The organism is Variovorax defluvii (assembly GCF_039541515.1).
Taxonomy (GTDB): domain Bacteria; phylum Pseudomonadota; class Gammaproteobacteria; order Burkholderiales; family Burkholderiaceae_C; genus Variovorax; species Variovorax defluvii.
Map to the genome: position 1 here is coordinate 1 of NZ_BAABGJ010000010.1, position 111,369 is coordinate 111,369.

Annotated in this window: 102 protein-coding genes, 1 pseudogene and 1 riboswitch (1 of these 104 only partly in view); of the genes and pseudogenes, 50 read left to right on the top strand and 53 right to left on the bottom strand. The window is 68.2% G+C overall.

The features are described 5' to 3' along the window. Positions 1-251 precede the first annotated feature (251 nt). The 11 genes and pseudogenes from ABEA07_RS06230 to ABEA07_RS06280 all read right to left on the bottom strand — a co-directional run bounded on the left by ABEA07_RS06230 (position 252) and on the right by ABEA07_RS06280 (position 10,517). On the bottom strand, positions 252-1,838 hold the full coding sequence (locus ABEA07_RS06230) for an ABC transporter ATP-binding protein (RefSeq protein ID WP_345536596.1): 1,587 nt from the start codon (positions 1,836-1,838) through the stop codon (positions 252-254). Positions 1,839-1,854: 16 nt separating this feature from the next. Further along, positions 1,855-2,562 (bottom strand): biuret amidohydrolase, encoded by a 708-nt coding sequence (gene biuH / locus ABEA07_RS06235; protein ID WP_345536597.1) that lies wholly within the window; start codon positions 2,560-2,562, stop codon positions 1,855-1,857. Between the two features lie 11 nt (positions 2,563-2,573). Further along, positions 2,574-3,494: an ABC transporter permease gene (locus tag ABEA07_RS06240; protein WP_345536598.1), complete on the bottom strand. Its 921-nt coding sequence runs from the start codon at positions 3,492-3,494 to the stop codon at positions 2,574-2,576. After that, positions 3,491-4,570, bottom strand: coding sequence for an ABC transporter permease (locus ABEA07_RS06245; RefSeq protein ID WP_345536600.1), 1,080 nt, complete (start codon positions 4,568-4,570; stop codon positions 3,491-3,493). The genes ABEA07_RS06240 and ABEA07_RS06245 overlap by 4 nt, the downstream gene beginning before the upstream one ends. A gap of 256 nt (positions 4,571-4,826) precedes the next feature. Continuing rightward, positions 4,827-5,942, bottom strand: a complete 1,116-nt coding sequence (locus ABEA07_RS06250; RefSeq protein ID WP_345536601.1) for a BMP family ABC transporter substrate-binding protein — start codon at positions 5,940-5,942, stop codon at positions 4,827-4,829. Continuing rightward, positions 5,939-6,370, bottom strand: a complete 432-nt coding sequence (hpxZ, locus tag ABEA07_RS06255) for an oxalurate catabolism protein HpxZ (RefSeq protein ID WP_345536602.1) — start codon at positions 6,368-6,370, stop codon at positions 5,939-5,941. The genes ABEA07_RS06250 and hpxZ overlap by 4 nt, the downstream gene beginning before the upstream one ends. Then, positions 6,367-7,794, bottom strand: a complete 1,428-nt coding sequence (locus tag ABEA07_RS06260; RefSeq protein WP_345536603.1) for an AtzE family amidohydrolase — start codon at positions 7,792-7,794, stop codon at positions 6,367-6,369. The genes hpxZ and ABEA07_RS06260 overlap by 4 nt, the downstream gene beginning before the upstream one ends. After that, positions 7,791-7,997, bottom strand: a complete 207-nt coding sequence (locus tag ABEA07_RS06265) for an AtzG-like protein (RefSeq protein WP_345536604.1) — start codon at positions 7,995-7,997, stop codon at positions 7,791-7,793. The genes ABEA07_RS06260 and ABEA07_RS06265 overlap by 4 nt, the downstream gene beginning before the upstream one ends. A gap of 67 nt (positions 7,998-8,064) precedes the next feature. Next, positions 8,065-8,220: pseudogene (locus ABEA07_RS06270) on the bottom strand (ABC transporter ATP-binding protein); the annotation flags it as partial. 58 nt (positions 8,221-8,278) lie between these two features. Next, a complete protein-coding gene (gene atzF / locus ABEA07_RS06275) occupies positions 8,279-9,955 on the bottom strand; it encodes an allophanate hydrolase (RefSeq protein WP_345536766.1) in 1,677 nt (558 codons plus the stop codon). A gap of 142 nt (positions 9,956-10,097) precedes the next feature. After that, complete coding sequence (locus tag ABEA07_RS06280) at positions 10,098-10,517, bottom strand: SDR family oxidoreductase (protein WP_345536606.1); 420 nt, start codon at positions 10,515-10,517, stop codon at positions 10,098-10,100. A gap of 289 nt (positions 10,518-10,806) precedes the next feature. Here ABEA07_RS06280 and ABEA07_RS06285 point away from each other — a divergent pair, with 289 nt between their 5' ends. After that, positions 10,807-11,382: a thioredoxin family protein gene (locus tag ABEA07_RS06285; protein WP_345536607.1), complete on the top strand. Its 576-nt coding sequence runs from the start codon at positions 10,807-10,809 to the stop codon at positions 11,380-11,382. A gap of 1 nt (position 11,383) precedes the next feature. Further along, complete coding sequence (locus ABEA07_RS06290) at positions 11,384-11,542, top strand: hypothetical protein (RefSeq protein ID WP_345536609.1); 159 nt, start codon at positions 11,384-11,386, stop codon at positions 11,540-11,542. On the opposite strand, the gene ABEA07_RS06295 is transcribed toward ABEA07_RS06290, so the two are convergent. Then, positions 11,539-12,279: a response regulator gene (locus ABEA07_RS06295; RefSeq protein ID WP_345536610.1), complete on the bottom strand. Its 741-nt coding sequence runs from the start codon at positions 12,277-12,279 to the stop codon at positions 11,539-11,541. The genes ABEA07_RS06290 and ABEA07_RS06295 overlap by 4 nt on opposite strands. 201 nt (positions 12,280-12,480) lie before the next feature. Between ABEA07_RS06295 and ABEA07_RS06300 the strand changes: the two genes are divergently transcribed. From ABEA07_RS06300 to ABEA07_RS06310, 3 genes are read left to right on the top strand one after another with little or no spacing between them, the layout of a single operon-like run. Continuing rightward, a complete protein-coding gene (locus ABEA07_RS06300) occupies positions 12,481-12,897 on the top strand; it encodes an organic hydroperoxide resistance protein (RefSeq protein ID WP_345536611.1) in 417 nt (138 codons plus the stop codon). A 6-nt stretch (positions 12,898-12,903) separates the two neighbouring features. Further along, the gene (locus ABEA07_RS06305; protein WP_345536612.1) at positions 12,904-14,220 is read left to right on the top strand and encodes an ATP-binding protein; all 1,317 of its coding nucleotides are present in this window, start codon (positions 12,904-12,906) and stop codon (positions 14,218-14,220) included. A gap of 24 nt (positions 14,221-14,244) precedes the next feature. Beyond that, positions 14,245-16,050, top strand: coding sequence for a cytochrome c biogenesis protein DipZ (locus ABEA07_RS06310; RefSeq protein WP_345536613.1), 1,806 nt, complete (start codon positions 14,245-14,247; stop codon positions 16,048-16,050). A gap of 45 nt (positions 16,051-16,095) precedes the next feature. Here ABEA07_RS06310 and ABEA07_RS06315 read toward each other — a convergent pair whose 3' ends face one another. After that, positions 16,096-16,932, bottom strand: coding sequence for a M48 family metallopeptidase (locus ABEA07_RS06315; RefSeq protein WP_345536768.1), 837 nt, complete (start codon positions 16,930-16,932; stop codon positions 16,096-16,098). A gap of 37 nt (positions 16,933-16,969) precedes the next feature. Here ABEA07_RS06315 and ABEA07_RS06320 point away from each other — a divergent pair, with 37 nt between their 5' ends. From ABEA07_RS06320 to ABEA07_RS06360, 9 genes are all read left to right on the top strand, one after another. Beyond that, positions 16,970-18,334, top strand: a complete 1,365-nt coding sequence (locus tag ABEA07_RS06320; protein WP_345536614.1) for an AmpG family muropeptide MFS transporter — start codon at positions 16,970-16,972, stop codon at positions 18,332-18,334. A 24-nt stretch (positions 18,335-18,358) separates the two neighbouring features. Further along, positions 18,359-18,682, top strand: coding sequence for a FitA-like ribbon-helix-helix domain-containing protein (locus ABEA07_RS06325; protein ID WP_345536615.1), 324 nt, complete (start codon positions 18,359-18,361; stop codon positions 18,680-18,682). Further along, positions 18,679-19,122, top strand: a complete 444-nt coding sequence (locus tag ABEA07_RS06330) for a type II toxin-antitoxin system VapC family toxin (protein WP_345536617.1) — start codon at positions 18,679-18,681, stop codon at positions 19,120-19,122. Before ABEA07_RS06325 ends, ABEA07_RS06330 begins: the two co-directional genes overlap by 4 nt. Positions 19,123-19,207: 85 nt before the next feature. Next, positions 19,208-20,407, top strand: a complete 1,200-nt coding sequence (locus ABEA07_RS06335) for a beta-ketoacyl-[acyl-carrier-protein] synthase family protein (protein ID WP_345536618.1) — start codon at positions 19,208-19,210, stop codon at positions 20,405-20,407. 92 nt (positions 20,408-20,499) lie between these two features. Further along, a complete protein-coding gene (locus tag ABEA07_RS06340) occupies positions 20,500-21,300 on the top strand; it encodes a beta-ketoacyl synthase chain length factor (protein WP_345536619.1) in 801 nt (266 codons plus the stop codon). A 2-nt stretch (positions 21,301-21,302) separates the two neighbouring features. Then, positions 21,303-22,985, top strand: a complete 1,683-nt coding sequence (locus ABEA07_RS06345; RefSeq protein ID WP_345536620.1) for an NAD(P)/FAD-dependent oxidoreductase — start codon at positions 21,303-21,305, stop codon at positions 22,983-22,985. Positions 22,986-23,136: 151 nt separating this feature from the next. After that, complete coding sequence (locus tag ABEA07_RS06350) at positions 23,137-23,853, top strand: response regulator (RefSeq protein WP_345536621.1); 717 nt, start codon at positions 23,137-23,139, stop codon at positions 23,851-23,853. Positions 23,854-23,869: 16 nt separating this feature from the next. Then, positions 23,870-25,054 carry an ATP-binding protein gene (locus ABEA07_RS06355; RefSeq protein WP_345536622.1) on the top strand — a complete coding sequence of 395 codons (1,185 nt, stop codon included), beginning with the start codon at positions 23,870-23,872 and terminating at the stop codon, positions 25,052-25,054. Positions 25,055-25,185: 131 nt separating this feature from the next. Then, positions 25,186-26,472, top strand: coding sequence for an O-antigen ligase family protein (locus ABEA07_RS06360; protein ID WP_345536623.1), 1,287 nt, complete (start codon positions 25,186-25,188; stop codon positions 26,470-26,472). A gap of 90 nt (positions 26,473-26,562) precedes the next feature. Here ABEA07_RS06360 and ABEA07_RS06365 read toward each other — a convergent pair whose 3' ends face one another. From ABEA07_RS06365 to ABEA07_RS06375, 3 genes are all read right to left on the bottom strand, one after another. Next, positions 26,563-30,654, bottom strand: coding sequence for a hypothetical protein (locus ABEA07_RS06365; RefSeq protein WP_345536624.1), 4,092 nt, complete (start codon positions 30,652-30,654; stop codon positions 26,563-26,565). Between the two features lie 383 nt (positions 30,655-31,037). Beyond that, entirely contained in the window at positions 31,038-31,247 is a 210-nt protein-coding gene (locus ABEA07_RS06370; protein WP_345536625.1) for a zinc-finger domain-containing protein, read from the bottom strand. Positions 31,248-31,264: 17 nt separating this feature from the next. Continuing rightward, positions 31,265-32,203 carry a branched-chain amino acid transaminase gene (locus tag ABEA07_RS06375; protein WP_345536626.1) on the bottom strand — a complete coding sequence of 313 codons (939 nt, stop codon included), beginning with the start codon at positions 32,201-32,203 and terminating at the stop codon, positions 31,265-31,267. A gap of 120 nt (positions 32,204-32,323) precedes the next feature. On the opposite strand from ABEA07_RS06375, the gene ABEA07_RS06380 reads away from it, so the two are divergent. Next, positions 32,324-33,316 (top strand): recombination-associated protein RdgC, encoded by a 993-nt coding sequence (locus tag ABEA07_RS06380; RefSeq protein WP_345536627.1) that lies wholly within the window; start codon positions 32,324-32,326, stop codon positions 33,314-33,316. A gap of 25 nt (positions 33,317-33,341) precedes the next feature. Here the strand turns inward: ABEA07_RS06380 and ABEA07_RS06385 are convergent, their stop codons facing one another. Both ABEA07_RS06385 and radA read right to left on the bottom strand, forming a co-directional pair. Continuing rightward, positions 33,342-33,830 (bottom strand): glycerate kinase, encoded by a 489-nt coding sequence (locus ABEA07_RS06385; RefSeq protein ID WP_345536628.1) that lies wholly within the window; start codon positions 33,828-33,830, stop codon positions 33,342-33,344. Between the two features lie 22 nt (positions 33,831-33,852). After that, a complete protein-coding gene (gene radA, locus ABEA07_RS06390; protein WP_345536629.1) occupies positions 33,853-35,250 on the bottom strand; it encodes a DNA repair protein RadA in 1,398 nt (465 codons plus the stop codon). A gap of 116 nt (positions 35,251-35,366) precedes the next feature. Between radA and hpaR the strand changes: the two genes are divergently transcribed. The 14 genes from hpaR to ABEA07_RS06460 all read left to right on the top strand — a co-directional run bounded on the left by hpaR (position 35,367) and on the right by ABEA07_RS06460 (position 48,055). Beyond that, entirely contained in the window at positions 35,367-35,798 is a 432-nt protein-coding gene (hpaR, locus tag ABEA07_RS06395; RefSeq protein ID WP_345536630.1) for a homoprotocatechuate degradation operon regulator HpaR, read from the top strand. Further along, a complete protein-coding gene (locus tag ABEA07_RS06400; protein ID WP_345536631.1) occupies positions 35,795-36,418 on the top strand; it encodes a fumarylacetoacetate hydrolase family protein in 624 nt (207 codons plus the stop codon). Before hpaR ends, ABEA07_RS06400 begins: the two co-directional genes overlap by 4 nt. Next, a complete protein-coding gene (locus ABEA07_RS06405) occupies positions 36,415-37,167 on the top strand; it encodes a fumarylacetoacetate hydrolase family protein (protein ID WP_345536632.1) in 753 nt (250 codons plus the stop codon). The genes ABEA07_RS06400 and ABEA07_RS06405 overlap by 4 nt, the downstream gene beginning before the upstream one ends. Positions 37,168-37,216: 49 nt before the next feature. Further along, on the top strand, positions 37,217-38,677 hold the full coding sequence (gene hpaE, locus ABEA07_RS06410; protein ID WP_345536633.1) for a 5-carboxymethyl-2-hydroxymuconate semialdehyde dehydrogenase: 1,461 nt from the start codon (positions 37,217-37,219) through the stop codon (positions 38,675-38,677). A 116-nt stretch (positions 38,678-38,793) separates the two neighbouring features. Further along, a complete protein-coding gene (gene hpaD, locus ABEA07_RS06415) occupies positions 38,794-39,663 on the top strand; it encodes a 3,4-dihydroxyphenylacetate 2,3-dioxygenase (protein WP_345536634.1) in 870 nt (289 codons plus the stop codon). Between the two features lie 24 nt (positions 39,664-39,687). Then, complete coding sequence (locus ABEA07_RS06420) at positions 39,688-40,095, top strand: 5-carboxymethyl-2-hydroxymuconate Delta-isomerase (RefSeq protein ID WP_345536635.1); 408 nt, start codon at positions 39,688-39,690, stop codon at positions 40,093-40,095. A gap of 1 nt (position 40,096) precedes the next feature. Beyond that, positions 40,097-40,900: a 2-oxo-hept-4-ene-1,7-dioate hydratase gene (gene hpaH / locus ABEA07_RS06425; RefSeq protein WP_345536637.1), complete on the top strand. Its 804-nt coding sequence runs from the start codon at positions 40,097-40,099 to the stop codon at positions 40,898-40,900. A gap of 12 nt (positions 40,901-40,912) precedes the next feature. Continuing rightward, positions 40,913-41,722 (top strand): aldolase/citrate lyase family protein, encoded by an 810-nt coding sequence (locus ABEA07_RS06430; protein WP_345536638.1) that lies wholly within the window; start codon positions 40,913-40,915, stop codon positions 41,720-41,722. 12 nt (positions 41,723-41,734) lie between these two features. Further along, entirely contained in the window at positions 41,735-43,459 is a 1,725-nt protein-coding gene (ilvD, locus tag ABEA07_RS06435) for a dihydroxy-acid dehydratase (protein ID WP_345536639.1), read from the top strand. Between the two features lie 24 nt (positions 43,460-43,483). Beyond that, the gene (locus ABEA07_RS06440) at positions 43,484-44,479 is read left to right on the top strand and encodes a Bug family tripartite tricarboxylate transporter substrate binding protein (RefSeq protein WP_345536640.1); all 996 of its coding nucleotides are present in this window, start codon (positions 43,484-43,486) and stop codon (positions 44,477-44,479) included. Between the two features lie 19 nt (positions 44,480-44,498). After that, positions 44,499-45,290 carry a class II aldolase/adducin family protein gene (locus tag ABEA07_RS06445; RefSeq protein WP_345536641.1) on the top strand — a complete coding sequence of 264 codons (792 nt, stop codon included), beginning with the start codon at positions 44,499-44,501 and terminating at the stop codon, positions 45,288-45,290. A 10-nt stretch (positions 45,291-45,300) separates the two neighbouring features. Then, on the top strand, positions 45,301-46,278 hold the full coding sequence (locus tag ABEA07_RS06450; RefSeq protein WP_345536642.1) for a 2-dehydropantoate 2-reductase: 978 nt from the start codon (positions 45,301-45,303) through the stop codon (positions 46,276-46,278). A gap of 161 nt (positions 46,279-46,439) precedes the next feature. Beyond that, complete coding sequence (locus ABEA07_RS06455; protein WP_345536644.1) at positions 46,440-47,777, top strand: RHS repeat domain-containing protein; 1,338 nt, start codon at positions 46,440-46,442, stop codon at positions 47,775-47,777. Positions 47,778-47,785: 8 nt separating this feature from the next. Beyond that, entirely contained in the window at positions 47,786-48,055 is a 270-nt protein-coding gene (locus ABEA07_RS06460; protein WP_345536646.1) for a hypothetical protein, read from the top strand. Positions 48,056-48,188: 133 nt separating this feature from the next. On the opposite strand, the gene ABEA07_RS06465 is transcribed toward ABEA07_RS06460, so the two are convergent. The 6 genes from ABEA07_RS06465 to ABEA07_RS06490 all read right to left on the bottom strand — a co-directional run bounded on the left by ABEA07_RS06465 (position 48,189) and on the right by ABEA07_RS06490 (position 55,517). Continuing rightward, complete coding sequence (locus ABEA07_RS06465; RefSeq protein ID WP_345536647.1) at positions 48,189-48,863, bottom strand: FHA domain-containing protein; 675 nt, start codon at positions 48,861-48,863, stop codon at positions 48,189-48,191. Between the two features lie 125 nt (positions 48,864-48,988). Continuing rightward, a complete protein-coding gene (locus tag ABEA07_RS06470; protein ID WP_345536649.1) occupies positions 48,989-49,387 on the bottom strand; it encodes a GtrA family protein in 399 nt (132 codons plus the stop codon). Next, positions 49,387-50,367, bottom strand: coding sequence for a glycosyltransferase family 2 protein (locus tag ABEA07_RS06475; protein ID WP_345536650.1), 981 nt, complete (start codon positions 50,365-50,367; stop codon positions 49,387-49,389). Before ABEA07_RS06475 ends, ABEA07_RS06470 begins: the two co-directional genes overlap by 1 nt. Further along, positions 50,364-52,136, bottom strand: coding sequence for a glycosyltransferase family 39 protein (locus ABEA07_RS06480; RefSeq protein WP_345536652.1), 1,773 nt, complete (start codon positions 52,134-52,136; stop codon positions 50,364-50,366). Before ABEA07_RS06480 ends, ABEA07_RS06475 begins: the two co-directional genes overlap by 4 nt. A 57-nt stretch (positions 52,137-52,193) precedes the next feature. Then, positions 52,194-54,956: a methionine synthase gene (metH, locus tag ABEA07_RS06485; RefSeq protein WP_345536653.1), complete on the bottom strand. Its 2,763-nt coding sequence runs from the start codon at positions 54,954-54,956 to the stop codon at positions 52,194-52,196. 21 nt (positions 54,957-54,977) lie between these two features. Further along, a riboswitch (S-adenosyl-L-homocysteine riboswitch) is annotated at positions 54,978-55,071 on the bottom strand. Positions 55,072-55,079: 8 nt separating this feature from the next. Beyond that, positions 55,080-55,517, bottom strand: coding sequence for a PACE efflux transporter (locus ABEA07_RS06490; protein WP_345536654.1), 438 nt, complete (start codon positions 55,515-55,517; stop codon positions 55,080-55,082). A gap of 93 nt (positions 55,518-55,610) precedes the next feature. Between ABEA07_RS06490 and ABEA07_RS06495 the strand changes: the two genes are divergently transcribed. After that, positions 55,611-56,498 (top strand): LysR family transcriptional regulator, encoded by an 888-nt coding sequence (locus tag ABEA07_RS06495; protein ID WP_345536655.1) that lies wholly within the window; start codon positions 55,611-55,613, stop codon positions 56,496-56,498. Here ABEA07_RS06495 and ABEA07_RS06500 read toward each other — a convergent pair. Together ABEA07_RS06500 and ABEA07_RS06505 are read right to left on the bottom strand one after the other, a co-directional pair. After that, positions 56,495-57,316 (bottom strand): SH3 domain-containing protein, encoded by an 822-nt coding sequence (locus tag ABEA07_RS06500; RefSeq protein ID WP_345536656.1) that lies wholly within the window; start codon positions 57,314-57,316, stop codon positions 56,495-56,497. The two genes, ABEA07_RS06495 and ABEA07_RS06500, sit on opposite strands and share 4 nt — an antisense overlap. Before the next feature lie 161 nt (positions 57,317-57,477). Then, positions 57,478-58,524, bottom strand: coding sequence for a homocysteine S-methyltransferase family protein (locus ABEA07_RS06505; RefSeq protein ID WP_345536657.1), 1,047 nt, complete (start codon positions 58,522-58,524; stop codon positions 57,478-57,480). A gap of 184 nt (positions 58,525-58,708) precedes the next feature. Between ABEA07_RS06505 and ABEA07_RS06510 the strand changes: the two genes are divergently transcribed. The 3 genes from ABEA07_RS06510 (at position 58,709) to ABEA07_RS06520 (ending at position 61,048) form a co-directional block, all read left to right on the top strand. Next, positions 58,709-59,713: a hypothetical protein gene (locus tag ABEA07_RS06510; protein ID WP_345536658.1), complete on the top strand. Its 1,005-nt coding sequence runs from the start codon at positions 58,709-58,711 to the stop codon at positions 59,711-59,713. A gap of 101 nt (positions 59,714-59,814) precedes the next feature. Further along, a complete protein-coding gene (locus ABEA07_RS06515; protein ID WP_345536660.1) occupies positions 59,815-60,444 on the top strand; it encodes a hypothetical protein in 630 nt (209 codons plus the stop codon). 160 nt (positions 60,445-60,604) lie between these two features. Continuing rightward, positions 60,605-61,048 (top strand): CesT family type III secretion system chaperone, encoded by a 444-nt coding sequence (locus tag ABEA07_RS06520; RefSeq protein ID WP_345536661.1) that lies wholly within the window; start codon positions 60,605-60,607, stop codon positions 61,046-61,048. 46 nt (positions 61,049-61,094) lie between these two features. Here ABEA07_RS06520 and hutG read toward each other — a convergent pair whose 3' ends face one another. From hutG to ABEA07_RS06600, 16 genes are all read right to left on the bottom strand, one after another. Further along, a complete protein-coding gene (gene hutG / locus ABEA07_RS06525) occupies positions 61,095-61,910 on the bottom strand; it encodes an N-formylglutamate deformylase (RefSeq protein ID WP_345536662.1) in 816 nt (271 codons plus the stop codon). A 13-nt stretch (positions 61,911-61,923) separates the two neighbouring features. Next, positions 61,924-63,306: a formimidoylglutamate deiminase gene (locus ABEA07_RS06530; protein WP_345536663.1), complete on the bottom strand. Its 1,383-nt coding sequence runs from the start codon at positions 63,304-63,306 to the stop codon at positions 61,924-61,926. Continuing rightward, entirely contained in the window at positions 63,303-64,547 is a 1,245-nt protein-coding gene (gene hutI / locus ABEA07_RS06535) for an imidazolonepropionase (protein ID WP_345536770.1), read from the bottom strand. Before hutI ends, ABEA07_RS06530 begins: the two co-directional genes overlap by 4 nt. A gap of 10 nt (positions 64,548-64,557) precedes the next feature. Continuing rightward, entirely contained in the window at positions 64,558-65,145 is a 588-nt protein-coding gene (locus ABEA07_RS06540; RefSeq protein ID WP_345536665.1) for a HutD/Ves family protein, read from the bottom strand. Between the two features lie 10 nt (positions 65,146-65,155). Further along, complete coding sequence (locus ABEA07_RS06545; protein ID WP_345536666.1) at positions 65,156-66,130, bottom strand: Bug family tripartite tricarboxylate transporter substrate binding protein; 975 nt, start codon at positions 66,128-66,130, stop codon at positions 65,156-65,158. Then, a complete protein-coding gene (locus ABEA07_RS06550) occupies positions 66,130-66,954 on the bottom strand; it encodes a phosphate/phosphite/phosphonate ABC transporter substrate-binding protein (RefSeq protein WP_345536667.1) in 825 nt (274 codons plus the stop codon). Before ABEA07_RS06550 ends, ABEA07_RS06545 begins: the two co-directional genes overlap by 1 nt. Before the next feature lie 7 nt (positions 66,955-66,961). Beyond that, the gene (locus ABEA07_RS06555) at positions 66,962-67,963 is read right to left on the bottom strand and encodes an ornithine cyclodeaminase family protein (protein WP_345536669.1); all 1,002 of its coding nucleotides are present in this window, start codon (positions 67,961-67,963) and stop codon (positions 66,962-66,964) included. A gap of 14 nt (positions 67,964-67,977) precedes the next feature. Beyond that, positions 67,978-69,696: a urocanate hydratase gene (hutU, locus tag ABEA07_RS06560; RefSeq protein ID WP_345536670.1), complete on the bottom strand. Its 1,719-nt coding sequence runs from the start codon at positions 69,694-69,696 to the stop codon at positions 67,978-67,980. Positions 69,697-69,732: 36 nt separating this feature from the next. Then, positions 69,733-71,283, bottom strand: coding sequence for a histidine ammonia-lyase (gene hutH, locus ABEA07_RS06565; RefSeq protein ID WP_345536671.1), 1,551 nt, complete (start codon positions 71,281-71,283; stop codon positions 69,733-69,735). A gap of 61 nt (positions 71,284-71,344) precedes the next feature. Continuing rightward, positions 71,345-72,136: a histidine utilization transcriptional repressor HutC gene (hutC, locus tag ABEA07_RS06570; RefSeq protein WP_345536672.1), complete on the bottom strand. Its 792-nt coding sequence runs from the start codon at positions 72,134-72,136 to the stop codon at positions 71,345-71,347. A gap of 11 nt (positions 72,137-72,147) precedes the next feature. Then, positions 72,148-72,930: an ABC transporter ATP-binding protein gene (locus tag ABEA07_RS06575; RefSeq protein WP_345536673.1), complete on the bottom strand. Its 783-nt coding sequence runs from the start codon at positions 72,928-72,930 to the stop codon at positions 72,148-72,150. After that, the gene (locus tag ABEA07_RS06580; RefSeq protein ID WP_345536674.1) at positions 72,930-73,790 is read right to left on the bottom strand and encodes an ABC transporter permease; all 861 of its coding nucleotides are present in this window, start codon (positions 73,788-73,790) and stop codon (positions 72,930-72,932) included. Before ABEA07_RS06580 ends, ABEA07_RS06575 begins: the two co-directional genes overlap by 1 nt. Before the next feature lie 34 nt (positions 73,791-73,824). Beyond that, positions 73,825-74,790: an ABC transporter substrate-binding protein gene (locus ABEA07_RS06585; protein ID WP_345536675.1), complete on the bottom strand. Its 966-nt coding sequence runs from the start codon at positions 74,788-74,790 to the stop codon at positions 73,825-73,827. 209 nt (positions 74,791-74,999) lie between these two features. Continuing rightward, positions 75,000-77,711 carry a hypothetical protein gene (locus tag ABEA07_RS06590; RefSeq protein ID WP_345536676.1) on the bottom strand — a complete coding sequence of 904 codons (2,712 nt, stop codon included), beginning with the start codon at positions 77,709-77,711 and terminating at the stop codon, positions 75,000-75,002. Positions 77,712-77,922: 211 nt separating this feature from the next. Continuing rightward, positions 77,923-80,133: a hypothetical protein gene (locus ABEA07_RS06595; RefSeq protein WP_345536678.1), complete on the bottom strand. Its 2,211-nt coding sequence runs from the start codon at positions 80,131-80,133 to the stop codon at positions 77,923-77,925. 178 nt (positions 80,134-80,311) lie between these two features. Beyond that, positions 80,312-80,773: a CesT family type III secretion system chaperone gene (locus tag ABEA07_RS06600; protein WP_345536680.1), complete on the bottom strand. Its 462-nt coding sequence runs from the start codon at positions 80,771-80,773 to the stop codon at positions 80,312-80,314. 194 nt (positions 80,774-80,967) lie between these two features. On the opposite strand from ABEA07_RS06600, the gene recQ reads away from it, so the two are divergent. Beyond that, entirely contained in the window at positions 80,968-82,863 is a 1,896-nt protein-coding gene (gene recQ, locus ABEA07_RS06605) for a DNA helicase RecQ (RefSeq protein ID WP_345536681.1), read from the top strand. A 6-nt stretch (positions 82,864-82,869) separates the two neighbouring features. On the opposite strand, the gene ABEA07_RS06610 is transcribed toward recQ, so the two are convergent. The 3 genes from ABEA07_RS06610 to ABEA07_RS06620 form a co-directional block, all read right to left on the bottom strand. Then, positions 82,870-84,315, bottom strand: coding sequence for a S41 family peptidase (locus tag ABEA07_RS06610; RefSeq protein WP_345536682.1), 1,446 nt, complete (start codon positions 84,313-84,315; stop codon positions 82,870-82,872). Between the two features lie 466 nt (positions 84,316-84,781). Further along, a complete protein-coding gene (locus ABEA07_RS06615; protein ID WP_345536684.1) occupies positions 84,782-86,350 on the bottom strand; it encodes a S41 family peptidase in 1,569 nt (522 codons plus the stop codon). A gap of 47 nt (positions 86,351-86,397) precedes the next feature. Further along, positions 86,398-88,722 (bottom strand): ATP-binding protein, encoded by a 2,325-nt coding sequence (locus ABEA07_RS06620; RefSeq protein WP_345536686.1) that lies wholly within the window; start codon positions 88,720-88,722, stop codon positions 86,398-86,400. Positions 88,723-88,849: 127 nt separating this feature from the next. Here ABEA07_RS06620 and ABEA07_RS06625 point away from each other — a divergent pair, with 127 nt between their 5' ends. The 3 genes from ABEA07_RS06625 (at position 88,850) to ABEA07_RS06635 (ending at position 92,300) form a co-directional block, all read left to right on the top strand. Next, positions 88,850-90,049 (top strand): threonine ammonia-lyase, encoded by a 1,200-nt coding sequence (locus ABEA07_RS06625; RefSeq protein WP_345536688.1) that lies wholly within the window; start codon positions 88,850-88,852, stop codon positions 90,047-90,049. Between the two features lie 75 nt (positions 90,050-90,124). After that, positions 90,125-90,277: a hypothetical protein gene (locus tag ABEA07_RS06630; RefSeq protein WP_345536690.1), complete on the top strand. Its 153-nt coding sequence runs from the start codon at positions 90,125-90,127 to the stop codon at positions 90,275-90,277. A 172-nt stretch (positions 90,278-90,449) separates the two neighbouring features. Further along, positions 90,450-92,300, top strand: a complete 1,851-nt coding sequence (locus ABEA07_RS06635; RefSeq protein WP_345536692.1) for a phosphoenolpyruvate carboxykinase (GTP) — start codon at positions 90,450-90,452, stop codon at positions 92,298-92,300. A 72-nt stretch (positions 92,301-92,372) separates the two neighbouring features. Here the strand turns inward: ABEA07_RS06635 and ABEA07_RS06640 are convergent, their stop codons facing one another. Continuing rightward, positions 92,373-92,879 carry a hypothetical protein gene (locus ABEA07_RS06640; protein WP_345536694.1) on the bottom strand — a complete coding sequence of 169 codons (507 nt, stop codon included), beginning with the start codon at positions 92,877-92,879 and terminating at the stop codon, positions 92,373-92,375. 113 nt (positions 92,880-92,992) lie between these two features. Between ABEA07_RS06640 and ABEA07_RS06645 the strand changes: the two genes are divergently transcribed. Then, positions 92,993-93,988: a LysR family transcriptional regulator gene (locus tag ABEA07_RS06645; RefSeq protein ID WP_345536771.1), complete on the top strand. Its 996-nt coding sequence runs from the start codon at positions 92,993-92,995 to the stop codon at positions 93,986-93,988. Here ABEA07_RS06645 and ABEA07_RS06650 read toward each other — a convergent pair. Next, positions 93,972-94,145: a hypothetical protein gene (locus ABEA07_RS06650; RefSeq protein ID WP_345536695.1), complete on the bottom strand. Its 174-nt coding sequence runs from the start codon at positions 94,143-94,145 to the stop codon at positions 93,972-93,974. The genes ABEA07_RS06645 and ABEA07_RS06650 overlap by 17 nt on opposite strands. A gap of 125 nt (positions 94,146-94,270) precedes the next feature. Here ABEA07_RS06650 and ABEA07_RS06655 point away from each other — a divergent pair, with 125 nt between their 5' ends. After that, positions 94,271-95,095 carry a metallophosphoesterase gene (locus ABEA07_RS06655; RefSeq protein WP_345536696.1) on the top strand — a complete coding sequence of 275 codons (825 nt, stop codon included), beginning with the start codon at positions 94,271-94,273 and terminating at the stop codon, positions 95,093-95,095. Between the two features lie 8 nt (positions 95,096-95,103). On the opposite strand, the gene ABEA07_RS06660 is transcribed toward ABEA07_RS06655, so the two are convergent. Beyond that, positions 95,104-96,645, bottom strand: coding sequence for an alkaline phosphatase D family protein (locus tag ABEA07_RS06660; protein WP_345536697.1), 1,542 nt, complete (start codon positions 96,643-96,645; stop codon positions 95,104-95,106). 12 nt (positions 96,646-96,657) lie between these two features. Then, entirely contained in the window at positions 96,658-98,244 is a 1,587-nt protein-coding gene (locus tag ABEA07_RS06665; protein WP_345536699.1) for a phospholipase D family protein, read from the bottom strand. Between the two features lie 87 nt (positions 98,245-98,331). Between ABEA07_RS06665 and ABEA07_RS06670 the strand changes: the two genes are divergently transcribed. Further along, on the top strand, positions 98,332-99,561 hold the full coding sequence (locus ABEA07_RS06670; protein ID WP_345536700.1) for a nucleoside recognition domain-containing protein: 1,230 nt from the start codon (positions 98,332-98,334) through the stop codon (positions 99,559-99,561). Between the two features lie 136 nt (positions 99,562-99,697). Next, the gene (locus ABEA07_RS06675) at positions 99,698-100,141 is read left to right on the top strand and encodes a flavin reductase family protein (protein ID WP_425584081.1); all 444 of its coding nucleotides are present in this window, start codon (positions 99,698-99,700) and stop codon (positions 100,139-100,141) included. 6 nt (positions 100,142-100,147) lie between these two features. On the opposite strand, the gene ABEA07_RS06680 is transcribed toward ABEA07_RS06675, so the two are convergent. Next, positions 100,148-100,867 (bottom strand): GntR family transcriptional regulator, encoded by a 720-nt coding sequence (locus ABEA07_RS06680; RefSeq protein WP_345536702.1) that lies wholly within the window; start codon positions 100,865-100,867, stop codon positions 100,148-100,150. A 121-nt stretch (positions 100,868-100,988) separates the two neighbouring features. Here ABEA07_RS06680 and ABEA07_RS06685 point away from each other — a divergent pair, with 121 nt between their 5' ends. The 5 genes from ABEA07_RS06685 to ABEA07_RS06705 all read left to right on the top strand — a co-directional run bounded on the left by ABEA07_RS06685 (position 100,989) and on the right by ABEA07_RS06705 (position 106,163). Then, positions 100,989-101,975, top strand: a complete 987-nt coding sequence (locus tag ABEA07_RS06685) for a Bug family tripartite tricarboxylate transporter substrate binding protein (RefSeq protein ID WP_345536703.1) — start codon at positions 100,989-100,991, stop codon at positions 101,973-101,975. Positions 101,976-101,994: 19 nt separating this feature from the next. Then, positions 101,995-102,744: a TSUP family transporter gene (locus ABEA07_RS06690; RefSeq protein WP_345536704.1), complete on the top strand. Its 750-nt coding sequence runs from the start codon at positions 101,995-101,997 to the stop codon at positions 102,742-102,744. 17 nt (positions 102,745-102,761) lie between these two features. Next, positions 102,762-104,168 (top strand): amidohydrolase family protein, encoded by a 1,407-nt coding sequence (locus ABEA07_RS06695; protein WP_345536706.1) that lies wholly within the window; start codon positions 102,762-102,764, stop codon positions 104,166-104,168. Positions 104,169-104,263: 95 nt separating this feature from the next. Continuing rightward, positions 104,264-105,196 (top strand): DMT family transporter, encoded by a 933-nt coding sequence (locus tag ABEA07_RS06700; protein WP_345536707.1) that lies wholly within the window; start codon positions 104,264-104,266, stop codon positions 105,194-105,196. Positions 105,197-105,248: 52 nt separating this feature from the next. Further along, a complete protein-coding gene (locus tag ABEA07_RS06705) occupies positions 105,249-106,163 on the top strand; it encodes a glutaminase (RefSeq protein ID WP_345536708.1) in 915 nt (304 codons plus the stop codon). Positions 106,164-106,170: 7 nt separating this feature from the next. On the opposite strand, the gene ABEA07_RS06710 is transcribed toward ABEA07_RS06705, so the two are convergent. Beyond that, positions 106,171-107,067, bottom strand: a complete 897-nt coding sequence (locus ABEA07_RS06710) for a LysR family transcriptional regulator (RefSeq protein WP_345536709.1) — start codon at positions 107,065-107,067, stop codon at positions 106,171-106,173. Positions 107,068-107,157: 90 nt separating this feature from the next. Between ABEA07_RS06710 and ABEA07_RS06715 the strand changes: the two genes are divergently transcribed. After that, positions 107,158-107,355 (top strand): YjiS-like domain-containing protein, encoded by a 198-nt coding sequence (locus tag ABEA07_RS06715; RefSeq protein ID WP_345536710.1) that lies wholly within the window; start codon positions 107,158-107,160, stop codon positions 107,353-107,355. Between the two features lie 9 nt (positions 107,356-107,364). On the opposite strand, the gene ABEA07_RS06720 is transcribed toward ABEA07_RS06715, so the two are convergent. After that, positions 107,365-107,559 (bottom strand): hypothetical protein, encoded by a 195-nt coding sequence (locus ABEA07_RS06720; RefSeq protein ID WP_345536711.1) that lies wholly within the window; start codon positions 107,557-107,559, stop codon positions 107,365-107,367. A gap of 113 nt (positions 107,560-107,672) precedes the next feature. Then, entirely contained in the window at positions 107,673-108,698 is a 1,026-nt protein-coding gene (locus tag ABEA07_RS06725; RefSeq protein WP_345536712.1) for a LacI family DNA-binding transcriptional regulator, read from the bottom strand. Positions 108,699-108,835: 137 nt separating this feature from the next. On the opposite strand from ABEA07_RS06725, the gene ABEA07_RS06730 reads away from it, so the two are divergent. The 3 genes in view from ABEA07_RS06730 to ABEA07_RS06740 are tightly spaced (at most 31 nt apart) and all read left to right on the top strand, a layout consistent with a single transcriptional unit that may run on beyond the window. Continuing rightward, positions 108,836-109,705, top strand: coding sequence for a dioxygenase family protein (locus ABEA07_RS06730; RefSeq protein ID WP_345536713.1), 870 nt, complete (start codon positions 108,836-108,838; stop codon positions 109,703-109,705). A 31-nt stretch (positions 109,706-109,736) separates the two neighbouring features. Beyond that, positions 109,737-110,501 (top strand): SDR family NAD(P)-dependent oxidoreductase, encoded by a 765-nt coding sequence (locus tag ABEA07_RS06735; RefSeq protein ID WP_345536715.1) that lies wholly within the window; start codon positions 109,737-109,739, stop codon positions 110,499-110,501. Next, positions 110,498-111,369, top strand: partial view of a beta-keto acid cleavage family enzyme gene (locus tag ABEA07_RS06740; RefSeq protein WP_345536717.1) — the 5' portion only. It continues 13 nt past the right edge of the window; 872 of the gene's 885 nt are visible here — the first part of the coding sequence; the start codon lies at positions 110,498-110,500; its stop codon lies beyond the right edge, outside the window. Before ABEA07_RS06735 ends, ABEA07_RS06740 begins: the two co-directional genes overlap by 4 nt.

Genomic DNA, 111,369 nt, shown 5'->3' on the forward strand with positions numbered 1-111,369 from the left:
GAGGGACGCGCACAGTGGGGTCGCCTTCTTTTGCTTACTTTTCTTGGCGAGACAAGAAAAGTAAGTCGCCCGCCGGGGCGAATTCCCGGCTCCTGCGCCACACAACCAGCAAGGCCAAAACAAAGACCCGCGTGGCGAATCCCAGCCTCCCCAGCAACAACAAGAACAACGCCAAAGCAAAGGCCCAGTGCCCTCACCCAAAGGGAGACCCAGCAACACCCAGCCCAAAACCGGCGAAAGCAAGACAGCGTTCAAGCGTGATGCCCCCCACCCATATGCGCCCCCAGCACATGCCGCTCGGCCGCCTCCACCGGCGTCTCGAACACGATCCGCCCTTCGCTCATCACCACGATCCGATCCGCCATCTCCAGCAATTCATCCAGGTCCTCGCTGATCAGCAGCACCGCTCCTCCACGCGCCCGCACCTGCCGGATGCGCCCATGAATCTCCGCCACCGCCGCAAAGTCCAACCCGAACACCGGATTCGCCGCGACCAGTACGTTGATATCCCCCGCGAGCTCACGCGCCAGGACCGCGCGCTGCACGTTGCCCCCGGAGAGGCTGCGAATCGGCGCCCCTTCGCCTTGTGTCTTGATCCCATACTCGGCAATCCAGGCCCGGGCTCGCCGCCGCCAGGCCCCGAAGTCGAGCACCCCTCCCCGCGCCAGCGGCGGCTGGTCGAAATCGCGCAGCGCCATGTTCTCCGCCACGCTGAGTTCACCCACGCAGGCATTGCGCAAAGGCTCTTCAGGCAGGCTGCGCACTTTCAGCCGCCGGTTCTCCTCGCGCCGCGCCAGGTAAGGCTCCCCCATCACCTTCACCTCGCCGCCCAGCCGCGCACGCTGCCCGACCAGCGCCTCCACCAGCTCGCGCTGCCCGTTCCCCGAGACACCCGCCACACCCAGGATCTCGCCCGCGCGCACATCGAGGCTCAGGTCGTGCACCGCCAGCGTCCCGCGGTCGCCCTGCGCGCGCAGCCCCTGCACCCGCAACGCCACCGGCGCATCCGCAGCGGGCACGGGCCGGGCCGCGTCGGCCGTCACGGCGTCGCCCTCGGGCGGCGGCGCCTCGCCCTCCCCCATCATCGCGGCGGCCAGCCGTGACGGATCGGTCTGGTCCACCCGGCAGTGATGCACCGCCTTGCCCCGCCGCAGCACCGTCACGTTGTCCGCATAGGCCATCACCTCGCGGAACTTGTGGGTGATGATCAGCACGGTGCACAGCCCGCTGCGCGCGAAGGCCCGCACGTGGCCCAGCACCTCGTCCGCCTCCTGCGGCGTCAGCACGGAGGTCGGCTCGTCCAGGATCAGCAGGCGCGGCTTCAGGTAAAGCTGCTTGAGCAGCTCGAGCTTCTGCTTCTCGCCGGCCGCGAGCGCCGAAGGGTGCCGGTCCAGGTCCAAGCGGAAAGGCGTGGTCGCCAGAAAGTCCTCCAGCTCGGCGCGCTGGCGCTTCCAGTCGATCAGCGCGGGCGTGCGGCCGCCGGCCAGCAGCAGGTTCTCCGCCACCGTCATGCCCGGTGCCAGCGTGAAGTGCTGGTAGACCATGCCGATGCCGAGCGCCCGCGCCACCACCGGGTTGGCGATGTCCTGCTCGCGCCCATCGATGAGGATGCTGCCCTCCTCTGCGCGCTGGAAGCCGGCCACGCACTTGACCAGCGTGCTCTTGCCGGCGCCGTTCTCGCCCAGTAGCGCATGGACGCTGCCGGGTTCGACGTACAGGCTCACGTTGTCCAGCGCGGTGAAATCGCCGAAGCGCTTGCTCAGGCGATAGGTGTCCAGCGCGAGCGCGCCGTTGGCGGCGGGCAGCGCGCCGATCGGGTGAACAGCGGGGTGGTCCATGAGCCAGACTCCCCCTCTACATGGCGGCCAGCGCTTCGAGCAGCGCGGCCGACGTGGCATGCGCGCCGAACACGCCGCCCTGCATGGTGATCATCTTCAGCGCCGCCAGGTGGTTGCCGTGGTCGGTCGCCGCGGTGCAGTCCGACAGCAGCAGGCATTCGAAGCCGCGGTCGTTGGCGTCGCGCATCGTGGTGTGCACGCACACGTCCGTGGTGATGCCGGCGAGGATCAGGTTCTCGATGCCGCGCGTGCGCAGCACCAGATCCAGGTCCGTGGCATAGAAGGAGCCCTTGCCGGGCTTGTCGATCACCACCTCGCCGGCCAGCGGCGCCAGCGCGGGGATGATCTCCCACCCGGGTTCGCCGCGCACCAGGATGCGGCCGCAGGGCCCCGCATCGCCGATGCCCACGCCGCCGGCGCCGATCTGCCGCGAGCGCCAGCGCTTGTTGGCCGGCAGGTCGGCCAGGTCCGGCCGGTGGCCTTCGCGCGTGTGGATGATGCCGAAGCCCAGCGCCCGCAGCCGCGCCAGCGTGCGCGCGATGGGCTCGATCGGCGCCTGCACCGGCGAGAGGTCGTAGCCCATCACGTCGACATAGCCGCCCGTGCCGCAGAAGTCGGTCTGCATGTCGATCACGATCAGCGCGGTGTTGTCGGGCCGCAGCGCGCCGTTGTAGGGCCATGCATAAGGGTCGGCGGAAACATAGCGCTCGGCAGTGCTGCTCATGGCGGGTCGGTTCAACGGGTGGAAGACAGCTCGCCCGGGCTGCCGGCAGCCACGCTGCCCGGCCTGCAGGTGAGCACCAGGATCAGCAGCGTGAGCACATAGGGCACCGTATTGAAAAGGTGGTAGCCCCAGCCCACGCCGATGGATTGCAGCGCCGGTCCGATGGCGCCGGCACCGCCGAAGAGCAGCGCGGCGCCGATGCAGCGCAGCGGGCTCCAGCGCGCGAAGATGACAAGCGCCACCGCGATCAGGCCCTGCCCGCTGGAGATGCCTTCGTTCCAGCTGCCCGGATAGAAGAGCGTGAGCGAGGCGCCGCCCAGCCCGGCGATGAAGCCGCCGGCCGTGGTCGCCGCGATGCGCAGCCCCGCCACTGAATAGCCCAGCGCCCGCGTCGCGTTCGCCGAGTCGCCCGCCATGCGCACCAGCAGGCCGATGCGCGTGTGCGCGAAGGCCCACCCCATCGCGATGGCGAGCACGATGCCCAACGGCACCAGCGCGTTCACCTGCAGGGCCGATCGCACGACCGGGTTCTCGCTCCAGTCGCCCAGCGGGATGGCCGGCAGCTGCGGCGCCTGCGGCTGGATCAGCGGCTTGCCCAGGTAGAAGGCCAGCCCGGTGCCGAAGAGCATCAGCGCGATGCCGGTGGCCACGTCGTTGACGCCGTCGAGCGAGCACAACAGCCCGTGCAGCAGCGCGAGCAGGGCCCCCGCCGCCGCGCCGATCAGCACGCCCAGCCAGGCCGAGCCCGTGAGCCAGGCTCCCCCGAAGGAGGCCATGGCCGACAGCACGAGCACGCCCTCCAGGCCGAGGTTGATGCGGCCCGATTTCTCGGTGAGGCACTCGCCCAGGCTCACGAACAGAAAGGGCACGCCGACGCGCAACGCGCCGCCGACGATGCCGGCCGCGAGGGCGATCCATGGGTCCGCGGTCATGCGGGCTCCTTTCGCAACGGCGGCTCGGGCAGCGGCGCGGCGTGGCGCTTCAGCAGCTTCTTCCAGTCGACCATTCGCAGGCCCTCGCTCGCGAGGATCAGCACGAAGGCCATGCCCTGGAGCACCAGCACCGAGGCATCGGGCAGGCCCACCCGCCGCTGCAGCAGGCTGCCCGCCGCGCCGAATCCGCCGAACAGGATCGCGACCGGGATGACCGCCAGCGGGTTGTGGCGCGCGATGAAGGACACCAGGATGCCCGCGTAGCCATAGCCCGCGATCAGCGAGGCGTTGGCATTGGTGTGGACCGCGGCCACCTCCACTGCGCCGGCCACGCCCGCGCAGGCGCCGCCGATGCCGCAGGCCGCGAGGATCAGCCGGCTGGCCGGCAGGCCCACCAGTTGGGCCGCGCGCGGGTTGCCCCCGACCACCCGCACCGCGAAGCCGGAGGCCGTGGCACGCAGCCACAGGCCTGCGACCACGCAGGCGGCGATGCCGATCACCAGCCCCCAGTGCACGTCCGACCCGCCGATGCCGCCGATGCCCAGCCCCTCGGCCAGCGAACGGGTGGCGGGCTTGTTCAGGCTCGCCGGGTCGCGCAGTACGCCTTCCACCAGGTGCTTGAAGAGCCCGATCGCCACGTAGGCCAGCAGCAGGCTGCTGATGGTTTCGTTGATGCCGCGGTACTGCCGCAGCCAGCCGGCCAGCATGATCCACAGCGCCCCCGCGAGGGCGCCGGCGATGCACAAGGCCAGCGAACCGAGCGCGTTGCCCGGCAGCGGCAGCACGTAGGGCACGGCCGCGCAGGCCAGGCCGCCGAGCACCAGCGCGCCCTCGCCGCCGATGATGACCAGCCCGGCACGCGCGGGGATCGCCACGCACAGCGCGGTCAACATCAGCGGCGCGGCGCGCTGCAGGGTGTTCTGCCAGGAAAACCAGTCGCCGAAGGCGCCCTTGAACAGGATCACCCAGACCTCCAGCGGACTGGCACCGGCGAACCAGACGAAGACGCCGAACAGCAGCAGCGCCGCCGCGATGGCGAACACCGGCAGGGCGGCTTCCTTCAGTGCATTGGACATAACGGACCCGAGAAGATGCCGGCCTCCCCCTCGGGGGATGGAGTTGCACGGACGCAGCGAGTGAAAAGCCGTCGGGCAGACACCCAGTTCTCCACCACGCGATCGCGAGACCCGTGACGCATGAAACACGAGGCCGCGAAGCCGGGCCTGTTCGGGAGCACCCGTGGAACCGGCTTCGCCGGGCCGCTGGGTGCGCCCCCGGTGAGGGGGTTGGCGGACCACACGAAGTGGGGGAGCCTGGGGGAGCGCTTCATGCCTAGCCGACGGAACCGACCACGCCCTCGACCAGGTAGTTCATCTTTTCCAGTTCGAGGTCGGTCTGCTTGAGCGCCTTGCCCGCAGGAATGACGACCGCGCCCTTGTTGTCCTTCAGCCCACCCTGGAAGATATCGAAGCTGCCGGCGAGCATCTTCGCCTTGGTGTCCTCTGCGTTCTTCTTCGCCGCGTCGCTCACCATCGGTCCGTAGGCCGACATCTTCACGTAGCCTTCCTTCAGCCCGCCGCGCAGGAAGTTGGGATGCGGCTTGCCGGACTGCGCCGCCTCGACGACGGCCTTGTAGGCAGTGAGCCAGTTCCACTCCGCGCCGGTGAGGTAGGCGTTGGGCGCCAGTTTCGCCTGGCTCGCGTGGTAGCCGCAGACCATCTTGCCGCGCTTGGCCGCGGTCTCGACCACCACCTTGGGGCCGTCCACGTGCATGGTGAAGACGTCGCAGCCCTGGTCGGCCAGGCTGTTGGTGGCCTCGGCCTCCTTCACCGCCATCGACCAGTCGCCGGTGAAGATCACGCTGCAGGTGATGCCGGGCTTGACCGAGCGCGCACCGAGGGTGAAGGCGTTGATGTTGCGCAGCACCTGCGGGATCGGCTTGGCAGCCACGAAGGCGATCTTGTTGCTCTTGGTCATGTGCCCGGCGATCACGCCGTTGAGGTACTGGCACTCGTCGATGTAGCCGAAGAAGCTGCCCACGTTCTTCGGATGCTTTCCCTCGGCCCACAGGCCGCCGCAGTGCGAGAAGCGCACCTCCGGGTTCTTGGGCGCGAGCGCCAGGATGTGCGGATCGAAGTAGCCGAAGGAGGTGGGAAACAGCAGCTTCGCGCCATCCTGCGCGATCATGCCGGTCATGGTCTTCTGCACGGCCGCGGTCTCGGGCACGTTCTCTTCCTCGACCACCTTGATGCCGGGCAGCTTCTTCAACTCGGCCGCGGCCTGGGCGTGCGCCTGGTTGTAGCCGTAGTCGTCGCGCGGGCCGACGTAGATCACGCCCACGGTCAGCGGCTTCTGCGCGCGGGCCAGTGCGCTCCAGCCAGCGAGGGTGGACGCGGAGGCGAGCGCGGCAAGGGATTGGATGGATTCGCGGCGGTTCAACTGGCTCATGGGTGTGCTCCGGGAGTGGAAGGGGTCGGGGATTCAGCTTCGATGAAGCTCACGTGCGCAGCCACCACGCGCCAGCCCTGGGCGGTGCGCATCCAGGTCTGGCTCTGGCGGCCGGTCCTGGTGCTGCCCTCGCGCTGGAACTCGCAGTTCGCCGTCGCGAAGTCGCGGCCGTAGGTGGTGATGACGGTGCGCAGCACCCGGCGCGCCAGGCCCTGCGCGGAGCGCGCCGCGCGGAAGGCCTGGATGGCCGGGTAGCCGTAGAGGTTCTCGGTCGCGCCGTAGCGCAGCGTGTGCGGGCTGTCCCAGAAGAGTTCGCCGAGCACCTCGACCTTGTTGTGGACCAGCGCGTCCTCGTAGCGCGCGAAGGCGGCCTCGACCTCGGCCAGCACCTCGGGCAGGTTGACGGAAGGCGTCGTGGCGTCTTTCATGCGAGCCTCGCCACCGGTGCCTGAACCACGCCTGCGGATTCGAGCGCGGCGGCCACGCGCAACACCAGGTCCTCGCGCCAGGGCGCGCCGATGACCTGCACGCCGATCGGCAGCCGCTCGTGCGCACCCCACACCGGCACCGCGCACACGGGCAGGCCGAGGCAGGAGATGGGCTGGGTCAGCACGCCCAGGCTGGGGCGCAGCGGCATGCGCCGGCCGTGCAGCTCGATCCACTCCGCGCCGATCGGTGTGGCGGCGCAGGGGGTGGCCGCGGCCAGCAGGATGTCGAAGCGTTCGAAGACACGGGCCGACTGCTCGGCGTAGAGGCGGCGCACGCGCTGGGCACGCGCCACCCAGGCCGCCGGCAGCAGCGCGCCGGCCAGGAAACGGTCGCGTGACAGCGGCTCGAAGTCCTGCGGCCGCGCGCGCAAGTCCTCCAGGTGCAGCGCGGCACCCTCCGCATTGGTGATGAGGAAGGCCGCGGCGCGGCCGGCCTCGACCATCGGCAGCTCGACCATCCGGCTGGCGCCGAGCGCCCGCGCCACCGTGTCCACCGCTGCGAGCGCCTCGGGCTGCGCGTGCTGCCGGAACCAGCCGCCGAGCACGCCGATGCGAAGCCCCTGCACGCCGCGCGTCAGGCTCTGCGTGACCGGCTCGATGTCGCGCTGCGCGCAGCCGGGGTCGCGCGGCCCGAGCCGCTCGGGGCCCTGCATCGCGTCGTAAGCCAACGCGAGGTCGCGCACCGTGCGCGCGAAGGGGCCCAGGTGGTCCAGGCTGGAGACGAAGGGGTAGCTGCCCGTGCGCGGCAGGCGGCCGAAGGTGGGTTTGAGGCCGAACACGCCGTTGAGCGAGGCCGGCACGCGGATCGAGCCGTTGGTGTCCGAACCCAGCGTGAGTGGCAGCTGCCCGGCCGCGACCGCCGCGCCGGAGCCGCCGGAGGAGCCGCCCGCGATGCGATCCAGGTCGTGCGGGTTGTGCGTCGCGCCCACGTGGCTGTTCTCGGTCGTGAAGCCGTAGGCGTACTCGTCCATGTTGAGCGCGCCCACCAGCACGGCGCCCGCGCGCTCGAGCCTGCGCACCAGGGTGGCATCGCCGCGTGCGGGTTCGCGCCCGGCCTCGATCTTCGAGCCGGCCAGGGTGGGCAGCCCCGCGATGTCGAACAGGTTCTTGACCGCGAAGGGCACGCCCAGCAGCGGCAGCTCGCCGGTGCGCACGCCGTGCGCGGACGCGAGCGAGGCATCCACCTGCCCGGCGCGGCGCAAGGCGCGCTCGCGGATCACGCCGGTGAAGGCGTTGATGCGGCTGTCGGTGGCCGCGATGCGGTCCAGGCTGGCCTGCACCAGGGCGACCGCGCTCACGGCACCGGAGCGCACGGCCTGCGCCATGGCCGCGGCATCCTTCAGGAGCAGGGCCGCCGGCGTCATTCCGACCACTCCGTGTGCACCACCGGCGTGAAGTGGACCGCGGGTTCGTCGTGCGCATCGAGCGGCACCGCTTCGACCACCGCCGCGAACTCCGCGGCCAGGGCCAGGTAGCGCAGCACGCCGGCGCGGTGGTCCGGGCGCAGGGGCAGGTCGAGCGCGGCGGCCGCCGCGTCGACATAGGCTTCGATCGTCTTGGGCGTCATGTCGTGCCGTCCTTCGTTCACAGCTTCTCCGCCTTGGATCACGCGAAGACCATGCCAGGGAGCCATTTCATCGACGGACTTCGCGCCGGAAGATTTCGAGGCTCTGCTTCTTCGCCGCGACCAAGCTGGGCGCGCGCAAGGTCTCGACCGTGCGCGGCCATGCATCGCCGCGCGCGAAGATCTCGGCCACGCGGGTCGGCCGCTTGGCGAGCAGCAGCAACTTCGGCCGCGGCAGCGCTGCGAGGGGCCGGAGGAGGCAATGCGCATGGAAAAGCACCATGTCATGCCTCGCGGGATTCGATGTAGCGGCGCCAGCCGCCGAGCCGGGTGATGTCCTCTGCGCCTTCGAGCGCCAGCGGCTCGCACAGGAAGCCCTGCACACGGCTGCCATCGGCGAGCTCCAGCGTGCCGATGCCCAGCGGCGCCGGGATCAGGGCGACGAAGCTGCCGTAGTGCGCCAGCGGCATCTGCCACACCTCGACGGCGATGGCCGCGCCGTCCGGCGGTGCGACGCGCACCAGGCCGGGCTTGGGCGGCACCGTGCCCGGCAGCGCGTACAGCCGATAGTGCGGCGCCGTGGCCGTCTGCGCGGCGAGGATGGCGCCGCGCTCGGTGAGCTGCCCGTTCAGCGGCATGCCCGAGAGGTGGGCACCGACGACGGCGATCTGCACGGTGGGCGTGGCCGCCTCCAGCGGCAGCGGCTCGGGCGCGGGCAAGGGGCGGCCGGTGGCGCCCTGCGTGAGGCCGGTCGCGTGATGAAAGCGCTGCCCCAGCCCGGCCAGTTGCAGGTCGCTGCCGCAGGGGCCGATCAGAGTGATGCCGAAGGGCAGCCCGTCCTCCCGCAGGCCCGAGGGCACGGCCAGTGCGGCGTAGTCCAGCAGGTTGACGAAGTTGGTGTACTCGCCCAGGTTGCGGTTGAGGACCACCGGGGCGGCGCGCATCGCGTCGATGGTGTAGTGGGAGGGAAAGGTGGGCACCACCAGCAGGTCGAGGCCCTCCCACAGGGCCTCGGCACGCCGGGCCAGCGCCTGAAGGCGGGTGCGTGCCTCGACGTAGTCGGCGGCGCTGTAGCGGCGGCCGTCGGCCAGGATGCTGCGCACGGGTTCGATCACCCGGTTCTGGTGGCCGTCGAAGAAGCTGCGCACCGCGGCGTAGCGCTCGGCCACGAGGGCGCTGTCGTAGAGCATGGCCGCGGCCTCGGCCAGGGGCGTGTAGTCGATGGGCATGGGCGTGCCGCCGAGCGCCACCATCTGCGCGACCGCCTGCTCGAAGGCGGCCAGCGAGAGCGCATCGCCGAAGAAGCGCGGCGAGCGCGGCAGGCCGAAGCGGAAGCGCGCCGGCAGGGGCTGCGCCGCCAGCACCAGCCGGCGCGAGTAAGGATCGGCGGCGTCGAAGCCCATCGCCGCCTTCATCACGCGCCATGCCATGCCGACGGTGGGCGCGAAGATGGACACGCAGTCCACGCTCTGGGCGGCCGGCACCACGCCGCGCGCGCTGATCAATCCGCGCGAGGGCTTCAGGCCCACGATGTTGTTGAGGCCGGCCGGCACGCGACCCGAGCCTGCAGTGTCGGTGCCGAGGGCAAAGTCCACCTCGCCCGTGGCCACCACGAAGGCCGAGCCGGAGCTGGAGCCGCCCGCGACGTAGCGCGCATCGAAGCTGTTGGGCACTGCGCCGTAGGGCGAGCGCGTGCCGTTCAGGCCGCAGGCGAACTGGTCGAGGTTGGTCTTTCCCGCCACGCTTGCACCGGCATCGAGCAGGCGCTGCACCACATGGGCGTGGGCCACCGGCGTGCGCGAGAAATCCGCGCAGCCGGCGGTGGTCGGCACGCCGGCCACGTCGATGTTGTCCTTGGCGGCGAAGCGCAAGCCCGCCAAGGGGCCCTGCGCCGCGCCGGCCAGGGGCGTGTCCAGGCGTGCGATCCAGGCGTTGGCGGCGCCGGCGGGCGGGTCCTGCATCCGGGCCACGCCGCGAAACGGGGCTGCTGCTTCATGCACCATCGTCAAGCATCCTGTCTTGTGTACAAGATGTGATGCAAGCGGCGTGCCAGCGCGCGCATGCCGCGCATGCCGCGTTCGGTCCGGAGAGGCTGCGGCGGCCCTAACCGGTGGCGGTGGCCAGCGTCTCCATCTCCGTGTCCACTTCAGCGAACTCGAAGATGGCGCCGACGGCGCGTGCGAGATCCTCGGGCGAGAACACGGTCACGCCTGCATCGGCCAACCGGGCCGGGGCCGTGGCCATCGCGCCCGCGTTGTCGATCAGGATGTCGATCCGGCCGAAGACCGCCTGGGCCTCGTCGATGAAGTTCTGCATGCTGGCGGGTCGCACCACGTCCAGCGCCTGGTAGTGGGCCGTGCCGCCGGCCTCGGTGATCTCGCGTGCCAGTGCGTCGAGGCGGCCGATGCCGCGTGCCCCCAGCATCACGCGGGCCCCGCGCCGGGCCAGCAGCCTGGCGGTGGCCGCGCCGATGCCGCTGCTGGCCCCGGTGATGGCGACAACTTTGTCCTGGATTCCCGACATATTCCGTTCCTCGATGAAGCGCCTGCGACGCAGTTGTCGCGGTGATGGGAGGGAAGTCTAGGAACGCGAGGCCGCGGAGCGTTAGCCGATTCGCGGACGCTTCTTGCCTGATCCTGCAAACCCGTAACCGGCGCGGGCCCGGCACCGAAGTTGTCGATGCAGATGCCGGTGAGCGGATGCGAAACGCACTGTATGCCTGCCTCCCGCGGATACAGAGGCATACGCAATCCGCTCGCGCGCGCCGCGGACGTCGAAGAATGCAGCCATTCCACCGCCACGAGGTCATGACATGAACATCCGATCCATCGCATTGCCGCTCACGATGGCCGCTGCCGCCTCGGTGGCCGTCCTCGGCTTCGCCACGCCGGGGACTGGCGGTGAACTGCCGGCGGGCGAAATCCGCCAGGCCCCCGACTTCCAGAACATCGACACCTGGATCAACTCGCCCCCGCTGAAGCTCGACGAACTGCGCGGCAAGGTGGTGCTGGTCGAGTTCTGGACCTACACCTGCATCAACTGCCTGAACCACCTGCCCTACGTCAAGGAATGGCACCAGAAGTACAAGGACCAGGGCCTGGTGGTAGTGGGTGTGCACACGCCGGAGTTCGCCTTCGAGAAGTCGACCAAGAACGTGCAGGACGCGGTCAAGCGCCTGCAGATCCAGCATGCCGTGGCGCAGGACAACAGCTACGCGACCTGGCGGGCGTTCAACAACCAGTACTGGCCGGCCGTCTACCTGATCGACAAGCAAGGGAAGATCGTCTACTCGCACTTCGGCGAAGGGCGCTATGGCGAGACAGAGAAGAAGATCCAGGCGCTGCTGGCGCAGCCGGCGCCGTCACAGCCGTCACCATCGGGTTCATGACATGAAGAAGATCTGGTTCGCCCTGCTCTTCCTGGCGGGCGGCATCTCGCACGAGATCCGCCATCCGCTGAGCTGCCATGCGATCACGGCCCGGCAACGCATGCAGCCGGACAGGCGCCCGCGTGCCTATGAAGGACTGCCTCAGGCGAGGGGACCTTAGTCCACCGCCTCCACCCCCGATGCGAAGACATAGCCCTCGCTGCGCACAGTCTTGATGTAGCGCGGCTCGCGCGCATCGTCGCGCAACCGCTGCCGCAAGCGGCTGACCAGCAGGTCGATCGAGCGCTCGAACAGCTCCGCCTCGCGGCCCTGGGTGAGGCTCAGCAACTGGTCGCGGCTCAGCACCTTCTGCGGATGGTCGAGGAAGATGCGCAGCAGCCGGTACTCGGCACCGCTCAGGGGGACCAGCGTGCCGCCGGCGTCGACCAGGTGGCGGGCGACGGTGTCCAGTTGCCAGTCGCCGAAGGCCAGCGTCCGGGCCGACTCGGTGGAGCGCATGTTGGGCGGCAGCGCGCGCGTGCGGCGCATCACCGCGCGGATGCGCGCCAGCAGTTCGCGGGCGGAGAAGGGCTTGGCGAGGTAGTCGTCGGCACCCATCTCGAGGCCGAGGATGCGATCGGCTTCCTCGCTGCGCGCCGTCAGCATGAGGATGGGAATCGCCTTGTGCTTGCCCGTGCGCAGGTCGCGGCACAGCGTCAGGCCATCCTCGCCGGGCAGCATCAGGTCGAGGATGATCAGATCGAAGGGGCCCGATTCTTCCAGCGCCGCCCGCATGTGCCGCCCGGTGGGCACGGCCACCACGCGCAGGCCGTTCTTGACCAGGTAGGTGCTGAGCAGTTCGCGGATCTCGCGATCGTCGTCGACGATGAGGATGTGGTCGGAAGGGCGGGTGGTCATGGCGGCCTCGCTGGACGGGCATCGAGCCCGCAATGTAGCGCCGCTTCCAGGCCGCAGCGGCCCGCAGTGAAATTTACTGTAGCGGGCTGCGCCCCGGATACACGCGCATACGAAGACCGCTTCATTCCAGAGGGCCGGCCCCAACAATTCCTTCGTCAGTTCTCAACCACCCTGCCTACCGAAGGAATGAAGGAATCCACCATGACCCGCATCGATCAAGTGATCTACACCGGCAAGACCCGCACCACGGGCGGCCGTGAAGGCGCGTCCCGCAGCAGCGACGGCCGCCTGGACATCCAGCTCTCGTCACCCGGCTCTGCCGGCCGCGGCACCAACCCGGAGCAACTGCTCGCCGCCGGCTGGTCGGCCTGCTTCATCGGCGCCATCGGCCTGGCCGCCGCACAGAAGAAGGTGAAGCTGCCGGCCGACCTGGCGGTCGACACCGAGATCGACCTCGGCGCGACGGACGGCGCCTACTTCCTGCAGGCGCGGCTCAACGTCAGCCTGCCGGGCGTGGACCCCGAAGTGGCCCGGGCCCTGGTGGAGACGGCGCACCAGACCTGCCCCTATTCGAAGGCCACTCGGGGCAACATCGACGTCCAGCTCAACCTCGTCTGAACGTTCATGTCCACCCTGCGCCGCCTGGTCCCCCGGTCGCTGTTCGCGCGCGTGACGCTGATCATCGTGATCGGCCTCGCGATCGCGCAACTGCTGACCTTCGCAGCGATCCGCTACGAGCGCGGCATGGCGCTGCGCGAGCTGATGATGACCGGCATCGAGCGCGACATCGCGAGTTCGATCGCCGTGCTCGACCGGCTGCCGGCAGCGGAGCGGGGCGATTGGCTGGCGCGGCTGGAGCGGCGCAACTACCGCTTCATGCTGGGCGGCGGTGTCGAGGGCCCGGCGCCCGCGACGCCGACGGCGCAGGCGTTCGCCGACGCGATCGTCCGCGCGCTGCGGCCCTTCCAGGCGGTGAAGGTGGCGCAGTCGAGCACGGCGAGCGACGGGCTGCGCATCGAGGTGCGGCTCGGCGACGGGAGCCCGGTGACGGTCGACGCACGCCGGGTCGGCATGCCGGTGTCGAACTGGGTGATGTGGGTGCTGGCGGTCCAGCTCCTGGTGCTGGCCCTGTGTGCCTGGTTCGCGGTCCGCCTGGCCACGCGGCCGCTGGCACGCCTGGCCGCGGCGGCCGACGAACTGGGGCCCGACCTGAAGGCACGCACGCTCGACGAGAACGGGCCGACCGAGGTGGCGCACGCGGCACGCGCGTTCAATGCGATGCAGGGGCGCATCGCCGGCTACATGGCCGAGCGGGTGGAGATCCTGGCGGCGATCTCGCACGATCTGCAGACGCCTATCACGCGGATGCGGCTGCGCACCGAGTTGATGGACAACGAGCAGGACCAGCTCAAGTTCCGCCAGGACCTCGACGCCATGCACGCGCTGGTGAAGGAGGGCGTGACCTACGCGCGCACCCTGCACGGCGCGACCGAGCCGCCGGCGCGCATCGACGGCGACGCGCTGCTCGAAAGCATGGTCGCCGACTACGAGGACGCGGGTCAGCCGGTACGGCTGGAGGGCCGGATCGGCGCGCCGATGGTGACGCGGCCGAACGCGCTGCGGCGCATCCTCGCGAACCTGATCGACAACGCGCTGAAGTTCGGCACCGACGTGCGCGTGCAGGTGCAGCCACTCGCAGACCGCCTGGTCATCGCCGTGCTCGACAACGGGCCGGGCATTCCGCCCGACGAGCTGGAGGCGGTGCTCAAACCCTTCTACCGGGTCGAGGGCTCGCGCAACCGCAGCACCGGCGGGACCGGGCTCGGGCTCGCCATCGCGCATCAACTCGCCACCGCGATGGGCGCGCAGCTGCAATTGTCCAACCGCAGCGAAGGCGGGCTCGAAGCGCGCGTGACGCTGCTCCACACCGACGCGGCCTGAAGCCGCGCCCACCGAAAGCCCCCCATGCTCCTCTTCCTCGTGGCCTACCTGGGCGGTGTGCTCACCGTCCTGAGCCCGTGCATCCTGCCGGTGCTTCCCTTCGTGTTCGCGCGCGCCGATCGTCCGTTCCGTTCGCATGGCCTGCCGCTGCTGCTGGGCATGGCGCTGGCCTTTGCCGGCGTCGCCACGCTGGCCGCGGTGGGAGGCGGCTGGGTGGTCGAGCTCAACCAGTACGGGCGCTACGCGGCGATCGCGCTGCTGTCGATGTTCGGCGTGACACTCTTGTTTCCGTCCGTCGCCGATCGCCTGGCGCGGCCGCTGGTGGCCCTGGGCGTGCGGCTGTCCGATGCGCAGATGCACGGGGGGCGCCCACGGTCTTCCGTCCTGTCGCCGCTCCTGCTGGGCGTGGGCACGGGCCTGTTGTGGGCGCCCTGCGCGGGGCCGATCCTCGGGCTCATCCTGACCGGCGCAGCGCTCAACGGCGCCAGCGTGGGCAGTTCCTTGTTGCTGCTGGCCTACGCGGCCGGCGCCTGCACCTCGCTGGCAGCCGCGCTGCTCTTCGGCGGCCGGCTGTTCGCCTCCCTGAAGGGCTCGCTGCGCGCGGGCGAGTGGCTGCGGCGCGCCGCGGGCGCTGCGGTGCTGGCGGGTGTCGGCGCCATCGCAGTGGGGCTGGACACCGGGCTGCTCGCGCAGATCTCGTCGGGGACGACCTCCACGCTGGAACAGGCGCTGGTCGATCGCTTCGGCCTCCGGAAGTCTCAGACGCAGTCGCACCCGCCTGTCGGCGATGCCGGCGCACGGCAGGAAGAAGGCGGGTTGATCCAGACGGCCGCCGAGTCGCCCGCGTCGGCGCTCCGGCTCGGCGTCGAAGGCCGCCTGCCCTCGCTCGCCGGTGCGACCGAATGGATCAATTCGCCCCCGCTGAGCGCCGAAGGCCTGCGCGGCAGGGTGGTGCTGGTCGACTTCTGGACCTACTCGTGCATCAACTGCCTGCGCACGCTTCCCTACGTCCGCGAATGGGCGCAGAAGTACAAGGCGGCAGGCCTGGTGGTGATCGGCGTGCATGCGCCGGAGTTCGCCTTCGAGAAGCGGCCTGCCAACGTGCGCCGGGCGGTGCAGGAGCTCGGCATCGACTACCCGGTGGCGATCGACAACGACTTCTCGGTCTGGCGCGGTTTCGACAACCGCTACTGGCCTGCCTTCTACTTCGTGGATGCGCAGGGACGCATCCGCCATCACCAGTTCGGCGAAGGAGGGTACGAGGCGTCGGAGCGGGTGCTGCAGCAGTTGCTGGCGGAGGCCGGGCGATCCGGCGTGCCTTCCACGCTCGCGGCGCCGCAAGGCCGGGGCGTGGAAGCCGCACCCGGCAAGGCGCCGGTGTTGACCGAAGAAACCTACCTGGGCCATGCGCATGGCGCGTACGGATTCGCTTCGAACGGCGGCATCGTGCGCGACCGTGCGGCGGTGTACCGGCAGCCGTCCTCGCTGCGGACGAACGAATGGGCGCTGGCGGGCGAGTGGAAGGTCGAAAGCGAGCGCGCGGTGCTGGCGCGCGCCGACGGACGCATCGCGCTGCGCTTCCATGCGCGCGACCTGCACCTGGTGCTCGGCCCTGCGGCCGACGGCAAGCCGGTGCGCTTCAGGGTGCGCCTGGACGGCCAGCCGCCGCTCGGGGACCATGGCTCGGACGTCGACGCCGAGGGCATCGGCACGATCGAGGGCCAGCGGCTGTACCAGCTGGTGCGTCAATCCACGGGTTCGCGCGACCGGCTGTTCGAAATCGAATTCCTCGACCCCGGCGCGCAGGCCTACGCCTTCACCTTCGGCTGAAGCTCGATCCGCCAGGCTCGGCGCGGTCCTGTTGCAGCGGCCGCTTCAACCTCGCTTCGCGGCGCGATAGAGTCCCTCGACCTTGGGCACATTGGCCTTCAGCTTGGCGATGCGGTCCGGGCCGCTCGGGTGGGTCGACAGGAAGCCGAGCCCGCCTTCGCTCTTCGAGGCCTTGGCCATCTTGGTCCACAGCGAGACCGAGGCCTGCGGGTCGTAGCCGGCGCGCGCCGCCAGCTCCAGGCCGACCAGGTCGGCATCGGTCTCGTCGCTGCGGCTGAACTTCAGCGTGAGCAGTTGCGTGCCCGCCCGCGCCGCCAGGTCGCCGGCCTGGCCCAGGCCCAGCAGCTGGGCGCCGATCGACAGGGCCGCGCCGGTGCCGGCGCTCTTGGCCAGGCGCGCGCGGGCATGCTCGCGCAGGGCATGCGCCATCTCGTGGCCCATCACCATGGCCACCTCGTCGTCGCTGAGCTGGAGCTGGTCGAGGATGCCGGTGAAGAAGGCGATCTTGCCGCCGGGCATGCAGAAGGCGTTGACCTGCTTGCTGCCGATGAGGTTGATCTCCCACTTCCAGCGGGCGGCACGCTCGTTCCACTGCGGGGTGAAGGGGATGATTCGCGTCGCGACGGCGCGCAGGCGCTGCAGCTGCGGATGGCCCTCCCCGGCCAGCGCGCCCTTGGCCTTAGCCTGCGCGAGCAGCTCGCCGTACTGCTGCACGCCGGCCTGCTCGACGTTCTCGGCGGGGACCAGGTTGCGCGCCACCGAGGCCTTGCCCACCTCGACCTGCGCCAGCGCGGCCGGGGCCGCCGCGCCCGCGACGGCGGCGAGCAGGAATACACGGCGGGCCTGCCAGGGGCCGGAGCGGGAGGGGCATTGCAGACACATGCGGGAATAATAAGAGAGCTCCTCGACCTTTCCCTTCATGTCCGCATCCCCGGCCGAGCCCACTCCCCCTGCCCTGCCCTGGCGCGATGCGCTCAAGGTCTATCTCGAACCCGCGACCCTGCGCATGCTGGCGCTGGGCTTCTCCGCCGGCCTGCCGCTGCTGCTGGTGCTGGGCACGCTGAGCTTCCGGCTGCGCGAGGCCGGCATCGACCGCACCACCATCGGCTACCTGAGCTGGGTCGGCCTGGCCTACGGCTTCAAGTGGGTGTGGGCGCCGCTGGTCGACCGGCTGCCCGTTCCGCCCTTCACGACGCTGCTGGGCCGGCGGCGCGGCTGGCTGCTGCTGGCGCAACTCATGGTGATCGCCGGTCTCGGGGGCATGGCCTTCAACGATCCGCGCGCCGGGCTCGCGCCGCTGGTGTGGTGCGCCCTGCTGGTGGCCTTCGGCTCGGCCACGCAGGACATCGCGCTGGACGCCTTCCGCATCGAATCGGCCGCCACGCGCAAACAGGCTGCCCTTGCCGCCGCCTACCAGACCGGCTACCGGCTGGCCATGATCTGGGCCGGTGCCGGCGTGCTGTGGATCGCGGCCGGTGCAGAGACCGTCGGCAGCACCGGCTACCAGAACGGCGCCTGGAAGACGGCCTACCTGGCGATGGCCGCGTCGATGGCGATCGGGGTCCTCACCGTGCTGCTGTCGCCCGAACCGGCACGCGTCGCATTGCCGAAGCCGAAGAACCTGGGGCAGTGGCTGGAGGGCGCGCTGGTCGAACCCTTCGCCGACTTCTTCCGCCGCTACCGCTGGCAGGCGGCGCTGATCCTGGCGCTGATCGCGGTCTACCGCATCAGCGACGTGGTGATGGGGATCATGGCCAACCCCTTCTACGTGGACATGGGCTTCACCAAGGACGAGGTCGCCACCGTCAGCAAGATCTACGGCGTGGTGATGACCCTGGCCGGCGCCTTCGTCGGCGGCGTGCTGTCGATGCGGCTGGGCGTGATGCGGGTGCTGATGCTGGGCGCGGTGCTCAGCGCGGCCAGCAACCTGCTGTTCGCAGGGCTGGCGTCGCGCGGGCACGACCTCACGGCCCTGGTGCTGGTGGTCTCGGCCGACAACCTGGCCGGCGGCATCGCCTCCGCGGCCTTCATCGCCTATCTGTCGAGCCTGACCAACGTCAGCTATTCCGCCACCCAGTACGCGCTGTTCAGCTCGCTGATGCTGCTGCTGCCGAAGTTCATCGCCGGGTATTCCGGCGCCTTCGTCGATGCCTTCGGCTACCACGCGTTTTTCACCGGCACGGCTGCGCTGGGGGTGCCCGTGCTGCTGCTGGTGGCTTTGGCAGCGAAGAAAGCGCCGGCACGGCAACAACAGACTGGCTCCGTCGCCGAAACGGCGCCATAATGGCACCGTTTCGGAGACGGACCCATGGCAACGTTATCGATCAAGGATGTACCCGACGAGCTCGCCGAACGCCTGCGGCAGCGCGCGGCGCGCAACCACCGCTCGCTCCAGGGCGAACTGATGGCGATCATCGAACACGCCGTCCAATCCTCGCAGCCAGCGCCGGCGCCCGCGCCTCCACCGCGTGCCGAGGTGGTCGGCGTGGGCTGGGGCGGCAGGCCGATCCTGCGGCGCGGCGGCAAGACGATCGAGCAGATCGCGGCGGAACACCGTGCACGGTTTCCCGAGCCCCTGCAGGGCAGTCCCCGGGCGGTCGACATCATCCGTGCCGATCGAGACAGCCGATGAGCACCACGGTGTCCGCCATCTACGTGGCCGAGCCGCCGGCGGCCTTCCATCTGCGTCCACCGCTGGTGGTGGACTGCAGTGCGCTCAGCGCGATCCTGTTCGACGAGCCGGAGCGCGACGAAGCCCTGGCTCGACTGATCGGCCGCAGCCTGCATGCCCCGAACCTGCTCGACCACGAGATCGCCAATGTCGCCATCGAGAAGCGGCGGCGCGATTTCCCGGCCGAAGCCCTGGCGCAGGCGCTGGCGGACTACGCGGCCTACGACCTGGCGCTGCATCCTGTCGATGTGATCGGTCAGTGCGAGCTGGCGGCGCGCTACGACCTCTCTGCCTACGACGCGGCCTACCTGTGGCTGGCCGCCGAGCTGAGGGCACCGCTCGCCACATTCGACCGCCGCCTCGCCGAGGCCGCGCAGGCGCACCTGGGCCGCTTGTCCTGACGGCGTCGAAGGGCATTCACGTCCCCGCGGGGGACCGCGCAGCTGTTAGTCTGTGACGTCTTTCACGTTCTCCTGCAACCCAGCCGTGCCACTTCCCGCCCGCATCCCACCCCTGCAGATCAGCGCTTTCACCGCCACCTCCGCCGTCGGCGTCGGCAAGGAAGCCCTTGTCGATGCCCTTGCCCGATCGAAGAGCGGGCTGCGGCCCAACGACTTCGGTGCATCGCCCCTGCCCACCTGGATCGGGCGCGTCGGCGGTCTCGAAGAGCTCCGCCTGCCGGACGATCTGGCGCGCTGGGACTGCCGCAACAACCGCCTGGCCTGGCTCGGCTTGCAGGCCGATGGCTTTCTCGAAGCGGTGGCGGCCGCGCGCGAGCGCCATGGCCCGGCGCGCATCGCGCTGATCCTCGGAACCTCCACCTCCAGCATCGGCGAGACCGAGCTGGCCTACACGCAGCTCGATGCCGACGGCCGCTTCCCCGAGGAGCAGCGCCGCCCGGACGTGCACACGCCGCATTCGCTTTCGATGTTCGTGCAGGAGGCACTGGGGCTGGAAGGGCCGGCCGAAACCCTGTCGACGGCCTGCTCCTCCAGCGGCAAGGTCTTCGCCTCCGCCGAGCGGCTGATCCGCCTGGGCCTGGTCGATGCAGCGGTCGTCGGCGGGGTCGACACGCTGTGCGGCAGCGTGCTCTTCGGCTTCAATTCGCTGGAGTTGGTGTCGCCCCAGCCCTGCCGACCCTTCGACGCCGAGCGCAACGGCATCAGCCTGGGCGAGGCGGCGGGCTTCGCGCTGCTGGAGCGTGGCCCGGGCCCGCTGGAGCTGCGGGGCTACGGCGAAGCCAGCGACGCGCACCACATGTCCACCCCGCACCCGGAAGGCCTGGGCGCCGAGCGTGCGCTCGACGACGCGCTGGCGCGCGCCGGCCTGGCGCCGGAGGCGATCGACTACATCAACATGCACGGCACGGCCAGCACCAAGAACGACGAGGTCGAGGGCGCACTGGTGGCACGCCGCTTTCCGGCGAGCACCCATGCCAGCTCGACCAAGGGCTTCACCGGCCACACCCTGGGCGCCGCCGGCATCGCCGAGGCCGTGATCAGCCTGCTGGCGATCGAGCGCGGCCTCATGCCGGGCACCGTCAACAGCACCGTGCCGGACCCGGTCTGCGGGCCGCAGATCCGGCTGCAGCCGGCGCAGGGGGAGGTGCGCTACGCGCTTTCCAATTCCTTCGGCTTCGGCGGCAACAACTGCGCACTGGTCTTCGGCAAGGGGGCTTCGGCATGAGCCCCGCACGGCCGCCCGAAGGGGCTCGCCCCCTCCTTCAGGAGGGGGTGCGCGAAGTACACGAAGTGACAAGCCCGGGGGAGGCTTTCCGAATGACGCCTACCCTGTACATCGAAGGCCCGGCTTTCTGGTCGCCGCAGTTGCCCGGATGGGACTGCGCCCGAGCGGTCTTCCGCGGCGAGGCCCAGCCGGTGGATCCGCCGGCGAAGCGGCCGTCGCCGCAATTGCTGGCACCCGCCGAGCGGCGCCGCGCACCGGACACCGTCGCGCTGGCGCTGGAGGTCGCTTCCGCGGCGGTCGCCGCATCGGGCCGCGAGGCGAAGGACCTGCCCTGCGTGTTCGCCTCGGCGCACGGCGACCTGGGCATCAACGACTACATGTGCGGCACCTTGGCGAGCGACCCGAAGCTGCTGTCGCCCATCAAGTTCCACAACTCGGTGCACAACGCCGCCGTCGGCTACTGGACCATCGGCACCGGCTGCAACGCGGCGAGCAACTCGCTGGCCGCCTACGGCCACAGCTTCGCGGCCGGCCTGCTGGAGGCCGCGGCGCAGTGCGCGGCGGACGGGCAGGCGGTGCTGCTGGCCGGCTTCGACATTCCGGCCGTCGGCGCCCTGGGCTCGGTGGTCACCAGCCGCGAGCTGCTGGCCGTGGCGCTGGTGGTCGCGCCCGCGCGCACCGAGCGCACGGCAGCGGCCTTCGACTGGTCGCTGGCCACCGGCACGCCGCGGCCGCAGCGCGCGCTGACACCCGCCGCCGGCGCGCTGGCGTCGAACGCGATGGCCGACGCGCTGCCCTTCTTCGAGTCGCTGGCGCGCGCCGATACCGAGTCGCTGGACCTGCCACTGGGCGCCAGCCTGTCGCTGCGGCTGCAGCTCGAACCACAAGGCTGACCATGGCGCCCACCCCATTCCGCCACGATGTCGTGATCATGGGAGGGGGGCTCGCCGGACTCACGCTGGCGTTGCAGCTCAAGCAGCGCTTCGGCGACATCGACGTCGTCGTGCTGGAGCGCCGGCCGCACCCGGTGCCGCATGCCGCGCACAAAGTGGGCGAATCCTCGGTGGAGATCGGCGCCCACTACTTCGACACGGTGCTGGGCCTGAAGGCCCATCTGCACGGCGCCCAATTGCGCAAGTTCGGCTTTCGCTTCTTCTTCAGCGAGGGCCGGCGCGACATCGACCAGGTGACCGAGATCGGCGCCAGCCGCTACCTGTCGGTGCCCAGCTACCAGATCGACCGCGGCATCTTCGAGAACTACCTGGCCGAGGAGGCCACCCGCGCCGGCGTCCGCTTCGTCGACGATGCGCTGGTGCGCCGCATCGAACTGGCGCAGGTGCCGCAGGACTCCTTCGGCGACCACGACCGCAGCCGAAGCCGAGGCGACGCCGATGACCCGCAGGCGCTGCACCGGCTCGAATGGACCCAGGACGGCGAGACCCGCGTCGCGCACGCGCGCTGGCTGGTCGACGCCTGCGGCCGCGCTGGGCTGCTCAAGCGCAAGCTGGGCCTCGCGCAGGCCAATGCGCACGCGTGCAACGCCGTGTGGTTCCGCATCGGCGCGCGCATCACCATCGACCACTGGTCCGACAACGCGCAGTGGCGCGCGCGCTGCGAACCGCAGGCGCGCTGGCTCTCGACCAACCACCTGGTCGGCACCGGCTACTGGGTCTGGCTGATCCCGCTGGCCTCGGGCTCGCACTCGGTGGGCATCGTGGCCGACCCGCGCATGCATCCGCTGGAAACCATGGACAGCTTCGACAAGGCGATGGACTGGTTCCGCCGCTGGCAGCCGCGCCTGTTCGACGAGCTCGACGGCCAGCGCCACCTGCTGCAGGACTTCGCCTTCTTCCGCAATTTCTCCTACGGCTGCAAACAGGTCTTCTCGGGCCAGCGCTGGGCGCTGACCGGCGAAGCAGGGCTCTTCCTCGACCCCTTCTACTCCCCGGGCAGCGACTTCATCGCGATGAGCAACACCTACATCACCGACCTGATCGCGCACGACCGCGCCGGGCACTCGGTGGCGGCGCGCGCCCAGCTCTACGACCAGATCTACCACTCCTTCTACGAAAGCACGCTCGCGCTCTACCGCGACCAGTACGCCCTGTTCGGCGACCCGGAGGTGCTGCCGGTGAAGGTGATCTGGGACTACACCTACTACTGGGGCGTGCTCTCGCAGATCTTCTTCCAGCAGCGCCTCACGGACCTCGCCCTGCTGGGCACCGTGCGCGAGGAGCTGCAGCACTGCCAGCGCCTGAACGTCGCGATGCAGGACTTCCTGCGCGCCTGGTCGGACAAGAGCGCCAAGCGCAACCCGCCCGTGATGCTGGACCAGGCCGCGCTGCCCTGGTTCGCCGAGCTCAACCGCAGCCTCAACGACCGGCTGGACGACGAGGGCTTCAAGGCCCGCATGCGGGCCTCGGCGACCCAGCTGCGCGAGCTGGCCGGGGAGATCCTGCGGCGCGCCTGCGCCGAGCATCCCGGCCTGGACAATGGAGCGCTTCGAGCGGTCCTGGCCGACCACGTGCCGACCTCGCCGGCCCAGGCACCGGCCTCGCCCCTGCTCTTCGACGCCTGAAGAAGCTGCGCGCCGATACGCCCGGCAGCGAGGTTTACGGTAACTTTACGGACCGTTCAAGCCTGCTTGTCGCCGCGCGGCGACGCTTGAATCCAGACCTTCCGGCCCCGCGCCGACCTTTGAAGAACGGCAGTGCCGTCCGAGGAGAACGATGAGCACCCCCCAACTCCTGATGATCGAAGACGACACCCGCCTGGCGCAGATGGTGGGCGAGTACCTCACCCAGTCCGGCTTCGGCTTCCATCACGCCCCGGACGGCGCCAGCGGCCTCGACATGCTGCAGCAGCGCTCGCCCGACCTGGTCATCCTCGACCTGATGCTGCCCGACACCGACGGCCTGGACGTCTGCCGCCGCATCCGCGCGCTGCCCAACAGTGCCCTGGCCAAGGTGGCGGTGCTGATGCTCACCGCCAAGGGCGATCCCATGGACCGCATCATCGGCCTGGAGATCGGCGCCGACGACTACCTGCCCAAGCCCTTCGAGCCACGCGAGTTGCTGGCGCGCATCCGCGCGGTGCTGCGCCGGCGCAGCGAGGGCAGCGCGGATTCGGCACCGGCCGCGGTGATGCGCTTCGGCTCGCTGGAGATCGACCGCAACGCCCGCAGCGTGACCGTGGGAGGTGCGGCGGCCGAACTCACCTCCTACCAGTTCGACCTGCTGGTCGCCATGGCCGAGCGCGCAGGCCGGGTGCTCACCCGCGACCAGATCATGGAGGCCGTGCGCGGCCGCGAGCTGGAGGCCTTCGACCGCTCGATCGACGTGCACATGGGCCGCATTCGCGCGGCCATCGAAGCCGATGCCAAGAACCCCAAGCGCATCCTGACCGTGCGTGGCGTCGGCTACGTCTTCGCCAAGCAGCAGGACTAGGACCAGGGTCCATCCCATGCTGATCGACCTGTACAAGCGCCACCTCTACGTCCGCATCTGGCTGGCGGTGGTCGGCGGCGTCGTGATTCTCACGCTGACCGCCAACTGGATCGTGCGCGAAGCCGCCGAGAGCGAACGCGAGCGCATGTCGGCCGTGCCGCGCGAGGTGGTGGTGCTCGACAAGGACGACCGCCGCATCGGTGTCGGTAGCGCGGTGCGGGTGCCCGGCCAGGGGCTCGAATTCGACGTCACGCTGGAAGACGGCCGCGCGCTTTCGCTGCGCGTCGCGCCGCGGGCACGTCCGACCGGCACCAGCGGCATCGCCGCCTGGCGCACCCCTTTCGGCCTGGGCTGGATGGTGGCGCTGGTCGGCGTGGCTGTCGCACTGGGCGTCTACCCGATCGTGCGCGGGCTCACCAAGCGGCTCGAGGCGCTGCAGCGCGGCGTGCAGCGCTGGGGCGAGGGCGATCTGTCGGTGCGCGTGGTCGAAGACGGGGAGGACGAGGTGGCCGACCTGTCCAAGCGCTTCAACGCCGCCGCGGCCCGCATCGAGGAGCTCGTGCGCTCGCACAAGTCGCTGCTGGCCAACGCCTCGCACGAGTTGCGCTCGCCGCTGGCGCGCATCCGCATGGGCCTGGAGCTGATGAGCGACCGGCCCAGCCCCACCGCCCGCGAAGAGATCGCACGCAACATCGCCGAGCTGGACCAGCTCATCGACGAGATCCTGCTGGCCAGCCGGCTCGACGCGAAGGAGGCCGACATGGGCACCGTCGAGACGGTGGACCTCACCGGCCTGGCCGCGGAGGAGTGCGCTCGCGTGGAGGCCGAGCTCGACGTGGCCGAGGACGCCAGCAGCGATGCGCTGACCGTGCGCGGTGTCCCGCGCCTGCTGCGCCGTGCCATCCGCAACCTGCTGGAAAACGCGCGCCGCTACGGCGCCGGCGAGATCAGCGTGGAGCTCGACGCGCGCGGCGGCCGGGCCGAGATCCGCGTGAGCGACCGCGGCCCCGGCGTGCCGGCCGCGCTGCGCGAGCGGATCTTCGAGCCCTTCTATCGCCTGCCCGGCGCCAGCGAGCGCAACGGGGGCGTCGGCCTGGGGCTGGCGCTGGTGAAGTCGATCACCGAGCGCCATGGCGGCAGCGTGCGCTGCGAGGACCGTCCTGGCGGGGGCGCGAGCTTCGTCATTGCGTTGCCCAACTGAAGCAAGGCCTGCGGCTGTTCACTGCGCTGCGCTTCGTGTCATTCCAGCCTTCGAGCGGTCGGCCTGAGGGCAGCCGTGGTCTGACCCGGCTGGTCAGGAAGGCATGACGGCCACACCTAGAATCCGCCTCCATGCAGAGATCGCAACTCGTCCGCCCCGCAGCCATGTTCTGGGGGCTGACGGTGTTCATGCCGGTCGGCGTTCCCTACCTCGCAGCCTTGCTGCTGCTGATGGCCCTGCTGATCGGCGGCGGCTTGCGCGAGCGCGCGCGGCGCCTGCGCGCCAATGCGCTGTTCTGGCCGGTCACCCTCTACGTGGCGTGGACGCTGGTGATCCTGGCCATCGAGCCGGTCTACCCGCAGACACCGTCGAACCTGGTGCATGGGTTGCGCATCGCGGCCACGGTGTTCATGGCGCTGGCCCTCACGCGCGAGGAGGCCGTCTGGGCGTTGCGCGGCTTCCTGGCGATGGCGCTGTTCAACATCCTCCTGATCGGCGCCTTCTGGATCGCCGTCTGGCAGCGCGCCTACTTCCCGGTGTTGGAGGTCTGGCGCGGCGTGATCTTCCTGGTCGGCAACAAGTCGATCAGCAACGCGCTGCTCTTCACCATCCTGGGCGCGACCGCGGCCGTGTTCGGCCTGCAGGCGCTGTCCGAACACCGGCCCTTGCGCGCCCTGCTCGCGCTCGCGCTCGTGGTGGTGGTGGCGGTGCTCATCACCTTCAGCCTGCCCTCGCGCACCTCGCTTCTGGCCCTGCTGCTGGCCCTTCCCGCCGCCTGCCTGCACCAGTGGCGGCGCCAGCTCAAGGTGCTGGCCCTGGCGATCGTCGCCGGCGGCGCGATCGTGGCGGTGGTGTTGTGGAACCTGCCGGCCGTGCAGCGGAAGTTCGAGCTCGGCGTGCAGGAACTCGAGGCCGCCCAGCAAGGCGCGGTGTCGGAGGGCAGCTGGGTGGTGCGCTACTACATGTACCGCGACACCGGCCGCATGATCCTCGACAAGCCCCTCACCGGCTGGGGCATCGGCGGCTGGACCGAGCAATGGCATCTTCGCGGCCCCAAGCTCCTGGCCGACTACAACATGCCGCACAACGACTTTCTGTGGATGGGCTCGCAGGCCGGCATCCCCGGCGCCCTGAGCCTGCTGGCGATCATGCTGACCGGGTTGTGGGTGGCATGGCGGCGCGATGACCTGTATGGGCGCTATGCCTTCGCCGCGCAGCTGATCGCGTTGGTCGCGACCAACGCGAACTCGGCCCTGCGCGATGCGCAGATCGGGCTCAGCCTGCTGTGGGTGTCGACGATCTACCTGCGGCTGGCGCAGGAGCCGGGGGATTCATGGCGCGGGCTGTTGCCGCGCCGCGGGGCGGCACCGGCGCTCGGCGGCGATGCGTCGTCGCATCGGCAGCGTGAGAAGGTGTGAACGAACCCGCCATGCCCGCTCATCCTGCCCCGGCACGCCCACTCTTCTTTGCGAACGCTCGCATGCTCAGAGCGGGCAGGCGAACGCAGCTCACGTCGGCACCTTTTCCTTCTGAAGCCTGTACCGCTCGAAGAACGCCCGGACCATGTCACGGTCTTTCCCTTCCAGGTGCCCGAAGCTGCTCTTCTTGTAGGCCGCGTCAAGTTGCTGCACCGTATCGGCCACGCCACTCGCTTGATCAGCCGGCAATGAACTCAAGAGGTGACAGATCCACAGACACATCCGCTGCTGCGCGCGCGAACTCAGCGCCAGGACTCTCGCCAGTTCGGTGATGGCGCCCCGTTCGGTCGCGCGGGGTGCCGTCATGTACTTCGCCGTCGCCTGAAAATCAGCGCCGGTCACGATCTTGGATTCGCAAAGCAGTGCGATGAGCCCGTTCGCCTCGCTGCCATTTCTTTCGTAGGTCTTGCTCGCGCACTTGACAACGAGGCCAACGATCAACGTTCTGTATTTTTCGTCCTTCGGGTATTGCTCCAGCAAGCCCTTGATCCAGGCGGCGGACGCGCCCTGCAGGACATAGGCAACGATGTCGTCCATGTCCGCCTCTCGAATCCCGTCCGTTTCCTGAACCAGCGCGTTCTTCAGAATGGCGGCCGTCGGATCGGAACCCGGCCTCGTCGACTGTGACCGAGGGTAGCGCAACAGGAGCTGAACCTTCCACGGTGCATCCTTGCCTTCGGTCAAGCCCAGCCACTTCAACACGTCGTTGGGACTCTGGCTCTTGGACAGTTCCATCAGTCCTTGCTGCACACCTTTCTGCAACGGGAGCGATGACTGGAACGCCCCGTCTGCACGACAGCGGGCGATCAGGTGGGTGAGCACCTGCGTCACGTCATCGGGCTGTGCAAAGGGAATCGCCAGGGATCCATCGCCCCAGGGCAAATGCATTCGACATGTCGGCCGGGGGCCTGACGCGCGCCGGTGATCCTCCAGCAGCCAGGGCAGATGGTGAGCGAACGAGTGGGCCGCTGCGATCGAGAAATGGCGATTGAAATGCTTGTGGAGCCTGTCCAACAGCCAATCCCGGGCCTCACCGCGCAACGTGCCATGCTTCAGGGCGAAGGACAGAACGATGAACGCAGAAGCGAAAAACAACTCCGCCTGGTTGTCGCGCCGGAGGCAGTTGATCATCTCCACGGCATTGCCGTACCGTGGCTCCCGACCATCCGCGCCGCGCAAGATTTCGTGGAACTGGTGACGAATGTAGCGGACCCCGGTCCTCCAGACGAGCGAGCCTTGCACGGGGTACTTCGCACTGCGCACCCGCCACAGCATGGTGTCGGGCTGATAGCGGGCCAGCAAAGCCTCGGGATCGGGATTCAAACGCACGCCCCCCTTGGCGGCGCGCGCGGCCGTTTTCGGGGCGTAGGCTTTGTCCCATCGCTCCAGGACTTGCCTGAGCTTCGGGTGCTCCACCGGCCATGCGTCTGCCGTCTGCCGGCCGCAGTCCACCAAGACGTTGTAGAGCGTGGGTTCCGCCCACAAAGGACAGCGTGCCACCCATACCTCCACCCGTTTCGGATCGAGGTCCTGCTTCTTCAGCTCAGACGCCAGTCCCCATTGGAAGTGGGCCAGCAACGATTCCCGGTCCACCTCATCGCCGGTCCGCGCCACCAGCACGTCGAACGAGGGCGGGTACCTGGTCAGCATCGTCCATTGGTCCTCGGCGGCCAGGCACAAGAACACAAGGCAGGCCACGGAAGGCGCATGGCTGGCCAGATCGAGGATCACGCTCTGAAGCCATTGAACATCCCCTGTCAAGCGGAGCCGATCGGCCGTCACGGTGAATGTCACCCCCGGTGCCCGCACATCCACCATCCAGGTCGGCGTATCCAGAAGCACACGCAGGACATCTTCTTCGTGCCGCATCCCCAACGCGGTGAGCACCTCCAGCGCCAAGGCCACTTGACTCAGCACGTGCACGGCGCGCGGGCCCTGCAGGTGAAGCGTCCCCCGAGATATCCACGGTTCACCCTGCACGCCCTTGGCCGTCTTCAACGCGGACAGGAACGCCATGTTCTCCCATGCGGGAGACAGCCGCAGGCAGGCCCCGCCCTCTTCCGTCACGACCTGTCGTGAAGAACGGTTGGCGTCGTGGCCTCGTGGGTCGGCCCTGTAACGCTGGAAGAGGTCCCTGACCTTGGTACCGTTCTCCTTCAAATGTCGGAAGTCGTACCCCTCGCAGGTATCGTCAAGATACTTGACGGCCTCGGCCACGCGGCCACTTTCATCGGCTTGTACGGCACGGTCAAGACAATAGACCCACAGATACATCCGTTCCAGCCCGCGAGGGTCGGAGGACAACGCCGCCCGCAAGGCCCTGACGGCTTCCAGCGTGAGCGCCGCCCCGGCGGCCATCGACCACGACGCCACACCGAGATCGTCGTCGAGCACGAACCGACACTTGCAAAGCATCGCCACGAACTCGGTCGCCCGCGCGAGGTTTCCAGCGTCATAGGCGTTGCTTGCGCACTTGACGGCGAGGCAGGCAATCAAGCTTCTGAATTTTTGCTGCGCAGTGTCGAAGGGATTCAGTCCCAGCAGCGATTGGACCCAGGCGGACGACTCGCCCTGCAAGACGCAGGAAACGATGCCATCCATGTCCCGGTCCGGAATTCCGTCCCGGTCCTCCTGGGCAAGAGCCAGTTTCAGAATGGTCGCCGTCTCGAGCGACCGTGCCAAGTCGTTGCTCTGCAGGCCTTGGTCGCTCAGCCATTCGTCGCGCCACAGCAGCCGCATCTTCCACGCTGCCTGCCTGAATCCATCCTTCTGACCGGTCGGCGCCAACCACACGAACAGGTCCTCACCGGCCATCACTGCCAGTGTGTCCTTCACTGCTTTCTGCAAGGGCAGCCTTGACTGAAAAGCGCGTTCTTGATGACACCAGCCGACCATGCGGCGCACGATGTCGAGAACGTGGGCATCGTCCGAAAACTCGACCGGCTTGTCATCGAGGTTCTCACTCAATGCCAGTTGCCTGGCGGACGGGTTCGCCAACCGATGGACGAGCGCACTGGCGGCCACGGCGCAGAAATCACGACGAAAGTCCTTGAAAAGCCTGGCCAGCAACCACTCGAGCGCTTCACTTTCCACCTTCGTCACCATCAACTCCGCGGAAACGGCAGAAAGCGCGCAATGGAAGAGGAAGCGCGCCCGCGTCGCCCTGTCTTCTTCCGTGTGCGACGGCAACCCGCATTGCGTCAGAGCCTCGCCGTATCGCAGCTCCCTGACTTCATTGCGGCCTCGCACGCTGAGGAGGATGATCGCGAACTGCTCCCGAATCCGGCCAGCATCCGCAGACCCGATGGGATCGACTTTGAAGACCTGCTGCCGGTCTACGCCATCGATGGGCGCAACCGACATGGTCGAACAAGACATCCTCCATCTCGTCAGGATTTCGCCGAGCGCAGGGTCGTCGAGCATCCATTGGCTTGTGATGGATTCATCGCCGTGCGTCGACCAGATGCGGTTGAGCGAAGCTTCTGCCCAAGGCGGGCAGCGTGCCATCCAGACCGCGACGTAGGGTGCACCGCGCGGCTTCTTCATCTCGGACGCCAGCCCACGCTCGAAGTAGACCCGCAGTGCTTCCCGGTCTTGTTCGTCCTCGACACGCGCCACCAAGGCATCAAAGGTGGCGGGATGGTGGGACAACAGCGTCCATCGCGCCCTCGGGGTCAGCAGGTCCAGGACGACGCGACAGGCGAGGGAGGGGGAATGACAGGCCAGGCCGGCGATCAAGCTCTGGAGCCATCGGGCATCGCCTTTCAAGCACGCGCCATCGCTGGAGAGGGTGAAGCTCATACGCCGCTTCGCCGTATCCACCATCAGCGCCGGCGTGACCCGGAGAACATCCAGGGCAGCCTTCTCGTCCGATACACCCAGCGCGCGGAGGATCTTCAACGCCATGGACAGCTTGGCCAGGACGTGCGGCGCCCCGGGGCCCGGCAGGTGAAGCTCTCCCGCAGCGATCCAGGCGCCCTGCCCGCCCTTCACCTTGCCGATCACCGACAGCAGGGCCTCCTGGTCTCTGAACCCGCTTGGCAAGCGCATGAACGCGCCACCCTGCTCATCCATGATGTCGAGCCAGCTTTCGTCCGACCCGAAGATGTTGTCTTGCTGCACTTCGATGGGCAGTCGCGCGCTCGGCCGGGGCAGCGATGGAGCGAGGCGTTCGGGCGAGACCGGTCGCCGAGTCGTCAGGTTCGGTTGGCTGGATGAGCGATGCTGCACAAGACTTCCCTGTTCGGACGGGATCGGCGCCGCTTCGCACTCGCCTCCCCCCTTTTTTGTTCGCGTCGGTGGACGCGGAGACTAACCGATCTTTTTGTGTCTTGCGGCGATATCTCTCCGGGCCCTCCCACTTTTGTGCCTGCGGCGTCACACGCGAGTGCGCCGCAGTGTCGATGCTCGGCGCAGCCGACCGCCGGCGCGCTGAACGATCAGCGTCGATTCAACAGGGAAATGCGGGGTGAAGGCGGGCCCGAGCGGGCGCGCTGGACACCCCCTCAGTGGCGCTGCGCCACCGCCTCGCCGGCCTTGAGCCGGTACACCGTGCCGCAGTACGGGCACTTGGCCTCCCCGGTGCGCGCCACGTCCAGGTAGACCTTGGGGTGAGCGTTCCAGAGCTGCATCTGGGCCTTGGGGTTGGGACAGAACACACCGCCCTGGTGGTTGAGGTCCTGGCCCGACAGTTCGATCACGGCATTGGCGCTCATGGCGTTCTCTTCCTTACTCAGACCTTGGTGAGCCAGTGGGCGTACTTGGGATTGCGGCCGTTCACGATGTCGAAGAAGGCGCTCTGGATCTTCTCGGTGACGGGTCCGCGCGAGCCCTGGCCGATCTCGATGCGGTCGAGTTCGCGGATGGGCGTGACCTCGGCCGCGGTGCCGGTGAAGAAGGCTTCCTCGGCGATGTAGACCTCGTCGCGGGTGATGCGCTTTTGAACGACCTCGATGCCCAGGTCCTTGCAGATGTGCAGGATGGTGTTGCGGGTGATGCCGTTGAGCGCGCCGGCCGACAGGTCGGGCGTGTAGACGACTCCGTTCTTGACCACGAAGATGTTCTCGCCCGCGCCTTCGGAGACGAAGCCGGCGGCATCGAGCAGCAGCGCCTCGTCGTAGCCGTCGTCCACCGCCTCCATGTTGGCGAGGATGGAGTTGCTGTAGTTGCTCACCGCCTTGGCCTGCGTCATCGTGATGTTGACGTGGTGGCGCGTGTAGCTCGAGGTCTTGACGCGGATGCCGCGCTTAAGGCCTTCGTCGCCGAGGTAGGCGCCCCAGGCCCAGGCAGCGACCATGGCGTGGATGCGGTTGCCCTTGGGGCTCACGCCCAGCTTCTCGGAACCGATCCACACCAGCGGCCGCAGGTAGCAGCTCTCCAGCTTGTTGGCGCGCACCACCTGCTTCTGGGCCTCGTTGAGCTGCTCCGGCGAGAAGGGGATCTTCATGCGCAGGATCTTGGCGCTGTTGAACAGGCGTTCGGTGTGCTCGGCCAGGCGGAAGATCGCGGTGCCGCCGTCCGTCTTGTAGGCCCGCACGCCCTCGAAGGCCCCGCACCCGTAGTGCAGCGTGTGGGAGAGCACGTGGATCTTGGCTTCGCGCCACTCCACGAGGTCTCCGTCCATCCAGATCTTGCCGTCGCGGTCGTCCAGTGCGGGGGGCAGCGCGCTCATGTCTTTTTGTCCTCTGGGGAAAGGGAAGTCGCAAAAGCTTTCGATTTTACGGCGCGCCCCGGCGCCGTCCCGCCGACAATGCACGGCTTTGCCAACTGCCAGGAAAAGGGATCTCTTCTCGTGTCCGTCTTCAAGAACGTCATCGTCTATCGCATCGAAGCAGGCTGGTCGCAGCCGCTGACCGAGGTGGAACAGCGCCTGGACGGCGCCCGCTTCGTGCCCTGCAGCCCCTCGCAGGAAAAGGCCGCCGGCTGGGTGGAGCCGCGCGGCCAGGCGCACGGCCCGCTGGTCGAGTCCGTCGGCGGCCAGTGGCTGCTCGAGTACATGATCGAGAGCAAGACGCTGCCCGGCTCGGTGGTGCGCCGCAAGGTCGAGGAGCGGGCCGCGCAGATCGAGGCCACCACCGGCCGCAAGCCGGGCAAGAAGGAATTGAAAGTCCTCAAGGACGACATCACGCTCGAACTGTTGCCGCTGGCCTTCACGCGCCACGTGCGCATCGCGGTCTGGATCGACCCGGCCGCGCACCGGCTGGTGGTGAATGCCAGCAACGCGCAGCGCGCCGACGAGGTCGTGACCAGCCTGGTGAAGGCACTGGACGGCTTCGGCGTGGCGCTGGTCAACACGCAGGTGGAGCCGGCGGTCGCCATGGCCGACTGGCTGTCGACGCAGGAGCCGCCGGCCGGTTTCACGATCGACCGCGAATGCGAGCTCAAGGCCACCGACGAATCGAAGGCGGTGGTGCGCTACGCCAAGCACCCGCTGGACATCGAGGAGGTGCGCCAGCACATCGCCGACGGCAAGCGGCCCACGCGCCTGGCCATGACCTGGGACGACCGCGTGTCCTTCGAACTGACCGAGGGCCTGCAACTGCGGAAGATCAACTTCCTCGAAGGCACGGACGAAGGTGCGCCCGGCTCGGCCAAGGAAGACAACTTCGACGCCGACGCGGCGATCGCGACCGGCGAGCTGGGCCAGCTCATGCCCGAGCTGATCGCGGCGCTGGGCGGGGAGATGCAACTCGGCGCGGCGCCTGCGGAAGCGCCGGCAGCGACGACAGCGAAGGCCGCCGCGCCCGTGGCCGAGGAACTGGCCGACGAATCGGCGCCGTTCTGAGCTTCTGGACTTCTGAGCTTTTGAACTAGACCGGCGGACGCAGCGCATCGGCCGCGCCCGGCTTCACCGCATCGGCGGCCGGCGCGTCGGCCGGCGGCGCGGCGTCTTCTTCCAGCGCCTGCGGCCGCACCAGCGTCCATTCGGTCAGCTTGCCATTGACGAAGGTGGCATCCACCCAGGACCCTCCGTTGTCGGTCCAGCGGAACACCTCGGGCTGCGCATCCTTGGGCGTGCGCAGCTCGCCCAGCGCGCGCGTCATCGCGATCACGTGCAGCAGATTCACCTTGGGCTTGAGCTTGGCGTTGAGCATCACGGCGCTGGCCACGTAGCCCACGGGCCGGTCGGCCGCGCGCTTGAGAACCTGCATGGTCCGATTGAAGTGCATCAGCAGGAACATGACGATCGCGCCGCCGGCGAAGGCGACGCCCGGCCAGCCGTACGCGCGATAGGCGCCGATGACCAGCAGAACGCCCGCGATGGGCACAAAGACTTTGCCGAAATTCATGGGGTGCATTGTCGCCCGGTCGCAGCGCGAGTCATTGCGACAGCTGGCGCACCACGTCCATGGCTTCCTCGATGCGCTCGACCGGATGGATGGCCAGCCCCTCGATCTCCTTCGCACCCTTGCGAGGCGCATTGGCCTTGGGCACCACCGCCACGCTGAAGCCCAGCTTGGCCGCCTCGCGCAGGCGCTCCTGCCCGCGCGGCGCCGGCCGCACCTCGCCCGCCAGGCCCACTTCGCCGAAGGCGATGAAGCCCTTGGGCAGCGGCTTGCCGCGCAAACTGGAGGTGATGGCCAGCATCACCGCGAGGTCGGCCGCGGGCTCGGTGATGCGCACGCCACCCACCGCGTTGACGAACACGTCCTGGTCCATGCAGGCCACGCCCGCATGCCGGTGCAGCACCGCCAGCAGCATCGCCAGGCGATCGCGCTCCAGGCCCACCGAGAGGCGGCGCGGGCTGGGCCCGCCGTTGTCGACCAGTGCCTGGATCTCCACCAGCATCGGCCGCGTCCCCTCCAGCGTGACCAGCACCACGCTGCCGGGCACCGGCTCGGCATGCTGGCTGAGAAAGATCGCGCTCGGATTGGCCACGCCCTTGAGGCCACGCTCCGTCATCGCGAACACGCCGATCTCGTTGACGGCGCCGAAGCGGTTCTTGATGGCGCGCACGAGACGGAAGCTGGAATGCGTGTCGCCTTCGAAGTACAGCACCGTGTCGACCATGTGCTCCAGCACGCGTGGGCCGGCGAGCGCGCCTTCCTTGGTCACGTGGCCCACGAGCACCACCGCCGTGCCGCTGGCCTTGGCGAAGCGCGTGAGATGCGCGGCGCACTCTCGCACCTGCGCGACCGAACCGGGGGCGGAGGTGAGCTGGTCGGAATAGATGGTCTGGATCGAGTCGATCACCGCGATCGCGGGCCGGTGCGCGTCCAGCGTGGCCAGGATCTTCTCGAGCTGGATCTCGGCCAGTACCTGCACCTGCGACCGCTCCAGTCCGAGCCGGCGCGAGCGCAGCGCCACCTGCGCGCCGCTTTCCTCGCCGGTGACGTAGAGCGCGTTCTGGCCGGCGCGCTGCAGCGCATCGGCCGCCTGCAGCAGCAGCGTCGATTTGCCGATGCCCGGATCGCCGCCGATCAGCGTGACGCCACCGGCCACGATGCCGCCGCCCAGCACGCGGTCCAGCTCGTCCAGCCCGGTCGGGGTGCGCGCGACCTCGCTGGCCTCGATCTCCGACAGCACGGCCAGGTCGGCGGCGCCGGCCAGCGAGGCATAGGCGGTGCCGAAGCGGTTGTTGCCGCCGCCGGCGGCAGCGGGCGCAGCCACCTGCTCGACCAGCGTGTTCCAGGCACCGCAGCTGGGACATCGGCCCAGCCACTTGGGACTGGTGCCGCCGCAATCGGAGCAGACGAAGATGTTTTTTTCCTTGGCCATCGCCCGAGTGTAGGGAGGGCTCGGGCGGCCTCAGGGAAAACCCGGCGCATTCACCCTCCGTCAAGGGCTTGCCAAAAATTTAACATGTTAAATAATCGAGCCTCTGATTTCCGACCATGAGCACCGCCTTCGTCCATCGCAACCTGCCCCGCCTGCTCCTGCAAGCGCGCGAAGCCGTCATGGCCCACACCCGGCCCAGCCTGCGCGAGCATGGGCTGAGCGACCAGCAATGGCGCGTGCTGCGGGTGCTGGGCGAACACGGCCTGGTCGAGACCGGGCGCGTCGCGCGCGAGGCCTACATCCTCGGCCCCAGCCTCACCGGCGTGCTCAACCGCATGGAGCGCGACGGCCTGATCCGCCGCTACCGCGACCCTTCCGACCAGCGCCGCACCGTGGTCGAGGCCACGCCCCGGGGCATGCGCATGGTCGAGAGCCTCTCGCAATCGATCGAAGCGCACTACGCCTGGATGGAGAAGTCGCTCGGCAAGCAGAAGCTGGCGCAGCTCTACACGCTGCTAGACCAAGTGATCGAACTGGAGCAACCATGAGCTTCCTGCCCACCGGCACCGTCTACGGCGTGCTTTTGAACTTCCGCGCGGAACTGGAGGCCCTCGCGCCGCAGATGAGCCAGCCGCCCTACAAGGCCGCGCCGAAGGCCCCCGTGCTGTACGTCAAGACGGCCAACACCTGGAGCCCGCACGGCTGCGCCGTCACGGTGCCGGCCGGGGTGCCGGCGATCGAGGTCGGCGCCACCGTCGCGATGGTGATCGGCGCGGACGGCGACGTCGAAGGCTTCGTGCCGATGAACGACCTGTCGATCCCGCATGCCAGCTTCTTCCGCCCGCCGGTCAAGTACAAGTGCGTCGACGGCTTCCTCGGCATCGGCCCCGCGATGCGCGACGCGCAGGAGGTGGCGGACCCGGCCGAGTTCAGGCTGGAAGTGCGCATCAACGGCGCGCTGCGCCAGTCGGTCGACTTCTCACAACTGGTACGCAACGCCTCGCAGCTCCTGGCCGACGTGACCGAGTTCATGACTTTGGCGCACGGCGACGTGCTGATGCTCGGCTGCGATGCCGGCCGGCCGCTCGCCCGGCCGGGCGACCGCATCGAGGTCGCCGCACCCGGCTTCGAGACCCTGTCCAACACGCTGGTGGGGGAAGGCGCATGAAGCACGCACGCATCGTCTTCGAAGGCGTCGAGCAGGCCGCGACCGAGCGCGACGGCTGCCTCCTGCTGGCCGATGGCCGCACGGCCGGCTGCGACGAGGTCCTGTGGCTGCCGCCGCTGGCCCCCACGCCGCGCCCGCGCACCATCCTCGCGCTCGGCCTCAACTACGCCGACCACGCGAAAGAACTGGCGTTCAAGGCGCCCGAGGAACCGCTGGTCTTCGTCAAGGGCCAGGGCACGCTCATCGGCCACCGCCAGCGCACGCGGCGCCCGGCCGACGTGTCCTTCATGCACTACGAATGCGAGCTGGTGATCGTGGTGGGCAAGACCGCGCGCCGCGTGCACCGCGACGACGCCTATGACTTCATCGGCGGCTACACGGTGGCCAACGACTACGCGATCCGCGACTACCTGGAGAACTGGTACCGCCCCAACCTGCGCGTGAAGAACCGCGACACCTGCACGCCGATCGGCCCCTGGCTGGTCGACGCGCAGGACGTGCCCGACCCGATGGCCCTGGACCTGCGCACCACTGTCAACGGCAAGCTCACGCAGTCGGGCAACACGCGCGACATGATCTTCGACGTGCCCTTCCTGATCGAGTACTTCACGCGTTTCATGACCTTGTCGCCCGGCGACCTGATCCTCACCGGCACGCCCGACGGCGTGGCCGACTGCCGCCCCGGCGACGTGGTCGTGACGGAGATCGAGGGCATCGGCGCGCTGAGCAACACCATCGTCGCGGGCTGAGCCGGTGCAAACGGCCCGGCGCGCGACATCCAGCTGAATCGAAAGACCCATGAAGATCGATCACCTCATCGGCGGCAAGCCCGTCGCCGGCACCGACTACTTCGAGACCTTCAACCCGGCCACCCAGGAAGTGCTGGCCGAGGTTGCCTCCGGCGGCGAGGCCGAAGTCCATGCCGCCGTCGCGGCCGCCAAGGAGGCTTTTCCCAAGTGGGCCGGCACGCCCGCACCCGAGCGCGCCAGGCTGATCCGCAGGCTGGGCGACCTGATCGCGAAGAACGTGCCCGAGCTCTCGCGCACCGAGACCGACGACTGCGGCCAGGTCATCGGCCAGACCGGCAAGCAACTGGTGCCGCGCGCGGCCGACAACTTCTACTACTTCGCCGAGATGTGCACGCGCGTCGACGGCCACACCTACCCCACGCCCACGCACCTGAACTACACCCTGTTCCACCCGGTGGGCGTGTGCGCGCTCATCTCCCCGTGGAACGTGCCCTTCATGACCGCCACATGGAAGGTCGCGCCCTGCCTGGCCTTCGGCAACACCGCGGTACTGAAGATGAGCGAGCTCTCGCCGCTGACCGCCGCGCGCCTGGGCGATCTGGCCCTGGAAGCGGGCATTCCGCCCGGCGTTCTGAACCTGGTGCACGGCTACGGCAAGGAGGCCGGCGAGCCGTTGGTGGCGCACCCCGACGTGCGGGCCATCTCCTTCACGGGCTCCACCGCCACCGGCAACCGCATCGTCCAGCGCGCGGGCCTCAAGAAATTCAGCATGGAGCTGGGCGGCAAGAGCCCCTTCGTGGTCTTCGACGACGCCGACCTCGAGCGCGCGCTCGACGCGGCCGTGTTCATGATCTTCAGCAACAACGGCGAACGCTGCACCGCCGGCTCGCGCATCCTGGTGCAGCAGAACATCTACGCCGGCTTCGCCGCGAAATTCGCCGAGCGCGCGAAGCGCATCGTCGTCGGAGACCCGCTCGACGAGAAGACCATCGTCGGCCCGATGATCTCCCAGGCCCACCTGGCGAAGGTGCGCAGCTACATCGAGCTCGGGCCGAAGGAAGGCGCGACGCTGCTGTGCGGCGGCCTCGAGGTGCCGCCCCTGCCCGAGCGCGTGAGGAAGGGCAACTACGTGGCGCCCACCGTCTTCGCCGACGTCGACAACCGCATGAAGATCGCGCAGGACGAGATCTTCGGCCCCGTGGCCTGCCTGATCCCCTTCAAGGACGAGGCCGACGCGATCCGCCTGGCCAACGACATCCCCTACGGCCTGTCGAGCTACGTCTGGACCGAGAACATCGGGAAGGCCCACCGCGTGGCGGCCGCCGTCGAAGCCGGCATGTGCTTCGTCAACAGCCAGAACGTGCGCGACCTGCGCCAGCCCTTCGGCGGCACCAAGGCCTCGGGCACCGGCCGCGAGGGCGGCACCTGGAGCTACGAAGTTTTCTGCGAGCCGAAGAACGTGGCCGTGTCTCTGGGCTCGCACCACATCCCGCACTGGGGAACGGCATGACTGCCGTTCCCCTTCGGGGCGCAACAGGCTCCCCCCACCCAACCCTCCCCTCGAGGGGAGGGCTCACGTCGTCGATCGACGGGTGGTGCCATATCGAGTCGAAGGAGATATAGGACATGGGCCAGCTCGCACTCGCCGCCAAGATCACGCACGTGCCCTCGATGTACCTGTCGGAGTTCCCCGGCCCGAACTTCGGTTGCCGCGAGGCCGCGATCAACGGCCACAAGGAGATCGACCGCCGCTGCCGGGCACTGGGCGTGGACACCCTCGTGGTCTTCGACGTGCACTGGCAGGTCAACAGCGAATACCACATCAACTGCGGCCCCGAATTCGGCGGCACCTACACCAGCAACGAGCTGCCGCACTTCATCAAGAACATGCCCTATGCCTACCCGGGCAATCCGGCGCTGGGGCACCTGATCGCGGACGTGGCCAACGAGATGGGCGTGAAGACCCGCGCCCACAGCGACACCACGCTGGAGCTGGCGTACGGCACCCTGGTGCCGATGCGCTACATGAACGCCGACCAGCACTACAAGGTGATCAGCATCAGCGGCTGGTGCGACTGGCACGACCTTCGCGAGTCGGGCCGCTTCGGCCTGGCGGTGCGGCGGGCCATCGAGCAGCGCTACGAGGGCACGGTGGCGGTATTCGCCAGCGGCTCGCTCTCGCACCACTTCGCGGACAACGGCCGCGCGCCGGAGTTCATGCACAAGGTCTACGACCCCTTCCTCGAACAGGTGGACCGCCGCGTGGTCCAGCTCTGGGAAGCCGGCGAGTGGAAGACCTTCGTCGGCATGCTGCCCATGTACGCCGAGAAGTGCTGGGGCGAAGGCGACATGCACGACACCGCGATGCTGCTGGGCCTGCTGGGCTGGGACCGCTACACGGCGCCGGTGGAAATCATCACGCCCTACTTCGGCAGCTCGGGCACGGGGCAGATCAACGCGATCTTCCCGGTGACGCCCCTGCCTGCCGAGGCCTGAAGAAGCACGCAGGGAGTCCAGCTCATGCCCCATCTCGTCATCCTCTACACGCCCAACGTCGAAGCCGACGCCGACCTGCCGGCCCTGTGCCGCGCGATGGCCGACACCATGCTCGCGCAACGCGACGAGCAGGAGCGCCAGGTGTTCCCCACCGGCGGCACGCGCGTGCTCGCCTACCCGGCCGCGCATTACGCGGTAGCCGACGGCTCGGGCGACCACGGCTTCATCTACCTCAACCTGCGCATCGCGGCGGGACGCTCCGACGGCTTGAAGCAACGCATCGGCGATGCGCTGCTCGAGCGCCTGAGACAGCAGATGGCACCGCTGCTGGCGAAGCGCCATGTCGGCATCACGCTGCAGATCGACGAAAGCCCCGGCCAGGTGTACGACGGCAAGTGCGGAAATCTGCATCCTCTATTCCAGAAGCCATGACATGCTCGACAAGAAGCTGATCCAGCAACTCGCGGCCGAGCTGCGCGAGAGCGAGAAGACGCGCGTACAGCTGAGGCACTTCTCGATGCGCCACCCCGAGATGACGATCGAGGACGGCTACGCCATCTCGCGCGAATGGGTGAAAGCCAAGCTGGCCGAGGGCCGGCTGGTCAAGGGCCACAAGATCGGCCTCACCTCGCGCGCGATGCAGCAGGCCAGCCAGATCACCGAGCCCGACTACGGCACGCTGCTGGACGACATGTTCTTCGAGCAGGGCGGCGACATTCCCTTCGCCCGCTTCATCGCGCCGCGCGTCGAGGTCGAGCTGGCCTTCGTGCTCGGCAAGCGGCTGCAGGGGCCCCACGTCAGCCTCTTCGACGTGCTGGCGGCCACCGACTACGTGGTGCCGGCCATCGAGATCATCGACGCGCGCATCGAGCAGTTCGACCGCGAGACAGGCGCGATGCGCAAGGTCTTCGACACCATCGCCGACAACGCGGCCAATGCCGGCATCGTGACCGGCGGCCGCCCGGTCAAGCCCGACGCGGTGGACCTGCGCTGGGTCGGGGCCCTGCTCTACAAGAACGGCGTGATCGAGGAATCCGGCCTCGCCGCCGCCGTGCTCAACCACCCGGCGACGGGCGTGGCCTGGCTGGCGAACAAGCTGGCGCCCTGGGGCGAATGCCTGGAGGCCGGCGAGGTGGTGCTGAGCGGCTCGTTCACACGGCCGACCACGGCCACGCCTGGCGATACCTTTCACGCCGACTACGGCCCCCTGGGCTCCATTGCATTTCGATTCGTCTGAACAGGAGCACACATGCAAACCCCTGCGAACCCCTTCAAGCAGGCCCTGGCCGCCCAACGCGCCCAGATCGGCCTCTGGCTCGGCCTGGCCGATGCCTACAGCACCGAGATCTGCGCCGGCGCCGGCTTCGACTGGCTGCTGATCGACGGCGAGCATTCGCCCAACGGCCTGCGCAGCGTGCTGGAACAGGCGCAGGCCATCGCGGCGTACCCGGGCGTGAACGCGATCGCGCGCGTGCCGCTGGGCCACGGCGACGCCGGCACCGCGCTGATCAAGCAGTACCTGGACCTGGGCGTGCAGACCCTCCTGGTGCCGATGGTCGACACGGCGGCCCAGGCGCAGGCCCTCGTGCGTGCGATGCGCTACCCGCCGCAGGGCATCCGCGGCATGGGTGGCGCGCGGGCCTCGCGCTGGGGCCGCTACCCGGCCTACGCGAACGAAGCCAACGCGCAGGTCTGCCTTCTGGTGCAGGCCGAGACGCGCGAGGCCCTCGCCAACCTGGAGGCGATCGCGGCGGTCGAGGGCGTGGATGGCGTCTTCATCGGCCCGGCGGACCTGTCGGCCTCGATGGGCCACGTTGGCAACGCCGGCCATCCGGAGGTGCAAGCCGCGATCGAGGATGCGATCGCGCGCATCGGCCGCGCCGGCAAGGCTGCCGGCATCCTGACGCCGGACGAAACGCTGGCGCAGAAGTACCTGGACATGGGCGCCCTCTTCGTCGCGGTCGGGCTCGACACGAACCTGCTCGTGCGCGCCACCAGCAGCCTGGCGGCCCGCTTCAAGACGGCGGCCAGGGCCGCGCCTTCCGGCGGCACCTACTGAGACCACGACGGTATGAGCCAAGACCCCAAGCGCTTCCGCTCCGCGACCATCCGCGAGGGCACCATCCGCGCCACCACGCGCAGCTTCCTGCATGCACTGGGCCAGGACGACGAGGACATCGCGCGGCCGCATGTCGGCGTGTTCCACACAGGCGGCGAGATGAGCCCCTGCAACCTCAACCTGCGCGAGCAGGCGCAGCATGCCAAGACCGGCATCTATGCCGGCGGCGGCACGCCGCACGAATGCCCGGTGGTGTCGGTGAGCGACGGCCTGACCATGGCCCATTCCGGCATGCGCTTCTCGCTGATCTCGCGTGAACTGATCGCCGACAGCGTGGAGGCCTCCACCCGCGGCCACCAGTGGGACGGGATCTTCGCCATCGGCGCCTGCGACAAGAACCTGCCGGGCCTGATGATGGGCATGGTCCGCTGCAACGTGCCCAGCGTGTTCGTGCACGGCGGCTCCGCGCTGCCGGGCCAGATGCCCGGGCCGCAGGGCCGCGACCTGAACGTGGTCGACACCTACGAGACCATCGGCAAGGTGCTGGCCGGCGACGCCACGCCGCAAGAGCTGGAGGCGATGAGCCGCGCCTGCCTGCCCACCGCCGGCGCCTGCGCCGGCCAGTTCACCGCCAACACCATGGGCATGGTGTCCGAGGCGCTGGGCCTGGCGCCGATCGGCTCCAGCATGGTGCCGGCCGTGTTCAGCGAGCGCGCGCCGCTGATGCGCCGTGCCGCCCGGCAGTTGATGAAGGCGGTGATGGGGGAGGGCCCGCTGCCGCGAGACATCCTGACGCGCCAGGCGCTGGAGAACGCCTGCGCGGTGGTGTCCGCCACCGGCGGCTCCACCAATGCGGCGCTGCACCTGCCGGCCATCGCGCACGAGGCGGGCATCAAGTTCCACCTCGACGACGTGGCCGAGGTGTTCGCGCGCACGCCGCTCATCGCCGACCTGCGGCCAGGCGGCAGGTACCTGGCGCGCGACGTGTTCTATATCGGCGGTGCCGGCGTGATCCTGCGCACGCTGCTCGAGCAAGGCTTCCTGCACGGCGACGCGCTCACCTTCACCGGCCGCACGCTGGCCGAGGAAGTGGCCGATGCGCCCGCCCCTGATGGCGAAGTGGTGCGCCGCGCCGGCGATCCCATCACGCGCGACGGCGGGCTGGCGGTGCTCAAGGGCAACCTGTGCCCCGACGGCGCGCTGCTCAAGACCGCAGGCCTCAAGACGCTGGTGCATCGCGGTCCGGTGCGGGTCTTCGAATCGGAGGAAGAAGCGCAGACGGCGGTGCAGAACCGTCGCTACCAGGCCGGCGACGTGATCGTGATCCGCAACGAGGGCCCCAAAGGCAGCCCCGGCATGCGCGAGATGCTGGGCATCACCGCGCTGCTCTACGGCCAGGGCATGGGGGACAGGGTGGCACTGCTGACCGACGGCCGCTTCTCGGGCGCGACGCGGGGCCTGTGCATCGGCTACGCGGGCCCCGAGGCGGCGGACGGCGGGCCCATCGCGGCGCTGCGCGACGGTGACATCGTGGCCATCGACGCGCGGGCGGAGGCGCGCAGCATCACCGTCGATCTCGACGCCGCCGAGATCGCGGCGAGGCTCGCGCAACGTCAGGCAAACACGGGGGTACGGCACACAGGCTTGCTGGAAAAATACGCGCTCACCGTGCGCCCCAGCCATCAGGGCGCCGTGACCCACTCGGGCGCCGTCACCTGGCTGCGCGACGAGTCCTGAAGCCCTCAACGGAGACATTCCATCATGACTTTCACACGCCGCCACCTGCTGCAGACCACCGGGGCCTCGGCCTTGCTGGCGAGCCTCGGCCAGCATGCATTCGCCCAGGCCCAGCAGCCCTTCGAGACCGCCCGCCTGATCACCGGCTTCGCCGCCGGCGGCACCTCGGACACGCTGTGCCGGCGCGTCGCCACCCGGCTGCAGCCCGACTACGGCAAGGCCGTGGTGGTGGAAAACCGCACCGGCGCAGGCGGCCAGATCGCGGTGAGCTACGTCAAGGGCCAGCCGGCCGACGGCGCGACCCTCCTGCAGACGCCCACCTCCATCCTCACCATCTACCCGCACATCTACAAGAAGCTGCCCTATGACCCGGCGGTGGACCTCACGCCGGTCACGGTGGCCTGCCAGTTCGACTTCGGCTTCGCGGTGGGGCCGGCGGTGCCGGCCTCGGTGAAGTCGGTGCCCGAATTCCTGGCCTGGGCGAAGACCAACGCCGACGGTGCCAACTTCGGCTCGCCGGCGGCCGGCTCCACGCCGCACTTCATCGGCGCGCTGCTCGGCAAGAACGGGGGCGTGGAGCTCAAGCATGCGGCCTACCGCGGCACGCAACCGGCGATGCTGGACCTGCTGGGCGGCAACGTGGCGGCCGTGTCGGGCCCGATCGGCGACATCACGCAGCACCTGGCCTCGGGCAAGGTGCGCATCCTCGGTGTCTCCGGCGCCAAGCGCAGCCGCTTTGCGCCCGACGTGCCGACCTTCGAGGAACAGGGCATCAAGAACGTGACGCACAGCGAGTGGTTCGCCTTCCTGCTGCCGGCCAAGGCCTCGCCCGAAGTGGTCGCGCGCGCCAATGCGGCAATGAAGACCGCGCTGGCGCAGAAGGACGTGATCGACGGCCTCGCCACCTTCGGCCTGGAGGCGATGTCCTCCTCGCCGGCCGAGCTTGCCGACCTGCTCAAGAAAGACACTGCGAAATGGGCCCCCATCGTGAAGCAGATCGGCTTCACCGCTGAGGGATAGACATGAAAAGGAACTGCCGATGAGCTCCCCCCTCGCCACGCCGGCCACCGCGCCGGTCCGTGCCGCCATGCATCCCGACGAGCAGGAGGCGCGCCTGCAACTGGCCGCCTGCTACCGCGTGTTCGCGATGCTGGGCTGGACCGAGATGATCTACAACCACATCACGGTGCGGCTGCCCGACAGCGTGACGGGGGGCGAGAAGCAGTTCCTGATCAACCCCTTCGGCCTGCACTACACCGAGGTCAGCGCCAGCAATCTGGTGAAGATCGACCTGCAGGGCAAGGTGCTGGACGGTTCGCGCCACCCGGTCAACCCGGCCGGCTTCACCGTGCATGCCGCCATCCACGACGGCCTGCCCGATGCTCACTGCGTCATGCACACGCACACGACAGCCGGCGTGGCCGTGGCCTGCCTGCAGGGCGGTCTGCAGCAGACCAACTTCTACACCGCGCAGTTGCACGACAAGGTGGCTTACCACGACTTCGAGGGCATCACCATCCATGCCGACGAAGGCCCGCGGCTGCTGCAGAGCATCGGCAACCGGCCGGCGGTGATCCTGCGCAACCACGGCCTGCTCACCTGGGGCCGGACGCTGCCGCAGACCTTCGCCATGCTCTGGACCCTGCAGCGTGCCTGCGAGATCCAGATGGCCACGCTCTCGATGGGTGCACCGATCCCGGTGTCCGACGCCATCGCGCGCAAGTGCACCCGCGATGCGCTGCAGTTCAATCCCCAGCACGGCGGCGGACAGGATGTGTTCGACGCGCTGGTGCGGCAGGTGGACCGCATCGACGATTCCTACAAGCACTGAACACCGAGTCATGAAAGTCTGCATCTACGGCGCCGGCGCGATCGGCGGCTGGATCGGCGCCGGCCTCGCGCAGGCGGGCTGCCGCCTCAACGTGGTGGCGCGCGGCGCCACGCTGGACGCCCTGCGAGAGAGAGGATTGAGCGTGATGCGCGGCGAGCAGCGCACACGCGTCGCGGTCAACGCGGTGGCCGACCCGGCCGAGCTGGGCGTGCAGGACCTGGTGGTGGTCGCGGTGAAGGCGCCGGCGCTGGCTGCGGTCGCCGAGCGCATCGCGCCGCTCCTGGGTCCGGAGACCCTCGTGCTGACGGCCATGAACGGCGTGCCGTGGTGGTTTCTGCAGGGTGGCTTCGGCGGGCCCCTGGCCGGCACCTCGCTGGAGGCGGTGGACCCGGGCGGCAGGATCGATGCCGCGATCCCCGCCCGTCACGTGATCGGCTGCGTGGTGCACGCGAGCTGTTCGCTCGACGGGCCCGGCACGGTGCGCCACCACTTCGGCAACGGCCTGATCATCGGCGAGCCCTCGGGCGAGGCCACGCCGCGCGCGAGGGAACTCGAGGCGCTGCTGCAGCGCGCCGGCTTCGAGGCGCGCCTGTCGCCACAGATCCAGAAGGACGTCTGGTACAAGCTGTGGGGCAACATGACGGTCAATCCCATCAGCGCGCTGACCCGTGCCACGACCAACCTCATCCTCGACGACGAGCTGGTGCGCGGCTTCATCTCGACCGTCATGCTGGAGGCGCGCGAGATCGGCGAGCGCATCGGCGTGCCGATCGCGGAGAGCCCGGAGGACCGGCATGCGGTCACGCGCAAGCTCGGCGCCTTCAAGACCTCGATGCTGCAGGACGTGGAAGCCGGCCGGCCGGTGGAGCTCGATGCCCTGGTCTCGGCGGTGCGCGAACTGGGGCAGCGCGCGGGGGTGAAGACGCCGTTCACGGATGCGTTGCTGGGCCTGGCACGCTTGCAGGCGCGGCAGTTGGGGCTGTACTGACAATTTCGGACAGCACCCGCCGCGCTTGCAACGCCCACCTCGGGTACGTATAGTCGCGCCGCCCTCGCACACCGCCTGGTGCTGGGCCTCGACAACAAGCAGGCGTTCCCGGAAAGCTGTCACACATGAAAAGTCCATCGCGGCGCGCGCCGCTGCGGGCGTTGATCGCCCGTGCCTCGTCTTTCATCGGCTTGGGCGATCGCTCGAAGCGCCCCACCCCAGCCTCAACCCGTCATCGTCGCGTCCGGGCGCCCAAGCCTGCGCGAGGCTCCGCCGCACGCCACCGGGAGGCCGCCGCGCCATCCGCGCCACCCATCCCGGCCTGGCAGCTCTGGCGCATCGTCACGATCGTCCTGGCCGCCTTCGCGGTCGCTGGTGCACTCCAGGCCGGGCCATCGTTGACGACGCCGCAGATCGGCACGACCACTGCCGGCCTGACCGACAGCCTCAAGAGCTTCTTCTCACGCCTCTGGAGCCCCGCCACCAGCGGTGCCGAACAGCAAGGCACTGCCTACATGTACGACGAGCAGGGCAATCTGCTTTCGGAGACAGGCACGGGTGGCGCCAACAGCTCCGGGAGCACCCAGTACATCTACCTGCCCACCGCGAACGGGCCTATGCCCATCGCGGCGGTGATCAACGGGCAGATCTACGCCGTTCACAGCGATCACCTGAACACCCCGAGAAGACTCACCAACAGCCAGGGCCAGCCTGTCTGGCAATGGGCCTACTCGGCCTTCGGGGACGAGAAGCCCACCACCGCGAAGAATAGGTTCGCGAACGTGGAGGTCAACCCGAATCCCGGCACGACGAGCTTTCCGGACATCACCTACAACGTCCGCTACCCGAATCACTACGCGGATGAAGAGTCGGGCCTCTTCGAGAACCGGGACCGCTTCTACAACCCGTCGTTGGGCCGCTACACGCAAGGCGATGCCTTTGGGTTGAGCGCCGGCACGAATCGCTTCGTCTACGCATTGGACGATCCGCTGAGCGTGTTCGATGACGACGGGCTGGCGCCGAAGAAGCCCGACGGCGCTGCGCCTGCCCCGTACTCGCCGCTAACGGGGGGCACGATCAAGCCTTCACCGGTGCCGGGATGGCAGCCTTTGCAACTCGGTGTGCCGGGCCGCGCGCGACTCGGTGGAGCGGGCTCCGCGGCAGGGGCGGGTCGAGGCGTCTTCGGGCCCTCTTGCTCGCCCACGGGGGTGGACGCTGCAGAAGGGGCGAGAGAGCTTGCGAAGGCTGAGGTGTTTTCTGCGCGCGCGGCCCCTGAACTCAAGAAGATCTACGGTTGGGGAAATGGCGAGGCAGGAGTGAAGGCCGCGAGGGAGGCGCTCGATGCTTCAGCCATGGCGCGAATCCAGGGGAGTGTGGCCAGAGCAGAAGTCGAAGCTACGCGAAACCTCTACAGAGAAGCCGCGGCTGCAGGCCGGGGCGGTGCCGTCGCTCCTGAGCGTGCGGCGTACATGGAAGACATCCTCAAGCGCTGGAAATAGGAGTTGGCATGCCCAACACGACTGCGAAACTACCGTTGCAGAATGAAAGTTCTGCGCCCGTCAAGGTGCTCTTGGAGCCACTGTCCGAGTACTTCATTGTCCAACCTGGCCAGAGCATTGAGATCCACGCCGTCTTTGACGATGTGACCACCAACACGTCCTTCACCATCGCGCCGAACGATTCGTCTCTCACGGTCTATGCCCCGGGCGAAATTTCCGGCTTTGTGGACTGCTATGTGACCTGCGGTGGGGTGCGGTTGACGCCAGACGGAAACTGACGGTCGCCTTGACGGTCGATCAGGCCGCACGCTTGCGGCAAAGGGGCGAAGCCTCAGCACCCACGTCAATCCGGCGTCGTTATTGAGAGCCTCGGCCCCGAACCCCTGGGTGCCCCGGCAACATAAGCGAGCGCTAGAAATTCCGCGCCCGCAGCACCACCGGCTCCTGTGCCGACTCCAGGTACTTGCAGGTGGCCGCCACGTGGATGGCGAGGCTGTTCGCCTCGTAGACATCGACCGCGCGCTCGTAGCCTTCTTCGCCGACCGCGTACACCCCGAAATGCAGGGCCAGCGCGTCATAAGTGATCAGCGCCGCGATGTCCCGCCCGCGCATCGGAAGGGTGAAGGCGATGCCCTCGGCCACCGGCTGGGCGCGGCTGCGTGCAGCGGGCGCGGCGGCGTGCCAAGGCGCTTGCTTGGGCGCCAGCTCTGCGAAATCGGTTGCGATCTGCTCCGGCCCCTGCGGCTGCGGCGGGGGTGCCGACCTGACGCGCGCCGGCACCAGCTCGGCCGTCGGATCGTCCCGGCGGCAGTACAGGAACTCCACGTCCCCCAGCCGCAGGCGGTCGCCTTCCAGCAGCGGCACGGTGTCGATGCGCGCCTCGTTCACGAAGCTTCCATTGGTGCTGTGCGCATCCTTGATGGTCGCGAATTCGCCATGGCACTTCAGCACGGCATGCGCCTTGCTCACCAGCGGGCTGGGCAGCACGATGTCGTTGCCGGTCCAGCGCCCGATCCAGAACTCGCCGTCCGGCAGGCGGATCTTTCGGGCGTAGCGCACCCCGCGCATCAGCAACAAAGTCGGCATCGTTCCTCCGCAGTCCGGCGGCTCCTCGCCTGCGGAAGATGGTACGTTCAACGACAGCCCCAAACAATGCGCAGGACCCTGGCCATTCGGCGTACGGCCCGCGGATGGCTGCCACGCGCGGAGGATCAATGCCCGCGCCGGGACCGGAAGACCAGGTAGCGCGCCGAGAGGAAGTTGAGCACCATCCCCGCCCCGCTGCCCAGCGCCACGCCCAGCGCGGGGACCCAGGGCCCTTGGAGGGCATGCAGCGTCAGCACGTAGACGCCGTAGTTCACGACCGCCCCGCCCAGCATGGTCACGAGGTACCCCAGGTACTCCCGCGCCAGCGAAGCGCCCGATCGCCGCCCGGCGAAGGCGTAGCGCCGGTTCAGCAGCCAGGTGGCGGTGGCCGCGGCGAGGAAGGACAGCACCCGCGCCGCGTACCAGCCCAGCCAGGGCGCCGCGAGGTAGAGCACGCTCACATCGACGATGAAGCCGATCGCCCCCGCCAGCGCGAACAGGAGGAACTCGCGGCCGATGTGCATCAGGGCAGTTCGGCAGGCTGCGCATGCCGCACGCCCGGGATCGCCAGGTAGCGCAGCCGCTTGGCCTCCTGGCGGCCGATGGTGACCGTGTGCAGCACGATGCCGCAGACGAAGGACAGCATCGCGGTGAGCATGGTGCCGGTCAGCAGCACGGCGGTCGGCAGGCGCGGCACCAGGCCTGTCTGCAGGTAGGTCAGGGCCAGCGGCACGGCGCCGAGGACCGAGCCCACCGCCAGCACGGCCGCGATGGCCGAAAAGAAAAGCAGAGGCCGCTCGCTCACGAACAGCTTGCAGATGGTCCTGAGGATGCGCCAGCCGTCGCGGTACGTGGAAAGCTTGCTGTGCGAGCCCTCCGGGCGCGACCGGTAGCGCACCGGCAGCTCGGCGAAGGGCATGCGCAGCTCCAGCGCGTGGACGGTGAGCTCGGTCTCGATCTCGAATCCCTTCGAGACCGCCGGGAAGGACTTGGCGTAGCGCCGCGAGAACACGCGCAGGCCCGACAGCATGTCGGTGAGCCGGCCACCGAACAGCGCGGCCACGGCACCGGTCAGCAGGCGGTTGCCGAAGCGGTGGCCCGTGCGGTAGGTCTGCGCGTCCTGGCCGTCGTCCTGGCGCGAGCCGACCACCATGTCGAGGTTGCCCTCGATCAGCGTGTCGACCAGCAGGCGCAGATTGCTCAGGTCGTAGGTGGCGTCGCCGTCGACCATCACGTAGATGTCGGCCTCCACGTCCGCGAACATGCGGCGCGCAACGTTGCCCTTGCCGGGCAGCGCCACGTAGGTGACCTGCGCGCCGCAGGCACGGGCGATGGCGGCGGTGTCGTCGGTGGAGGCGTTGTCGAAGACGTGGATCTCGGCTTCGGGCAGCGCCGTGCGGAACTCGGCCACCACCTGCGCGATGGCCAGGGCCTCGTTGTAGCAGGGGATCACCGCCGCGATGCGGGGCGGTGAACGCAGGGCGTCGGAGAAAGCGTCGTTCATGGTGCGGGGGGCAGGATACGGTATGCCCGGGCGCCGTCCTGAGCGAACATGAGAACGAAATGCCGGCGGAAGCCTTGGTCCTTCGCCAGCGTGTCGGCCACCGCGTCGGGCATGACCAGCGCCTCGAAGCCAAGCCCGGCAAAGCGGCGCGCCGCCTCGGCCGCGGGCAGCAGCGGAAAGTCTGCATAGCGCCAGGGGCCCAGGGTATCGCCCCAGATCGGGTTGGGCCCGTAGTAGATCGCCTCGCTGAGCGCGATCTGGTAGACGCGCCCGGTCACCTGCTCGCGCACATGATTCATCACCGCATAGCCGGGCACGTTCGCCCGCAGAAAGGCCTCGCGGGCCGCGGGGGTCACCGCGATGCCGGCGAGCCTGCGCTCGCTGTGCCGCCACGACACCGCCGCCAGCACGGCCAGCAACAGGGCGGCGACGACGACGGCCACGCGCGGGCGCCCTTCCCCGCGCACTGCGGACGGGAGCATACGGTGCAGTCCGGCGGCCAGCCAGCCCAGCAGCACCTGCCAGCCCAGCACCGCCACCAGCGCCAGCAGCGGAAAGGAGGCCGTCATGTAACGCGGGTAGCGCGAGGTCAGCGCCCACACGATGAGCGAATAGGCGCAGAAGACGATGGCCGCATGCACCGCCGGCGTGCGCCGCCAGGCCCGGCTCAAGGGCGCCAGCACCACGGGCCAGATCAGGACGCTGGGCAGCGCGGCATGGGCGCGCACGTCGTCGAGCTGGTTCTTGTAGTCGGCCGGGTTCCAGTTGCTGAAGCCGAACAGCCGCGCGCCGATGGGGTTGAAGGGGTCGCCGGTCATCAGCGCATTGCGGCCGAACCAGTAGATGCAGGGCAGCAGGAAGCACAGCAACGCCACGCCCCAGGGCCGCACCCGGCGCTCGCGCCGGACCACGAACCAGGCCGCCAGCGGCAGGAAGGTCAGGGCCTGGTACTTGGACCCGGCCGCCAGCCCCAGGAAGAAGGCCGACAGCGCCAGCCAGCGCACGCCGGCATCCGGCTGCTCGGCGTGGGCTTCGTTCCACCACCACAGCGAAATCCAGGCGGCCAGCACGAAGAGGGCGACACCCATGTCGATCAGCGCACTGGCGTAGTCGCCCATGCCCAGCAAGACGGCGGCGGCGGCACAGGCGAGCACCCGGTTGAGGTACGCCAGGCCCAGGCGGTAGACCAGCCACACCGAGAGCCACCCGGCCATCGCGCTGAGCAGGTGCGGCAGCACGTCGTCGCCCACCAGCAGCGCGGCCGCGTAGAGCAGGTTGTAGTTGTAGGGGAACCAGGGGTAGCGCAGCCACTCGTGGATGCCGAGCGCGCCGCTCTGTGCCACCTGGCGCGCGTAGGGCAGGTGGTACATCAGCTCGTCGAAGGCGGCCGGTGGCGCCAGCGGTTCGAACAGGGTGGGCAGCGCCACCAAGGCCAGCGCGGCCAGGGCCACCTTCTCGATCCACGTCAGACGTGGCCCGGGCGGCAGAGCGCGCATCTGGCGCAGCCAGCCGGGCACCTGGATGCAGGCCGCGGCAAAGCCGACCGCGACCACCAGCAGCACCGCGGGCATGCGCAGCAGTCCGGCGATGCCCAGCCCCTGGAAGACACAGATGAAGAGGCCGACGCCGAGCGCGGTCGCCATCGCCGTCTCGAGCCAGAAGTCGCTGCGTGCCGGGGCGCCCAGGCGCAGGAAGAGCGCCCGCCCGAAGCCCCAGCAGGCGGCGGCGAAGATCGCCAGTGCCGCGTAGTGCGCGGCGGCAAAGGTCAATGTCTGAATAAGAGTTCCCCGGTGTGCCGGCGCCTCGTGCGCCGGCCGGCCGCTGGGTCAGAGGTTCGGTGCCAGGAGCCGTTCCAGTTCGGCTTCGCTTTCGTGGCGGCGCGCGGCCTGGTCCTGCAACTGATCGTGCCCGATCTTGCCCACATTGAAATAGCTCGCCTGGGGATGGCTCAGATAGAAGCCGCTGACGCTGGCGGCCGGCATCATAGCGAGGCTTTCGGTGAGACTCATGCCGATGTCCTGACACTGCAGAAGGTCGAACATCGGGCGCTTGACGCTGTGGTCCGGGCAGGCCGGGTAGCCGGGCGCCGGGCGGATGCCGCGGTATTTCTCGGCGATCATGGCCTCGTTGCTCAGCGCCTCGTCGGGCGCGTAGCCCCAGAGGTCGGTGCGCACGCGGTGGTGCAGCGCCTCGGCGAAGGCCTCGGCCAGGCGGTCGGCCAGGGCCTTGAGCATGATGGCGGAGTAGTCGTCGAGGTCGTCGAGGAAGAACTTCTCCTTCTTCTCGACGCCGATGCCGGCGGTCACGGCGAACATGCCCACGTAGTCCTTCAGGCCGCTCGCGCGCGGGGCGACGAAGTCGGCCAGGCAGCGGCTGGGCCGCATCACGCCCTCGATGGCCTGCTTCTCGGTCTGCTGGCGCAGGCCCCACCAGGTGAGCGCGGGCGTCGTCCGCGACTCGTCGGTGTAGAGCACGATGTCGTCGTCGCGCTCGGTGTTCGCCGGCCAGAAGCCGACCACGCCGCTCGCCGTGAGCCAGCGGCCCTCGATCAGACGCTTGAGCATGCGCTGGCCGTCGCCGAAGACGCGCACCGCCTCGCTGCCCACCACTTCGTCCTTGAGGATCGCCGGGAAGGGGCCGGCCAGGTCCCAGGTCTGGAAGAAGGGACCCCAGTCGATGTACTTCGCCAGCTCCGCGAGGTCGAAGTTGCGGAACACGCGGCGGCCGGTGAACTTGGGCACCGGCGGCACGTAGCCGGCCCAGGCGATCGGTGTTTTGTTGGCCCGCGCCTTGGTCAGCGGCCACAGCGGCACCTGCTTCTTGTTGGCGTGCAGGTGGCGGACCTTGTCGTAGTCGGCGTTCAGCTCGTCGATGTAGGTGGCCGCCTGGTCCGAGAGCAGCGACTGCGCCACGCTCACGCTGCGCGAGGCGTCGGGCACGTAGACCACCGGGCCTTCGTAGTGGGGCGCGATCTTCACCGCGGTGTGCACGCGGCTGGTGGTGGCGCCGCCGATCAGCAGCGGGATCTTGCGGATGCGGAAATGCTCGTCCTTCTGCATCTCGCCGGCCACGTACTGCATCTCCTCCAGGCTGGGCGTGATCAGGCCCGAGAGTCCGACGATGTCCGCGCCCTCGACCTTGGCCCGCGCCAGGATCTCGTGGCAAGGCACCATCACGCCCATGTTCACCACCTCGAAGTTGTTGCACTGGAGCACGACGGTGACGATGTTCTTGCCGATGTCGTGCACGTCGCCCTTCACGGTGGCGATGATGATCTTGCCCTTGCTGCGCACGTCGCGGCCGGCGGCCTCGTCCTGGCGCTTCTCTTCCTCGATGTAGGGGATGAGATGGGCCACGGCCTGCTTCATCACGCGGGCCGACTTCACCACCTGGGGCAGGAACATCTTGCCGGCGCCGAACAGGTCGCCGACCACGTTCATGCCGTCCATCAGCGGGCCCTCGATCACGTGCAGCGGCCGGCCGCCCCCGGCGAGGATGGCGCGGTAGGCCTCTTCGGTGTCCTCGACGATGAAGTCGGTGATGCCGTGCACCAGCGCGTGCGACAGCCGCTGGTTGACCGGCACCGGCTGCTCCGGCGTGCCGCGCCACTCGAGCTTCTTGCTGTCGTCCTTGGCGCCACTCTTGGCGCTCTCGGCCACTTCCACCAGGCGCTCACCGGCATCCGGGCGGCGGTTGAGCACCACGTCTTCCACGCGCTCGCGCAGCGAGGGCTCCAGGTCGTCGTACACGCCGACCATGCCGGCGTTGACGATGCCCATGTCCATGCCGGCCTGGATCGCGTGATAGAGGAAGACGGTGTGGATCGCCTCGCGCACCGGATCGTTGCCGCGGAAGCTGAAGCTCACGTTCGAGACGCCGCCGCTGACCTTCGCGCCCGGCAGGTTCTTCTTGATCCAGCGCGTGGCCTCGATGAAGTCGACCGCGTAGTTGTTGTGCTCCTCGATGCCGGTGGCGATCGCGAAGATGTTGGGGTCGAAGATGATGTCCTCGGGCGGGAAGCCCACCTCGTCGACCAGGATGCGGTAGGCGCGCTCGCAGATCTCGATCTTGCGCTCGAAGGTGTCGGCCTGGCCCTTCTCGTCGAAGGCCATCACCACCGCGGCTGCGCCATAGCGGCGCACCAGGGCGGCCTCGTGCTTGAACTTGTCGACGCCCTCCTTCATGGAAATCGAGTTGACGATGCCCTTGCCCTGGATGCAGCGCAGACCGGCCTCGATCACCTCCCACTTGGAGCTGTCGACCATGATCGGCACGCGCGCGATGTCGGGCTCGCTGGCGATCAGGTTCAGGAAGCGCACCATCGCGGCCTTGCTGTCGAGCATGGCCTCGTCCATGTTGACATCGATCACCTGCGCGCCGTTCTCGACCTGCTGCCGCGCCACCGCCAGCGCGTCCTCGAACTGGCCGTTGAGGATCATGCGGGCGAAGGCCTTGGAGCCGGTGACGTTGGTGCGCTCGCCGATGTTGACGAAGAGCGTGCCCTCGCCGATCTGGACCGGCTCCAGGCCGGACAGCTTCATGGGAGGGACGGTGACGGGAAAAGAAGGGGAAGAGTGGGAGGACGACATGAGCTCACCTGCAAACGGGGGATCAGGCGAGCGTCGTTGCACTCCAGCGGAGGAAGCCCAAGCCTGACGCGGCGCCCTGGACGAGGGATGCCGCGCTGCAACGCTCCTTGGGAGCGGGCGATTTTACGCCGGCTGCGCAGCACCGGCCGCCGAAGCCGGCAGCCCGAACACCATGTCGAAAGCCCAGTTGAAGACGAAGGTATAGATGAGAAAGAACACGACCAGGCCCAGGTCCATCACCAGCGCCTGCCAGAGGCTCACGTTCAGCCACCAGGCGAAGACCGGCACCAGGAAGGCCACCAGCCCGCCCTCGAAACCGATGGCGTGGGCGATGCGCCGGCGCACGCTGCGGCCGCGCACCTTCTGGCGCGATTCCCAGCGCTCGAACATCGCGTTGAAGCTCAGATTCCAGAGCACCGCGATGACCGAGGCCATGACCGCCGCCACGCCCGAATGACCGGCGCTCTGTCCCGTCATCAGCGCCAGGCCCGCACTGGCCGCGACGATGGCGATGCCCTCGTAGAGGCTGATGTAGACGACGCGGCGCTTGAGCCCTTGCATGCTTCTTTCCTGTGTTTTTGGATGGCGATGGGTGGACTTTATGTGTTGTTTGTTGATATAAAAAGTCATCTTCTTTCAATTTCATTGATAGGCATGGCCTTCACCAGCGACAACGTGCAGGTCTTCCTGGCCGTGTTGGACCACGGCTCCTTCTCGGGCGCCGCGCGGGCCCTGCACCGTGTGCCCTCGGCCGTGAGCATGGCCGTCGCCAACCTGGAGGCCGAGCTCGCCCTCCCCCTGTTCGACCGCAGCGGCCGCGAGCCCCGGCCCACCGCCGCGGCGCGCTCACTCGAACCGCAGGCCCGGCTGCTGGCGGCGCAGTTGCAGGAGCTGCAGGTCCAGGCCCTGGCGCTGACACAAGGCCTGGAAAACCGCCTCACCCTCGCCATCGCGCCCGAGTTGCTGGCAGCGCCCTGGAGCGAGCCGCTGGCCACGCTGGCGCGGGACTATCCGCAGCTGGAAGTCGAGGTTCTGGCCGCGCCGCAGGCCGACGCGCTGGCCCTGCTGCACAGCGGGCGGGCCCAGCTCGCCCTGGTCTTCGAGCGGCCCAGCATGGACGGCCGCGAGGGCTTTCAGGAAGTGGCGAGCGAGATGATGGTGGCCGTCATGGCGCCCGGCCACCCGGCGCTGACGGCCGCCGGCGGCCGGATGCGCGAGGACCACCTGCGCAACACCCGGCAGATCGTGGTGGCGGGCCGCGACCTGGCCACCAGCGACCCGCGTTTCGTGTTCGCCCGCCATGCCTGGCGCACCGACAACGCCCTGGCCGCGCTGAGCCTGATCACGGCCGGTCTGGGCTGGGGCTGGCTGCCGCGCAACTTCGCCCGGCCTCACGTGGCGGCGGGCGCGCTGGTGGAAATTCCCTTCGAGAACCTCAGCAACGGGCTGGACCTGTGGGTCGACGTCGTCTGGTCGCGCGAACGCCCGCTGGGCCTCGGGGCGCAGCGCTTCGTGGCGCTGGTCGCGCGCAAGAAAGACTAGGGTCGATCGGCCGACGGCGACTGCGGCTGGTTGATCCGGTCCATTTGCCTCTGTCGCATGTCCGCGGCCGCCCTCGGCACGGAGCCGGGCGGGAAGGCGGCCGGGGGTGCCGGCTGCGCCATGGGCGGGCGTCCCGGAGGCATGGCCGGTGGCTGGCCGAATTGAGGCGGCCGCGCGCCAGGGTGGTCGGGCCGTGGCGGGCGGACATCGCGTTCGGGCCGGGGCGGGCGGATGCCGTGCTCGGGTGGCGGTCGCGGCCCAGGGGGCGGTTGCCAGCCCGGCTGCGGGCGGAAGCCCGGGTCGGGACGCGGCCGATAGCCCGGGTCGCGGTCATGCCAGGGGTTGGGTCGCCAGTCCGGCCGCGGCGCCGGCACCGGGCGCCAGCCCGCCACCGGTGGCGGCGGCCGGCCATCCCACCAGCGTGGCTCGCGGTACCAGGGCCGGTCGCGGTAGTGATCGGACCAATAGTTTCCGATCGTGAAGCCGACGATGGGCACGCCGATGATCGCGCCGTAACTGGCCAGCGGCACGCGCCGGCGCTCGTAGGCGTAGTCGATGTTGCCGGCGTAGAGCCAACCGCGCAGCCCGTCGGGCAGGACCACGTCGCACCAGCGATAGCCGCTGGTGCAGCCCAGCACGTCGAAGGGCTGGCCGGGGCCCAGTCGGGCGACGACCGGATAGTCGCCGGAGGGACCTGCGCGCAGGTTGGCGGCGCTGCGCGAGAGAGCCTCCTGGGCCGCGGCCGCCAAAGGCAGCGCGGCTGCCAGAACACCGATGGCAACGATGCGGATCCATCGCCGGCCAGAGAGGGACTTCATACGTGCTCCTTTGCGGTCCAGGGTAGGCCGCGCGCCGGAGCGCTGTCAATCGGCTGCGGCCTACCCGCCCAACGCCGCCGGCAGCGAGGCGTGGACCGGCCTAACCCTTGGAGATCTTCTTCACCCGGCCTTTGTAAAGCGCCGCGGCGGCGCCAGGCGGGTCAGGCCGCTTCGGGGTAGAAGGCTGCGCGGTGCAGCGCCCGTCCCGCCAGCGGCGAGACCGCGCGCCCGATGGCCGCGATGTGATCCGGCGTGGTGCCGCAGCAACCGCCCACGATGTTCACCAGGCCCTCGGCGGCGAACTCGTGCAGCAGGCGCGAGGTGACCTCCGGCGTCTCGTCGAAGCCGGTGTCGCTCATCGGATTGGGCAGGCCCGCATTGGGGTAGCAGCTGATGAAGGTGTCGTCCGCCACCCGCGCCAACTCCTGGAGGTAGGGCCGCATCAGCGCCGCACCCAGCGCGCAGTTCAGGCCGATGGCCAACGGCCGCGCATGACGCACGCTGTGCCAGAAGGCGGTGACGGTCTGCCCGCTCAGGATGCGGCCGGAGGCATCGGTCACCGTGCCGCTGATGATCAAGGGCAGGCGCTCGCCGCTGGCCTCGAAGTACTCGTCGATCGCGAACAGCGCGGCCTTGGCGTTGAGGGTGTCGAAGATGGTCTCGACCAGCAGCACGTCGGCACCGCCTTCGACCAGGGCCTCGACCTGCTCGTAATAGGAGGCACGCAGTTCCTCGAAGCCCACGTTGCGCGCGCCGGGGTCGTTCACGTCGGGGCTGATGCTGGCCGTCTTGGGCGTCGGGCCCAGGGCGCCGGCCACGAAGCGCGGCTTGTCGGGCGTGGAGAACTTGTCGCAGGCCGCGCGCGCGATGCGGGCGGATTCGAGGTTCATCTCGCGCGCCAGCTCGGCCATCTTGTAGTCCTCCTGTGCGATGCGCGTCGCGCCGAAGGTGTTGGTCTCGATCAGGTCGGCGCCGGCGGCGAGGTAGCCCTCGTGGATGTCGCGGATCACCTCGGGCCGCGTGAGCGACAGCAACTCGTTGTTGCCCTTCACGTCGCGCGGAAAGTCCTTGAAGCGCTCGCCGCGGTACTGAGCTTCGCTCAGCTTGAAGCGCTGGATCATGGTGCCCATCGCGCCGTCGAGGATGGCAATGCGGCCGGCGAGGATGGCGGGGAGCTGCTGGGCGCGCGTGTAGGCGGGGGGGTTCATGGGGAGGATTGTAGGAAGCGCTCCGATGCCCCTTTGAAATCCTTCGGATTGCGATGGCGATGGAACCGTTCGCGACAAAGGGTTACGCAGTCTGGCACGCGTGAGGACGGCAACCCCATCCCGTCATGTGTGCCCTGGACGGCTCAAGTACGTCACACCGCCGAAGAGAAGACAACCCCCGACGATGACGACAAAGAAACCCATAAATGCTGACTCAAGAAGAATCCTGCTGGCTTTGCGGACGGGTATCAACAAAATCCGGAAAGAGGCTGCTTTGGCAGCCGCTCCGCCCGACGTCGCACCAAAATTCACAGCTGAAATCATCGAATATTGGATGGCGCACTCCTACCTGAGAAATACGACGGATTCAAAAGAAGTCTATTCACAACGCGCGAGCCGATGTCCCGAACCCCGAGCTGCGACCGCCGGCCCCATGACTGGAACACGAATTGCACAGCTGATCGACGGCTCCATCGCGATCACCATGGAGAGCTCATCACGGCGGGTTCTCAGCATCCTGCGCTGTGCCGCAGGGGCTGACCATGGCCTCGACCGCAGGCATCCGGAGGTCCGGATATTTGCACGGGCATTGATCGACCTCCCCAATGATCAAAGGCCTTCGCAGCTCACCGGTTTGTTCGCGGCGCTGCAGCACCATCTGCCGGCGAAGCAGCGGGACATGGTACGGGACCACATTGGGCGCATGAACGCTGCCGGAGCGGACATCAGCGTGATAAATAGGCACTTAGGCGAGTTGCAAGTCGCGCTCGATGAGGCGCTGAATGCCTTGTACCCGAGCAAATGGCTGGCCTCGGAAGTGAAAGCCTTCATCGAGAGCGAAATGCGCGATGAGCAAGACGCCATGGCGCGTGCCCTCAATATTTTTCGCAGCGCAACCGGCGTCGCCATTCCAGTTAACACCGCTCGATCCGAAACCCTCAGGCATGCGAGGCTGCTGAGCGACCTTCGCGCCGAGGAGAGGCTCGAGTACATACGGGATTTATACGGGTGGCTGCGCACTTACTTGACATTGGCGCAAAGAAGAGACATAGAAAATTATCTCGCAAGCGCCGGAAACGCGGCATCAGTTAAAACATGTCCAAGCTTCAAGAAATTTCAAACACGGCTTCAAGGCGAATGGCAATCCGTAGAGAGCCAACCCGATCGCAGACAAAAAACAGTACGGTAAAAACTGGGAGACTTGTGCTTCTCATGGCGATTTCCGCCTAAATCCCGAACACCAAAGGTCTCCACTCGCCACTTCAACAAACCGCAGAAAAATCCAACACCGTGACCAATTCCATCAGCGAAAAGAGATACCAGACTAACAGGCCCCTGCCGCCAATCCCAGAGGCCAGGCGGCATTTCGAGGCACCGGGGGAAAACAACGCTGGCGCTGACAATCTACGCGCCATCATTCCTCGGCCCGAGGTGTCGAGATTGCCCCAACTACCACATCCCCCAGCAACCGGGCAAGAACCGCTGCAGATGAGCGGAGAGCAGTCAACACCCGACGGCTCCCCCAAAAAAACGCCTCTTGACATCATGAATCTCCGCGACCAGGCGAAACGCCTCCGTCGCAGCACCGCAACGGCCGCATTGCCCAAGTTGCAGATAGGGTCCAACGTCAATGCCCCTCGCAGCGCAACGCTTGAACGGTCTGGCGAACAAGGCGGCGTATCACCGGAGACGTCATCGCGGGCCTCCCCTAGTCTTAGCCCAAGCGCCAGGAGAATTCCAGAATTCATCCGATACGGAACCCACCGGGAGCGTGAACAGGGGCCATCTCAATTCAAGCAGAAGACGGACAGAAGGCAAGAAGCCCTTTCTCTAGAGGAACTCGCCGCGGTACTCGACGATCTCGATCAAAAGCTCGATCAAGATGGTTCCCTCTCGCAAAGTGAAGAGGATAAAAAATAAATTAATTCTTCGGGATGTGATGGAAGTTCGGCGAGCCCGCTTCTCCGCCGACGCGTTCCTCGCGCCGCGTCTCGTGGAACGGCGGGCACTGCATGGTTACGAAGTTCTGCGCCCACCCGTTCGTCCATGGTGGACGGACCGGCCCGCGCAGAGGAACACCATGAACCAAACTCAATTCGATGAGATTTGCGAAGCAGCCACTCATGCCTTGCAGGTTGCGCCAACGAAGCAGGACGGGCGCTATTCGTTCTCTGTGGACGGGATCGAAGTTTTGATGGACTTCGACGGCAACGAAGACACCAACGCGCTCTACTTCTACATCGACCTGGGTGACGCCAGCCCACACGGGCGAACAGAGGTTTGCGAACAGCTGCTGCAGCTCAACCTTCGAATGCATGGAAACCTGCGCGGCGCCTATGCCTTCGACAACCCCTCTTCACGTGCGATTTTCTGCGGGGAGCTTCGTGATGACGAAGCGCTCGATGGGGAATTCGTGGCGGAAATGCTCAGCTTTCATCTTGAGGAAACCCGGGCGGCGCGGGACATCGTCGGGCTCCAGGCGGGGGAAAGCGATGGTGTTCTGTTGGCAAGCGTGCTGGCTTGAAAACCGCTCCCATGCTTGAGTTCCTTCTGCCATCGGAACGCCGTGGCTACGAACGCGTTTCCACGAAGCGCACAACGGCCTCCACCATCCGCCGCACGTGCGGCTGCACCCGCCCCGCCACTTCGGGCAGGTAGTCGAAGGGCAACGCCTCCTGCATGTAGCTGCACTGCGTCATCTCCAACTGCACCGCGTGCACGTTCTGCGCCGGTTGACCGTGGTGCCGGGTGATGTAGCCGCCGGTGAAGCGGCCGTTCAGCACGCTCGTGAATCCTGTGGCCTCCTTCGCGATCGCCAGTAAGGCCTGGCCGAGCGCGGGGTCGCAGCTCGCGCCCTGAGCGGTGCCGAGGTTGAAGTCGGGCAGTCGGCCCTCGAAGAAGCGCGGCAGCACGGAGCGGATGGAGTGCGCATCCCAGAGCGCCGCGATGCCGTGCCGGGCCTTGATGCGCCCGAGTTCCTCCGCCAGCTGGCGGTGGTAGGGCTCCCAGATGGCGGTGCGGCGCTCGGCGATCTCCGTCTCGTCGGGCACGTCGCCAGCGGCATAGAGCGGCGTGTCGTCGAAGGTGTCGACCGGGCACAGGCCGGTGACCCTTTGCCCGGGGTACAAGCTCGCGCCGTCCGGCGGGCGGTTGAGGTCGATCACATAGCGCGAGTGCGTCGCGACCAGTACAGAAGCCCCGAGCTCGTCGGCGAAATCGTAAAGACGCTCCAGATGCCAGTCGGTGTCGGGCACCTGCCGCGCCTCGTCGGTCAGGCGCGCAGCGAGCTGCGGCGGAAGGTACGTGCCGGCGTGCGGCATGGAGATCAGCAGCGGGCGCGTGCCGCGGCGAAAGCGGAAGGGAGGTTCGGTGGTGGTGAAGGGCATGGTTCGGAAAGCTTCAGTCCTCGAGGAGTTGCCCGCGTGCCGCCACGAAGGCGGCCCCGGCTTCGTCATGCAGGGGATGCCGCCCGGCTGTGACGCGGGCGTGGCCAGCGACGTAAACGGCATCGATGGCCGAGCTTCGATGGCTGGCAAACACGTGGGCCGAGAGCATTTGCGGCGCAGGCAGACCCTGCAGCGCGAGATGGCCCGCATCCAGCACCGCGAAATCCGCCTGCTGCCCGACGGAGAGCCCGCCGACGGGCCGGCCCGCGGCCTGGGCGCCGCCGCGCACGGCGGCGAGCGTCAACGCGGTCGCGACCTCGCGCTGCGACCCGTCGGCACCCACGTTGCGTTGCCGGGTCGCGAGGCGCTGGCCGTACTCGAGCATCAACAGTTCCTCGGCCGCGTTGACGCAGGCGTGGCTGTCGGAGCCCACGCCCCACGCGCCACCATGGCCGCGCCAGCGGGCGAAGTCGAACAGGCCGTCGCCGAGGTTGGCTTCGGTGGTGGGGCACAGGCCGGCGACGGCACCGCTCGCGGCCGCGCGCGCGTACTCGCCCTCGTCCATGTGCGTCGCGTGCACCAGGCACCAGCGCGCATCGACCGGCGCATGGTCGAGCAGCCAGGCCACGGGTCGCTGGCCGCTCCAGGCGACGCAGTCCTCGACCTCTCGCGTCTGCTCGGCGATGTGGATGTGGATCGGCGCGCGCGCATCGAGCGCGTCGAGCCCCGCCAGCGCCTCGCGCAGCGCCGCGGGCGGCACGGCGCGCAGCGAATGCGGCGCGAGCCCGAGGCGCGCGCCCTGCGCTTCGCAGACAGGCTTCAATGCATCGAGCAGGCGCAGCATCGATTCGGTCGAACGGATGAAGCGACGCTGCCCTTCATTGGGCGCCAGGCCGCCGAAGCCGCTGGCCTGGTAGAGAACCGGCAGCAGCGTGAAGCCGATGCCGGTGCGCTGCGCCGCGCGCAGCAATGCCAGGCTCAGGGTGGCGTCGTCGGCGTAGGGGCGGCCGTCGGCATCGTGGTGCACGTACTGGAACTCGCACACGCTGGTGTAGCCGGCTTCCAGCATCTCGGCATAGAGCCAGGTGGCGATGGCTTCCATGTGCTGCGGGCCGAGGCGCGCGGCGAAGCGGTACATCAACGTGCGCCAGCTCCAGAAACTGTCCTGCTGCTCGGCACGGTGCTCGGTGAGCCCGGCAAAGGCACGCTGGAAGGCATGCGAATGCAGGTTGGGCATGCCAGGGAGGACCGGGCCCGCAGCACGCGGTACGCCCGCCGGCGCCGGGGCATCGGCCCGCACCTCGACCAACCGACCCGTGTCGTCCCAGCCCAGCAACACGTCGCGCGCCCAGCCTTGCGGCAGCAGCGCATCGGCGGCGAAGAGGCTTCGGCTCACCGCGCTCCCCCCGTTGCGATGCGGCCCTGGCGCACCACGGTGCGCGCGGGCCTGTGGCCGAACCAGTAGGCCAGTTCCGCCGCGCTGCCGAGGTTCCACAGCACGAAGTTGGCCGGCCGCCCGGCGGCGATCACGCCATGGGTGTCCGACAAACCCAGCGCCCGCGCCGCATGCACCGTGACCCCCGCCAGCACCTCCGGCACGGTGAGGCGGAACAGGGTGCAGGCCATGTTCATCATCAGCAGCAGACTCAGCGCCGGCGAGGTGCCCGGGTTGTGGTCGGTGGAGACGGCCATCGGCACGCCAGCCGCGCGCAGCGCCTCGATGGGCGGCAGGTGCGTGTCGCGCAGCGCGTAGTAAGCGCCGGGCAGCAGGACGGCGACGGTGCCGGCCTCGCGCATGGCGGCAATGCCTTCGGCGGAAAGATGCTCGATGTGATCGCAGGACAGCGCCCCGTAGCGCGCCGCCAGCGCCGCACCGCCCATGTCGGACAGCTGCTCGGCATGCAGCTTGACCGGCAGGCCCAGCGCACGCGCGGCCTGGAACACGCGCTCGGTCTCTTGCAGCGAGAAGGCGATGCGCTCGCAGAAGACGTCGACCGCGTCGATCAGGCCTTCGGCGGCGAGCGCCGGCATCATCTCCCGGCACACCACGTCGATGTAGTCGCCACTTCGCCCGGCGTATTCGGGCGGCAGCGCATGGGCGCCGAGGAAGGTGGTGCGCACGGTCACGCCGAAGGCCTGGCCCAGTTGCCGCGCCACGCGCAGCTGCTTGCGCTCGTGCTCGAGCGACAGGCCATAGCCCGACTTGATCTCGATCGCGCAGACGCCGTCGGCCAGAAGTTGTTCCAGCCGAGGCGCGGCCTGCACGAACAGGGTCGCCTCGTCGGCCTCGCGCGTGGCTCGAACGGAGGAAACGATGCCGCCGCCGGCCTTGGCGATGTCCTCGTAGCTGGCGCCGGCCAGCCGCATCGCGAACTCGTTGGCGCGCTGGCCGCCATAGACCAGGTGGGTGTGGCAGTCGATCAGGCCGGGAGTGACGAGTGCGCCGCCGCCATCGTGGCGCGGCCATGTGTCGAAAGCAGACGGCACCGCGGCGGCATCGCCGACCCATCGGATGGTGCCCCGCTCGACCGCGATGGCGGCCTGGGCGTTTTCCGGGACTGCCGGTGCGGCCTCCGGCGCCAGACGCAGGCCCGTCCACAGGCCATCAGCAGAAGCGAGCTTGTTCAACGTGTTCATCATTCGGCTCTCAAGGCTGGGCATCGGCCGGCTGGATGCGTACGACAGCAAGACGGGCGCCCGCACTGCGCGGCGCGACGTGCCAGGCATGCGGCGCATCGGTCCAGCACAAGCCCTCGCCTTCGCGGCAGAGTGTGCCCTTCTCGTCCACGCTCCAATCGCCCCGCAAGGCCAGCAGCACGCCATGCGCTGCGGGCGCGACAGCCGCGGCTTGATCGAGCACCGTCAACTCGGCACGCCAGGCGCCGCGCCGCGTCATCACGTTGAAGTCGCTGGAGTGACCGCCCTGCGGCACGCCCTCGATCTCGGCCTCGCCCGCGAAGGCGAAGGGCCGATGCGGCACGTCGAGCCGATGATCGATGCGGCCATCGCGCGAACGCAGGTGCACGCCCTCGCCGTCCAGCAGCATGATGAGGCGGTCCACGCCCTCGAACACCGAGAAAGGCCCCGCGGCCGCGATGGTGGCGATGCTGACGCGCCAGCCGAAGTCGGCCAGGCCCGCGCCGGGCGGCCAGGCGGCGATCTCCTGCGTGCTGCCGCCGCCGTTCTTCCACGGCGTGGCAGGCAGGCTGGCGCGCGAGAAGCTGCGAAGTGCCATCGATGGTCCGTCAGTCGGGCTTGATGTTCTGCTTGCGGATCACCTCGCCCCAGCGCGCCGTCTCGGTGCGGATGGCGGCGGCGAGTTCCTCCGGCTTGCCGCCGCCCGGCTCCAGGCCCTGCGCGGCGAACTTCTCCCGGATCGCGGGCTTGGCGAGAGAACGGGCCGCTTCGGCGTTGAGCCGCTCCACGATCGTCGCCGGCGTGCCCGCGGGCGCCATCAGCGCATACCAGGAGACGGCCTCGAACTTCGGCAAGCCTTGTTCCGCGATGGTGGGCAGTTCAGGCATCGCGGCGGAGCGCTTGAGGCTGGCGACGCCGAGGGCGCGCAGCTTGCCGGACTTCACGTGCGGCAGCACCGCCGACATCGCACCGAACATCATCGACACCTGGCCGCCGACCACGTCATTGATCGCCGGGCCGATGCCTTTGTAAGGCACGTGGATCAGCTTGAGATCGGCCTCCAAGGCCATCAGTTCGCCGGCCAGGTGGGCCTGGCTGCCGGCACCGGGCGAGGCGAAGCTCAGCGTGCCGGGCTTCTGCCTGGCGAGCGCGATCAGTTCCTTGAGCGATCTGGCCGGCACCTCCGCGTTGACCACCAGCACGTTCTCGACGGTGGCGAGCATGGCGACGGGCGCGAGTTCGCTGGCCTTGTAGGGCAGCGCGGGGAAGAGGCTGGGATTCACCGCCACATTGCCCACCGGCACGATGCCGACGGTGTAGCCGTCGGGCGCAGCCTTGGCGATCTGGTCGACGCCGATGTTGCCGGCAGCCCCCACCTTGTTCTCGACCACGAAGGGTTGGCCCAGCGCATCGCCGAGCTCCTGCCCGGTGACGCGGGCCAGCACGTCGGCCGGCCCGCCGGGCGCGAAGGGAACGATCACGCGCACGGGCTTGGAGGGATAGGCCTGCGCATGGGCCGACGGCAGCGCGGCCGCGAGCACGAGGGAGGGCAGAAGGGTCAGGAGAGGGCGACGCAGGATCATCAGAGTTCCTCGAAAGTGGGAAGGTCATCACGAAGGGCGATCCGCGCGAGAACGTCGTAGTCCGCGGGATCGGGCACGTCAAAGCCGGCAAGCAACAAGCGTTCCGTCACGTCGTGCAGCGCCGGCGCCCGCGTGCTGGCCTGCAGCGCGTCGCGCAGGCGCGCGAGTTCGTCCGCAGACAGCGCGGCCGTCGCCACCAGCGGCGGGATGGGCCGCGCCACGGTGCTGGCGATGGTGCGCACCTGCCGCGCGAAGTCCGGCTCGTGGCGGCGCAGAAGGTCGTGGTAGTAGCTGTCGAGCGGGCCGACGTCGATGGTGCCGGCCGCGAGCGCCTCGATGACGCCGCGCGCATGGATCAGGTGGCCGACTGCGTGGCGGAAGAGACGCGATCCATGCGCGGCACGGTACGGCGCGAGATGGTCGCGCAGCGCCACGCCGCCCGACATCGAGTCGGCCAGGGTGTAGCCGACGACGCCCCCGAAGGTGTCTTCCAGGCGTTCGTACCTGGCATCGGCGCGCACCACGATGTCGGTGAAGTACGCCGGCCGGCCACCGTAGCGCGCCGGCGAAGGCACCGGCGCGGCGATCAGCGTGGGGCGCGGCTCGCGCTGCGAGAACGGCAGGCCGCACATCATCGCCAGGCCCAGGTCCTCGCGCGCCCACAGCGCGGAAAGCGGCGCGGGCGCGTCGTAGTCGATCACCAGCCAATCCAGGCCCGCGCGTTCCAGCACCCAGGCCAGCAGCGTTTTCCAGTCGGCCCGCGCCGTGGCGGTGGCCGAGTACATCCGCGCGTTGGCGACCAGCGGCATGTCGGGTACGTTCAACGCGTGTTCAACGGTAGCGAAGCTGCTGCCCGAGCCCCATGCGCTTGGCCTTGGCGAGCATCGCCGAGCCGAGCGCGATGTCCGACAGCGACAGGCCGCGGTGCCAGAAGAGATTGGTCTCGTCATCGCTTTCGCGGCCGGGCTTGAGGCCGGCGACGATCTGGCCGAGTTCGGCATGCAGGGTCTCTTCCGACAGCTTGCCGGCGTCGACGTGCGCGCGCAGCGCGCCCAGCGGGCCGGCCTTGGCCTGGCCCCAGTCGTCCATCACCATCTTGTCCATGATGTCGGTGAGCGAGAGTTCGACCGCGCTCATGGTGCCGTAGGGGATGACGCAGGCGCCCTTCTTGATCCACGCGGTCTTGAGCATGGGCGTGGGCTTCTCCAGGCGCGAGGCCTCGACCACGATGTCGGCGCCGCGCACGCAGGACTCCCAGTCCTCGGTGATGGTGATCTTCGTGCCCAGGTCGCGCTCCAGGCGCGCGGCGAACTTCTCTCGGCTCTCGGGCCGGCGCGAATGAACGCGGATCTCGTCGAAGTGGAAGATCGAATGCAGGAGCCGCACGTTCCAGTAGGAGGTGCCGCGTGCGCCGATGTGGCCGAGGATCTTCGAATTCTTGCGCGCGAGGTGCTTGGCGCCGATGGCGGTGATCGCGCCGGTGCGCATGTCGGTGATGTCCGAGGCGTCGATGATGGCCACGGGCACACCGTTCTTCGGGTCGAAGAGGTTGAGCAGTGCGAGTTCCGAGGGCAGGCCCTGCTCGTAGTTGCGGTAGAAGTCGCCCACCACTTTCACGCCGGCCAGGCCGAGCGGACGGATGTAGCCGCGCAGAACGTTGAAGTGGCCCGGGTAGTCTTTCTCTGGTACCAGGTGCATGCGCGGCTCGATGGCGGTCTCGCCGCGGCCCTGGGCCACCAGGCCCTCCTCGACCGCCGCCACGATCTCGGCGTCGGTCATCTTCAGGGCCTGGACATCCAGGTGGTTCAGGTAGTGCAGATAGATTTCGGACATGGGTCGGGGCCTCGTTACTTGATCATGGGGAGTTGGAGCGCATGCTTCTTCGCCGTGGCGATGGCCTGCTCGTAGCCGGCATCGGCATGGCGCATCACGCCGGTGGCGGGGTCGTTCCACAGCACGCGCGCGATGCGCTTCGCGGCCGCATCGGTGCCGTCGCAGACGATCACCACGCCCGAGTGCTGCGAGTAGCCCATGCCGACGCCGCCGCCGTGGTGCAGGCTGACCCAGGTCGCGCCGCCCGCGGTGTTGAGCAGCGCGTTGAGCAGCGGCCAGTCGGACACCGCATCGGTGCCGTCCTTCATGGCCTCGGTCTCCCGGTTGGGGCTGGCGACCGAGCCGGTGTCCAGGTGGTCGCGGCCGATCACGATCGGGCCCTTGAGCTCGCCCGACTTCACCATCTCGTTGAAGGCCAGGCCCGCCTTGTGGCGTTCGCCCAGGCCCAGCCAGCAGATGCGCGCCGGCAGGCCCTGGAAGGCGATGCGCTCGCGCGCCATGTCCAGCCAGCGGTGGGTGTGGGTGTTGTCGGGGAAGAGTTCCTTGATCTTGGCGTCGGTCTTGTAGATGTCTTCCGGGTCGCCCGAGAGCGCGACCCAGCGGAAGGGACCCTTGCCCTCGCAGAACAGCGGGCGGATGTAGGCCGGTACGAAGCCGGGAAAGTCGAAGGCGTTCTTCACGCCTTCGTCGAAGGCGACCTGGCGGATGTTGTTGCCGTAGTCGACCGTGGGGATGCCCATGGCCTGGAAGTCGAGCATGGCCTGCACGTGCACGGCGCAGGACTTCGCGGCTTCGGCTTTCAGGCGGGCGTGTTGCGAAGGGTCTTTCTGCGCATCGATCCATTGCTCGACGCTCCAGCCGGCGGGCAGGTAGCCGTTGATCAGGTCGTGCGCGGAGGTCTGGTCGGTCACCAGGTCGGGTCGGAGGCCGCCCGCCTTCGCGCGCTTCACCAGCTCGGGCAGGATCTCGGCCGCGTTGCCCAGCAGCGCGATGGACACGGCCTCCTTCGCGGCAGTGTGGTGCTCGATCAGGGCGATCGCATCGTCGAGGTCCCGGGCCTGCTTGTCGACGTAGCGCGTGCGCAGCCGGAAATCGATGCTCGACTGCCGGCACTCGATGTTGAGCGAGACCGCGCCGGCCAGCGTGGCGGCCAGCGGTTGCGCGCCGCCCATGCCGCCGAGGCCGGCCGTGAGGATCCACTTGCCCGAGAGGTCGTTGCCGTAGTGCTGGCGGCCGGCCTCGACGAAGGTCTCGAAGGTGCCCTGCACGATGCCCTGGCTGCCGATGTAGATCCAGCTGCCGGCGGTCATCTGGCCGTACATGAAGAGGCCCTTGCGGTCCAGCTCGTTGAAGTGTTCCCAGTCGGCCCACCGCGGCACCAGGTTGGAGTTGGCCAGCAGCACGCGCGGTGCATCGGCATGGGTCTTGAACACGCCGACCGGCTTGCCCGACTGGATGAGCAGGGTCTCGTCGTCCTCCAGCGTCTTGAGCGTGGCGAGGATCTGGTCGAAGCATTCCCAGTTGCGCGCCGCGCGGCCGATGCCGCCGTAGACCACCAGGTCCTGCGGGCGCTCGGCCACCTCGGGGTCCAGGTTGTTCTGCAGCATGCGGAAGGGTGCCTCGGTGAGCCAGCTCTTGCAGTGGAGCTGGCTGCCGCGCGGCGCGCGGATCACGCGATTCGGATCGTGGCGGGGGTCGGTGGCCTGGACGGTGAACTTGTCGGGCGCATTCATGGTGGCGTGTCCTTTCGATGGAAGGTGCGGGGTGATTCAGGAACGGCTGGGCAGGATGTCCAGCAGGGCGGTGGGCCATTGGCTGCGGCGCGCCCATTGGCGCATGGCCTCGATGTCGGGCGCGATGAAGTGGTCCTGGTCGATGAAGGCCACGTGCTCGCGGATGGCGGCGAACTCGGCTTCGAGAAGAGCCGAACTCCTGGGGCCTCGCTTGAGCTCGATGCCTTGCGCGGCGGCCATGGCTTCGATGCCCACGACCACCGCCGTGTTCTGGACCATCTCGGCCAGGCGCCGCGCGGCGAAGGTGGCCATCGACACGTGGTCTTCCTGGTTGGCCGAGGTGGGCAGGCTGTCCACGCTGGCCGGATGGGCGAGCGACTTGTTCTCGGAGGCGAGCGATGCGGCCGTCACCTGCGCGATCATGAAACCGGAGTTGACGCCGCCGTCGCGCACCAGGAAGGGCGGCAAGCCCGACAGGCCGCGGTCCAGCAGCAGGGCCATGCGGCGCTCGCTGATCGCGCCGATCTCGGCCACGGCGAGCGCGATGATGTCGGCGGCGAAGGCCACCGGCTCGGCGTGGAAGTTGCCGCCGGAGATCACGTCGCCGTTGTCGAACACCAGCGGGTTGTCGGAAGCCGCATTGGCCTCGGTGCGCAACACGCGCGCGGCATGCGCGAGGTTGTCCAGGCAGGCGCCCATGACCTGCGGCACGCAGCGGATGGAGTACGGGTCCTGCACGCGGCCGCAGTCGGCGTGCGAGGGGACGATCTCGCTGCCTTCGAGCAGCGCGCGCACCGCGGCGGCGACGGCGATCTGCCCGGGCTGGCCGCGCGCCGCGTGAATGCGCGCATCGAAGGGCTTGATGGAGCCCTGGATGGCTTCGAGCGAGAGCGCACCGGCCATCAGGCCGGCGGCGAACACGTCTTCGGCGCCGAAGAGGCCGGCCAGCGCCAGTGCCGTGGAGACCTGCGTGCCATTGAGCAAGGCCAGCCCTTCCTTGGGCCCGAGAACGAAGGGCGCGAGCCCGATGCGTGCGAGCGCGGCCGCGCCGCCGATCACTTCTCCTTCGGGCGTACACACCTCGCCCTCGCCGATCAGCACGCAGGCCAGGTGCGCCAGCGGTGCGAGATCGCCCGAGGCGCCGACGGAGCCCTTGGAGGGAATGCGAGGCAGCAGGCCGGCGTTGTGCAGGGCCAGCAGCGCATCGACGATCTCCGGCGCGATGCCCGAATGGCCGCGCGCCAGACTCACCGCCTTGGTCGCGAGCACCAGGCGCACCACGCCGTCCGGCAGCGCATCGCCGGTACCGGCGCTGTGGGACAGCACCAGGTTGCGCTGCAACTCGGCCAACCGCTCGTGCGGGATGATGGTCTGGGCCAGCTTGCCGAAGCCGGTGTTGATGCCGTAGACCACTTCGCCGGCATCGACGATGCGGCGCACCGTGGCTTGCGCGGCGAGCAGACCCGCGCGCGCCGAGGGTGCGAGCGCGAGCCGCACGCCGCCGGCATGCACGCGGCGCAGCGCGGCGAGCTCGACCTCTCCGGGAACCAGCACCAATGCGTCGTCGGAAGAAGCTGTGTCGTTCATACGTTGATCCTGTCTATACAAGTAGCGGCGTGCGAAGCGCAGGGTCCTCGATGCGTCGGGGTCAGCCGAAACTCGGGTTGCCGTCCGCCCGGAAGCGGCTGCCCAGGCGGTAGCGCGAAGCGGGGTGCAGGCAACGCACCATGGTGACCGGCGTGGTGCGCGTCCAGGTGCGGCGAGTGAGCAGCAGGCAGGGGTCGTTGGGCGGCATGTCCAGCCGCTCGGCCTGCTCGGGCGTGGGCAGCACGGCATCGACGACGTGCTCGATCTGGTCGAAGGGCACGTTGCGCACCAGGTATTCGCTGGGCGACATGGCCGAGAAGTCCTGCTCGAGGAAGGCCGGCACGACGCGCGGGTTGACGTGCCGGTCTTCCAGTTGCACAGGCAGGTCGTTCTCCAGGTGCAGGCACACGGTGTGGAAGACCGACTCGCCGGGCCGCAGGTCCAGCCACGCGGCCACGTCGGGCGAGGCGGCGATGCGCTCGGCCACCAGGAACTCGCAGCGGTAGTCATGCCCGCGCGCGCGGATCTCGCTGGCGATGTTGGCAATCTGCAGCAGGGTGGACTGCGGCTTGTCCTCGGCCACGAAGCTGCCCACGCCGGCCACGCGCACGATGCGGCCCTGCTCCACCAGCTCGCGCAGCGCGCGGTTCACGGTCATGCGGGCGACCCCGAACTGCGCGACCAGTTCGCTCTCCGAGGGCAGCCGGTGGCCGGCGGGCCAGGAGCCGTCCTGGATCTTGTGGGTGATGAAGGACTTGACCTGCTCGTAAAGCGCCAGCGCGGGCTGCACCGGGGCGCCCGCCGCGGAGCGGTGCGCGGGTTGGGTGCTGCGGTGCTTGCCGATGGTGCCCATGCCGTGCTGCCTCAATGCTCCGCCGCGGCCATCGACTCGGCGCGGATCTCCTCGGTCAGCCGCGCCTTGATCTCCATGAACTCGGGAGAGGTCTTGATGGTGTAGTGGCGCGGGTGGCCGAAGTCCACCGCGATCTCGCTCTTGATGCGGCCCGGCCGCGCGCTGAACACTGCGACCCGGTTGGCCATGAAGATGGCCTCATCGATGTCGTGGGTCACGAAGAGCACGGTCTTCTGCGCCGATTCCCAGATGCCCAGCAGCAGTTCCTGCATCAGCACGCGGGTCTGGTTGTCGAGCGCGCCGAAGGGCTCGTCCAGCAGCAGGATCTTCGGATCGTTGGCCAGGGCGCGCGCGATCGCGGTGCGCTGCTGCATGCCACCGGAGAGCTGCTTGGGATAGTGGTTCTCGAAGCCGCGCAGGCCCACCTTGGCGATGAAGTAATCGCTGCGCTCCTTCTGCTGCGCCTCGCCCATGCCGCGCTCGCGCAGGCCGAAGCGGATGTTCTGCGCGATGGTCAGCCAGGGAAAGAGCGTGTAGCTCTGGAACACCATGCCGCGGTCCGCGCCCGGCCCCTCGATGGGCTGGCCGTCGAGCAGCACGCGGCCTTGGCTCGGCTCGTCCAGGCCGGCGACGATGCGCAGCAGCGTGGACTTGCCGCAGCCGGAGGGGCCGAGGATGGTGACGAAGTCGTTCTCGCGCACCTCGAAGTCGATGGGCAGCAGGGCTTGCGTGCGCTGGCCCTTGTTGCCGGTGAAGGTGCGAGAGACGCCGCGGATCGAAAGCTGGCTTTGCATCACAAGGTGCTCCAGGCGAAGAGGCGGCGGTTGACGAACTTGAAGACGAAATCGGAGACGAGCCCGATCACCCCGATCACGATGATCCCGAAGATGATCTGCCCGGTGTTCAGCAGCGCCTGGCTGTCGGTGATCATGTGGCCGATGCCGGAGGAGGAGCCGATCAGCTCGGCCACGATCACGTAGGTCCAGGCCCAGCCCAGCACCAGGCGCAGGGTTTCGGCGATGCCCGGCGCGGCGCCCGGAATCAGCACCCGCGCGACGATGCCGCGGCTGTTCGCCCCCAGCGTGTAGGCGGCTTCCACCAGGTCGCGCCGCGCACCGCCGACGGTGACGGCGACCATCAGCGTGATCTGGAACACCGAGCCGATGAAGATCACCAGCAGCTTCTGCGCCTCGCCGATGCCGGCCCAGAGGATGAGCAAGGGGATGAAGGCCGAGGCCGGCAGGTAGCGGCAGAAGGACACGAAGGGCTCGAAGAAGGCCTCGATGGGCTTGTAGGCGCCCATCGCGATGCCCAGGGGCACCGCGACGATGGCCGCCAGCACGAAGCCGCCGACCACGCGCCACACCGTCATGCCGATGTCGTGGATGAAGTTGAACCCGGTGAAGAGCCCATAGCCCTCCTTCACCATCGTGACCGGGCTGGCGAGGAAGGTGGGCGGCACGAAGCCGCCCAGCGTGAATGCGGCCCACACCGCGAAGAACAGCACGAAGAAGCCCAGGCCCAGCAGCCAGCGCGCACGCGGGCTGACGGGCTCGAGCGGCGCCATGCCGCGGCGCCGGCGCGGCGCGGTGGCGGGTGGCATGGCGGCGGGGGCCGCGGGCGCAGCGGAGGGGACGGCAGTGGTCGCTTCCATGATGGGGTCCCGGCAGGGTGAGCGCGCCGCCTTCTTACTTGATGAAGCTCGCGTCGAAGGTGGCCGCGAGGTCTTCGGGCGCCTTGCGGATCACGCCGGCCTCCAGGAGGATCGGCACCGAGTCCTTCATGAACTGGGTGAGCTCGCCGGCGAAGAACTTCTGGTTGGCCGCCTTGTCCTGCCAGCGCAGGTAGGCCGAGGACTTGGCGAACTGCTCGCCGCTCTGCTTGACGGCCGAGCCCATCAGCTCGTTGGCCTTGGCCGGGTCGCTCTTGATCATCTCCAGCGCCTCGAAGTAGGAGTTGGTGAGCGCCTGCGCGGCCTTGGCATTGGCCTTGAGCCAGCTTGGCGCGCAGCCCACCGTGTCCATCACCATCGGGTAGTCCAGCGTGGTGGCGAGGATCTTGCCGGCCTGCGGGTTCGCGCGCACGGTGGAGAGGTAGGGCTCGTAGGTCATGGCCGCGTCGTTCTGGCCGGCCACGAAGGCCTGGGCGGCGGGCTGGGGCTCGAGCGAGACGGTCTTCACGTCCTTGAGCGACATGCCGTTCTTGCTCAGCATCCAGGCCAGGCCGAAGTACGGCGCGGTGCCGGGGGCGCTGACGCCGATGGTCTTGCCCTTGAGGTCGGCGAAGGACTTGACGTCGTTGCGCACCGCGATGCCGTCGGCACCGTAGGACTTGTCCATCTGGAAGATCTGCGCGATGGGCACGCCATTGGCGTTCCACGCGACGTGCGTCTCGACCGTGGTGGCCGCGCACTGGATGGCGCCGGAAGCCAGGGCCAGGTGGCGGTCCTTCTGCGGAATCATCCTGAGCTCCACGTCCAGCCCGTTCTTCTTGAAGATGCCGGCCTTGTCGGCCAGCGAGAGGGGGGCGAAGCCGGTCCAGCCGGACATGCCGAGGGCGATCTTGGTGTCCTGGGCGTGGGCGCCGGTCGCCAGCGCTGTGGCGCAGAGGCCGACCGCGAGCAGCGAGGCGGTTGCTTGAAATGGCTTGAGCATCGAAGGTTCTCCATCGCGTTTTGGAACGGGCTCGGCCGAGCGGCGCGAGAGCTGCGGGTTCAGCGTGGGGCGATTATGGTGAACTGCGATGGTCCTGTCTATACAGGGCCAACCCTGAATGCGGGGCCTGCCCGGCCCCCATTGCCGCTGCCCGCGGCCATGGCTTGACTTGACAAATGGTGCGACCGCTGAATGCGGCAATGCCCCGTCTACAAGGCCTCCAGGCGCCGAAGGAGGGCATTCGCCTGCGCTTCGATCCGCGCCGCCTCGGATGCCGGAAGGTTCGTGAGGCCCGCCACGCCGAGCTGAAGGACAAGGGCCAGTTGCTCGGGATCGCGCAAGCCGTGCGTGGTCAACTTCTTGAGGACATGGGCGTCGAAGTCAGCATCGGCCGGTGCACCGCGGAAGTACTCGATCACCTCGTCCGCCCCGACCTCGGGCACTGCCCTGCCGGACGCGGTGAATTGCTCCAGCACGAGAAAGGCTCGCAGATGAGAGCGCAGCGGCGAGGAGGGAAGCTTCGCCGTCTTGCGGATGAACTCGCTGGTGGCACTCTTGAAAGCAGCCATCGCCGCCTCGCCTTCGCCAAACTGCTTGACCAGTTCTTCGCGAACACGGCGGTAGGCACTCGGCGACGGGCGCGCCTTCTTGCCGATGCCGGCGTCGAGCAATGCGTTTTGGAAGCGTCCGAGAAAGACCGACGGATGCGCATGAGCCTGCGCCCCGGTCATCCGGTGCTTTATGCCCAGAGGCGGTGCAAGGTAGGTCTTGATGAAGTCCAGCTGCTCCTCCGCCGGCTTGGCCGACGCGGCCTTGCAGATGGCCAGCAAGCGGACTGAATCGACGCCCAGGCCTCTCAAGGTCTTGAGCCATGGCGCCGCGGCCTTGGCGTCACCGGTGCGAATGAGGTCCTGGATCTGCAGGGCGACCATGTGCAGCCCCACGTACTCGTTGTCTCGGACATCGAAGGTGATGGTGCGCTCGCCGGCAAAGCGATCCTCGCCCGGAAGGTATTCGCCTTCTCCGATGGAGACCGTGACTTCCGCAGGCTCTCCGGAGGGCCTGGACAGCAACGCCTCCAGTTGCTCACGCGTCAGGCTCTGGATGGCGGCGGCAGCAGCGCACTCGCGCCCCTTGGACCTGCTTTCGGCTTCGTGTCGGACCCAGCTGCGACCGGCGATGAAGCCGCCGCCGACCACGGCCGGAACGGCCAGCCCGATCGCCAATGGCGTCGTCACCGACGTGGCCACCACGCCTGCGACAGCCAAGCCGGCGACCGCAGTCCCGGCCGTGCCGACGAACATGTTGGCAACCGCCTTGACGCCACGGGCGATGGAAAAATCGATCTCGTACTTGCCCTGCCGCTCCAATCGGTCCTGCTGCTTCCACAGGCTGGCCAAGGCGCCGCGGAGCACAGGAGCACCTGGCGCGTCGTCGAGCTCTCCCGATACGGCCTCGATCACGTGCTTGCGCCTCACGGCAGTGATGACCTGGGCCTTTCGGCGCGCATGCTCGCCGATGGCCTGACTCAGATCGACGCTTCCCGAGGCCAGACCCAGCGGTCCCCATGCAAGTCCGGCGGCCGCACAGGCGGGCCCCACATAGCCGGCTACTTGCGCTCCCACCGACACACCGGAAGAAACGGGGTTCAGGCCCAAGCTCCGGATGGCGTAGTCCCGGGTGACCGCATCGGTGGCCTGCTCCTCTGGCGTGGGCTTGATCAGCCTCTGCGCCGAGTTTTCGAACTTCAGGAAGGCCTCTGCCTCCTCCGGTGTCGACTCGTCCAGGAGCCGCCGAAATCGCAGCGCGTCTTCGTGGTAACGCACCAGGTTCGCCTTGTCGCCGGTGCGCCGGTTGACCATCGTCAGCACGCCGTCTGCCGCATCCATGGCATCGGCAACCGTACTGCCCAGGCCCGCGAAGCCGAGGCCGTCGCCAACGCCAACGGCGGAGGGCAACACGGCAGGCTGCTCGTACGTCGGGCCTGCGCGAACCGCGCCGGTGACACATTTCCCTATGGCGGTGCCGCCGCCCAGCACGTCGGCCGGCACCAGCGTCGCGGGTGCCACCAGAGCGCCCCGGCCTTTCTTGCTGCCGTAGTTGCTCCCCGTTTTGCGAGGCCTGCCGGCCATCTCGCGAACCCAGCCGGTCAGATGGTTGTAGCCTCGCTTGACGCGCTCGCCGTCTTTTCTGTTGCGCGACTGGATGCGCTGCGCGCGGGTCTTCTGGGCCGGGACCCATCGCTCCGCCTTGTCGAGGCTGCCGTCGTCGCGAAGGTGTGATGTTTCGACGGCCTTGTAGTGCGTGCTGTGCTTCGCGCGGTGCTCGAGCTTCCTGGCATGGTCGTACTGCCCGAGAAAGCGCTTCGTTCCGATGATCCGGTCCGCGTTGAGTTGGGCGGGATCGAGCCCGAAGGTTTCGCTCTTCCTGATGGCCGCTTTTTCGGCAGGTGCCGCTGGTTTCGGCAGGGCGTCAGCTGGAATGACGTCCGCAATGACATCAGCCTGGACGGGGTCGACAGGATCAGCCTGAATGACAACGGCCGGAACGGCCCCGTCATGAGGCGGATCGGATTCGATGGCACCTTCGGGGGTTATCGGTGCATCGACCGGGCCTGCCTTCGGCGTGGCGGGCTGCCCCTCGGATACGCTTGCACTCGTCCAGGCATGAACCACCTCTGGAGGCGCAAGCTTGAACGCAGGACTTCCCCCGGGTTTCCCACCGCTCACGAGATCGACGCCCCCGGTTGAAAGCGTGGGCAGCAGGATTGACGGGGGTTGTACACCGAACACAGGCATAGGAGACGTCCGTTCTTTTTCACGCACAAGGCGGAGTTGTCGGCAGAGCTCGACTGCTGCGGCGCGCGTCGCTGCACGCTCGACGGCAGTCTTCTCTGCCCATCGCTGGGGTTCCTCGGCCATCCCGCTGGTGGGATGCCTTATGGGCTAAGTAACACCGCGACCAACGTCGTTCCGGCCTGCGCGTTGGCTCTAATGGGATGGGGAGGCTTACAGGTTCATCGTGCTTGCGCACGCCGAACTGGCGAATCTGCGCGCGCTCCAAGCCCACGGTCGGCGTGGCCTTGACCATGCCTGCCCTATCGAGATGAACCCCGACCGATGCATCCCCCGCTCATACCGGTGTGGACTGCATTCTCGATTGCAGCCGCTCCAATTCCGCGACGCGTTCGTTGACTCTCCGCTCTTTTGCGATTCGATCCATCGCCACCAGTCTCTTACCCTTTTCAAGAGCCTTCAAACGAGCACCTTCGAGCTCATCCAGATAGCTGGTGAACTCACTGAGCGTCCTCGTGAAGTCCGTTGCATCAAGTCGTCTTGCTTTTCTTGATGCTTCTTCTTTGTCCAGGAATATCCGGATGGCCTGTCTGAAAGCCTGCATGCCCGCCCGCCGATCGGGGTAAAGGGTCTCCAGAGCGTCGTGAACTTCTATGCGCCAGTCACTCTCATTCGACAAGCCGGAAGCATGGCGATCGTGGACGACGGACATCGCCCTCCGGAAATGCCGGATAAATACCGACACATGCGGCGGCGTCTGTGTCTCCGTCGCACCGATCCTGAACTTGATGCTCAATCTGAGGGCCAGCCGCGATTGGATGTAGTCAAGTTGCGCTTCAGGGGCCATGGGCTCGACGGCCTTGCAAATGGCAAGAAGAAAGAGGAGGTCGATTCCGAGGGCATGCACAAGCTTGATGAACGGCGAGTTCTTGTCGTACCTCCCGCCGGGCTTGACCATATTCTGAATCTTGCCCGCCAATATCCGAAGGGCCACGTACTCGTTGTCTCGCGCGTCAAACTCTTCCATACGGGAAGTGGCGAAGCGATCTTGGCCAAGCAGGTATTCGCCTTCCCCATGCTCATACCGAAGGCGGCTGTTGTGCACCAAGGCGCTCCTCAGGTCGTCGGAGGACATTTCGAGGGCGACGGCTTGCGCCTCGCGCTGACGCTTCTTGCCAGTGTGCTCTGCACGTGCCCGCTGGTCATTGCGTACGGCCACTGCGACGCCCCAGGCCACCGCTACCGCAGCAGGCACGACGAGTGAGAGGCCCATTGTTGCCGGAGCGGCTCCCAGCGCCACGAATGTCGTCGCCGCTGCCGCGCCGCCGAGGGTGGCACCCAGGCCCGCGCCACCCTTGACCATGCGCCCTTCCGCAAATCCCGTTTCGCGCTTTGCTTGGCGAATACGGCGCTCTTGGCTCCTGCTGAGGCAATCGACGAGGGCCTCCAACTCTGCGTAGTCAGCATGGTCCTCGGGCGTCTCATCCAGTACTTTCTGCATGTTCGCAATGCAAATCCGCGCGTCCTTCTTTTGACCCACGCGACGCCTCAGCTCTTCGTAGCCCTCTTTGACCTCGACCGCATCCAAGGCCATCTTGGGAACCGCCAGAATGGTGCCCGACACGGGGTCGATGGAGGTCGCTGCCTTGGCAACCTCGACGCCGACCCCGGCTGTGTTCAAGGACGTCGAACCAACGGTCCTGGCAACCCGGGTTCGCGCCGCGTCCCTGGTGGATTGATCTTCAGTCGTTGGCTTAAGCACCTTGTCTCCAGCTTCCATGAATTTCACCCAATTCCTGGCGTCTGCAGACGTAGCGGTTTCAGGGCTATCCACGAAGCGCTGCCCAGCGCCCTTGAAGTTGAGATCATCCTTGGCCTTGTCCTGCTCGGATTGCAACCTCACGTGCGCTGCCGAGGCAAACGTCATGTCGACGACCTGCGTCACCAGCCCCGCACCTGATACTGCGGCGGATCCTGAAGGGTCGACGAACGCGGACTTGCCGGCAACGGCTGCCTTCGCGGCGGCCGACCCAGCTTGGAGGTAGTCGTTGGGCACCTGGTTTCCGGGGCCCAGAGGGTCATCCTTTCCTTCGTTGGTCAGGTACGTGCTGCCAAACTTGCGCGGGCAGCCGGTCTTTTCGCGCACGAAGGCACCGATCTTCTTGAGATCGGCTTGGATGTGTTTTCCTTTCTCGAGCTGCCAATTCCGGAGCCTCGTGCTTCGCGTGGGCTCGGTCCTTTGCACCCCATACTCTGTCTTCGTGTTGCCATCAGCATCCTCGTAGTCCATGGGCTTCGGTGCATAGGGACCCTTGAAGAATTTTCTGGCCTTCGCCGCATGCCGCTCGTCCGCCGCTTTCTTGAACTCGTTGAACTTCGAAAGCAACTGACTATCGGCCAGTTCATCCTTGGATATTCCGAACGATGCAGCGAGGTCCCCGTTCTCCGGCTGCGCGACGGGTTCCGGCGCTTGCTCTGATACGGGCTCTGCGAGGAAGACGTCCACCTCGGGCTCTTCAGCAGATTCACGTATCTGCTTGATGTTCACTGTGGGCAATGGCCGAGATATGAATCCTCCATCCCGAGGTATTGTGAAGGAACGACCTGGTTGCGAAGACACTGGTTTTGCGAGGTGAGGCTTGCCCGTGTCTCGCGGGCCCGCCCCGGGAAACACAACCACTGGTCCTGTCGAGGTGTTTGAGATTGAAAGCATCACAACTCCGTTGCTAAGCCATCGAACCGAATTGGGGCAAAGGATCGGCCGCAGGCGGCGCGCTGGCGAGCGCATCCCGCAATCTGGCTTTCCATTCATCCAGCACGGGAAGCAGTTGCTCCTGAAGCACAAACGACAGCTCCACGTCGTCATCGAGCAATGCCTGCAAAGGAATGTGGTACGCCAGCACGGGATGATGGTTCTCGGCGTGCAGGCTGAAGGTCGGCAGATAGAAGCTGGTGTTGCCCAGGTTGAACTCCAGCAGCAGTTGGAGCATCGCGCTCCTGTCGACGCCTTCCTCGATTTCGCCGAGGTCCGCAAGCAGCCGGATCTCGTCGCGCTCCTCCAGGTACTCGAGGCCGACCAGGGTGTCGTCCACCTGCAGCAAGCTGCGCTCCAGGAACTCGCCGGCGTCGCCGAGTTCCAGCTCTTCGCAAAGGTCTTGTACCAACTCGACGTAGTCTTCTCGACTCATCGGCCTGTCTCCTCAGAAGGCGGGACGAGACACCGATCTCGTCTCAAGGGTTGGTAACAATCGTGTCTTGCCGGCTCCGGTGGACATCTGGCTTTTTGTGATACCGGGTGAAGCGACAATCAGTTTCCGGCGCCCAATGCGGCACCGCCCGAAACCCCACCCCATCATTTATTACGCCCCCCGGCTTCACACCCGTGTCCGCCTTGCCGTCCTCACCATCCAGCCCTGCGCTGTCGCAGATCCTTCGGGAGACTTTCGGCTACACCGAGTTCCGCGGCCATCAACAAGCCATCGTCGAACATGTCACCGCTGGAGGCGATGCGCTGGTGCTGATGCCGACCGGCGGCGGCAAATCCTTGTGCTACCAGATTCCCGCCATCGCGCGGCAGCGGGCCGGCCGTGGCGTGACGGTGGTGGTGTCGCCCTTGATCGCATTGATGCACGACCAGGTGGGCGCATTGCACGAGGCCGGCGTCGATGCGGCTTATCTCAATTCGACGCTCGACTGGGCAGAAACGCAGGACGTGGAGCGCCGCATGCTGCGCGGCGAGATCACTCTGCTCTACGCGGCACCGGAGCGCGTGACGACGCCGCGCTTCCTGTCGCAGCTCGACGAGCTTCACCAGCGGGGCAAGCTGTCGATGTTCGCGATCGACGAGGCGCATTGCGTGAGCCAGTGGGGTCATGATTTTCGGCCGGAGTACCGCGCGCTGACGGTGCTGCACGAGCGCTTTGCGAGCGTGCCGCGCATCGCGCTGACCGCGACGGCCGATGCGCTCACGCGCGCCGACATCGTCGAGCGGCTGCAGCTGGAATCGGCGCAGCAGTTCGTCTCCAGCTTCGACCGCCCCAACATTCGCTACACCATCGTCGAGAAGAAGGACCCGACCACGCAGTTGCTGCGCTTCATCGAGCGCGAGCACGAGGGCGATGCAGGGGTGGTCTACTGCCAGTCGCGAAAGCGCGTCGAAGAAACGGCCCAGACCCTGCGCGACGCCGGCATCGAAGCCCTGCCCTACCACGCCGGCCTGGATGCCGCGGTGCGCCAGAAGCACCAGGACCGCTTCCTGCGCGACGAGAGTGTGGTCGTGGTGGCGACCATCGCTTTCGGCATGGGCATCGACAAGCCGGACGTGCGCTTCGTCGCACACCTGGACATGCCGAAGAACATCGAGGGCTATTACCAGGAGACGGGCCGTGCCGGCCGCGACGGCGAAGCAGCCGATGCCTGGATGGCCTATGGCCTGCAGGACGTGGTGAATCAGCGCCGCATGATCGACGAGAGCCCGGCGGGCGAAGACTTCAAACAGGTGATGCGCGGCAAGCTCGACGCGCTGCTGTCACTGGCCGAAGCGAGCGATTGCCGGCGCGTCCGGCTGCTGCGCTACTTCGGCGAGCACAGCACGCCTTGCGGCAATTGCGACAACTGCCTGAACCCGCCACAGGTGTGGGACGGCACCGATGCGGCGCGCAAGCTGCTCAGCACCATCTACCGCGTGCAGCAGCACAGCGGGATCAGCTTCGGCGCCGGCCATGTGATGGACATCCTGCGCGGCAAGACGACCGAGAAGATCACGCAGTTCGGGCATGCACGGCTTAGTACCTTCGGCATCGGCAGCGAGTTCAGTGAGGCGCAGCTGCGCGGCGTGATGCGCCAGTTGATCGCGATCGGTGCGCTGTCAGTCGATGCGCAGGCCTTCAACACGCTGCAGTTGACCGAGGGCTCGCGCGCGGTGCTCAAGGGAGAGGTGCAGGTGCTGCTGCGCGAATCGGTCTCGTCGCCGGCCGAACGAAAGAAGTCGCGGCGCGAGAAGCCGGCACGCGGTGCGCCCGCGCCGGCCGCGGCCGCGGCCGCCTTGGACACGGCAGGCCTGGCGCGCTTTGCCGCGCTCAAGGCCTGGCGCGCCGAGGTGGCGCGCGAGCACAACCTGCCGGCCTATGTGATCTTTCATGATGCGACGCTGGCCGCGATCGCCGAAAGAGCGCCGGCCACTTTGGAGGACCTGCAGGGCCTGAGCGGCATCGGGAGCAAGAAGCTGGAGGCGTATGGGACCGACGTGCTCAGAGTCTGCGCCTCGTTTCACGCTTGACAGCCTTCAGCGTGCGGTGCGGCCGAGCAGGCGGCTTTCGCGCAGCGGAGAGCGCACGAGATACGGCACGCGCTCGGCTTCGGCCTTGCGCATGGCCGCGACACCCTTGCCGACCGCCGGCGGAGTGGGGCAAGCGCCGCCCCCGAGCAGTTTCAATGCGGCGGCAAGCCGGGCTTCCGCCGGGTCGCCGAGCGCGTGCGTGAAGTCGTCGGCCACTGCACAGGTCGGTGCGAAGCCGTCGCCGTAGTCGCCGAAGCCCCGGTCGTTGACGCCCTGGAACTGGATGGCGTAGTAGGTGGTGCCACAGTTGTCCTGGGGCGTGAAGCCGTAGGGTTTGCCGCAGGTGCGGCCGCCGACCAGATCGACGACGACGCCGATGCCACGCAGGCTGTTGACGAGGGACTCGCTGGCCGAGCAGGTGTCGGGGCCGCTCAGCACGACGACCCGTGACAGGCCGAGTTGCGGCAGCGGGTACCCTGGCTGTGCCGAGTACCCGAGCGTGGCGGCATGGAAGGGCACCTTGGTGTCTTCGGGCTTCAGCTTGAATGGATTCTTGCTGTTGTAGAGCACCTGCTCGAAGGTCTTGCCCTGGGTCGCAGCGCCGGAGCTCACCATGTAGGCCAGTTCGCTCGCGATGTCGAGATAGCCACCGCCGTTGTAGCGCATGTCGATCACGAGATCGGTGACGCCGATGAACTGGAGCACCTCCATCGCGTAGACGAGCGAGTACTCGGCCGCGGCCGTGTGGTCGTTGAAGAGCAGGTAGCCGACGTACTTGTTCCCGGCTTGGAATGCGTCGAGCAACGGCACCGGTTCGCGCGAGATCGAGGCCGACGTGAGCGTCACGTTGCGCTCGCTGCCGTCGTTCGCGCGCAGCTTGAAGTTGTGCTGCTCTCCCTCGCGCTGAGGCATCACCGCGGCATTGAGTGCATCGGTGTTCGTCGAATTCAGCACGTCGATGCCATCGATCTCGACGAGGCGATCACCCCGCGCCAAAGTGGCTTGCGCGGCCGGGGAACTGGGTTCGACGAAGGCGACGCGGACATCGCGCGGCGGCGAGGTATTCAGGAAGGCGAATTCCACGCCATAGCCGATGCCGCTTCCGTCGCGCGCCATGGCACGGGCCTGTTCGGTGTTGGCCGTGAAGTGGAAGCGATCCTTGGGCTGGCCATTCGCCGTGAGCTTCGGCGTCTTGAGCACGTCGAAATAGGCGATGGGGGTCGCGTAGTCCCTTGCGAGCAGGGTGTTGGGGACTTCGTCGAACCACAGGTAGGTTTCGTCGATCCATGCGCGAACCCAGTCTTTTTCGTGGTCCAGGGTGCCTTTCCGATCGGCAAAGGGAGCGCCGGTGTCGGGGTCGACGCCGGTGCGCGGCACGGCGCATTGGGCGGCGACAGAGGCCGAAGGCACGATGGACTGAAGGACGGGTTGTTGGGCGGGCGCTTCGGGCACCGTCGGTCCTTCCGTTGGCGCCGGACCGGCGGGCGGCGGCGAGGCGGAGGGATCCACAGGCGCCGCAGGGTTGCCGGCCGGCAGCGAGGCGGTGGTATCCGCGGGCGCCGCAGAGTTGGCGGAAGGCGGCGAGTTGGGAGCGTCGTCAGGCGCCGACGGCTGCGTGGCCATCGGCGGGAACACCGGGGCGCCGCCCCCTCCACCACCGCCTCCGCAAGCGGACAGCGCAATGACCCATGCTGCGCACGCTGCCACGCGCGCGACCTTGTTTTCCAGAATTCTCCCCATGCTTCCTCCGATAGATCTTGCCGGACACCACGCCAGCGCGTGGGCGGGGATGCTAGGAAGGCATGGGCCGCGAACGCTGTGGCCGCGACATTTCCTCAGGTTCAGATACGCCGCGCCCTTGCGGCACACGGGCGTACACCCGGCGCTGCAGTCGTCGGGTTCGCCTCGGCCGTTCAGCTCATTGCGGGGTCAGGACCAGCCGGCTCTCTCGAATCGGCGAACGCACCAGGTAAGGTGTGCCGTGTGCCTCCGACTTGCGCAGCGAGGCTGCGGTCTTGCTCGACCCCGGCGCCGGGCATACCCCGGTCCCGAGGAAGCTCAAGGCCGTCGCCAGCCGCGCCTCGGCCGGATCTCCCAGTGCATGGTCGAAGTCGTCGGCGACAGCACAGGTGGGCGCAAAGCCGTCCCCGTAGTCGCCGAAGCCCCGGTTGTTGACGCCCTGGAACTGGATGGAGAAATAGGTGGTTCCGCAGTTGTCCTGCGGCAAGAAGCCGTAGGGCTTGCCGCAGGTCGCACCGCCGATCAGGTTCACGGTGACGCCCACGCCGCGCAGGCTGTTGATCACCGACTCGCTCGCTGAACAGGTGTCCGGGCCGGTCAGCACGCTGACGCGCGACAGCCCCAGGCGCGGCAGCAACTGCCCGACCGGCGTGGAGAAGCCGCGCGACGTCGTGTGGAAAGGCACGATCGCCTGCGCCGGCGCGAGGCGGAAGGGGTTCTTGCTGTTGAACACGAGGCGCTCGAACACCGCGCCGGTGGTCACCGCGCCGCTGCTGACCATGGAAGACAGTTCGCTGGCCACATCGAGCAAGCCTCCGCCGTTGTAGCGCATGTCGATGACGAGGTCGACGATGCCTGCGGCCTGGAGTTGGTTGACGGCTGCGATCAGTGCGGCCTCGGCGGTCGCGAGGTGGTCGTTGAACTGCATGTAGCCTACCGGGCCGCCTGGCGTACCGATGGTCTTCACGTTCAGAACCGGTGCACGCTGCACACGCGCGGCAACGAGGGACAGCGTGCGCTCGGTGCCGTCGGGTGCGCGCAGGCGCAGGCTGTGCGCCTCGCCCTCGCGCACAGGGGACAGGCCACCGTTGAGTCGCGCCGTGTCGGTGCCGTTGACGGCGTCGACACCGTCGACCTCCAGCACACGCGTTCCGCGCACGATGCCGGCCTGCGCCGCCGGCGAGTTGGCCTCCGTGTAGGCCACACGGATGTCGCGCGGCGCGGACGCGCTCAGAAAAGCCCATTCGATGCCATAGCCCACGTCGACGCCACCGCGCGAGAGACTTTGGTAGGTGGCCGTGTCCTGCGTGAAATGAAAACGGTCCTTGGCCCGTCCGGAGGCGGTGAGCTGAGGCGTCTTGAGCACGCTGAACCACGCGACCGGCGTCGCATAGTCGCTGGCGCGCAAGCTGCGCGGCACCTCGTCGAACCAGAGATAGGTTTCGTCGATCCAGCCGCGCACCCAGCGCTTCTCGTCGTCGACGCTGCCGCTGCGATCGGGAAAGACGGCGCCGGTGTCCGGATCGATGCCGGTACGCGGGGCGGTGCACAGGCCGGAGACGCTGGAGGACTCGACGATGGGCTCGTCGGGCGCAGCCAATTGCTGCTGCTGTTGCTGTTGCTGCAGCTGCGGAATCGCTGCCAGTGGCAGAAAGCCACCGCCACCGCCGCCTCCCCCGCCACCACATCCCGACAGCGCCGACGCGCACACGACCAGCGCCGCTGCGCGCTGCCAGACGAACTGCATGCAAACTCCCTCTCGCACCGACGAAATGGCGCGACTCGATGTGGTGGCTAGTTGTGAACGAAACCGATGCCGCGCGATTCGCGCACCTCGGGCTTGATGCGATGCTCCGCTTCGAGCTGATCCAGGAACTCGTCGGCAGAGAACGCGACGGCAAGAATATCGGTCTGGCGTTTCACGGCCGCAAAGTCGCCGGGACACAGCTGCGGCAGGCCGGAAAGCCGGTTCCGGATCTCGTCCGTCAGGGCGGCCGCATCGCCACCCAGCGCCTCGGTGACGAACATGCGCTCGCGCTGCGGGGCCGTGAGCGGCATGAACTTGATCTTGAAGGTGAAGCGGCGCAGAGCCGCCTGGTCCAGGCGGTCGAGCAGGTTGGTGGTGCACACGAAGATGCCGTCGAAGCGCTCCATGCCCTGGAGCATCTCGTTGACCTCGGTGACTTCGTAGGTGCGCTGCGCGCCGCGGCGGTCCTGCAGGAAGCTGTCGGCCTCGTCGAGCAGGAGGACCGCCTTCTCGGCCTCGGCCTCCTTGAACATGGCGGCCATGTTCTGCTCGGTCTCGCCGACGTACTTGCTCATCAAGTCGCTCGCCTGCTTGATGATCAGCGGCCGGCCGATGGCTTTGGCAATATGCTCGGCCAGGGCGGTCTTGCCGGTGCCGGGCGCGCCGTAGAAGCACAGGGTGCCGTGGCCGCGCGCCTTCAGGGCCTCGACGATGCGCGGGATCTCGAAGCGGCTCTCGACGTGGAGCATGTCGAGGTCGTAGGTGGTGACGCTGCGGCGCACGCCGAGGCCATCGACCACGCCGAGCGCCTGGTCGGCATTGCGCAGCTGCCGCTCGATCAGGCCTTCGATCGATGCGCCCTCGGACATCGCCAGGTCGGCGAATCGCACCGCCGTGCGAATCTGCGCCGGCGTCAGGCCCTTGCGCGCCGCCAGCTTGGCGGTGAAGGCCTCGGACACGGCCACGCCCTCGAGCGTCCTGCGCACGAGCTGCTCGCGCGCGCCGGGCGGCGGCGACTTCAGCTCCAGGTGGTAGGCGAAGCGGCGGCGGAAGGCCGGGTCGATCTGCTCGATGCGGTTGGTCACCCAGAGGGTGGGCACCGGATTCGATTCGAGGATCTGGTTGACCCAGGCCTTGCCGCTGACGCTGCCGCTTGCCGGCGCGGCGACCTGCTCGGCTCGCGCCATCAATTGAGCGGCCTCGGTGCTGATCGGCGGGAAGACGTCTTCCACCTCGTCGAAGAGCAGGGCCGCCTGGGCGCTGCCCTTGAGGAAGACCTGCGCGATCTGCAGCGAGCGGTAGCGGTCACGGCCGGAGAGCGAGTTGCCGTCGCGGTCGGCATATTCGACCTCGAACAGCTCCAGACCCGCAGCCTGCGCCACCACTTTCGCCAGCTCGGTCTTGCCGGTGCCAGGCGGGCCGTAGAGCAGCACGTTCACGCCCGGCTCCTTGCGAGCGACGGCGGCGGCGAGCAAGGTCACGAGCATTCGCGTTTCTTCCTGCACGAAGCCGAAATCCTGTTCGGTGAGCGCGCTCTTGGCCGAGGGGCGCGTGAACACCGCCATCAGTTCGTTGTGGTCACGGTACTCGCGCATCAGCACCGGCGGCAGCTTCTCGCTGACCTTCATCAGGTCGGCCAGGTCGGTGATGTTGTGCTCGGAGATCAGGTTCTCGACCAGGCCGATGCGCTCCAGGCGCGAGCCTGCACGCAGGGCCTCGCCCACGTCGCTGGCACTGACCCCCGCGACCTCGGCGATCGCGGCGTAGGCCTCGGGGGCGTTGTTGACCTTGAATTCGACCAGCAGAGAACGCAGGTCGCGCTGGTAGCGGGCCAGCGTGCCGTACAGCAGCAGCGCGCGCTCGGCCTTGTTGAGCTGCAGGAGCCCGGCCAGCGCGTCGATGTTCTTTTCGACCAGGGTCGACTGCTTGCGCAGCGCGTGCGTCAGCCAGTCGCGCGTGACAGCGAGCACCGAGAGCAGGTCCTTGGGCTGATCCTTGGCGTATTCGTCCAGGTAGAAGAAGAGCGTGCCTTCTTCATAGGGGCCGCGCCAAACGCCGTGGCGCTCCAGCAGCGTGCGGTTGTCGAAATGCTCCACCCCTTTCCAGATCTCGTTGCCGGCGCAGCGCCGCCCGAGGAATTCCCGTAGGCGTTGCAACACCGCGGCCGGCCAGACCAAGTGGCGGCCAGTGAGCGAGAGCAGTCCGTTAAGGTCGCGCCGCACGTTGAAGCGGGGGCCCTGCTTGGCCGCGAGCGTGAGCACGAAGTGCGAGCACATGAGCTCCAGCACCGGTGCTTCCTTGAGTCCGGGCGACGGCAATGCATGACCGCGGGAAGCCGCGGCCACGACATCGGCACCGGAACGCTTGACCATCGAGCAACCTCCAGCAGGGACTGAACAGGGAAAACTGACCGCGACCATAGCGCAGACTTTTGGCTTCGGGAAGCCTCGGGGAGGGTAAAAACCCGGATGTTGCGAGTCCGGGTCCACAATGCAGCCCATGCCGGGAATCGAAGACATCGAGCGCGCCGCCCTGCGCCTGCAGGGTCAGGTTCTGGAAACGCCTTGCGTGGAGTCCCGCACGCTGTCGGAGATCGTGGGGGCGCAGGTCTTCCTGAAGTTCGAGAACCTGCAGTTCACCGCTTCCTTCAAGGAACGCGGCGCGTGCAACAAGCTGGTCGAGTTGTCCGAGCAGGGGGTTCGGGGCGTGATCGCCATGTCGGCCGGCAACCACGCCCAGGGCGTGGCCTACCACGCCCAGCGCTTGGGCCTGCGCGCGTTGATCGTGATGCCGCGTTTCACTCCGGGCGTGAAGATCGAGCGTACCCGCGGCTTCGGCGCCGAGGTGGTGCTCCACGGCGACACGCTCGACGAGGCGCGCGCGCACGCGTTCGCCCTGGCCGAACAGCAAGGGCTGAGTTTCGTCCATCCCTACGACGACGAGGCGATCATCGCGGGGCAGGGCACCGTGGCCCTGGAAATGTTCGATGCCGTGCCGGACCTGGATACGCTGGTCGTCTCGGTCGGCGGCGGCGGCCTGATCGCCGGCATGGCGCTCGCCGCGAGGGCGCGCCGTCCCGATATCGAGATCGTGGGCGTGCAGACGCGGCGCTTCCCGACCATGGTCAATGCCATCCAGGGCACGCAACATGCTATCGGCCAGAGCACGATCGCGGAGGGGATCGCGGTCGGCACGCCGGGCGTCCTGACCCAGGCCATCATCAGCGCCCAGGTGAACGACCTGCTGCTGGTGGATGAGGGCGACATCGAGCAGGCGGTGCTGATGCTGCTGGAGATCGAGAAGACCTTGGTCGAGGGTGCCGGCGCCGCGGGGCTGGCAGCGCTGATCCGACATCCGGATCGATTCCGCGGCAAGCGGATCGGGCTGGTGCTCTCGGGCGGAAACATCGATCCGCTGCTCTTGGCGGCGATCATCGAGCGCGGCATGGTCCGCGCCGGCAGGCTCGCCCGAGTGCGCGTGAGCGCACGCGACGTCCCGGGCTCGCTGGCCCAGATTACGGCCACTGTGGCAGAAGCGGGCGCCAACGTCGACGAGGTGCACCACCAGCGCGCCTTCACCATGCTGGCTGCGCAGAACGTGGACATCGAGCTGGTCCTGCAGACTCGGGGGCGCGAGCACCTCTCTGCCGTCCTCGAAGCGTTGGCCCGCGCCGGCTTCGAGGCACAGGAGCAACGGTAGGGGGACAAGCCCTTAGATCATGGTCGACCGGTCAGTCGGTAAAATGGCCTCAGTTTTCCCTTTCCAAGGAATCAGATGTCCAACCCCACACCTGTTGAGCCCGGCAAGGCTGCCGCCGTCGAACATGATGCGGTCGAGTCGATCGTTCACCTCATGCCGCTCGTGCTGCCGGTCGCCGGTGGCGTGCTGATGCTCTTGCTGGCCTCGATCGCCGTCTATATGGCCTGACAACCGAGTGCGAAAGCGGCGGACACGGGGTGTCCCGCCGCCCAGCGAGGATCTCACGCCTTTTGGGCTACTCGCCCCTCTCCCGAGACAAAGCCGTTTTTTCCAACGGACCTCTGCGGCCCGCGGCCCCGAGCCCCGTTCGGAAAGACTGTTTTTCAACTTAGGAGACTTTATGAACGCACCGCTGAAAGGCCTGGCCGTGCAGGCGCCCGCGTACGTCAAGAACGCAAAACTGATCGCCTGGGTCGCGGACATGGCTGCCCTGTGCAAGCCCGAAGCCATCCACTGGTGCGATGGCAGCCAGGAAGAGTACGACCGGCTTTGCCAACAGATGGTGGACGCCGGCACCTTCAAGAAGCTGAACCCGGCGAAGCGGCCGAACTCCTTCCTCGCCAACTCCGACCCCAGCGACGTCGCCCGGGTGGAAGACCGCACCTTCATCTGCTCCGAGAAGAAGGAAGATGCCGGCCCCACCAACAACTGGATGGCGCCGGCCGAGATGCGCGCCACCCTGCAGCCCCTGTTCGACGGCTGCATGAAGGGCCGAACCATGTACGTGGTGCCCTTCAGCATGGGCCCGCTGGGTTCGCCGATCGCGCACATCGGCATCGAGCTGTCCGACAGCCCCTATGTCGCGGTCAACATGAAGATCATGACCCGCATGGGCAAGGCCGTCTATGACGTGCTGGGCGCCGACGGCGAGTTCGTGCCCTGCGTGCACACCGTGGGGGCGCCGCTCCAGGCGGGCGAGAAAGACGTGTCCTGGCCCTGCAACAAGACCAAGTACATCGTCCATTACCCCGAGACGCGTGAAATCTGGAGCTACGGCTCGGGCTACGGCGGCAACGCCCTCCTGGGCAAAAAGTGCTTCGCTCTGCGCATTGCCTCCAACATGGGCCGCGACGAGGGCTGGCTGGCCGAGCATATGCTGATCCTCGGCGTCACCAGTCCTGAGGGCAAGAAGCATCACGTAGCTGCCGCCTTCCCGAGCGCTTGTGGCAAGACCAACTTCGCGATGCTGATCCCGCCGGCCGGCTTCGAGGGCTGGACAGTCACGACCATCGGTGACGACATCGCCTGGATCAAGCCCGCGGCGGACGGCCGCCTGCGTGCCATCAACCCCGAAGCCGGCTATTTCGGCGTCGCACCCGGCACCAATATGCAGACCAACCCGAACTGCATGGCCAGCCTGGACCGCGACGTGATCTTCACCAACGTGGCACTGACCGACGATGGCGACGTCTGGTGGGAAGGCATGACGGACGAGGCCCCGGCCCATGCCATCGACTGGCAGGGCAAGGAATGGACGCCGGCAATCGCCCGCGAAACCGGCGCCAAGGCAGCCCATCCCAACGCGCGCTTCACGGTCGCCGCCACCAACAATCCGGCGCTGGACAGCGCCTGGGACGACCCCAAGGGTGTGGCGATCGACGCCTTTATCTTCGGCGGACGCCGCTCCACCACGGTGCCGCTGGTCACCGAGGCGCGCAACTGGGTCGAGGGCGTCTATATGGCGGCCACGATGGGCTCGGAAACCACCGCGGCCGCCGCCGGCCAGCAGGGCGTTGTGCGACGCGATCCCTTCGCGATGCTGCCCTTCGCCGGCTACAACATGAGCGACTACTTCCAGCACTGGCTGGACCTGGGCAAGAAGCTCGAGGCCAGCGGTGCGCGACTGCCCAAGATCTACACCACCAACTGGTTCCGCAAGGGTGAGGACGGCAAGTTCACCTGGCCGGGCTATGGCGAGAACATGCGCGTGCTGAAGTGGATGATCGACCGCATCGAAGGCCGCGGCGACGGTGCGGAGCACGTGTTCGGCGTGAGCCCGCGCTACGAGGACCTGAACTGGACCGGCCTGAACTTCAGCGCCGAGCAATTCAAAACCGTCACCCACATCGACAAGGCCGCGTGGCAGGCCGAGCTCAGGTTGCATGCGGAGCTGTTCGAGCAACTGGCGCACCACCTGCCGAAGGAACTGCCGCAGACCAAGGCCGCCATCGAGCAGCGCCTGGCCGCCTGATCGGTACGTCGCTGCAAAAAAAAGGCCGCCCGGGAAGGGCGGCTTTTTTTTTCGTCGAGACCGCGGTGGCGATCAGTAGTGCTGGTTCAGGTTCACCTGGCGCAGTGCTTGGTATAGGCCGGGCATGTTGGCGTCGGCAGTCACGCTGAGTTGAGCCTGCTCGGCTTCGCGGCGTGTGCGGATTGCATGCAGGTCGCGAAGGATGCGCGGATCTTGCTTGGAATAAGCAAGAAACTGCGCGTCCGCGCGAGCGGCGGCGCGGCGACGGGCGACATTGCGCGCAGCCGAGACAGCGCGAACGGCCAAGCCACGCGCCGTTCCGGCGAAGAAGGCAAGCGCTGCGAAGGCCACGCCCCAGAGCACAAGCCAAGCCACCAGCAGGCCACCTTCACTCCAGGTGGACATCAGCTTGTCGGCGACGACGAGCAGCGAGGAAACGATGGCTGCCAGCAACAGGGCTGCGAGGCCGCGGGCGCCGTCGAAGCCGCGGCGAGCAATACGGATGTGTTCGATGACGGCTTCAGCACGGGCAACGCCCGGGTGACTTGCCGGTTGGTCAACGTGGACAAAGCTGGTCATGGTGATAGTCCCTCCTTCAGGACAGCGATTGGCGGTAGCCGATGCGGTGATATTAGGGGTTTCCCTGATGTTTTCCCAATTTATCCTACTGATGTCTATCATTCACATCGATGATAGATGTCAACTTTCGCACCCTTGACTTGAACCTGCTGCGCGTGTTCGACGAGGTCATGGCGGAGCGCAATCTCACGCGGGCAGCCCGCAATCTCTCGATCACCCAGCCTGCCGTCAGCAATGCCCTTCGCCGGCTGCGCGAGACCCTGGGTGACGAGCTGGTGCGCCGATCGGGCGCAGGCGTTGAACCCACCCCCCGCGCGCTGGCGCTGTGGCCCACAGTACGGGATGCTTTGCGGCAGTTGCAGCACACGCTGGCGCCGCACGAATTCGATGCCGCCGTCGCCGACGACACCTTCGTTCTCGCCATGGCGGACGCCACCGCCGCCGAGCTAGTCCCCGGCTTGGTCCGCATTGTGGAAGAAGAGGCACCCGCGATCTCGCTGCGGGTGGTGCCGTTGACCACCCGAGACCCGCGGCCCTTGCTCGAGAACAAGGAGGTGGACATGGCGATTGGCTACTTCCCCCTCGTCAGCGCAAACCTGGCGGCGCGGGGCCCTTCGAGCACCGCCGCGCAGCCCTTCGAGGCGCAACGGCTCTACATCGGTGAATACGTCTGTGTGATGCGGCAAGGCCATCCGCTGGCCGACCACCCCCTGACGTTGGACGCCTTCTGCGCCGCCCGACACCTGCTGGTGACCTTTTCCGGCCGGCCCTACGGCTTCATCGACCAGACCCTTGGGGCGCTGGGACGGGAGCGGCGCGTGGTCGCGACTGTCAACCAGTTCTTGACCGCCGGCCGCGTCGTTGCAAATTCCGACCTTTTGACGGTGCTGCCCCGCCATTTCGTGAAGGTCGCCGGCATCGAGCAGCTGGTGCTGCGTGAACTGCCGTTTCAGCAGCCGCTGGTGCATGTGGATGCCGTCTGGCATCGACAGGCCCAGCAGGACCACGCTCACGAGTGGTTGCGCGAGGCGCTGCTGCGTTCTGCCGCGGCCGCCTTCGCCGATGCAAAGCCGCCCCGGCCAGCGGAGGAGTTCAGCGAACGACGCTGAGCCAAGCGCTGGCGGCGGCGCGCAGTTCCTGGGCATGGTGCGCGTCCAGGCCGGCGCGGCAGTCGGCGCTTTCCATCAGGATATTGGCGGGGCTGGTAGCGGTTTCAGGCGCTGCCAGACGAAACCGGCGACGCATCTGGGCGATGAAGCTGAACATGGCAAGTGCGCGGGCTTGTTCCGCGCTAGGGTTGGTGATCTCCCAAGATTAAGGGTTTTCCCTAGCATTTCCAGTGAAAACCTTATGCGTGATGCGCATGGGACCATTCGCCTAGACTGTGTGACATGAAGCTCCAGTTGCTTTCGGATCTGCACCTGGAGGTTCACCCCCGGCTCGAAATCACTCCGGCGCCGGGTGCGGAACTTCTGGTCCTGGCGGGCGACATCGGTTCCTATCAGACTGGATCTCGCATCGATGACGACGATTTCGGCCTGTCGCGCTTTTCGCCTCGGCGGGGCTGGCCGACGCCGGTGCTTTACGTGCCAGGCAACCACGAGTACGACAACGCCGACTTCGACGCCACGCACGCGCGCCTGCGCTCCCTCTGCGGAGCGCTCGGCATCCAGTGGCTGGAGCGCGAGACGCGCGTGATCGACGGCGTCCGCTTCATCGGCACCACGCTGTGGGCCGACTTCGACGCCTTGATCGAGCCCGGCGACAGCATGGCTGAAGCGCTCAGGAAACGCGGCAAGGCGATGCGTGCGGCCAATTTCTACCTGGAGAAGACAGCCACGATGCGCAACGGCGAGATCTTCCTCGCAGACTCTTTAAGAGAGCACTCACTGACGTGCCAGGCTTGGCTGCGCGAAGCGTTGGCCCAGCCTTACGACGGGCCGACCGTGGCCGTCACCCACTTCGCCCCCAGCCTCGCCAGCGCAGATCCGCGCTACGGCCTGAGCCCCGGCACCGCCGGCTTCTGCAACACCCTGGACGACTTGCTGCCGCAGGCCGACCTGTGGCTGCATGGCCACCTGCACTGCGCCTTCGACTACGTGAAAGACGGCTGCCGTGTGGCCGCCAATCCCCTGGGCTACGTGGGCAAGGGCGAACAGGAAGGATTCCGCCCCGACTGGCTGATCGAGGTGCCGGCGCCGCGCGCCAAGCGCTGATCCAGGCGTCAGGCCTCTTGCACCCCCGCAACGCCGGCTTCGACCGCGAAGCGCGCCTGCGTCTGGAAGCGCGCATCGGCCGACACGGGATGCGCGGTCGCCCGGAACTCGCAATGCAGCCCCTTGGGCGTCACGTCGATCAGCGCATAGCCACGCTCATCGCCCCGCGCATGCGCGACGTCGGGGTTGTCGCGCCGCAGTTCCTCCATGGCCCGCCGGCTGGCGCCGCGCGAGCTGATCGAGCCGCCGACGAACTCGCTGGCGACCACCGACGAGGTCGTGTCGTTGGGCCGCGCCCGCAAGTCGGCGGCCACGAAACGGTGCACGTCGCCGCCCAGCACCACCACGTCGCGCACGCCGGCGTCCGCGATGCCCTGTAGAAGTTGCCGGCGCGCTTCGGGGTAGCCGTCCCAGCCGTCGGTCCAGAACTGGCGGCCACGCGGTGCCTCCAGGCTGGTGGAACTCATCTGCGTGGACTGGCCCAGCAGCTTCCACTGCCGCCTTGAGGCCGACAGGCCCTGGGCCAGCCACTGCGACTGCTCGGCGCCGAGCATGGTGCGCGCCGGGTCCGACAGCGCCTCGCAGCCGATCACCAGCCGGCCCCAGTCGCGTGCCGGGTCGGGGCAGGCGTGGTGGCTGCGGTGCTGCCGGCAGTCCAGCGTCCAGAGCTCCGCCAGCCGGCCCCAGGTGAAGTGGTCGTGAATGCGCATCGACGAGCCTTGTGGTGGCACCAGCAGCGGCATGTGCTCGAAGTAGGCGCGGTAGGCGGCGGCGCGGCGGGCCAGGAAGGCGGGGGGATCGGTGTAGTCCGGGTCGCGGTCATTCGCGTAGTCGTTGACCACCTCGTGGTCGTCCCAGGTCAGGATCCACGGATGCGCCGCATGCGCGGCCTGCAGGTCCGCATCTCGCTTGTAGAGCGCGTGGCGCTCCCGGTAGGCGTCCAGCGTGAGGGGTATCGGCGCGCCGTGGCGGCGCAATTCGGGGGTGCGGCTGAAGCCCTCGTAGATGTAGTCACCGACGAACAGCACGAAGTCCAGCGCGTGGGAGGCGATGTCGCGGTGCGCGGCGTAGTAGCCGTGCTCGTAGTTCTGGCAGGCCGCGACCGCCAGGCGCAGCCGCTGCACCGGCGCATCGACGGCCGGCGCGGTGCGCGTGCGGCCCACCGGGCTTCGCGCATCGCCGCAGCGGAAGCGATACCAATACTCCCGCTGCGGCGACAGGCCCTTCACGTGTGCGTGCACGCTGAAAGCATGCTCCGCATCGGTCACGACCTCCCCTTGCGCCACGCGGCGCTTCAACCCGGCGTCGGCGAACACCTCGTAGCCCACGGCGCAGCTGCGAACGCCTTGCAGGTCCTCCCCCTGGGCGGGCGCCAGCCGGGTCCACAGCACCACGCTGTCCGGCCGCGGCTGGCCACTGGCGATGCCGAGGGTGAAGGGATCGGCACGCCAGCGCGGCGCCGGTTGTGCCTGCGCGGTGCGCAGCGCGGACCAGCCGCCGAGCGCCAGCCACAAGGCAGCGCGGTTCAGGTCGCGTCGATGAAGAGCCATGAAGAACGTTTCCTACAGAAGTGATTCGCCCACCCAGGGCAGAAGCAGCCAATTCTTGAAGCGCAGCCAGTAGTGACCGCCCGGTTCGTCCTCGTGGACGATGTCCTTTCCGTCGTCATCCGACTCCACCCACTGCACGCGGTGGCCGTCGGATGCGAGCCGCAGCCGGTAGGCCGCGCTGCTCCGGCTGGCGGCGACAAGCGTCCGGTAGTCGGCCACGAGCTCGGGGCTGTCGATCAGCAGTCCCGATTCCGTGTTCACCGCCGCGGAGCGGTGGTCCATGTTCATCGAGCCGATGAAGAGGAAGCGATCGTCGACCACGGCCAGCTTCGCGTGCAGCCGGCTGATCGAACGCCCGAAGTCGCCGAAGTGACCCGAGCGGCCGGTCAGTTCGGGCGCAATCTCGCGGATGGTCACGCCGATGCGCAGCATCTCGGCGCGGTAGCGCGTGTAGCCTGCATAGACCAGCGGCTCGTCGGTCGCGCCCAGCGAGTTGGTCACCAGGAAGATGCGCCCGGGCTGGCCGCCGGTGGCCTGCTTCATCATCGCCATCCCGCGCTCGCCCGGCACGAAATAGGGCGACACGATGGTCACCTCGTGGCGTGCCGCGTCAAGCGCCCGCAGCGCGCCCTCGGTGACACTGCCGCGGAAAGCCTCGGCATCGCTGCCACGAACGATCTTCCTCGGATCGTCGACGAACAGCTGCGAAGAAGCCCAGCGCAGCTCGAGTGCGCCGCCGTCCAGCTGCCGACCGACGGAGCTGCGATCCATGACGTCGTGCGCCCGCACCGGCAACTCCGGCAGACCTTCCCCGGCGAGCGCATCGAACTGCGCGCGCCGCGCCGAGGGCGCCACCGCGCTCGCGATCACCTCGCCGACCGGCCGCACCTGCTCGCTGTTCCAGTAGCGATCGAAGCCTGCGGACATCTCGCGCACCACCGGCCCGCAGGACAACAGGTCCATGTCGATGAAGTTGGCAGCGGTGTTGCGCATGAAGTATTCGCTCGCGATGTTGCGCCCGCCTGTCACCGCGCAGCTGTTGTCGGCCACCAGCAGCTTGTTGTGCATCCGGTGGTTGATGCGGCCGAACTCGTGCAGCGAGAAGAGGAAGCGCATCGACAGCGATTCAGCCCGAGACGGCAGCGGGTTGAACAGCCGCAGCTCGACGTTCGGATGGGCGGCCAGCCCCAGCAGCAGCATGTCCTCGCCGCCCGTGTAGAGGTCGTCCATGAGAAGCCGCACGCGCACGCCTCGCGCGGCCGCGTCGCGCAGTTCGCGCAGAAACAGCAGACCAACTTCGTCGTGCTGGATGTGGTAGTACTGCACGTCGAGCGACATCTGAGCGCGCCGGATCAGCGCGACGCGCGCCTCGAAGGAGAATTCCGCCTCCGGCAGCAGCCGGAAGCCTGAAAGCCCCGCAGTGTCCACGGCAACGGCCGGCATCGAGCCGCGCACGATCCGCGCCAACGGCGTGTCCCCCACCTCGGTCAATGCATGGCTTGGCATGCGGGGACCGGGCGGCGGCAGCGTCGCGCAGCCGCCGAACCAGACGGAGGCGGCGAGCAGCAGGACGGCGCGAACATGCGCGAGCAACGGCATGCGCCGCAATGTAACGCCGCCATGCCGCCGTGGGCCCGCGAGGCCACCCCTATGATCGGCGCCCATCGGAAGCAGCAAGGGATACGCGTGCTCAACGGCTTGTGGCTTGGTTTTTTTCTGGCGGCGGCACTGGCTGCCTTGTCCCGCTGGCTGGTCGGCGGCGATGCCACGGTGTTCGGCGCCCTGGTCGAAAGCCTCTTCGCGATGGCCAAGCTCTCGGTCGAGGTGATGGTGCTGCTGTTCGGCACGCTCACGCTGTGGCTGGGCTTCCTGCGCATCGCCGAGGCTGCAGGTCTGGTGGCCGGGCTGGCGCGGCTGCTGGGGCCTCTGTTCCGGCGCCTGATGCCGGAGGTGCCTGCGGGTCACCCGGCGCTCGGCCTCATCACCATGAACTTCGCGGCCAACGCGCTCGGCCTGGACAACGCGGCCACGCCCATCGGACTGAAGGCGATGCGCGAGCTGCAGAGCCTCAACCCCAGCAAGCACACCGCCAGCAACGCGCAGATCCTGTTCCTGGTGCTCAATGCCTCCTCGATCACGCTGCTGCCGGTGAGCATCTTCATGTACCGCGCGCAACAGGGGGCGGCCGATCCGACGCTGGTCTTCCTGCCGATTCTGCTGGCCACCAGCTGCTCCACGCTGGTCGGCCTGGTCTCGGTGGCCTTCGCGCAGCGGCTGAAGTTGTGGGACCCGGTGGTGCTGGCCTACTTCCTGCCCGGCGCCCTGATGTTGGGCGGCTTCATGGCGATGCTGGCCACGCTCTCCGCCTCGGCGCTGGCCGCGCTTTCTTCGCTGCTCGGCAACCTGACGCTGTTCGGGATCATCGTGGTCTTCCTGCTGGCAGGGGCGCTGAAGCGGGTGAAGGTCTACGAATGCTTCGTGGAGGGCGCGAAGGAAGGCTTCGACGTGGCGAAGAACCTGCTGCCCTACCTGGTGGCGATGCTGTGCGCGGTCGGCGTGCTTCGCGCTTCCGGCGTGCTCGACATGGCGCTGGCCGGCATCCGCTGGGCCGTCGGCCTGACCGGCTGGGACGCACGCTTCGTCGACGCACTGCCGACCGCCCTGGTCAAGCCCTTCTCCGGCAGCGCGGCGCGCGCCATGCTGATCGAAACCATGCAAACCCAGGGAGTGGACAGCTTCGCCGCCCGCGTGGCGGCCACCATCCAGGGCAGCACCGAGACCACCTTCTACGTGCTGGCGGTCTATTTCGGCGCGGTCGGCATCCAGCGGGCGCGGCACGCGGTGGGCTGCGCGCTGCTGGCCGAGCTGGCAGGGGTGCTGGGCGCGATCGGCGTGGGCTACTGGTTCTTCGGCTGAGGCAAGAAGCCGCCCGGACGCGCCCGGCAGGCCGATCGGACAGAATAGCCCCTCACTTTCCCGCTTTCCCGTGACCGCTCCAGCCCAGGCGCAACCGCCCTCCTTCACTCCCGACGAGTTCCGCCAGGCCCTGGGTATGTTCGCGACCGGCGTCACCATCGTCACCGCGCGCGCCGGCAACGGCCGGCTGGTGGGGCTGACGGCCAACTCCTTCAACTCGGTGTCGCTGGAGCCGCCGCTGGTGCTGTGGAGCCTGGCGCGCAGTGCCGCCTCGATGGCCGCGCTCAGCACCGGCTCGCACTACGCCATCAACATCCTCGGCGCCCACCAGAAGGCGCTGGCCGAGCGCTTCGCCACGAAGGACGTGGACCGCTGGGCCGAGGTCGACTTCATCGAGGGCCTGGGCGGCGCGCCGGTACTGGCCGGCGCGGCGGCGAGCTTCGAGTGCTTCAACCGCAGCCGCTACGACGAGGGCGATCACGTGATCTTCGTCGGCGAGGTGGAGCGCTGCACGCACAGCCCGGGCGCCTCCCCGCTGCTGTTCCATGGCGGGCGCTTCTACACCGAACACCCGCTGTAGCCCGCCTCAACGCCGGACCTTGAGCTTGTACCGGAAAGCGTCGGCGCGGTAGACCGCGGTCTCCACGTGCACCGGCCCGCCGCCGGCCAGGTGCAGCAGGCGCTCCACCTGCAGCACCGGCGCGCCGGCTGCGAGCTGCAGCAGCCTCGCTTCCTGCGGCTTCGCCAGGCCGGCGCCGATCTCGAGCTCGGCCTCGCCGATCTCCAGGCCGCCCTCGCGCTCGAACACGTCGATCAGGTCGCGCTGCGAGAAGTCCACCCGCGCCAGCCTTTCGCCCAGGAAGCGCGGCAGGTAGGAGCTGTTGAGCGAGAGCGGCGCGCGGTCCAGGTAGCGCAGGGTCTGCAGGTGGTACACCGTCTCGCCCGCCGGCAGCTGCAGCTGGCGCGCCACCGCCGGCGGTGCCTTCACCTCGCGCCAGGCAAGCCGCTTGCTGCTCACCGCATGCTGCTCAGGCAGCATCGCCTCGTTCAGGCCCTGCAGGCGGTTCAGGCTTTGCGCTGCCCTCGGATGGGACACGAAGGCACCCTTTCCGTGCAACTTGACGATCAACCCCTCGGTCTGCAGGGCGGCCAGGGCCTGACGCACCGTGATGCGGCTGACGCCGTGCTCGACCGTGAGCTCCGCCTCGGACGGCAGCTTGGCCCCGGGCGCGAGTTCGCCGTCGAGGATGCGCGCGCGCAGCGCGTCGCGCAGCCGGGCATGCAGCGACTGCGGCAGTTCAGCCATTCATGCCCTCATCGCCAACGCTGGCATGCAGCTTGCATTGCTTGTCATAACTTGTCATAACAAGTACATTCCGCACCGCCAGGGTGCTTCTTTCCGTTCATCACACACCGAGGAAACGACCATGTCCGCAGCCCGAGCCTTCATCCGTTCCACCGCCGCCGCGCTGGCCTTCAGCGCGGGCCTGGGCCTGGCCCAGACGCCGAGCTATCCCGCCAAGCCCATCACGCTGATTGTGCCGTTCGCTGCCGGCGGCGGTGTCGATGCGACGGCCCGCCTGCTGACCGCCCGGCTCGGCGAGCTGCTCAAGCAGCCGGTGGTGATCGAGAACGTGGCCGGCGCCGCCGGCACCATCGGCACCCAGAAGGCGGCACGCTCGGCGGCCGACGGCTACACGCTGCTGTTCGCGGTGGCCAGCCCGCTCAACGTGGCGCCGCTGGTGGCACCCTCGGCGGTACGCTACGACAGCTTCAAGGACTTCGTGCCGGTGGGCACGGTCGGCACCTCTCCCTTCGTGCTGATCGGCAAGACCGCCCTGCCCGCGAACAGCACTGCCGAGCTCATCAAGCTCGCCAAGTCGCAACCCGGCAAGCTCAACTTCGGCACCGACGGCGTGGGCACCTCGCTTCACGTCACCGCCGAGCTGTTCAAGCAGCGCGCCGGCCTGGACCTGGTCCACGTGCCCTACAAGTCCGGCCCGCAGGTGCTGACCGACGTGGCCGGCGGCCAGGTGGACCTGGCGGTGCTGCCGCTGTCGCTGGCCCAGCCGTTCATCAAGGACGGCAAGGTGCGCGCCTTTGGCGTGACCTCCCTCGCCCGGTCACCCAGCGCGCCCGCGATTCCGACGCTGTCCGAGTCGGCCGAGCTCAAGGGGCTGGAGATGGATGCCTGGCTCGGCATCCTCGCCCCCGCCGGCACGCCGGCCGCGGTGACGAGCGCCTGGGTCGCGGCGCTCGACGCCACCCTCAAGGATCCCGAGATCGTGCGCAAGCTCGGCGACATCGCGGTGAAGCCGCAGTTGATCGCCGGCCCGGCCTTCGCCGACTACCTCGCCAAAGAACGCAAGGCTATCGCCGGCGTGGTGCAGACGGCCGGCATCAAGACCGAATGAGGCCGCAAGGAGCGTGCCCATGCTGATGTCGCTGTCCAGCGCCTGGATCCTGCTGCCGGCCGTGCTGCTCGCCGGCGGCCTGATCGGCGCCAGCGGCATCGGCGGCGTGCTGCTCGTGCCGGTGCTGACCCAACTGGGCGGCGTGCCGCTGCCACAGGCCATTGCCGCGGCGTCGCTGGGCTTTGCGCTGCCCGCACTGGTGGTGCTGGGGCCGCTGCGCCGCGAGCATGCGATGGCGCGGCGCTGCGTGCCGCTGCTCGGTGGTGCGCTGGCAGGCGCGGCGGCCGGCGCGCTACTGGTGCGCTGGCTGCCCGGCGCGGCGCTCATGGCGGGCGTGACGCTGCTCGTGCTTTTTTCGGGCTGGCGCGGCCTGCGTGCATCGCGGATGCCGTTCGTGGCCGCCGCGCCGCTGGGCGCCCCGGCCCTGCTGGGCCTCGGCGCGCTGGTGGGCCTGGGCTCAGCACTCACCGGCACCGGCGGCCCGGTGCTGGTGCTGCCGCTTCTGATGCTGCTGCGCCAGCCGATCGTCTTCGCCGTCGTCGCGGCGCAGGCGGTGCAGTTGCCGATCGCCCTGGCCAGCAGCACCGTGCATGCCGTGGAAGGTCGGCTCGACCTGCAGCTGGCGGCCCTGTGCGGCGTGCTGATGCTGATCGGCTCCATCGCCGGGCAGCGCGCCGCGGCCGGGCTCGATGTGCGGCAACTGCAGCGCTTCGTCTCGATGCTCCTGCTCGCGGTAGGCGCGTGGTTCGCCTGGCTGCTCTGGACATGAAACCCAAGGAAACGACCATGCCGCCTCCCGAATGCTTCAACACCCGGCAGCCCCTGCTGCTGGCCCCCGAATGGCTGATGCTGCCCGACGGCCCGCACGCGGACATGGGCGTGCTCGTCGAGAACGGCCGCTTCGCGCAGGTCGGGCCGCTCGCCGCGCTGCGCGAGGCGCATCCCGGCCTGGCCACCGTCGCACTGCCGCAGCGCCTGCTGATGCCGGGCCTGGTCGACACCCATACGCACCTCACCCAGTCCTTCGGCAAGGCGCTGGCCTTCGGCGAGCCCTCGGAGATCTTCCGCCGCATCTGGGTGCCGATGGAGGCCACGCTGGACGAAAACGCCGCCTACCTGTCCGCCAAACTGGCCTCCCTGGAGTCGCTGCGTGGCGGCTTCACGACCGTGGTCGATGCTGGCACGCGCTCGCATGTGGGGCTCGAGGCGGTGGCCAGCGCCGCACGCGACACCGGCATCCGTTGCGTGCTGGGCATGATCTGCAACGACGGGGGACTCGAAGGCGACGAGGCTGCCGCGCGCCGCATCCTCGACGATGCCGCGACCTTTCTTGCCCGGCTGGAGCACGACCCGCTGGTGCATCCCTCGCTCGCCATCTCGATTCCCGAAGCGGCCAGCGATCACATGCTGCGCGCGGTCGCCGCGCTCACGCTCGAAAGCGGCCGCCGCTTCCAGACTCACGTCAACGAACACCTCGCCGCCGTGGAGCGCTCGCTGGTGGCGCGCGGCCTTCGCCCCCTCGAAGTGCTGCACGCTTGCGGCGCCCTCAATGCCTCGGCCTTGCTGGCCCACGCCACGCTGCTCACACCGCGCGAGATCGGTCTCCTGCGCGACAGCGGCGCAGCCGTCGCCTACAACCCCGTGGCCAGCCAGTGGAAGGGCAACGCCGTGCTCGACGCCGGCCTGCTCGCCATGCTCGGGGTGCCCTTCGGGCTCGGCACCGACGGCACGCGCGCCGACGGCTTGCGGCTGATGGACGCCGCCGAGGCCACGCAGCGCCTGACGCAAGGTCTCGCGAACGGCGATTCCTCCTGCGGCGGCGGCTGGCTTTGGCTGGACCATGCAACGCAGGGCGGCGCGGATGCGGCCGGGGTGGGCGCAATGACCGGCCGCATCGCCGAAGGACTGGCCGCCGACTTCCTGATCGTCGATCTGGATGTCCCCGAGTTCGCGCCGAGCTGGGACCTGGGCTGGGAACTGGTGCGCTTCGCGAACCGCGACCAGATCGAGGCCGTGTTCGTGAACGGCGCCCTGCGCCTTTGGAAGGGCTGGCCGCTCGACTGGGACGCGCGCGCGCTGATGCGCGAAGTGCGCGAGGTCGCGCGGCGCGACGTGCGGCGCGCGCCGATCCAGCGCGTGCACCCGGTGTCGGACCGGCATCGCGCACAGCAGCTGGCTTGCGCGCGCACCTGAAGGATTCGCGCCGGCAGGCTACGATCGTCCGGGCAAGCGGCGCCGCGCCTTGAGCGCCGCCACACATGACGAGAGACAAGCCCAGAGACCGACGAATGATCGAAAGAAAAAGCCACCTCGACGCGCGCGCCATCGCCCTGCTGCTGTTCTGCTGCTCCTTTTGGGGCTTGCAGCAGATCCTCATCAAGACCACCGTGACCGAGGTGCCGCCCCTGTGGCAAGCCTCGATCCGCATGTCGGGCGCCGTGCTGCTGCTGTGGCTGTGGTGCCGGTGGCGCGGCGTGCCGCTGTTCGAGCGCGACGGCACCCTGCCCGGCGGGCTGCTCGCCGGTCTGCTCTTCACTGCCGAGTTCATCGGCATCTACATCGGGCTGCAGCACACCAGCGCCTCGCGCCTGACCGTGTTTCTCTACACCGCGCCCTTCGTGGTGGCACTGCTGCTGCCGCGCTTCGCGCCGTCCGAGCGCCTGCGCGGCGTCCAATGGCTGGGCCTGGCGATCGCCTTCGCCGGCGTGGTGGTGGCCTTCAGTGAAAGCTTCGGCCACAGCGGCTCGCGGCAGTTGCTCGGCGACGCGCTGGCGCTGATGGGCGGCATTGCCTGGGGGCTGACGACGCTGACGATCCGCGCCACGCGGCTGGCCACGGCGAGCGCCGAGAAGACGCTCTTCTATCAGATCGCCGTCACCGCGGCGGTGTCGCCGATGCTGTCGATCTTGCTGGGTGAACGCTGGGGCGTTTCGTACTCGGGCTACGCCTGGTTCTCCATCGCGCTGCAGACCGTGATCGGCGCCTTCGCGAGCTACCTGGCCTGGATGTGGATGCTGCGGCACTACCCGGCGACGCGCATCTCTTCCTTCACCTTCCTGACGCCCTTGTTCGCGCTGGTGTTCGGCGTGCTGTTGCTGAGCGAGCCGCTGACCCTTCAGCTCGTGCTCGCGCTGGCCGGCGTGGCGCTGGGGATCGTGCTGGTCAACCGGAAGTCGGCGCCACCGGTTGCCCAGGCGGGTGCGACCGGCCGCGCAAACTGAAGAAAATTCATTCAGTTTGCACACCGCCCATGGCGAAACGGCGCTTGCCACGATGAACTTCCAACCTCTCCTCGACGAGATCAACGACGAGATCCGTCCCCTCCTGGGCCAGCGCGGCACCGTCGCCAGCTACATCCCCGCGCTCGCGCGCGTGCCGGCGGCGCAGTTCGGCATCGCGCTGCGCACCTGCCAGGGCGAGGAAGCCCAGGCCGGCGATGCCGCCACGCCCTTCTCGATCCAGAGCGTCTCCAAGCTTTTCACGCTCACGCTGGCGATGCGGCACATGGGCGACACCCTGTGGGAGCGCATCGGCCGCGAACCCTCGGGCAACCCCTTCAATTCGCTGGTGCAACTGGAAAGCGAGCACGGCCAGCCGCGCAATCCGTTCATCAATGCAGGTGCGATCGCAGTGGCGGACCGCCTGCTCAGCCGTGGTGATGCCAAGGCAGAGCTGCTGGCGCTGATGGAGAGCCTGTGCGGCGAGCCCGTCGCCTTCGATGCCGAGGTGGCCGCGTCCGAAGCGGCGACGGGCTACCGCAATTACGCGCTGGCCAACTTCATGAAAAGCTTCGGCAAGCTCGACAACGACGTCCAGGCAGTGCTGGACATGTACTTCCACCAGTGCGCGCTGCGCATGAGCTGCGTACAGCTCGCGCGCGCGGCCGGCTTCCTGTGCCGCGACGGCGCCCATCCGCGCCGCGGCGAGGCGGCCATCACGACCGAGCGGCACGCCCGCCGCATCAATGCGCTGATGTTGACCTGCGGCACCTACGATGCCGCCGGCGACGTTGCCTTCTCGATCGGCCTGCCCTGCAAGAGCGGCGTGGGCGGCGGCATCGTCGCGGTGGTGCCGGACCGGCTCACGCTGTGCGTGTGGTCCCCCGCGCTCGATGCGACGGGCAATTCGCTGCTCGGCATGAAGGCGCTGGAGCTCTTCGTCGCGAAGACGGGCCTGTCGATCTTCTGATCCGCCGTCAGCTGCGGCCGAACTCCAGCAGCGTCTCGATCACCCTTTGGGTGGCGCCGTCCAGCGTCGCCTGCGCCCGGTAGGCGATGGCCAGGTGGCGCGTCAGCCGCGGGCTCAGCGGCCGCGTCTGCACATGCTCGCCGGCGTCCGCGGCCACCCCTTTGTCGGGCGCCGGCAGCAGCGCCACGCCGTAGCCGGCGGCGACCAGGCCGCGCATCGCGACGTCGTAGTTGTGCTCGATGCGCGCACGGGGAGCGAAGCCGGCGCGCGCGAACCACTCCATGGTCAGCGCGTACATGCGCGAGCCGGGTTCGTTCATGATCATCGGCTGCTGCGCCAGCCATGCCGGCGTGACGCGCCGCGGAGCCTTCCAGCGTGCGGGAATGAAGGCGGCCATCGAATGCTCGCGCCAGGGTGTCAGCGCCAGGCCCGGCATCGCGGGCTGGGGCAGCGAGATGATGGCCAGGTCCAGGGTGCCGGCCAGCACGCCCGAGACGGAAAACTCCGAGCCCATGAAGCTGGGCGTCAGCACGATGTCGGGGTAGCGCTCCAGGAGCGCATGGAACACCGGCGGCAGCAGATCGACCACGACGCTGGTGGTGCTGCAGCCGATGCGCACCCGGCCGGCCAGGCCCTCGTGCTGGCGCCGCACCGCATCGATGGCGTCGTCGGCGTCGCGCAGCAGGCGCCGGCCTCGCTCCACCAGCACCGCGCCGGCCGGCGTGGGCGAGACCCGCCGTGCGCCGCGCAACACCAGCGGCGCGCCCAGACGCGACTCCAGTTCGCTGATGTGCAGGCTCACCGTGGGCTGGGCCAGGTGCAAGGCCTGTGCAGCGGCCGAGAAGGTGCCCAGGTCGGCGATCGCGATGAGGGTGCGGAGTTGGTCAAGGTTCAGCTGGCGCATCAGAAATCCTGATGGGAACTCTCAGAAATCTCAACTTCCACAATAACACCCGTCCGCAGATCATCGTCTCCCATGACTGGAGAACACACCATGCGATCGGAAAAGCAAGCGACGATCCTCGCGCTGTTGCGCAGGGCCGTGGCCGCCCTTGGCGCACGCGCGCAGGCGCGCCGCCATGCGCGGCAACAGGCCTCCCAGCTCGGCGGCATGAGCGAGCACGAATTGCTCGACCTGGGCATCGGCCGCAGCGAGGTGCCCGCGGTGCTGAGCGCTTCGCAGGCGCGCTGACGAGCAAGCTCAGAGACTCGCCAGCCGCACCACCGCCCAGCCCAGGGAGACCATGAGCGCAACCACCAGCGCGGCGCGGCTCCACACTCGCTCCGCTTCCGGTCGGCGGCAAGACGAGTTGCCGAGGGAGGCGAAGGTCGAGGGGCGTTCCGGGCGGTCGGGCTTCTCCGTCCACCAGCCCGTGTTTGTATCGTGATCATTCATAGCGCGAAAGTATTCATCTCCGCGCCAATGTCGACTATGTCTTTTGACTTACAAACCCGCTTGCAGCGTGAGCGTTGTCACAGAAGCAGGCGTCCGATTTGGCGGTGGAGCGTCTATCCCGTGCGGGCGCACGTCGACTCGCGCACCACCAGCTCCGGCCGCAGCACCACCGTGGAGGCCGACAGCGCCCGGCCTTCGATCTCGTCGAACAGCATCTCGGCCGCGCGCCACCCCAGTTCGCGGTGCGGCAGGCGGATGGTGGTGAGCGGCGGGTCGACCATGTCGACCAGCGGCATGTCGTTGTGGCCGGTGATCGAGATGTCCTGCGGCACGCGCAGGCCGCGCGCGCGCAGCTCATCGTAGGCACCCAGGGCCACCAGGTCGTTGCAGCAGACCACCGCCTCCGGCCGGTCGTGCTGCGCCAGGAGTTGGGCCATGGCCCGGCGGCCAGCTTCGCGGCTGTAGCTGTCGCACTCGGCCTCGGCGGCCAGCGGCAGGCCGCGGTCGCGCAGCGCCTGCTCCACGCCTTGCCGTCGCGCCACGCCGGTGGGCACGTCCTGCGGGCCGGCCAGGTGCGCGATGCGCCGGTGTCCGGTGCCGACGAGGTGGTCGACCGCCAGCTTCATCGCCAGCCGGTCATCGCTGACCACGGCAGGCAGGCGCCCGCTTTCGTCGGCCCGGTTCACCAGCACTGCCTTCATGCCGGCCTGCCGCAGGAAGTCGAGCAGCGGATCGTCACGGGTGGCGATCGCCAGCACCACGCCGTCGACCTTCTGCGCCATCATGCGCTCCACGATCGGCCGGGCCAGCGCATGGTCCACCACGTTGGTCACGAACACGAAGTAGCCGCGCGCCGAGGCGCTGGCCTCGATGCCCTGGAGGATGGGCGGAAAGACTGCGTTGGTGATGTCCGGCACCAGCACACCGATGGTGCGGGTGCGCCCCGTGCGCAGCGCGGCCGCGGCGCGGTTGGGCCGGTAGCCCAGGCGCTGCGCCGCCTCCTCCACCACACGCAGCACCTCTTCACTGATCAAGCCCCGCCGCTCGGGATTGAGGGCCCGCGACACCGTTGAAACATGCACCCCCGCGGCATGCGCCACGTCGCGGATGGTCACGGCCTGGGGGGATGGAGTGCTCATAGGAATGCAAACGATTGGTCGAGAATGACGAACGGAGTATCGCGCGGTTTCAGACGGAATTAAGCGTAAACCCTGAGATTGACCGAAATAATTCTGGCCGCATAATCTGCAAACGTTTGCAAGACAAAGGCAGCCCCATGAAGATCGTGACCACCCCCGAATCCGTGCTCGAGATGGCGCTTGCCGCCATGGCCCGAACGCCCGACGAGCGCCTGCGCACCGTGATGGCTGCGCTCACCCGCCACCTGCACGCCTTCGTCCAGGAGGTGAGGCTCACCGAGGAGGAATTCGAGTCCGCGCTGGACTTCATCGTCGGCATCGGCCACGCCACCGGCGACAAGAAGAACGAGGTCGTGCTGGCGGCCGACCTGCTGGGCGTGTCCACCCTGGTCGCGCTGCTGAACAACCAGGACCCGCAGGGCGAGTCGCCGGCCGCGCTGCTGGGCCCCTTCTGGCGCGCCAACGCGCCCCTGTGCGCCACGGGTGAGTGCATTGCCCGTTCCGACACGCCCGGCGGCATCCCCCTCGAGGTGACGGGCACGGTGCGCGATACAGAGGGCCGGCCGATCGCCGGCGCCATCGTCGACACCTGGCAGGCCTCCCCCGTCGGCTTGTACGAGAACCAGGACCCGCAGCAGCAAGACATGAACCTGCGCGGCCGCTTCGAAACCGACGCCGAAGGCCGCTTCCGCTTCACCACCGTGCGCCCGGCCGGCTATCCGGTGCCGACCGACGGTCCCTGCGGCGTGCTGCTGCGCGCGCAGCAGCGTCATCCCAACCGGCCGGCGCACCTGCACTTCATGGTCAGCAAGCCCGGCCACAAGGTGCTGATCACGCAGGTCTTCGCCGACGACGACGAGAACCTGGAGAGCGACCCGGTGTTCGGCGTCACGCGCCGGCTGATCGGCCGCTTCGAGGCGCAGCAGGACGGCCAGGCCGCCACGCTGGCGCACGACTTCGTGCTCGAGCCCGGCGAGATGAAGTTTCCGCGCCCGCCCATTCCCTGAATCCCTTTCCGACCCTCCACCGCACTTCTCCATGAGCTTCGATCCCACACCCCGACTCGACGGCCGGGTGGCCGTCATCGCCGGCGGCCTCGGCGCCATCGGCTACGCCACCGCGCAGCGACTGGCCGCGCTCGGCGCCAGCTGCGTGCTGCTGCACCGCCACGCCGACGATGCCGACGCCCGCACGGCCGCCCTGCCGGCCGCGGCCGGCCAGCGCCATCTCGCGCTGCAGGCCGACATCGTCGACACGTCCAGCCTGCAGCGCGCCGCCGCCGCGGTGCAGGAAGGCTTCGGCCGCTGCGACATCCTGGTCAACAGCGCCGGCCACACCCGGCCCGTGCCCGCGGCCGACCTCGACGGCCTGAGCGACGAGCTGATCGACGATCTGATGCGCGCCAACTTCCGCGGCGTGTTCGCCACCATCCGCGCCTTCGTGCCGCTGCTCAAGGCCAGCGGCGACGGCCTGGTGGTCAACATCTCCTCGATCGCCGGATTCACAGGCGTCGGCAGCAACCTGGCCTATGTGGCGGCCAAGGCCGGCCTCGACGTGGTGGGCGACGCGCTGGCCAAGGTGCTGGCGCCGGCGGTGCGGGTGGTCTCGGTCTCGCCCGGGGCGGTCGAGTCCGGCTTCGTTCCGGGGCGCGGCGACGCCTTCAAGGCGCAGATGGCACAGACCACGCCGCTGGGCCGGATCGGCACGCCGCAGGACGTGGCGGCCACGGTCGAGGCGCTGGCGACCACGCTGCGCTTCGTCACGGGCACGCGCATCGTGGTGGATGGAGGGAGGCATCTATGAACAGCAGGACATTGATCACCTGCGCGGTGACCGGCAACCTGGTCAAGCCGGAGCAGACCCCGCACCTGCCGATCACGCCCGCGCAGATCGCCGACGAATGCCTGGCTGCCGCCGAGGCCGGCGCGGGCCAGGTGCACATTCACGTGCGCAATCCGGAAAGCGGCAAGCCTTCGATGCAGGTCGAGCTCTACCGCGACGTGGTCGACCGCATCCGCCAGAAAAACCGCGAACTGATCATCAACCTCACGACCGGCCCTGGCGGCCGCTTCATCCCGAGCGAGGATGACCCGAAGGTCTACGCGCCCGGCACCAGCCTGCTGCCGCCGGAAAAGCGCGTAGAGCACATCGCCCTGATCAAGCCGGACGTCTGCTCGCTGGACCTCAACACCATGAACTCCGGCCCGGACGTGGTCATCAACACACCGAAGAACGTCCGCCGCATGGCGAAGGTGATCCGCGAGGCGGGCGTGAAGCCCGAGCTGGAGATCTTCGATTCCGGCGACATCCACATGGCGCTGGACCTCATCGCCGACGGCACGCTCGAAGGTCCGGCGATGTGGACCCTGGTGCTGGGCGTGAAATACGGCTTCATGCCCACGCCGCAGACCGTGATGTACGCGCGCGACATGCTGCCGCGCGGCGCCTTCTGGAGCGCCTTCGGCATCGGGCGCATGGAGTTCCCCATCGTCGCGCAGGCCTGGCTGCTGGGCGGCCACGTGCGGGTCGGCATGGAAGACAACATCTACCTGGAGAAGGGCGTGCTGGCCAAGAGCAACGCGGAACTGGTCGCCAAGGCGCGCGACATCATCGAAAGCCTGGGCGGCGAAATCGCGAGCGCGCGCGAGGCGCGCACGATGCTCGGCCTGGC

What these genes read in the sequence shown, in the direction of transcription:
- ABEA07_RS06230 (WP_345536596.1), bottom strand. Translation starts at nt 1,838, where the DNA reads ATGGACCACCCCGCTGTTCACCCGATCGGCGCGCTGCCCGCCGCCAAC.
- biuH (WP_345536597.1), bottom strand. Translation starts at nt 2,562, where the DNA reads ATGAGCAGCACTGCCGAGCGCTATGTTTCCGCCGACCCTTATGCATGG.
- ABEA07_RS06240 (WP_345536598.1), bottom strand. Translation starts at nt 3,494, where the DNA reads ATGACCGCGGACCCATGGATCGCCCTCGCGGCCGGCATCGTCGGCGGC.
- ABEA07_RS06245 (WP_345536600.1), bottom strand. Translation starts at nt 4,570, where the DNA reads ATGTCCAATGCACTGAAGGAAGCCGCCCTGCCGGTGTTCGCCATCGCG.
- ABEA07_RS06250 (WP_345536601.1), bottom strand. Translation starts at nt 5,942, where the DNA reads ATGAGCCAGTTGAACCGCCGCGAATCCATCCAATCCCTTGCCGCGCTC.
- hpxZ (WP_345536602.1), bottom strand. Translation starts at nt 6,370, where the DNA reads ATGAAAGACGCCACGACGCCTTCCGTCAACCTGCCCGAGGTGCTGGCC.
- ABEA07_RS06260 (WP_345536603.1), bottom strand. Translation starts at nt 7,794, where the DNA reads ATGACGCCGGCGGCCCTGCTCCTGAAGGATGCCGCGGCCATGGCGCAG.
- ABEA07_RS06265 (WP_345536604.1), bottom strand. Translation starts at nt 7,997, where the DNA reads ATGACGCCCAAGACGATCGAAGCCTATGTCGACGCGGCGGCCGCCGCG.
- atzF (WP_345536766.1), bottom strand. Translation starts at nt 9,955, where the DNA reads ATGCAGGACCCGCCCGCCGGCGCCGCCAACGCCTGGATCGCACGCCTG.
- ABEA07_RS06280 (WP_345536606.1), bottom strand. Translation starts at nt 10,517, where the DNA reads ATGTCGGGAATCCAGGACAAAGTTGTCGCCATCACCGGGGCCAGCAGC.
- ABEA07_RS06285 (WP_345536607.1), top strand. Translation starts at nt 10,807, where the DNA reads ATGAACATCCGATCCATCGCATTGCCGCTCACGATGGCCGCTGCCGCC.
- ABEA07_RS06290 (WP_345536609.1), top strand. Translation starts at nt 11,384, where the DNA reads ATGAAGAAGATCTGGTTCGCCCTGCTCTTCCTGGCGGGCGGCATCTCG.
- ABEA07_RS06295 (WP_345536610.1), bottom strand. Translation starts at nt 12,279, where the DNA reads ATGACCACCCGCCCTTCCGACCACATCCTCATCGTCGACGACGATCGC.
- ABEA07_RS06300 (WP_345536611.1), top strand. Translation starts at nt 12,481, where the DNA reads ATGACCCGCATCGATCAAGTGATCTACACCGGCAAGACCCGCACCACG.
- ABEA07_RS06305 (WP_345536612.1), top strand. Translation starts at nt 12,904, where the DNA reads ATGTCCACCCTGCGCCGCCTGGTCCCCCGGTCGCTGTTCGCGCGCGTG.
- ABEA07_RS06310 (WP_345536613.1), top strand. Translation starts at nt 14,245, where the DNA reads ATGCTCCTCTTCCTCGTGGCCTACCTGGGCGGTGTGCTCACCGTCCTG.
- ABEA07_RS06315 (WP_345536768.1), bottom strand. Translation starts at nt 16,932, where the DNA reads ATGTGTCTGCAATGCCCCTCCCGCTCCGGCCCCTGGCAGGCCCGCCGT.
- ABEA07_RS06320 (WP_345536614.1), top strand. Translation starts at nt 16,970, where the DNA reads ATGTCCGCATCCCCGGCCGAGCCCACTCCCCCTGCCCTGCCCTGGCGC.
- ABEA07_RS06325 (WP_345536615.1), top strand. Translation starts at nt 18,359, where the DNA reads ATGGCAACGTTATCGATCAAGGATGTACCCGACGAGCTCGCCGAACGC.
- ABEA07_RS06330 (WP_345536617.1), top strand. Translation starts at nt 18,679, where the DNA reads ATGAGCACCACGGTGTCCGCCATCTACGTGGCCGAGCCGCCGGCGGCC.
- ABEA07_RS06340 (WP_345536619.1), top strand. Translation starts at nt 20,500, where the DNA reads ATGACGCCTACCCTGTACATCGAAGGCCCGGCTTTCTGGTCGCCGCAG.
- ABEA07_RS06345 (WP_345536620.1), top strand. Translation starts at nt 21,303, where the DNA reads ATGGCGCCCACCCCATTCCGCCACGATGTCGTGATCATGGGAGGGGGG.
- ABEA07_RS06350 (WP_345536621.1), top strand. Translation starts at nt 23,137, where the DNA reads ATGAGCACCCCCCAACTCCTGATGATCGAAGACGACACCCGCCTGGCG.
- ABEA07_RS06355 (WP_345536622.1), top strand. Translation starts at nt 23,870, where the DNA reads ATGCTGATCGACCTGTACAAGCGCCACCTCTACGTCCGCATCTGGCTG.
- ABEA07_RS06360 (WP_345536623.1), top strand. Translation starts at nt 25,186, where the DNA reads ATGCAGAGATCGCAACTCGTCCGCCCCGCAGCCATGTTCTGGGGGCTG.
- ABEA07_RS06370 (WP_345536625.1), bottom strand. Translation starts at nt 31,247, where the DNA reads ATGAGCGCCAATGCCGTGATCGAACTGTCGGGCCAGGACCTCAACCAC.
- ABEA07_RS06375 (WP_345536626.1), bottom strand. Translation starts at nt 32,203, where the DNA reads ATGAGCGCGCTGCCCCCCGCACTGGACGACCGCGACGGCAAGATCTGG.
- ABEA07_RS06385 (WP_345536628.1), bottom strand. Translation starts at nt 33,830, where the DNA reads ATGCACCCCATGAATTTCGGCAAAGTCTTTGTGCCCATCGCGGGCGTT.
- radA (WP_345536629.1), bottom strand. Translation starts at nt 35,250, where the DNA reads ATGGCCAAGGAAAAAAACATCTTCGTCTGCTCCGATTGCGGCGGCACC.
- hpaR (WP_345536630.1), top strand. Translation starts at nt 35,367, where the DNA reads ATGAGCACCGCCTTCGTCCATCGCAACCTGCCCCGCCTGCTCCTGCAA.
- ABEA07_RS06400 (WP_345536631.1), top strand. Translation starts at nt 35,795, where the DNA reads ATGAGCTTCCTGCCCACCGGCACCGTCTACGGCGTGCTTTTGAACTTC.
- ABEA07_RS06405 (WP_345536632.1), top strand. Translation starts at nt 36,415, where the DNA reads ATGAAGCACGCACGCATCGTCTTCGAAGGCGTCGAGCAGGCCGCGACC.
- hpaE (WP_345536633.1), top strand. Translation starts at nt 37,217, where the DNA reads ATGAAGATCGATCACCTCATCGGCGGCAAGCCCGTCGCCGGCACCGAC.
- hpaD (WP_345536634.1), top strand. Translation starts at nt 38,794, where the DNA reads ATGGGCCAGCTCGCACTCGCCGCCAAGATCACGCACGTGCCCTCGATG.
- ABEA07_RS06420 (WP_345536635.1), top strand. Translation starts at nt 39,688, where the DNA reads ATGCCCCATCTCGTCATCCTCTACACGCCCAACGTCGAAGCCGACGCC.
- hpaH (WP_345536637.1), top strand. Translation starts at nt 40,097, where the DNA reads ATGCTCGACAAGAAGCTGATCCAGCAACTCGCGGCCGAGCTGCGCGAG.
- ABEA07_RS06430 (WP_345536638.1), top strand. Translation starts at nt 40,913, where the DNA reads ATGCAAACCCCTGCGAACCCCTTCAAGCAGGCCCTGGCCGCCCAACGC.
- ilvD (WP_345536639.1), top strand. Translation starts at nt 41,735, where the DNA reads ATGAGCCAAGACCCCAAGCGCTTCCGCTCCGCGACCATCCGCGAGGGC.
- ABEA07_RS06440 (WP_345536640.1), top strand. Translation starts at nt 43,484, where the DNA reads ATGACTTTCACACGCCGCCACCTGCTGCAGACCACCGGGGCCTCGGCC.
- ABEA07_RS06445 (WP_345536641.1), top strand. Translation starts at nt 44,499, where the DNA reads ATGAGCTCCCCCCTCGCCACGCCGGCCACCGCGCCGGTCCGTGCCGCC.
- ABEA07_RS06450 (WP_345536642.1), top strand. Translation starts at nt 45,301, where the DNA reads ATGAAAGTCTGCATCTACGGCGCCGGCGCGATCGGCGGCTGGATCGGC.
- ABEA07_RS06460 (WP_345536646.1), top strand. Translation starts at nt 47,786, where the DNA reads ATGCCCAACACGACTGCGAAACTACCGTTGCAGAATGAAAGTTCTGCG.
- ABEA07_RS06465 (WP_345536647.1), bottom strand. Translation starts at nt 48,863, where the DNA reads ATGCCGACTTTGTTGCTGATGCGCGGGGTGCGCTACGCCCGAAAGATC.
- ABEA07_RS06470 (WP_345536649.1), bottom strand. Translation starts at nt 49,387, where the DNA reads ATGCACATCGGCCGCGAGTTCCTCCTGTTCGCGCTGGCGGGGGCGATC.
- ABEA07_RS06475 (WP_345536650.1), bottom strand. Translation starts at nt 50,367, where the DNA reads ATGAACGACGCTTTCTCCGACGCCCTGCGTTCACCGCCCCGCATCGCG.
- metH (WP_345536653.1), bottom strand. Translation starts at nt 54,956, where the DNA reads ATGTCGTCCTCCCACTCTTCCCCTTCTTTTCCCGTCACCGTCCCTCCC.
- ABEA07_RS06490 (WP_345536654.1), bottom strand. Translation starts at nt 55,517, where the DNA reads ATGCAAGGGCTCAAGCGCCGCGTCGTCTACATCAGCCTCTACGAGGGC.
- ABEA07_RS06495 (WP_345536655.1), top strand. Translation starts at nt 55,611, where the DNA reads ATGGCCTTCACCAGCGACAACGTGCAGGTCTTCCTGGCCGTGTTGGAC.
- ABEA07_RS06500 (WP_345536656.1), bottom strand. Translation starts at nt 57,316, where the DNA reads ATGAAGTCCCTCTCTGGCCGGCGATGGATCCGCATCGTTGCCATCGGT.
- ABEA07_RS06505 (WP_345536657.1), bottom strand. Translation starts at nt 58,524, where the DNA reads ATGAACCCCCCCGCCTACACGCGCGCCCAGCAGCTCCCCGCCATCCTC.
- ABEA07_RS06510 (WP_345536658.1), top strand. Translation starts at nt 58,709, where the DNA reads ATGACGACAAAGAAACCCATAAATGCTGACTCAAGAAGAATCCTGCTG.
- ABEA07_RS06520 (WP_345536661.1), top strand. Translation starts at nt 60,605, where the DNA reads ATGAACCAAACTCAATTCGATGAGATTTGCGAAGCAGCCACTCATGCC.
- hutG (WP_345536662.1), bottom strand. Translation starts at nt 61,910, where the DNA reads ATGCCCTTCACCACCACCGAACCTCCCTTCCGCTTTCGCCGCGGCACG.
- hutI (WP_345536770.1), bottom strand. Translation starts at nt 64,547, where the DNA reads ATGAACACGTTGAACAAGCTCGCTTCTGCTGATGGCCTGTGGACGGGC.
- ABEA07_RS06540 (WP_345536665.1), bottom strand. Translation starts at nt 65,145, where the DNA reads ATGGCACTTCGCAGCTTCTCGCGCGCCAGCCTGCCTGCCACGCCGTGG.
- ABEA07_RS06545 (WP_345536666.1), bottom strand. Translation starts at nt 66,130, where the DNA reads ATGATCCTGCGTCGCCCTCTCCTGACCCTTCTGCCCTCCCTCGTGCTC.
- ABEA07_RS06555 (WP_345536669.1), bottom strand. Translation starts at nt 67,963, where the DNA reads ATGTCCGAAATCTATCTGCACTACCTGAACCACCTGGATGTCCAGGCC.
- hutU (WP_345536670.1), bottom strand. Translation starts at nt 69,696, where the DNA reads ATGAATGCGCCCGACAAGTTCACCGTCCAGGCCACCGACCCCCGCCAC.
- hutH (WP_345536671.1), bottom strand. Translation starts at nt 71,283, where the DNA reads ATGAACGACACAGCTTCTTCCGACGACGCATTGGTGCTGGTTCCCGGA.
- hutC (WP_345536672.1), bottom strand. Translation starts at nt 72,136, where the DNA reads ATGGGCACCATCGGCAAGCACCGCAGCACCCAACCCGCGCACCGCTCC.
- ABEA07_RS06575 (WP_345536673.1), bottom strand. Translation starts at nt 72,930, where the DNA reads ATGCAAAGCCAGCTTTCGATCCGCGGCGTCTCTCGCACCTTCACCGGC.
- ABEA07_RS06580 (WP_345536674.1), bottom strand. Translation starts at nt 73,790, where the DNA reads ATGGAAGCGACCACTGCCGTCCCCTCCGCTGCGCCCGCGGCCCCCGCC.
- ABEA07_RS06585 (WP_345536675.1), bottom strand. Translation starts at nt 74,790, where the DNA reads ATGCTCAAGCCATTTCAAGCAACCGCCTCGCTGCTCGCGGTCGGCCTC.
- ABEA07_RS06590 (WP_345536676.1), bottom strand. Translation starts at nt 77,711, where the DNA reads ATGGCCGAGGAACCCCAGCGATGGGCAGAGAAGACTGCCGTCGAGCGT.
- ABEA07_RS06600 (WP_345536680.1), bottom strand. Translation starts at nt 80,773, where the DNA reads ATGAGTCGAGAAGACTACGTCGAGTTGGTACAAGACCTTTGCGAAGAG.
- ABEA07_RS06615 (WP_345536684.1), bottom strand. Translation starts at nt 86,350, where the DNA reads ATGCAGTTCGTCTGGCAGCGCGCAGCGGCGCTGGTCGTGTGCGCGTCG.
- ABEA07_RS06620 (WP_345536686.1), bottom strand. Translation starts at nt 88,722, where the DNA reads ATGGTCAAGCGTTCCGGTGCCGATGTCGTGGCCGCGGCTTCCCGCGGT.
- ABEA07_RS06625 (WP_345536688.1), top strand. Translation starts at nt 88,850, where the DNA reads ATGCCGGGAATCGAAGACATCGAGCGCGCCGCCCTGCGCCTGCAGGGT.
- ABEA07_RS06630 (WP_345536690.1), top strand. Translation starts at nt 90,125, where the DNA reads ATGTCCAACCCCACACCTGTTGAGCCCGGCAAGGCTGCCGCCGTCGAA.
- ABEA07_RS06635 (WP_345536692.1), top strand. Translation starts at nt 90,450, where the DNA reads ATGAACGCACCGCTGAAAGGCCTGGCCGTGCAGGCGCCCGCGTACGTC.
- ABEA07_RS06640 (WP_345536694.1), bottom strand. Translation starts at nt 92,879, where the DNA reads ATGACCAGCTTTGTCCACGTTGACCAACCGGCAAGTCACCCGGGCGTT.
- ABEA07_RS06650 (WP_345536695.1), bottom strand. Translation starts at nt 94,145, where the DNA reads ATGTTCAGCTTCATCGCCCAGATGCGTCGCCGGTTTCGTCTGGCAGCG.
- ABEA07_RS06655 (WP_345536696.1), top strand. Translation starts at nt 94,271, where the DNA reads ATGAAGCTCCAGTTGCTTTCGGATCTGCACCTGGAGGTTCACCCCCGG.
- ABEA07_RS06660 (WP_345536697.1), bottom strand. Translation starts at nt 96,645, where the DNA reads ATGGCTCTTCATCGACGCGACCTGAACCGCGCTGCCTTGTGGCTGGCG.
- ABEA07_RS06665 (WP_345536699.1), bottom strand. Translation starts at nt 98,244, where the DNA reads ATGCCGTTGCTCGCGCATGTTCGCGCCGTCCTGCTGCTCGCCGCCTCC.
- ABEA07_RS06675 (WP_425584081.1), top strand. Translation starts at nt 99,698, where the DNA reads ATGTTCGCGACCGGCGTCACCATCGTCACCGCGCGCGCCGGCAACGGC.
- ABEA07_RS06680 (WP_345536702.1), bottom strand. Translation starts at nt 100,867, where the DNA reads ATGGCTGAACTGCCGCAGTCGCTGCATGCCCGGCTGCGCGACGCGCTG.
- ABEA07_RS06685 (WP_345536703.1), top strand. Translation starts at nt 100,989, where the DNA reads ATGTCCGCAGCCCGAGCCTTCATCCGTTCCACCGCCGCCGCGCTGGCC.
- ABEA07_RS06690 (WP_345536704.1), top strand. Translation starts at nt 101,995, where the DNA reads ATGCTGATGTCGCTGTCCAGCGCCTGGATCCTGCTGCCGGCCGTGCTG.
- ABEA07_RS06695 (WP_345536706.1), top strand. Translation starts at nt 102,762, where the DNA reads ATGCCGCCTCCCGAATGCTTCAACACCCGGCAGCCCCTGCTGCTGGCC.
- ABEA07_RS06700 (WP_345536707.1), top strand. Translation starts at nt 104,264, where the DNA reads ATGATCGAAAGAAAAAGCCACCTCGACGCGCGCGCCATCGCCCTGCTG.
- ABEA07_RS06705 (WP_345536708.1), top strand. Translation starts at nt 105,249, where the DNA reads ATGAACTTCCAACCTCTCCTCGACGAGATCAACGACGAGATCCGTCCC.
- ABEA07_RS06710 (WP_345536709.1), bottom strand. Translation starts at nt 107,067, where the DNA reads ATGCGCCAGCTGAACCTTGACCAACTCCGCACCCTCATCGCGATCGCC.
- ABEA07_RS06715 (WP_345536710.1), top strand. Translation starts at nt 107,158, where the DNA reads ATGCGATCGGAAAAGCAAGCGACGATCCTCGCGCTGTTGCGCAGGGCC.
- ABEA07_RS06720 (WP_345536711.1), bottom strand. Translation starts at nt 107,559, where the DNA reads ATGAATGATCACGATACAAACACGGGCTGGTGGACGGAGAAGCCCGAC.
- ABEA07_RS06725 (WP_345536712.1), bottom strand. Translation starts at nt 108,698, where the DNA reads ATGAGCACTCCATCCCCCCAGGCCGTGACCATCCGCGACGTGGCGCAT.
- ABEA07_RS06730 (WP_345536713.1), top strand. Translation starts at nt 108,836, where the DNA reads ATGAAGATCGTGACCACCCCCGAATCCGTGCTCGAGATGGCGCTTGCC.
- ABEA07_RS06735 (WP_345536715.1), top strand. Translation starts at nt 109,737, where the DNA reads ATGAGCTTCGATCCCACACCCCGACTCGACGGCCGGGTGGCCGTCATC.